This window comes from Halostagnicola alkaliphila (assembly GCF_055379965.1).
Genome location: NZ_AP043826.1, coordinates 1,284,671 through 1,396,937 on the forward strand (window position 1 = coordinate 1,284,671; position 112,267 = coordinate 1,396,937).

The 112,267-nt window shown below is 62.3% G+C and carries 110 protein-coding genes (2 of these 110 cut by a window edge); 53 read left to right on the plus strand and 57 right to left on the minus strand.

Features of this window, described 5'->3' with window-relative positions:
* Positions 1–384, plus strand: the end of a protein-coding gene (gene trkA, locus ACZ5C7_RS11505; RefSeq protein ID WP_464376446.1) for a Trk system potassium transporter TrkA. The gene continues 954 nt to the left of window position 1, outside the view; 384 of the gene's 1,338 nt are visible here — the last part of the coding sequence; the start codon falls outside the window, past its left edge; the stop codon is at positions 382–384.
* 57 nt (positions 385–441) lie between these two features.
* On the opposite strand, the gene ACZ5C7_RS11510 is transcribed toward trkA, so the two are convergent.
* A complete protein-coding gene (locus tag ACZ5C7_RS11510; RefSeq protein WP_464376447.1) occupies positions 442–1,509 on the minus strand; it encodes a M42 family metallopeptidase in 1,068 nt (355 codons plus the stop codon).
* A gap of 129 nt (positions 1,510–1,638) precedes the next feature.
* Here ACZ5C7_RS11510 and ACZ5C7_RS11515 point away from each other — a divergent pair, with 129 nt between their 5' ends.
* The 3 genes from ACZ5C7_RS11515 (at position 1,639) to ACZ5C7_RS11525 (ending at position 4,204) form a co-directional block, all read left to right on the plus strand.
* On the plus strand, positions 1,639–2,805 hold the full coding sequence (locus ACZ5C7_RS11515) for a thiolase C-terminal domain-containing protein (protein WP_464376448.1): 1,167 nt from the start codon (positions 1,639–1,641) through the stop codon (positions 2,803–2,805).
* A 115-nt stretch (positions 2,806–2,920) separates the two neighbouring features.
* Positions 2,921–3,304: a Zn-ribbon domain-containing OB-fold protein gene (locus ACZ5C7_RS11520; RefSeq protein ID WP_464376449.1), complete on the plus strand. Its 384-nt coding sequence runs from the start codon at positions 2,921–2,923 to the stop codon at positions 3,302–3,304.
* Between the two features lie 66 nt (positions 3,305–3,370).
* Positions 3,371–4,204 (plus strand): bile acid:sodium symporter family protein, encoded by an 834-nt coding sequence (locus ACZ5C7_RS11525; RefSeq protein ID WP_464376450.1) that lies wholly within the window; start codon positions 3,371–3,373, stop codon positions 4,202–4,204.
* A gap of 46 nt (positions 4,205–4,250) precedes the next feature.
* On the opposite strand, the gene mtnP is transcribed toward ACZ5C7_RS11525, so the two are convergent.
* The gene (gene mtnP / locus ACZ5C7_RS11530; protein WP_464376451.1) at positions 4,251–5,108 is read right to left on the minus strand and encodes an S-methyl-5'-thioadenosine phosphorylase; all 858 of its coding nucleotides are present in this window, start codon (positions 5,106–5,108) and stop codon (positions 4,251–4,253) included.
* Between the two features lie 185 nt (positions 5,109–5,293).
* Here mtnP and ACZ5C7_RS11535 point away from each other — a divergent pair, with 185 nt between their 5' ends.
* Positions 5,294–6,823 carry an MATE family efflux transporter gene (locus tag ACZ5C7_RS11535; RefSeq protein ID WP_464376452.1) on the plus strand — a complete coding sequence of 510 codons (1,530 nt, stop codon included), beginning with the start codon at positions 5,294–5,296 and terminating at the stop codon, positions 6,821–6,823.
* A gap of 65 nt (positions 6,824–6,888) precedes the next feature.
* Here ACZ5C7_RS11535 and ACZ5C7_RS11540 read toward each other — a convergent pair whose 3' ends face one another.
* Positions 6,889–7,545 (minus strand): HD domain-containing protein, encoded by a 657-nt coding sequence (locus ACZ5C7_RS11540; protein WP_464376453.1) that lies wholly within the window; start codon positions 7,543–7,545, stop codon positions 6,889–6,891.
* An 80-nt stretch (positions 7,546–7,625) separates the two neighbouring features.
* Positions 7,626–8,324, minus strand: coding sequence for a phosphoribosyltransferase (locus tag ACZ5C7_RS11545; RefSeq protein ID WP_464376454.1), 699 nt, complete (start codon positions 8,322–8,324; stop codon positions 7,626–7,628).
* Positions 8,325–8,515: 191 nt separating this feature from the next.
* Here ACZ5C7_RS11545 and ACZ5C7_RS11550 point away from each other — a divergent pair, with 191 nt between their 5' ends.
* A complete protein-coding gene (locus ACZ5C7_RS11550) occupies positions 8,516–9,850 on the plus strand; it encodes a hypothetical protein (RefSeq protein ID WP_464376455.1) in 1,335 nt (444 codons plus the stop codon).
* On the opposite strand, the gene ACZ5C7_RS11555 is transcribed toward ACZ5C7_RS11550, so the two are convergent.
* Together ACZ5C7_RS11555 and ACZ5C7_RS11560 are read right to left on the minus strand one after the other, a co-directional pair.
* Complete coding sequence (locus tag ACZ5C7_RS11555; RefSeq protein WP_464376456.1) at positions 9,851–10,369, minus strand: hypothetical protein; 519 nt, start codon at positions 10,367–10,369, stop codon at positions 9,851–9,853.
* A complete protein-coding gene (locus ACZ5C7_RS11560) occupies positions 10,359–11,048 on the minus strand; it encodes a nucleotidyltransferase domain-containing protein (protein WP_464376457.1) in 690 nt (229 codons plus the stop codon). The genes ACZ5C7_RS11555 and ACZ5C7_RS11560 overlap by 11 nt, the downstream gene beginning before the upstream one ends.
* Positions 11,049–11,397: 349 nt before the next feature.
* Here ACZ5C7_RS11560 and ACZ5C7_RS11565 point away from each other — a divergent pair, with 349 nt between their 5' ends.
* The gene (locus tag ACZ5C7_RS11565) at positions 11,398–11,736 is read left to right on the plus strand and encodes a hypothetical protein (RefSeq protein ID WP_464376458.1); all 339 of its coding nucleotides are present in this window, start codon (positions 11,398–11,400) and stop codon (positions 11,734–11,736) included.
* A gap of 269 nt (positions 11,737–12,005) precedes the next feature.
* On the opposite strand, the gene ACZ5C7_RS11570 is transcribed toward ACZ5C7_RS11565, so the two are convergent.
* Positions 12,006–13,847, minus strand: coding sequence for a PQQ-binding-like beta-propeller repeat protein (locus ACZ5C7_RS11570; RefSeq protein ID WP_464376459.1), 1,842 nt, complete (start codon positions 13,845–13,847; stop codon positions 12,006–12,008).
* A 240-nt stretch (positions 13,848–14,087) separates the two neighbouring features.
* Between ACZ5C7_RS11570 and thiC the strand changes: the two genes are divergently transcribed.
* Together thiC and ACZ5C7_RS11580 are read left to right on the plus strand one after the other, a co-directional pair.
* Positions 14,088–15,590: a phosphomethylpyrimidine synthase ThiC gene (gene thiC / locus ACZ5C7_RS11575; RefSeq protein ID WP_464376460.1), complete on the plus strand. Its 1,503-nt coding sequence runs from the start codon at positions 14,088–14,090 to the stop codon at positions 15,588–15,590.
* A gap of 113 nt (positions 15,591–15,703) precedes the next feature.
* Positions 15,704–16,615: a PhzF family phenazine biosynthesis protein gene (locus ACZ5C7_RS11580; protein ID WP_464376461.1), complete on the plus strand. Its 912-nt coding sequence runs from the start codon at positions 15,704–15,706 to the stop codon at positions 16,613–16,615.
* A gap of 118 nt (positions 16,616–16,733) precedes the next feature.
* On the opposite strand, the gene ACZ5C7_RS11585 is transcribed toward ACZ5C7_RS11580, so the two are convergent.
* Positions 16,734–17,858 carry a hypothetical protein gene (locus ACZ5C7_RS11585; protein WP_464376462.1) on the minus strand — a complete coding sequence of 375 codons (1,125 nt, stop codon included), beginning with the start codon at positions 17,856–17,858 and terminating at the stop codon, positions 16,734–16,736.
* 223 nt (positions 17,859–18,081) lie between these two features.
* Here ACZ5C7_RS11585 and ppsA point away from each other — a divergent pair, with 223 nt between their 5' ends.
* The 4 genes from ppsA to metG all read left to right on the plus strand — a co-directional run bounded on the left by ppsA (position 18,082) and on the right by metG (position 24,418).
* Entirely contained in the window at positions 18,082–20,454 is a 2,373-nt protein-coding gene (gene ppsA / locus ACZ5C7_RS11590; RefSeq protein ID WP_464376463.1) for a phosphoenolpyruvate synthase, read from the plus strand.
* A gap of 175 nt (positions 20,455–20,629) precedes the next feature.
* Positions 20,630–21,751: a tyrosine decarboxylase MfnA gene (gene mfnA / locus ACZ5C7_RS11595; protein ID WP_464376464.1), complete on the plus strand. Its 1,122-nt coding sequence runs from the start codon at positions 20,630–20,632 to the stop codon at positions 21,749–21,751.
* Positions 21,752–21,858: 107 nt separating this feature from the next.
* Positions 21,859–22,185: a hypothetical protein gene (locus ACZ5C7_RS11600; RefSeq protein ID WP_464376465.1), complete on the plus strand. Its 327-nt coding sequence runs from the start codon at positions 21,859–21,861 to the stop codon at positions 22,183–22,185.
* Positions 22,186–22,297: 112 nt separating this feature from the next.
* Entirely contained in the window at positions 22,298–24,418 is a 2,121-nt protein-coding gene (metG, locus tag ACZ5C7_RS11605) for a methionine--tRNA ligase (RefSeq protein WP_464376466.1), read from the plus strand.
* A 62-nt stretch (positions 24,419–24,480) separates the two neighbouring features.
* On the opposite strand, the gene ACZ5C7_RS11610 is transcribed toward metG, so the two are convergent.
* Entirely contained in the window at positions 24,481–26,733 is a 2,253-nt protein-coding gene (locus ACZ5C7_RS11610; RefSeq protein ID WP_464376467.1) for a serine hydrolase domain-containing protein, read from the minus strand.
* 103 nt (positions 26,734–26,836) lie between these two features.
* Between ACZ5C7_RS11610 and ACZ5C7_RS11615 the strand changes: the two genes are divergently transcribed.
* The gene (locus tag ACZ5C7_RS11615; protein ID WP_464376468.1) at positions 26,837–27,775 is read left to right on the plus strand and encodes a winged helix-turn-helix domain-containing protein; all 939 of its coding nucleotides are present in this window, start codon (positions 26,837–26,839) and stop codon (positions 27,773–27,775) included.
* Between the two features lie 45 nt (positions 27,776–27,820).
* Here ACZ5C7_RS11615 and ACZ5C7_RS11620 read toward each other — a convergent pair whose 3' ends face one another.
* Positions 27,821–28,108 (minus strand): GYD domain-containing protein, encoded by a 288-nt coding sequence (locus tag ACZ5C7_RS11620; RefSeq protein ID WP_464376469.1) that lies wholly within the window; start codon positions 28,106–28,108, stop codon positions 27,821–27,823.
* A 120-nt stretch (positions 28,109–28,228) separates the two neighbouring features.
* Here ACZ5C7_RS11620 and pyk point away from each other — a divergent pair, with 120 nt between their 5' ends.
* The 5 genes from pyk to ACZ5C7_RS11645 all read left to right on the plus strand — a co-directional run bounded on the left by pyk (position 28,229) and on the right by ACZ5C7_RS11645 (position 33,183).
* Positions 28,229–29,989: a pyruvate kinase gene (gene pyk, locus ACZ5C7_RS11625; RefSeq protein ID WP_464376470.1), complete on the plus strand. Its 1,761-nt coding sequence runs from the start codon at positions 28,229–28,231 to the stop codon at positions 29,987–29,989.
* Positions 29,990–30,049: 60 nt separating this feature from the next.
* The gene (locus ACZ5C7_RS11630; protein ID WP_464376471.1) at positions 30,050–30,583 is read left to right on the plus strand and encodes a DUF7312 domain-containing protein; all 534 of its coding nucleotides are present in this window, start codon (positions 30,050–30,052) and stop codon (positions 30,581–30,583) included.
* A 45-nt stretch (positions 30,584–30,628) separates the two neighbouring features.
* Entirely contained in the window at positions 30,629–31,282 is a 654-nt protein-coding gene (locus tag ACZ5C7_RS11635; protein ID WP_464376472.1) for an NfeD family protein, read from the plus strand.
* 71 nt (positions 31,283–31,353) lie between these two features.
* Positions 31,354–32,499, plus strand: a complete 1,146-nt coding sequence (locus tag ACZ5C7_RS11640) for an SPFH domain-containing protein (RefSeq protein WP_464376473.1) — start codon at positions 31,354–31,356, stop codon at positions 32,497–32,499.
* A gap of 66 nt (positions 32,500–32,565) precedes the next feature.
* A complete protein-coding gene (locus ACZ5C7_RS11645) occupies positions 32,566–33,183 on the plus strand; it encodes a winged helix-turn-helix transcriptional regulator (RefSeq protein ID WP_464376474.1) in 618 nt (205 codons plus the stop codon).
* A gap of 82 nt (positions 33,184–33,265) precedes the next feature.
* Here the strand turns inward: ACZ5C7_RS11645 and ACZ5C7_RS11650 are convergent, their stop codons facing one another.
* The 3 genes from ACZ5C7_RS11650 to yjjX all read right to left on the minus strand — a co-directional run bounded on the left by ACZ5C7_RS11650 (position 33,266) and on the right by yjjX (position 35,298).
* The gene (locus tag ACZ5C7_RS11650) at positions 33,266–33,952 is read right to left on the minus strand and encodes an HAD family hydrolase (protein ID WP_464376475.1); all 687 of its coding nucleotides are present in this window, start codon (positions 33,950–33,952) and stop codon (positions 33,266–33,268) included.
* A gap of 338 nt (positions 33,953–34,290) precedes the next feature.
* Positions 34,291–34,524, minus strand: coding sequence for a DUF7123 family protein (locus ACZ5C7_RS11655; protein ID WP_459886079.1), 234 nt, complete (start codon positions 34,522–34,524; stop codon positions 34,291–34,293).
* Between the two features lie 252 nt (positions 34,525–34,776).
* Positions 34,777–35,298, minus strand: a complete 522-nt coding sequence (gene yjjX, locus ACZ5C7_RS11660) for an inosine/xanthosine triphosphatase (RefSeq protein WP_464376476.1) — start codon at positions 35,296–35,298, stop codon at positions 34,777–34,779.
* A gap of 238 nt (positions 35,299–35,536) precedes the next feature.
* Here yjjX and ACZ5C7_RS11665 point away from each other — a divergent pair, with 238 nt between their 5' ends.
* Complete coding sequence (locus ACZ5C7_RS11665; RefSeq protein WP_464376477.1) at positions 35,537–36,517, plus strand: transcription initiation factor IIB; 981 nt, start codon at positions 35,537–35,539, stop codon at positions 36,515–36,517.
* 153 nt (positions 36,518–36,670) lie between these two features.
* Positions 36,671–37,084 carry a zinc ribbon domain-containing protein gene (locus ACZ5C7_RS11670; protein ID WP_464376478.1) on the plus strand — a complete coding sequence of 138 codons (414 nt, stop codon included), beginning with the start codon at positions 36,671–36,673 and terminating at the stop codon, positions 37,082–37,084.
* Between the two features lie 32 nt (positions 37,085–37,116).
* Here ACZ5C7_RS11670 and ACZ5C7_RS11675 read toward each other — a convergent pair whose 3' ends face one another.
* Entirely contained in the window at positions 37,117–38,295 is a 1,179-nt protein-coding gene (locus tag ACZ5C7_RS11675; RefSeq protein ID WP_464376479.1) for a 3-dehydroquinate synthase II, read from the minus strand.
* Between the two features lie 146 nt (positions 38,296–38,441).
* On the opposite strand from ACZ5C7_RS11675, the gene ACZ5C7_RS11680 reads away from it, so the two are divergent.
* The gene (locus tag ACZ5C7_RS11680) at positions 38,442–39,116 is read left to right on the plus strand and encodes an HAD family hydrolase (protein ID WP_464376480.1); all 675 of its coding nucleotides are present in this window, start codon (positions 38,442–38,444) and stop codon (positions 39,114–39,116) included.
* Positions 39,117–39,643: 527 nt separating this feature from the next.
* Here ACZ5C7_RS11680 and ACZ5C7_RS11685 read toward each other — a convergent pair.
* From ACZ5C7_RS11685 to trpC, 6 genes are all read right to left on the minus strand, one after another.
* The gene (locus tag ACZ5C7_RS11685; RefSeq protein WP_464376481.1) at positions 39,644–40,318 is read right to left on the minus strand and encodes a hypothetical protein; all 675 of its coding nucleotides are present in this window, start codon (positions 40,316–40,318) and stop codon (positions 39,644–39,646) included.
* A gap of 80 nt (positions 40,319–40,398) precedes the next feature.
* The gene (locus ACZ5C7_RS11690) at positions 40,399–40,959 is read right to left on the minus strand and encodes a SprT-like domain-containing protein (protein WP_464376482.1); all 561 of its coding nucleotides are present in this window, start codon (positions 40,957–40,959) and stop codon (positions 40,399–40,401) included.
* Between the two features lie 118 nt (positions 40,960–41,077).
* Positions 41,078–41,872 (minus strand): 2-amino-3,7-dideoxy-D-threo-hept-6-ulosonate synthase, encoded by a 795-nt coding sequence (locus tag ACZ5C7_RS11695; RefSeq protein ID WP_464376483.1) that lies wholly within the window; start codon positions 41,870–41,872, stop codon positions 41,078–41,080.
* 24 nt (positions 41,873–41,896) lie between these two features.
* Positions 41,897–42,763 carry a tryptophan synthase subunit alpha gene (gene trpA, locus ACZ5C7_RS11700; RefSeq protein WP_464376484.1) on the minus strand — a complete coding sequence of 289 codons (867 nt, stop codon included), beginning with the start codon at positions 42,761–42,763 and terminating at the stop codon, positions 41,897–41,899.
* Positions 42,763–44,061 carry a tryptophan synthase subunit beta gene (gene trpB / locus ACZ5C7_RS11705; protein WP_464376485.1) on the minus strand — a complete coding sequence of 433 codons (1,299 nt, stop codon included), beginning with the start codon at positions 44,059–44,061 and terminating at the stop codon, positions 42,763–42,765. Before trpB ends, trpA begins: the two co-directional genes overlap by 1 nt.
* A complete protein-coding gene (gene trpC / locus ACZ5C7_RS11710) occupies positions 44,058–44,873 on the minus strand; it encodes an indole-3-glycerol phosphate synthase (protein ID WP_464376486.1) in 816 nt (271 codons plus the stop codon). The genes trpB and trpC overlap by 4 nt, the downstream gene beginning before the upstream one ends.
* Positions 44,874–44,966: 93 nt before the next feature.
* Between trpC and ACZ5C7_RS11715 the strand changes: the two genes are divergently transcribed.
* A complete protein-coding gene (locus ACZ5C7_RS11715) occupies positions 44,967–45,437 on the plus strand; it encodes an MGMT family protein (RefSeq protein WP_464376487.1) in 471 nt (156 codons plus the stop codon).
* 39 nt (positions 45,438–45,476) lie between these two features.
* Here ACZ5C7_RS11715 and ACZ5C7_RS11720 read toward each other — a convergent pair whose 3' ends face one another.
* The 3 genes from ACZ5C7_RS11720 to lonB form a co-directional block, all read right to left on the minus strand.
* Positions 45,477–45,824 carry a hypothetical protein gene (locus ACZ5C7_RS11720; RefSeq protein WP_464376488.1) on the minus strand — a complete coding sequence of 116 codons (348 nt, stop codon included), beginning with the start codon at positions 45,822–45,824 and terminating at the stop codon, positions 45,477–45,479.
* A gap of 73 nt (positions 45,825–45,897) precedes the next feature.
* Positions 45,898–46,956: a lysostaphin resistance A-like protein gene (locus ACZ5C7_RS11725; protein ID WP_464376489.1), complete on the minus strand. Its 1,059-nt coding sequence runs from the start codon at positions 46,954–46,956 to the stop codon at positions 45,898–45,900.
* Entirely contained in the window at positions 46,957–49,197 is a 2,241-nt protein-coding gene (lonB, locus tag ACZ5C7_RS11730; protein WP_464376490.1) for an ATP-dependent protease LonB, read from the minus strand. It abuts the gene before it with no gap.
* A 397-nt stretch (positions 49,198–49,594) separates the two neighbouring features.
* Here lonB and ACZ5C7_RS11735 point away from each other — a divergent pair, with 397 nt between their 5' ends.
* The gene (locus ACZ5C7_RS11735; RefSeq protein WP_464376491.1) at positions 49,595–50,113 is read left to right on the plus strand and encodes a nicotinamide-nucleotide adenylyltransferase; all 519 of its coding nucleotides are present in this window, start codon (positions 49,595–49,597) and stop codon (positions 50,111–50,113) included.
* A gap of 9 nt (positions 50,114–50,122) precedes the next feature.
* Positions 50,123–50,962, plus strand: a complete 840-nt coding sequence (locus ACZ5C7_RS11740; protein ID WP_464376492.1) for an SAM hydrolase/SAM-dependent halogenase family protein — start codon at positions 50,123–50,125, stop codon at positions 50,960–50,962.
* Positions 50,963–51,036: 74 nt separating this feature from the next.
* Here the strand turns inward: ACZ5C7_RS11740 and ACZ5C7_RS11745 are convergent, their stop codons facing one another.
* Both ACZ5C7_RS11745 and thsA read right to left on the minus strand, forming a co-directional pair.
* The gene (locus ACZ5C7_RS11745; protein ID WP_464376493.1) at positions 51,037–51,426 is read right to left on the minus strand and encodes a HalOD1 output domain-containing protein; all 390 of its coding nucleotides are present in this window, start codon (positions 51,424–51,426) and stop codon (positions 51,037–51,039) included.
* 110 nt (positions 51,427–51,536) lie between these two features.
* Positions 51,537–53,081 carry a thermosome subunit alpha gene (thsA, locus tag ACZ5C7_RS11750; protein ID WP_464378439.1) on the minus strand — a complete coding sequence of 515 codons (1,545 nt, stop codon included), beginning with the start codon at positions 53,079–53,081 and terminating at the stop codon, positions 51,537–51,539.
* 189 nt (positions 53,082–53,270) lie between these two features.
* Between thsA and ACZ5C7_RS11755 the strand changes: the two genes are divergently transcribed.
* Positions 53,271–54,092, plus strand: coding sequence for an amidohydrolase family protein (locus tag ACZ5C7_RS11755; protein WP_464376494.1), 822 nt, complete (start codon positions 53,271–53,273; stop codon positions 54,090–54,092).
* Between the two features lie 24 nt (positions 54,093–54,116).
* On the opposite strand, the gene ACZ5C7_RS11760 is transcribed toward ACZ5C7_RS11755, so the two are convergent.
* The 3 genes from ACZ5C7_RS11760 to ACZ5C7_RS11770 all read right to left on the minus strand — a co-directional run bounded on the left by ACZ5C7_RS11760 (position 54,117) and on the right by ACZ5C7_RS11770 (position 56,597).
* The gene (locus ACZ5C7_RS11760) at positions 54,117–55,025 is read right to left on the minus strand and encodes a glycosyltransferase family 2 protein (protein ID WP_464376495.1); all 909 of its coding nucleotides are present in this window, start codon (positions 55,023–55,025) and stop codon (positions 54,117–54,119) included.
* 82 nt (positions 55,026–55,107) lie between these two features.
* Positions 55,108–55,815 (minus strand): class I SAM-dependent methyltransferase, encoded by a 708-nt coding sequence (locus ACZ5C7_RS11765; protein ID WP_464376496.1) that lies wholly within the window; start codon positions 55,813–55,815, stop codon positions 55,108–55,110.
* A 380-nt stretch (positions 55,816–56,195) separates the two neighbouring features.
* Positions 56,196–56,597 (minus strand): PPOX class F420-dependent oxidoreductase, encoded by a 402-nt coding sequence (locus ACZ5C7_RS11770; protein ID WP_464376497.1) that lies wholly within the window; start codon positions 56,595–56,597, stop codon positions 56,196–56,198.
* A 136-nt stretch (positions 56,598–56,733) separates the two neighbouring features.
* On the opposite strand from ACZ5C7_RS11770, the gene ACZ5C7_RS11775 reads away from it, so the two are divergent.
* On the plus strand, positions 56,734–57,015 hold the full coding sequence (locus ACZ5C7_RS11775) for a MarR family transcriptional regulator (RefSeq protein WP_283834563.1): 282 nt from the start codon (positions 56,734–56,736) through the stop codon (positions 57,013–57,015).
* A 276-nt stretch (positions 57,016–57,291) separates the two neighbouring features.
* Here ACZ5C7_RS11775 and ACZ5C7_RS11780 read toward each other — a convergent pair whose 3' ends face one another.
* Both ACZ5C7_RS11780 and ACZ5C7_RS11785 read right to left on the minus strand, forming a co-directional pair.
* Complete coding sequence (locus ACZ5C7_RS11780) at positions 57,292–57,531, minus strand: PfkB family carbohydrate kinase (RefSeq protein WP_464376498.1); 240 nt, start codon at positions 57,529–57,531, stop codon at positions 57,292–57,294.
* On the minus strand, positions 57,528–58,340 hold the full coding sequence (locus ACZ5C7_RS11785) for a hypothetical protein (RefSeq protein WP_464376499.1): 813 nt from the start codon (positions 58,338–58,340) through the stop codon (positions 57,528–57,530). Before ACZ5C7_RS11785 ends, ACZ5C7_RS11780 begins: the two co-directional genes overlap by 4 nt.
* Positions 58,341–58,493: 153 nt before the next feature.
* Here ACZ5C7_RS11785 and ACZ5C7_RS11790 point away from each other — a divergent pair, with 153 nt between their 5' ends.
* From ACZ5C7_RS11790 to ACZ5C7_RS11805, 4 genes are all read left to right on the plus strand, one after another.
* On the plus strand, positions 58,494–59,645 hold the full coding sequence (locus ACZ5C7_RS11790) for a PAS domain-containing sensor histidine kinase (protein WP_464376500.1): 1,152 nt from the start codon (positions 58,494–58,496) through the stop codon (positions 59,643–59,645).
* A gap of 130 nt (positions 59,646–59,775) precedes the next feature.
* The gene (locus ACZ5C7_RS11795; protein ID WP_464376501.1) at positions 59,776–60,579 is read left to right on the plus strand and encodes an MBL fold metallo-hydrolase; all 804 of its coding nucleotides are present in this window, start codon (positions 59,776–59,778) and stop codon (positions 60,577–60,579) included.
* An 81-nt stretch (positions 60,580–60,660) separates the two neighbouring features.
* Complete coding sequence (locus ACZ5C7_RS11800; RefSeq protein ID WP_464376502.1) at positions 60,661–61,422, plus strand: YkgJ family cysteine cluster protein; 762 nt, start codon at positions 60,661–60,663, stop codon at positions 61,420–61,422.
* A 211-nt stretch (positions 61,423–61,633) separates the two neighbouring features.
* Entirely contained in the window at positions 61,634–62,401 is a 768-nt protein-coding gene (locus ACZ5C7_RS11805; protein WP_464376503.1) for a geranylgeranylglyceryl/heptaprenylglyceryl phosphate synthase, read from the plus strand.
* Positions 62,402–62,546: 145 nt separating this feature from the next.
* Here the strand turns inward: ACZ5C7_RS11805 and ACZ5C7_RS11810 are convergent, their stop codons facing one another.
* Complete coding sequence (locus ACZ5C7_RS11810) at positions 62,547–62,951, minus strand: TRAM domain-containing protein (RefSeq protein WP_464378440.1); 405 nt, start codon at positions 62,949–62,951, stop codon at positions 62,547–62,549.
* 241 nt (positions 62,952–63,192) lie between these two features.
* Positions 63,193–64,917 (minus strand): radical SAM protein, encoded by a 1,725-nt coding sequence (locus tag ACZ5C7_RS11815; protein ID WP_464376504.1) that lies wholly within the window; start codon positions 64,915–64,917, stop codon positions 63,193–63,195.
* Between the two features lie 205 nt (positions 64,918–65,122).
* On the opposite strand from ACZ5C7_RS11815, the gene ACZ5C7_RS11820 reads away from it, so the two are divergent.
* Both ACZ5C7_RS11820 and ACZ5C7_RS11825 read left to right on the plus strand, forming a co-directional pair.
* Positions 65,123–65,281, plus strand: a complete 159-nt coding sequence (locus ACZ5C7_RS11820; protein ID WP_464376505.1) for a DUF7559 family protein — start codon at positions 65,123–65,125, stop codon at positions 65,279–65,281.
* Positions 65,282–65,504: 223 nt separating this feature from the next.
* Positions 65,505–66,014: an Hsp20 family protein gene (locus tag ACZ5C7_RS11825; RefSeq protein WP_464376506.1), complete on the plus strand. Its 510-nt coding sequence runs from the start codon at positions 65,505–65,507 to the stop codon at positions 66,012–66,014.
* A gap of 185 nt (positions 66,015–66,199) precedes the next feature.
* On the opposite strand, the gene ACZ5C7_RS11830 is transcribed toward ACZ5C7_RS11825, so the two are convergent.
* From ACZ5C7_RS11830 to ACZ5C7_RS11855, 6 genes are all read right to left on the minus strand, one after another.
* Entirely contained in the window at positions 66,200–67,405 is a 1,206-nt protein-coding gene (locus ACZ5C7_RS11830; RefSeq protein ID WP_464376507.1) for an NAD(P)/FAD-dependent oxidoreductase, read from the minus strand.
* A 244-nt stretch (positions 67,406–67,649) separates the two neighbouring features.
* Positions 67,650–68,429 carry a DUF7388 family protein gene (locus tag ACZ5C7_RS11835; protein ID WP_464378441.1) on the minus strand — a complete coding sequence of 260 codons (780 nt, stop codon included), beginning with the start codon at positions 68,427–68,429 and terminating at the stop codon, positions 67,650–67,652.
* Between the two features lie 143 nt (positions 68,430–68,572).
* Positions 68,573–69,160, minus strand: coding sequence for an NUDIX hydrolase (locus tag ACZ5C7_RS11840; RefSeq protein ID WP_464376508.1), 588 nt, complete (start codon positions 69,158–69,160; stop codon positions 68,573–68,575).
* Between the two features lie 4 nt (positions 69,161–69,164).
* The gene (locus ACZ5C7_RS11845; RefSeq protein WP_464376509.1) at positions 69,165–69,668 is read right to left on the minus strand and encodes a DUF7109 family protein; all 504 of its coding nucleotides are present in this window, start codon (positions 69,666–69,668) and stop codon (positions 69,165–69,167) included.
* A 116-nt stretch (positions 69,669–69,784) separates the two neighbouring features.
* Positions 69,785–70,909, minus strand: a complete 1,125-nt coding sequence (locus ACZ5C7_RS11850; protein WP_464376510.1) for a glycosyltransferase family protein — start codon at positions 70,907–70,909, stop codon at positions 69,785–69,787.
* A gap of 140 nt (positions 70,910–71,049) precedes the next feature.
* The gene (locus ACZ5C7_RS11855) at positions 71,050–72,267 is read right to left on the minus strand and encodes an MFS transporter (protein WP_464376511.1); all 1,218 of its coding nucleotides are present in this window, start codon (positions 72,265–72,267) and stop codon (positions 71,050–71,052) included.
* A gap of 116 nt (positions 72,268–72,383) precedes the next feature.
* On the opposite strand from ACZ5C7_RS11855, the gene ACZ5C7_RS11860 reads away from it, so the two are divergent.
* A complete protein-coding gene (locus tag ACZ5C7_RS11860; RefSeq protein ID WP_464376512.1) occupies positions 72,384–72,554 on the plus strand; it encodes an HVO_0758 family zinc finger protein in 171 nt (56 codons plus the stop codon).
* Between the two features lie 173 nt (positions 72,555–72,727).
* On the opposite strand, the gene ACZ5C7_RS11865 is transcribed toward ACZ5C7_RS11860, so the two are convergent.
* The 5 genes from ACZ5C7_RS11865 to ACZ5C7_RS11885 all read right to left on the minus strand — a co-directional run bounded on the left by ACZ5C7_RS11865 (position 72,728) and on the right by ACZ5C7_RS11885 (position 77,224).
* Positions 72,728–73,930 (minus strand): DHH family phosphoesterase, encoded by a 1,203-nt coding sequence (locus ACZ5C7_RS11865; RefSeq protein ID WP_464376513.1) that lies wholly within the window; start codon positions 73,928–73,930, stop codon positions 72,728–72,730.
* An 82-nt stretch (positions 73,931–74,012) separates the two neighbouring features.
* Positions 74,013–74,918 carry an SDR family oxidoreductase gene (locus ACZ5C7_RS11870; RefSeq protein ID WP_464376514.1) on the minus strand — a complete coding sequence of 302 codons (906 nt, stop codon included), beginning with the start codon at positions 74,916–74,918 and terminating at the stop codon, positions 74,013–74,015.
* A gap of 45 nt (positions 74,919–74,963) precedes the next feature.
* Positions 74,964–75,182, minus strand: a complete 219-nt coding sequence (locus tag ACZ5C7_RS11875) for an Lrp/AsnC family transcriptional regulator (RefSeq protein WP_464376515.1) — start codon at positions 75,180–75,182, stop codon at positions 74,964–74,966.
* Positions 75,183–75,204: 22 nt separating this feature from the next.
* Positions 75,205–76,185 carry a transcription initiation factor IIB gene (locus ACZ5C7_RS11880; protein WP_464376516.1) on the minus strand — a complete coding sequence of 327 codons (981 nt, stop codon included), beginning with the start codon at positions 76,183–76,185 and terminating at the stop codon, positions 75,205–75,207.
* Positions 76,186–76,549: 364 nt separating this feature from the next.
* Entirely contained in the window at positions 76,550–77,224 is a 675-nt protein-coding gene (locus tag ACZ5C7_RS11885) for an HD domain-containing protein (RefSeq protein ID WP_464376517.1), read from the minus strand.
* 226 nt (positions 77,225–77,450) lie between these two features.
* Between ACZ5C7_RS11885 and ACZ5C7_RS11890 the strand changes: the two genes are divergently transcribed.
* The 3 genes from ACZ5C7_RS11890 (at position 77,451) to ACZ5C7_RS11900 (ending at position 80,031) form a co-directional block, all read left to right on the plus strand.
* On the plus strand, positions 77,451–77,867 hold the full coding sequence (locus ACZ5C7_RS11890) for a cobalamin B12-binding domain-containing protein (protein ID WP_464376518.1): 417 nt from the start codon (positions 77,451–77,453) through the stop codon (positions 77,865–77,867).
* Complete coding sequence (meaB, locus tag ACZ5C7_RS11895; protein WP_464376519.1) at positions 77,864–78,988, plus strand: methylmalonyl Co-A mutase-associated GTPase MeaB; 1,125 nt, start codon at positions 77,864–77,866, stop codon at positions 78,986–78,988. Before ACZ5C7_RS11890 ends, meaB begins: the two co-directional genes overlap by 4 nt.
* 104 nt (positions 78,989–79,092) lie before the next feature.
* Complete coding sequence (locus ACZ5C7_RS11900) at positions 79,093–80,031, plus strand: alpha/beta fold hydrolase (protein ID WP_464376520.1); 939 nt, start codon at positions 79,093–79,095, stop codon at positions 80,029–80,031.
* 251 nt (positions 80,032–80,282) lie between these two features.
* On the opposite strand, the gene ACZ5C7_RS11905 is transcribed toward ACZ5C7_RS11900, so the two are convergent.
* From ACZ5C7_RS11905 to ACZ5C7_RS11920, 4 genes are all read right to left on the minus strand, one after another.
* Positions 80,283–81,785 carry an amidase family protein gene (locus ACZ5C7_RS11905; protein ID WP_464376521.1) on the minus strand — a complete coding sequence of 501 codons (1,503 nt, stop codon included), beginning with the start codon at positions 81,783–81,785 and terminating at the stop codon, positions 80,283–80,285.
* Between the two features lie 369 nt (positions 81,786–82,154).
* Positions 82,155–82,493, minus strand: a complete 339-nt coding sequence (locus ACZ5C7_RS11910) for a hypothetical protein (RefSeq protein ID WP_464376522.1) — start codon at positions 82,491–82,493, stop codon at positions 82,155–82,157.
* Between the two features lie 426 nt (positions 82,494–82,919).
* The gene (locus ACZ5C7_RS11915) at positions 82,920–83,312 is read right to left on the minus strand and encodes a DoxX family protein (RefSeq protein WP_464376523.1); all 393 of its coding nucleotides are present in this window, start codon (positions 83,310–83,312) and stop codon (positions 82,920–82,922) included.
* Positions 83,313–84,359 carry a WD40/YVTN/BNR-like repeat-containing protein gene (locus ACZ5C7_RS11920; RefSeq protein WP_464376524.1) on the minus strand — a complete coding sequence of 349 codons (1,047 nt, stop codon included), beginning with the start codon at positions 84,357–84,359 and terminating at the stop codon, positions 83,313–83,315. It lies immediately after the preceding gene.
* A 229-nt stretch (positions 84,360–84,588) separates the two neighbouring features.
* On the opposite strand from ACZ5C7_RS11920, the gene ACZ5C7_RS11925 reads away from it, so the two are divergent.
* The 3 genes from ACZ5C7_RS11925 (at position 84,589) to ACZ5C7_RS11935 (ending at position 88,154) form a co-directional block, all read left to right on the plus strand.
* The gene (locus ACZ5C7_RS11925; protein WP_464376525.1) at positions 84,589–85,587 is read left to right on the plus strand and encodes a TatD family hydrolase; all 999 of its coding nucleotides are present in this window, start codon (positions 84,589–84,591) and stop codon (positions 85,585–85,587) included.
* A gap of 111 nt (positions 85,588–85,698) precedes the next feature.
* Entirely contained in the window at positions 85,699–86,487 is a 789-nt protein-coding gene (locus tag ACZ5C7_RS11930; protein WP_464376526.1) for a helix-turn-helix domain-containing protein, read from the plus strand.
* A 170-nt stretch (positions 86,488–86,657) separates the two neighbouring features.
* Positions 86,658–88,154 (plus strand): amidohydrolase family protein, encoded by a 1,497-nt coding sequence (locus tag ACZ5C7_RS11935; RefSeq protein WP_464376527.1) that lies wholly within the window; start codon positions 86,658–86,660, stop codon positions 88,152–88,154.
* A 216-nt stretch (positions 88,155–88,370) separates the two neighbouring features.
* Here the strand turns inward: ACZ5C7_RS11935 and ACZ5C7_RS11940 are convergent, their stop codons facing one another.
* Together ACZ5C7_RS11940 and ACZ5C7_RS11945 are read right to left on the minus strand one after the other, a co-directional pair.
* Positions 88,371–89,258 (minus strand): fumarylacetoacetate hydrolase family protein, encoded by an 888-nt coding sequence (locus ACZ5C7_RS11940; RefSeq protein WP_464376528.1) that lies wholly within the window; start codon positions 89,256–89,258, stop codon positions 88,371–88,373.
* A gap of 87 nt (positions 89,259–89,345) precedes the next feature.
* Positions 89,346–90,704 (minus strand): amidohydrolase family protein, encoded by a 1,359-nt coding sequence (locus ACZ5C7_RS11945; protein WP_464376529.1) that lies wholly within the window; start codon positions 90,702–90,704, stop codon positions 89,346–89,348.
* Positions 90,705–90,816: 112 nt separating this feature from the next.
* Here ACZ5C7_RS11945 and ACZ5C7_RS11950 point away from each other — a divergent pair, with 112 nt between their 5' ends.
* Positions 90,817–91,431, plus strand: a complete 615-nt coding sequence (locus ACZ5C7_RS11950) for a TetR/AcrR family transcriptional regulator (protein WP_464376530.1) — start codon at positions 90,817–90,819, stop codon at positions 91,429–91,431.
* 170 nt (positions 91,432–91,601) lie between these two features.
* Here ACZ5C7_RS11950 and ACZ5C7_RS11955 read toward each other — a convergent pair whose 3' ends face one another.
* The gene (locus ACZ5C7_RS11955) at positions 91,602–92,360 is read right to left on the minus strand and encodes a hypothetical protein (protein WP_464376531.1); all 759 of its coding nucleotides are present in this window, start codon (positions 92,358–92,360) and stop codon (positions 91,602–91,604) included.
* A gap of 172 nt (positions 92,361–92,532) precedes the next feature.
* Between ACZ5C7_RS11955 and ACZ5C7_RS11960 the strand changes: the two genes are divergently transcribed.
* The 3 genes from ACZ5C7_RS11960 (at position 92,533) to ACZ5C7_RS11970 (ending at position 95,986) form a co-directional block, all read left to right on the plus strand.
* Complete coding sequence (locus ACZ5C7_RS11960) at positions 92,533–94,029, plus strand: sulfatase family protein (RefSeq protein ID WP_464376532.1); 1,497 nt, start codon at positions 92,533–92,535, stop codon at positions 94,027–94,029.
* A gap of 111 nt (positions 94,030–94,140) precedes the next feature.
* Entirely contained in the window at positions 94,141–94,881 is a 741-nt protein-coding gene (gene aglF, locus ACZ5C7_RS11965; RefSeq protein ID WP_464376533.1) for a UTP--glucose-1-phosphate uridylyltransferase AglF, read from the plus strand.
* A 121-nt stretch (positions 94,882–95,002) separates the two neighbouring features.
* The gene (locus ACZ5C7_RS11970; RefSeq protein ID WP_464376534.1) at positions 95,003–95,986 is read left to right on the plus strand and encodes an SDR family NAD(P)-dependent oxidoreductase; all 984 of its coding nucleotides are present in this window, start codon (positions 95,003–95,005) and stop codon (positions 95,984–95,986) included.
* Between the two features lie 37 nt (positions 95,987–96,023).
* On the opposite strand, the gene ACZ5C7_RS11975 is transcribed toward ACZ5C7_RS11970, so the two are convergent.
* From ACZ5C7_RS11975 to sppA, 3 genes are all read right to left on the minus strand, one after another.
* Positions 96,024–96,749 (minus strand): diphthine--ammonia ligase, encoded by a 726-nt coding sequence (locus ACZ5C7_RS11975; RefSeq protein WP_464376535.1) that lies wholly within the window; start codon positions 96,747–96,749, stop codon positions 96,024–96,026.
* A 56-nt stretch (positions 96,750–96,805) separates the two neighbouring features.
* The gene (locus ACZ5C7_RS11980; RefSeq protein ID WP_464376536.1) at positions 96,806–98,107 is read right to left on the minus strand and encodes a DUF373 family protein; all 1,302 of its coding nucleotides are present in this window, start codon (positions 98,105–98,107) and stop codon (positions 96,806–96,808) included.
* A gap of 105 nt (positions 98,108–98,212) precedes the next feature.
* Complete coding sequence (sppA, locus tag ACZ5C7_RS11985) at positions 98,213–99,208, minus strand: signal peptide peptidase SppA (RefSeq protein ID WP_464376537.1); 996 nt, start codon at positions 99,206–99,208, stop codon at positions 98,213–98,215.
* Between the two features lie 174 nt (positions 99,209–99,382).
* Here sppA and ACZ5C7_RS11990 point away from each other — a divergent pair, with 174 nt between their 5' ends.
* From ACZ5C7_RS11990 to ACZ5C7_RS12000, 3 genes are all read left to right on the plus strand, one after another.
* Positions 99,383–100,543, plus strand: coding sequence for a DUF7350 domain-containing protein (locus tag ACZ5C7_RS11990; RefSeq protein ID WP_464376538.1), 1,161 nt, complete (start codon positions 99,383–99,385; stop codon positions 100,541–100,543).
* A gap of 43 nt (positions 100,544–100,586) precedes the next feature.
* Complete coding sequence (locus ACZ5C7_RS11995; RefSeq protein ID WP_464376539.1) at positions 100,587–102,662, plus strand: AMP-binding protein; 2,076 nt, start codon at positions 100,587–100,589, stop codon at positions 102,660–102,662.
* A 208-nt stretch (positions 102,663–102,870) separates the two neighbouring features.
* On the plus strand, positions 102,871–103,368 hold the full coding sequence (locus ACZ5C7_RS12000; RefSeq protein WP_464376540.1) for a cupin domain-containing protein: 498 nt from the start codon (positions 102,871–102,873) through the stop codon (positions 103,366–103,368).
* Between the two features lie 89 nt (positions 103,369–103,457).
* On the opposite strand, the gene ACZ5C7_RS12005 is transcribed toward ACZ5C7_RS12000, so the two are convergent.
* From ACZ5C7_RS12005 to ACZ5C7_RS12015, 3 genes are all read right to left on the minus strand, one after another.
* Positions 103,458–103,946 carry an SHOCT domain-containing protein gene (locus ACZ5C7_RS12005; RefSeq protein WP_464376541.1) on the minus strand — a complete coding sequence of 163 codons (489 nt, stop codon included), beginning with the start codon at positions 103,944–103,946 and terminating at the stop codon, positions 103,458–103,460.
* A gap of 92 nt (positions 103,947–104,038) precedes the next feature.
* The gene (locus ACZ5C7_RS12010; RefSeq protein WP_464376542.1) at positions 104,039–104,473 is read right to left on the minus strand and encodes a type II toxin-antitoxin system VapC family toxin; all 435 of its coding nucleotides are present in this window, start codon (positions 104,471–104,473) and stop codon (positions 104,039–104,041) included.
* Positions 104,474–104,719: an AbrB/MazE/SpoVT family DNA-binding domain-containing protein gene (locus ACZ5C7_RS12015; protein WP_464376543.1), complete on the minus strand. Its 246-nt coding sequence runs from the start codon at positions 104,717–104,719 to the stop codon at positions 104,474–104,476. It abuts the gene before it with no gap.
* Between the two features lie 126 nt (positions 104,720–104,845).
* On the opposite strand from ACZ5C7_RS12015, the gene gatB reads away from it, so the two are divergent.
* The 6 genes from gatB (at position 104,846) to ACZ5C7_RS12045 (ending at position 111,778) form a co-directional block, all read left to right on the plus strand.
* Positions 104,846–106,330, plus strand: coding sequence for an Asp-tRNA(Asn)/Glu-tRNA(Gln) amidotransferase subunit GatB (gene gatB, locus ACZ5C7_RS12020; RefSeq protein WP_464376544.1), 1,485 nt, complete (start codon positions 104,846–104,848; stop codon positions 106,328–106,330).
* Positions 106,331–106,443: 113 nt separating this feature from the next.
* Positions 106,444–107,424, plus strand: a complete 981-nt coding sequence (locus ACZ5C7_RS12025; RefSeq protein ID WP_464376545.1) for an MBL fold metallo-hydrolase — start codon at positions 106,444–106,446, stop codon at positions 107,422–107,424.
* A gap of 334 nt (positions 107,425–107,758) precedes the next feature.
* On the plus strand, positions 107,759–108,808 hold the full coding sequence (locus ACZ5C7_RS12030; RefSeq protein ID WP_464376546.1) for an ABC transporter substrate-binding protein: 1,050 nt from the start codon (positions 107,759–107,761) through the stop codon (positions 108,806–108,808).
* Positions 108,809–108,843: 35 nt separating this feature from the next.
* Entirely contained in the window at positions 108,844–110,115 is a 1,272-nt protein-coding gene (locus ACZ5C7_RS12035; protein WP_464376547.1) for an ABC transporter ATP-binding protein, read from the plus strand.
* Complete coding sequence (locus ACZ5C7_RS12040) at positions 110,112–110,957, plus strand: ABC transporter permease (RefSeq protein ID WP_464376548.1); 846 nt, start codon at positions 110,112–110,114, stop codon at positions 110,955–110,957. Before ACZ5C7_RS12035 ends, ACZ5C7_RS12040 begins: the two co-directional genes overlap by 4 nt.
* On the plus strand, positions 110,954–111,778 hold the full coding sequence (locus tag ACZ5C7_RS12045; RefSeq protein ID WP_464376549.1) for an ABC transporter permease: 825 nt from the start codon (positions 110,954–110,956) through the stop codon (positions 111,776–111,778). The genes ACZ5C7_RS12040 and ACZ5C7_RS12045 overlap by 4 nt, the downstream gene beginning before the upstream one ends.
* A 438-nt stretch (positions 111,779–112,216) precedes the next feature.
* Here the strand turns inward: ACZ5C7_RS12045 and ACZ5C7_RS12050 are convergent, their stop codons facing one another.
* Positions 112,217–112,267, minus strand: the end of a protein-coding gene (locus ACZ5C7_RS12050; RefSeq protein WP_464376550.1) for an N-acyl homoserine lactonase family protein. It continues 744 nt past the right edge of the window; only the last 51 of its 795 coding nucleotides appear in the window; the start codon falls outside the window, past its right edge — the gene reads right to left on this strand; it ends in the stop codon at positions 112,217–112,219.

Genomic DNA, 112,267 nt, shown 5'->3' on the forward strand with positions numbered 1-112,267 from the left:
GTCGAACGAACGGTCGGGATCGTCGAGTACGGGGAGTACGTCGACCTCTTCGAGACGGTCGGTATCGACGTCGCGATCAACCCTCGATTGGTCACCGGCGAGGAGATAACCCGGTTCACCCGCGAGCAGCGAACCGAAAACGTCGCGATGCTCGAGTCGGACCGAGCCGAAGTGCTCGAGTTCGAAATCGACCACGACAGTCTGCTGTTCGGCAACCGAATTCGAGACGCCATCTCAAAACTTCCGGACGGCGTCGTCATCGGTGCGATCACTCGAGACGGCGAGTTGATCACCCCGCGCGGCGAAACGACCGTGGAGCTCGGCGATCACGTCGTCGTCTTCGTCGAGACCGAGGTCTTGAGCGAAGTCGCAGCGGCGCTGTAATCGTCGCTCTGTCGCCACCGTTTCTCGCGATCATCCACAATAGCGTGTACTCGTGGGCTATAACGTGTAGTCGTGGCTTCCGTCCTCGCTCTCGAGGAACCCGGTCAGAAGGTCGATCGTCGACGCGATATCGTCGAGGTGTGCCGTCTCGGTGACGGTGTGGAGGTACCGAGTCGGGATCGAGATCGCGCCGACCGGTTTCGCCCCGGCGCTGAACTGGAAGCCCGCGGTGTCGGTGCCGCCCGCGGGCAGGATCTCGTGTTGATAGTCGATTTCTCGATCCTCCGCCACGCTCCGCAACCGGCGGTGGACCTTCGAGTTGGTGATCACGCTCGAGTCTTTGAGTTTGATCGCGGTTCCCTCCCCGAGGTCGGTCACGTGCTCGCCCTCGGAAAACCCGGGAACGTCGTTGGCGACGGTTACGTCGAGTGCGATCGCCAAATCCGGGTCGACGTCGACGCCGAGCGCTCGGGCACCCCGAAGACCGACCTCTTCCTGAACGGTCGCACAGAAGTGGATAGTCACCTCGGGGTTCTCGATCCGGCGTGCCGCTTCGAGCATGGCGAACAAACAGACGCGGTCGTCGAGCGCTTTCCCCGTCACCGTCTCGCCGACGCGTTTGGTCGTCTGCTCCATCGTGACGAGGTCGCCGACGGAAACGCGCTCCTCGAGATCTTCGGTTCGGAGACCGGTGTCGACGAAGACGTCGTCGACCTCGGGGGTCTTCTCTCGGGCTTCCTCGTCGAGGGTATGGGGCGGTGGCGAGCCGATGATCCCCGGAATATCGTCGTCCTCGGCGTGAATCGTGACCCGCTGTGCCTTGAGCACGCGAGCGTCCCATCCCCCGAGGGCGTCGAGCTCGAGGAATCCGAAGTCGCCTTCGCTGCCGCGAACGTGGCTGACCATAAACCCGATCTCGTCCATGTGAGCGGCGACGGCGACCGAGTGCTCACTTTCTCCCTCGAGCGTGCCGACGACGTTCCCCATCGGGTCGGTCTGTACCTGATCGACGCTCTCTTCGAACGCGTCGATAACGTGATCGCGAACTCTGTCTTCGTATCCCGGCACCCCACTCGTTTCCGTGAGGTCCACTAACTCCTGAATGTCCATCGATTCGTCGTTCATACGGGCAATTGGGTGATAATGACTGATAAACTCGAGGAACGGTATCGCCACGATCATCCACGATGCCGTTCGTTCGCTACCGGTCGGGTAACCGCGAGATATTAACCCGTCGCTACGGTATGGTGTGCCATGAGCGAGGTACGCGTTTCGGGTGTCGGACTCACGCCGTTCGGGAACGTGCCAGAACGGACGAGTCGGGACCTCTTCGGGCAAGCGAGCATCGATGCGTTCGAGCAAAGCGGTGTTCCACGATCCGATGTCGACGGCGTTCTTTACGGAAACTTCATGGGCGAACTCTCCGAGCATCAGGGTCATCAGGGTCCGTTGATGGCCGAAGCGGCCGGCGTTCGGGCTCCGGCGACGCGGTACGAGTCCGCCTGCGCCTCGAGCGGCGTCGCGGTAGCCGACGCCGTCAAGCGAATTCGAAACGGGGAGGACGACGTCCTCCTCGTGGGGGGTGCAGAACGGATGACGAACCTCGGAACCGCGGGGGCGACCGAAGCGCTCGCCATCGCCGCCGACGACCTTTGGGAGGTCCGGGCGGGGACAACTTTCCCCGGAGCTTACGCGCTGATGGCCCAGGCGTACTTCGAAACCTACGGCGGGGAACACGAAGATCTCGCTCACATCGCCGTTAAGAACCACGAGAACGCCCTCGAGAACGAGAAGGCGCAGTACCAGCGAGCGATCGACCTCGAGGACGTTCTCGAGGCTCCCCAAGTTTCCTCGCCGCTGGGGCTGTACGACTCGTGTCCGATCTCCGACGGCGCAGCGGCGCTCGTCCTGACGAGCGAATCCTACGCCGACGAGCACGACCTCGACGCGCCGGTCGCGATCACCGGCACCGGCCAGGGCGGCGACCGAATGGCCCTTCATGACCGCGAGTACCTCGCGCGCTCGCCCGCCGCACGAGAGGCTGGCGAGGAGGCGTACGCCGACGCCGGCATCGACGCGGCCGACGCCGATTTCGCGGAGGTCCACGACTGCTTTACGATCGCGGAAGTCCTGGCTATCGAGGCGCTCGACATAGAGCCCGTCGGCGAGGGACTCACGGCGGCTCGAGATGGCCGAACCACGGCCGACGGCGAGACGCCGATCAACCTCTCGGGCGGGCTGAAAGCGAAGGGTCATCCCGTCGGTGCGACGGGAGCATCCCAGATTGCCGAAGTCGCGTCGTTACTCGAGGGCGAACACGTCAACAGCGACGCCGTCGCGGACGCGACGACCGCGCTCGCACACAACGCGGGCGGTACGGTGGCGTCTGCGACGGTTCACGTGTTGGAGGTGGTCGAATGAGCGAGCGTATGCAAGCGAAATCGATGACGGCAGAGCTCCGATCTGCAGGTGGTCGAATGAGCGAGCGTTGCGATCGAATTCGAATACGCCGGAGCATCGCTCCGGAGGTGGTCGAATGAGCGAAGCCAGAGACGCCGGGTTCGACGACTGGCTCGACGCCGCCGAAGAGGGCCAGGCCTACTACCTCGAGTGTCCCGACAACCACGGCTCGCTCCCGCCGCGACGGGTGTGTCCGGAGTGTGGCTCGACCGACCTCGAGCGAACTCCCCTGCCGGGAACGGGGACCATCGAGACGTTTACCGTCACCCACGTTCCGACGCCGTCGTTCGAAGAGGACGCGCCGTACGCGACCGCCATCGCGGACTTCGGCCCGGTTCGGCTTACCGGACAGGTCGCCGGAATCGATCTCGAGGACGTTGAAAACGGACTCGAGGTCGACATCGCGGTTGCGGTCTCGGAGACGACGGGCGATCGGGTGCTGACGTTCGAGCCGGTGTAGTGCTCGACGGCGACAACGACGAATCGAACCCCTTTCGTATCGCGTCGGTAATCGTGCGATAGACGAATGGACGCCGCCACAGTCGCGACGATCATCGATGTCGTTACGATCGTTTTCGTGCTCGCGACGATGCTTTCGATGGGTCTGGAGCTTACCCTCGAAGAGATTTTGACGTCACTGCGGCGTCGCCGACTGCTGGGACGAGCGCTCCTCGCCAACCTCGTGATCGTTCCACTTCTCGCGTTCGCGCTCGTCCTCGCGGTTCCGATGGAGACGGAGTACGCGATCGGATTGCTGTTGATCGCGATCGCACCGGGTGCCCCGTTCGGCCCGAAATTCGCCGAACTCTCGAGAAGCAACATCGCCTTCGCGAGCGGTCTCATGGCTATCCTCGGCGTCGTGTCGGTCGCCACTATCCCGCTGTCCGTCGCGGTTCTCATGCCCGCGGACGTCTCTGTCGATCCGCTCGGAATCGTCTGGATGGTCGTCGTGGCCCAGCTCGTTCCCCTGCTCGTCGGACTCGGCGTGAACGCTCGATACCGGTTCGTCGCGAGCCAGCTTTCTTCGCCGGTCCAACGGCTGTCGACCTGCTCGCTTTTCGTCCTCATCGCGCTTTTGGTAGCCGACAACGCACCCGAATTGCTGGGGCTCTTCGGAACCGGAACGCTGTTCGTCTCGCTCGTCGTGATCGTCGCGTCGTTGCTTCTCGGGTACGTCTCCGGTGGTCCCGCCAGAGGGACGAGGGAAGCGCTCTCGACGACAACCGCCTCGAGAAATGCGGCGATCGCGTTGCTCATCGCGACGACGAGTTTCGACGACTCGAGCGTGCTGACGATAATCGTTGCGTTTAGCCTCATCGGCGTCGTCGTTTCGGCGTTACTGGCCAACGAGTGGCGGTAATCTCTCGCTCGAGGACTGCGTCCCGCTTGCCGATCGAGCCCCGTACTCACCCCTCGAGGTACTCACCAGCTAGCAGCTCGACACGCTCTCGGGTCTCCTCGGGAATCGATTCGGCGGGCGTATTGATCGTTCCCTCGAGGACCGACCACGCGTGGCTCTCGAAGTCCTCGGGCATGGTTCGGATCGAGTGCTCGACGACCTCGTTGATCGACTCCTGGTTGGCCTCAGCGTTCTCGAGGACTTCCTCGAGCGTAACCTCGCTGTCCTCTTTCCAGACGTCGTAGTCGGTGACGCCGGCGACCGTGGCGTAACTCAGTTCCGCCTCTCGAGCGAGTTTCGCTTCGGGAATCGCCGTCATGCCGATGATGTCCCAGCCTTGCTCGCGGTAGAATTCGCTCTCGGCTTTCGTCGAGTACTGCGGGCCCTCGATACAGACGTAGGTGCCGTTCTCGGAGGTTTCAGCGTCCGTCGCCTCCCGTGCGGATTCGGCGAGGTGGGCGACCATCTCGGGACAGTACGGCTGTGCGAATCCCATGTGGACGACCATCCCGTCGCCGAAGAACGTCGGCGTCCGGTGTTTCGTTCGATCGAAAATCTGGTCCGGGATGACGAGCGTCTGGGGTGGAAGATCCTCGCGCAGGCTTCCAACGGCATTCGTCGCGATGATGCGGTCGACGCCGACGGATTTGAGCGCGTAGATGTTCGCCCGGTACTCCGCGTCCGTCGGCGTGTGCTGGTGGTCCGTTCCGTGCCGCGGGAGGAACGCGACCTCCTTCCCGCCGAGTTCACCCATCGTGATGTCGTCGCTCGGTTCGCCGTACGGCGTCGAAACCGCTTCCGTGCGAGTGTTCTCGAGTGGCAGTGCCTCGTAGATTCCGCTGCCGCCGATAACGCCGATTGTCATGGCACTGAATGGGCAGACCAGTGACTAAACGGTACGGGTTCGATTTCAATAGGCGCGGGGTGAGCTCGCCGGAGCAATCGCTGCGCTGGAGCGGGCGCTGACCAACTGTGTGTGGTTAGACCACATGATGGGTGTTACCAATGGCTACGAGCACTCATATAGATGGCATGCTATTTCGAATCGTAATGTCCTCCGAACACACCTCGAGCGAGAGCGATCTTACGGACGGGTCGCTTCTCAGGCCCATGTTCATTTTGGCGTGCCCGCTCGTGGTGATTCAGCTCCTGCAGGTCACCTACAACGTCGGCGATACGTTTTGGCTGGGTGCGCTCTCGCCCGACGCCGTCGGCGCGTTGAGCCTCGCCTTTCCGCTGATCTTCTTTCTGATCTCCATCGGCGGCGGCTTCACCGCCGCGGGCGCGATCTTGATCGCCCAGCACACCGGCGCGGACAGCGGCAAGGGCGGGTTGATCGCCGGCCAGACGATCTCGTTCATCACGCTCGTCGCGATCGCGATCGGGGTGATCGGCTTTTTCGCGACGGACTCGATGCTCGCGATGTTGCCGGCCGACGCGGAGACCGAAGCCGCGATCATTCCGCTGGCCGGCGAGTACATGCGGGTGTTCTTCCTCGGAATGCCGTTTCTGTTCGGCTTCTTTATCTTCGTCTCGCTGATGCGAGGGTACGGCAACACCCGCGCGCCGATGGTCGTGATGTTCGTCAGCGTCATCTTCAACCTCGTCATCGATCCCGTGTTGATCTTCGGCGTCGGTCCGTTCCCGCGCCTCGAGATACAGGGTGCGGCGGTCGCGACGGTGCTCTCAAGAGGTCTCGCCACGGTAATCGGTTTTTACGTCCTGTTCCGGACGGATGTCGGCCCGAAGATCGAGGCGGAGCACCTGGTCCCGAGACCAAAGTACGTCTCCGAGATCACGAGGTTAGGCGTGCCGACGGCGCTCGAGCAGTCGATGAGTTCGTTGGCGATGATCGCGATGACCGCCATCGTCGCCTCGTTCCCGCCGGCGGTCGTGGCCGCCTACGGGCTGGGGAACCGTCTCATCTCGCTGGCGTTTCTCCCGGCGCTGGGGATGAGCCAGGCGACGGACACCATCGTCGGCCAGAACCTCGGGGCGGACAAGCCCGACCGCGCGGAGAAGGCCACCTGGGTCGCCGCGGGCGTGATCGCGGCAGTCATGTTCGTCGTCGGCGCGGTCGCGTTTCTGGTACCGGAGCCGATCGTCTCCGTCTTCCTCACCGCGGAGGTCGACGGGCGAGCGGAAACCATCGCCTACGGGACGACCTACCTCCAGATCGCCGCGTTGATGTTCGTCTTCATGGGCGTCATGCAGGTGTTCTTGGGCGCGTTCCGAGGTGCAGGCAACACGAAAACCGCGCTGGTCTTCTCGGTGCTGGCGCTCTGGTTCGGCCGCGTGCTCGTCACGGTCTACCTGCTGTTCGTCGCCGATTGGGGAACGACCGGCATCTGGGTGGGCGTCCTCGTCGGCGACGTCGTCGGCGCGATCGCCGCCGGCGCGTGGTTCACTCGAGGCACGTGGAAGAACACGATCGTCGACGACGAAGAACGCGAGGATGACGAGGAACGCGAAGATAGCGGGGGCGGCGAAGACGACGACCGGGACGATCCGCCGCGGGAAGGGCCCGATTCGCCACTCGAGGGGAACGGAACCGTTCCGTCACCAGCGGTTGAAGACTAAGACTCGCTCGAGATCGAAGACTGAGCACCGCTCTGTTTGGCTATCAACAAGTGCTCCGCTGTCGGCTACCGCCGTCTCGCCGCCTCGTAGTTGTCTCGAGCCCGCTCGAGAAGCTGACGACCGATCTCGGTTCGAATCCGCGGCGTCGCGGTCGCGAAGAACTCGTCGAGCGCCTCGTACTCCGCGAACTGCTCGTCGTGAGTAGAGTCCCCGGTATCGTATCGCTCCTCGCGTTCGTAACGGACCGCCTGAAAACACATGTCCACGAGATCCATGTCCTTGACGAACCGGGCCGTCGGCGACGCTCGAGCCTCGTATTCGTCCCAGATCGCCCGGAGGTCGCCGTCCTCGTCGACCGGCTCAAGCAACTCGGTTATCGCACTCTCCTCGAGCCGTCTCTTCTCCGCGGGATCGATCGTGTCGGCGCTCGAGTCGGCACGCGTCGCGAAATCACCCGTCTCGGCTTCGGCGAGGTCGTGGACGACGGCCATTCGGAGCGCGAGATCCGGGTCGACGCCCGCCGGCGCGTCGTCGTGGTCCGCGTAGAGTAGACAAAGAAGCGCGACGCCCCACGTGTGCCCGGCGACGGATTCAGGGTTCTCGATCCCGCGAAGCTGCCACCCCGTCCGTCCCTCGTCTTTGAGCAAAAACGCGCGAAGGATCGTCTCGAGCTGGGCGTCGATTTCGGTCTCGGTATTCGACTCGTCCTCGGGGTCTGTCATGGTAGTGTTTGGTGAAACGAAGCGTATCGGAAGGGAAACGAAGCGTATCGGAACGGAACGAACGCGTATCGGAAAGACGACTACTGCTCGAGCAGTTTCCAGTGGCCCGGCGCGGTCATCTCGAGGAGGTCGCGCCGTTCCATCTCCGTCAGGACCTCGCTCAGCCGGTTCGGCTGGGCGATTTCCATCTCGATCCGTTCGACCTGGTGGTAGTGGTTGAGGTAGTGTCGAATGTCGTCTTTGGTGTAAGACTCCTGATCGGCTTTCTCCATCGCGCTCGTGATCAGGTCGACCATGTCCTCGATGAAGTTCCACGGGTAGACGACCCAGGTCCACTCCTCGAGTTGTTCGCCGACGTAGTCGGGTTCGAACTCGCTGGTGCCGAGCAGTTGGAGCGTCGCGGTCCGGACGGTGCCGGCATCGCGGTCCGTGACGTACTCCTCCGCCCGTTTGATCGAGCCGCCGGTGTCGGCGATGTCGTCGATGATGAGAACGTCCTTGCCCTCGACGCTTCCCTCGGGCATCGGATACCGAACCGTCGGCTCGCCGGTCTTCTGGGCGGTGCCGACGTAGTGTTCCATCTTCAGACTCGTCAGGTCGTCCATTCCCAGGAAATCGCAGACGCATCGCCCCGCGAACCAACCCCCTCGAGCGAGCGCGACGATCACGTCCGGTTCGAACTCGTCGTGGCGAACCTCGTCGCTGACGTCCCGGCACAGGCTGTAGATGTAGTCCCAGTTCGTGACTGTACACTTGAAATCGTCCGGCAAGTCGGACATTCTCTTGACTCCTCCTGAGCGATGAGAGGGAGTGCGACCCCTTAAGTGAGGTGAAACTACCAGCCCGCAGTCGTTCGTGTTCCCCCTTCAAATTGGGCGGATCGTCGTTGGTTGAAACGGAAACCCCCTCCAAACAATTATAGTGTGGCGGATCTTACCATTGGCTATTACGGAGTGTGTGAATAAGGTCCATGCCAACGACACAAGACTACGAGTACCTCCTCGAATGCGAGAACGTGATCGGCGTCGACTACGACGAACAAACGGAGCGAGTAACGGTCTACGTCTCCCAAAAAGTTCCGCCCGACGACCTCGACCCGGAAGACGATGTCAAGAATCGCGTCCAAGACGTTGATGGCATCGATATCGAGGTCGTCGACTGCGGATACGGCGAGGAAAAAAGCGGCTTCGACGCCTTGTCGGTCCTCGAGCCGAAGCCCGAGGCCGCCGAGGATAGGCAGGACCGGCACCGTCCGGTCCCGGCGGGCGTCAGCGAGATCAACGCCGAATCTTCCGCGGCGACGGCGGGTCCGTACCCCGCACGAGTCGAGAATACGTCGGCAGCAACGTGGAGCGACGACGCCGAAGACGGCGATCTCGTCCGACTTTCGAACAACCACGTCTACGCCCGTTCGAACGCCGCGGAGCTCGGCGAACCGATCATCCAGCCCTCTCCGCAGGACGGCGGCGAGCTGGACGAGGACGAAACCGGCGAACTGCTTGGCTACGTGCCGATCGACGACGGCGTCCTCGTCGACGTCGCCGCGCGGTCGGTAAATCGCGACGACGAGTCGACGACCGCATTCGAACTCGAGGAGTCGTGGCCGACCGACATCCGACGCGAGGACTACGACGAACTCGAGGGAGAGACGCTGACCAAGAGCGGCCGGACGACGGGCGTCACGAGCGCCGAACTCGAGTCGACGAACGCGAGCGTCCGGGTGAATTTTGGCGGCGACCACGGAGACGTCCTGTTCAGAGATCAACTCATCGCGGGCTACATGTCCGAGGGCGGCGACAGCGGTTCGGCCGTCTTTTCCGACGACGGCGAACTCGTCGGCTTGCTCTTCGGCGGTTCCTCACAGCAGACGATTCTGAACAAGATCGACAACGTCGAAGCCGAACTCGGCGTCGAGTTGCTCACCGACGAGCCCGAGTCAGATGGCGAGGGTGAAGGCAATAGTGGCGACCTCGTGGACGAGGAGATCCCGATTTACACGACGAGCTTCGACCGAACCCTCGAGTTCGAGTTCGTCGACAGCGACCTCGAGCCCGCCGCGATCACGTTCGACGAACTCCCTCGTTCGGGCGAGTCCGTCCCCGTCACGGTCACCGTCTGTGCGACCGACGCCGGGGAGTACTGGCTCGAGGTCAACGATGACCGCCAGACGTTCTCGATAGAGGACCTCGAGGGAGCGACGAACGAAGCGGTTCAGGGGGAGGTGACGGCGACGGTGTCGGTTCCCGCCGACGAGGACGAGGGGCTGGACATTCAGTTGCAGGGCGGTCGCGTTCGCCGTTCGTAGTTAGGCCTCGTCCTCGTGGCGCTCCTCGCAGTTACATCGGGAATGCGCATCGGCGAACGTAACAGCGTACGAGTGAACCTCCTCGGCTAGCTCGTACATTCCAACCGCTAAATCTCGACCGGGGCGATCGATATCGTAATATATCCGGGCACGATGCTCCGACCGGAACGCATCAATCCGGGCAGGTACACCCGTATCAGAGAACACCCCGCGATTCTCGATGTCCTCGAATACCTGCTCGTGTTTTCGGAAATCGGACGACTCAGCTGCAGTTTGATCCACCAAGTAAAACTGGAGCGACCGTTCGATTGCGTTGAAGGACAACTCGACGATACTGACGTGATTGTTCGTTCCGTTGCGTAACTGACGGCACGTCCCCAACATTGCACACGCCTTCCCCAACTGCACATCGGCATCCGTTTCCTGCCACGACAACGAATCTTGAACCGGGCCAGTCTCCTCGTCGGCCAACAACGACTCAACGCGCTCGACAGCGTCGACGACATCTTCAAGCCCCATCCGCAAACACCTCCTGTTTCACCGCGTCGAGAACCGAGGCATCGTAAAGCGTGATCCCGTCCACGAGCACGTCACGGATTCGGTCGTGGGTCACTGCCGAGTCGCGCGTCTCGACGACGATGTGCGGTTCGAACCGGTCACCGTCGAACTGCTCCGAAGCGATCTCTTCTTCGATGTCGTGAGCCGTTCGCTGTGCCGACATTCGATCGTCTTCGACGACGACGAATACGTCGATATCGCTCGCTCGGTCGGCGTCACCGCGAGCGACACTCCCGAACAACACGATCGCTGCGTCCTCACCGATACGATCTACGAGCCGGTCCCGAACAGCTCGCACTGGGTCGTGATACTCAGATTGGGGGACTGTGGTAACCGGATCATCGCTGCGAACGAGTTTCTCCGGGTTGATCTGTACGGCATTCGACCTGCCGTCACGGTCGACGTGAATTATGCCGAGGCTCTCGAGGGAGAGAACAGCGGCGTTCACACTCGACATCCCTTTTCCAGTCAGTCGGTGGAGTTCGCGGTTCGAGAACGTCGTGTCGGGGTTGTCCGTGAGTATGTGGAGGATGTCGGTCGCTGCGCCGTGGCGAAACGCGTCGCGGTCACCGAGCGGGAGTGGGAGACAAATATGCGTTCCCTCGCATCTACCCGATGACTGAACGGTCTCGTGGTTCATGAACGGTATCACGGTTCAGTCCTCAAAAAGCCTTCCGCTTACGAGCACCAGATCAGGGCTTCAATTGATACTGCCTTCTCGAGACGACATTATTCCTGCCCGAAAACAGTAGTTATATGACAATAAAGGATGTAACAGCAAATGGAAGCCACACACTCCGCGACAAGGGGGCGTTCGTATTGAAATGCCCCGAGTGGTCAAGACACCCGAGACGTGGCTTCCAATCGCGGAATGGATCGGTTGCCATGATTGGATTACTTCTCCGCGGGCTTAAACATCCCGTCCGACAGACGAATCGAAGTCGATCACAGATACCCACCGTTCGCGGACTCGGGGGTGACTGGGCACGATGACCCCGCCGACGGACGACTTGGTCGTGGACATCGTTCGAACCCTCGAGAAGGAGGGAGTCCCTCGAGATTCCTACCAGCTCGCCAGCGAGTTCGATCCCGAGGCGCTCGCCCGACTGCTCGATTCCGGCGGCAGTGCGGTCGAAGTCCGCCTCGAGGTTCGCGGCGTGTCGCTGGTCGTGACGAATCTGGGCGCTCGAGTGATCGACGAGGACCCATCGCATCATCCCGACTGTCCCCAGTGTGGGCTCCCGGTCACCGCGGTCGTTCAACTCGTCTCGACCCACCACAACGCGTATCCATGCGGGTGTCGGGTTAGGGAGGATCTGCTCAAGTAACAAAGAGCGCTCGAGTAGTGAGAATCGCTCGAGGAGAACTCGAGACGGGGACCACCGTCGGTACCAGTAGATAGTAACACGGTTTCCGTATGCTGTTTTGAGAATAAAAATCGCGATCAGTACAGATGGATGATGGAACGCAATGGCCGAATATCTGCCTCCACTTTGTCAATAACAGGATGGGAGAGACCCGAATACAGTGAACGAGGCGAGAACGTGGTCGACGAGTTCGGCGGTTGTCGGCAGTTCAGTTCGCCGGCCGAGGGCCCTTACTCGCTCGATTCCTCGACGCCGATCGACTCGTCTGCGCCAGCCTTACGGCGGAGCCACTCGAGGCCGAGGGCACCGCTGACGACGCCGGCACCGGTCGTGAAGCCGGGCATATTGTCGTCGCCCTCACCGGGTTCGGTCGCATCATCATCATCACCCGATTCGTTGTCGTCGCCTTCACCGGGTTCAGTCGCATCATCACCCGACTCGTTGCCGTCGCCTTCATCGGGTTCGGTACCGCCATCCCCGCTGGCTCCGCCGTCGTCTTCGTCCCCGTTGTCCGGACCGCTCTCACTGTCGCTACCGTTTCCGCCGTCACCGCCATCGGTGTCCGAACTAGTCTCTTCGTCATCGGTTCCGTCTCCGTCGCCGGTCCCGCTGTCGTCACCGTCTTCGCAACAGTTAGACTCCTCGCCGTCATCGCCATCTGAATCGTCATCGTCGTCTGGGTCGTCTTCGCCATCTGAATCGTCATCGTCGTCTGGGTCGTCTTCGCCATCTGAATCGTCACCGTCGTCCAGGTCGTCTTCGTCGTCCTGATCGGCGTCTGACGCGCGCAGCGCGATCAGGTCGCTATCCTCGTGGAGGTCGCTATCTTCGAGGATGTAGATCGTCCGTTCGTCGACGGCGACGAGCGAACCGAGGGGAGACTCGAGGCTCCAGTGTTCGGTTCCGTCCTCGAGGTCCAACCCGACGATCGTTTCGGGATCGAAACTACTCTGAGTAGCGATTACGGTATCGCCGGCAATGAGACACCCTCCGAAATTGAGCCAACCGGAATGTCTCTTGCTGTGCGACCAGCGCTCGCCGGCACCGTACTCGTATCCGGTGAGTTTCTGTATCCCGATCGTGACACAGTGTTCGGGTGCTGCAGCTATCTCGATCGCGCTTCGGTACGCCTCTCTCGAAAACCCCAACTCGCCCGTCTCGGGATCGTGGTGGAACACCGAGTCGCCGTCACCGAGGACCGTGCTGTGGTGGGTGAAGACGCGGTCCGATGTCACGACGATGGTCGAGATGGGTCGCATGGGGTCGATAGCCTCGAGAACCCACGCGTCGTCGCCGGTCTCCCCGTCGAGCGCAGCGATTCCGCCGAGGTCGTCCGTTTCCGTCATTGCGTAGACGAAGCCGTGGCCGGCGGCGACCGGTTCGGCCTGGAACGGTCGCGGCTGGGGATCGCCGTCCGCCTCGTCGGCCGACTCCGCGTCGACGTCGTCTCGATGCCACCGAGTCGAACCGTCGTCGGCCTCGAGCGCGTAGAGGCTTCCGCTGGCGACGATGTGGACCGCTCCGTACGCGGCCGTCGGGTTGGTTACCTCTGAGTCCCCCGCGTCGAACTCACGTTCCCACTCTACCGTGCCGTCCGCGGCATCGAGCGCAGTCACGTGGTTCTCCCCGCTGAGATAAATCGTTCCGCCGAGGACGGTCGGTCGACTACTCATCTCGATGTCCGTCCGCCACGCGACCGTTCCTTCGTCAGCCTCGAGCGCGTGGAGTTCGCCGTCGCCCGTCCCGACGTAGACCATCCCGTCGACGACGGCGATATTCAACTTCTCTGTATCATCGTGTGGTTGGCTGTCTGGAAGCGCGGGCTCGTCGTACCGCCAGGCTTCGGTGTCCGGTTTCGGGAACTCGCCCTCGAGGGGCAGGTACTGAGAGTTCGCCGCGTTTCCGAGAGCCGAGGACCAGCCCGACGGATCGCCGACTGCGACCGAACTCGAGGACGTCCCCACCGACTCCGTCGCCCCTTCCGCGGCCGTCGAACCGGCCGATGCGAGCGCGCCGCCGGTCGACAGTGCTGCACAGGTTGCCAGTATAGATCGTCGTTTCCACGTTGTCACACCAGTCAAGAGCGGAACTAGTCATATCATTATCGAGTTAGTAGTCTGTTGTTTCTTTCCCCACAACTGTTTCACACCAACTGGGGCCTGAACTGATACGAGCGCTCTTAGCCCGTTTCGATGCATTAGCCGAATCTGAGAGATTTCCCCGTTCGGTTCGCAGTTGTACTTCACTCACTCAAACAGTACGTAAACACCACCACACCAGATTTATAATCTAGTAATATAACCTAGTTATCGATGGCGACGACCCAGATTCAGGCCGCCCGCAACGGCACGATAACACCCGCGATGAGACGCATTGCCGAGCGAGAGAACCGCGATCCCGAGTTCGTTCGAGAGCAGGTCGCCGAGGGACAGGCCGTGATCCCGGCGAACGTCACCCACGAGACGCTCGATCCGATGATCATCGGCCGCGAGTTCTCGACGAAGGTCAACGCGAACATCGGCAACAGCGAGACCACGAGCGATCTCGAGGAGGAACTCGAGAAGCTCCACGCGGCCGTCCACCACGGTGCGGACACGGTGATGGATCTCGGGACCGGCTCCGACCTCGACCGGATCCGCGAGGCGAACGTCGAACACTCGCCGGTGCCGATCGGGACGGTGCCGCTGTACGAGGCCGTCAAACGCGCCGGCAGTCCCGAGGAACTGACGCCGGAGCTTCTCCTCGAGGTGATCGAAAAGCAGGCCGAACAGGGCGTCGACTACATGACCATCCACGCCGGCATCCTCGCCGAGCACCTGCCGCTGACGGAGGGGCGGAAAACGGGGATCGTCTCCCGTGGCGGCTCGATCATGGCCAAGTGGATGGAAGACCGCGGCGAGCAGAATCCGCTGTTTCAGGTCTACGACGAGATTTGTGAGATCTTCCTCGAGCACGACGTCACCTTCAGCCTCGGCGATAGCCTCCGTCCGGGATGCATCGCGGACGCTTGTGACGAGGCCCAGTACGCCGAACTCGACACGCTAGGCGAACTGACGCGGCGCGCCTGGGACCACGGCGTGCAGGTGATGGTCGAAGGACCGGGACACGTTCCGATGAACAAAATCGCGGAGAACGTCGAGCGCCAGCAGGAGGTCTGCGACGGCGCGCCGTTTTACGTCCTCGGGCCGCTGGTAACCGACATCGCGCCGGGCTACGACCACATCACGAGCGCGATCGGTGCCGCGATGGCCGCTCAGGAGGGCGCGGCGATGCTCTGTTATGTCACCCCCAAAGAACACCTCGGGCTCCCCGACGAGGAGGACGTTCGCGACGGCCTCGCGGCCTACCGGATCGCCGCCCACGCGGGCGATGTCGGGAACGACCGACCGGGCGCTCGAGACTGGGACGACGCCCTCTCGGAAGCCCGCTACGCCTTCGACTGGCGCGAGCAGTTCTCGCTCGCGCTCGATCCCGAGCGCGCCCAATCTGCCCACGACCAGACCTTACCCGAAGACAACTACAAGGAGGCTCGCTTCTGTTCGATGTGCGGCGTCGACTTCTGTTCGATGCGGATCGACCAAGATGCGCGCGAGGACGGCGACATGAAGGATCTCGAGCGAAATACCGACCTCGAGCACTCCCCGGCCGCCGAGGTGAACTTGCCGCCGGTCGGGACCCACGACGCCGAAGCGGTAGAGCGATTCGAGGGTGATACAGAGCTCGCGACGGCGACCGACGGCGGCGAGTACGATTCTCAACAGGAGGGCGTCGACTCCCGGACGGAGGACCGCGGACGAACGTCGTCGGAAGAGTAGCCCCTCCCGACTCGATCGCTCACCTTCCCCCGCACGCTGTCGTCGACTCGCACGCTGTCGTCAACTCACACGCCGTCGTCACGACTATTGTCCCCTGCCACGTTGGCCCCGGCATGAACGACGAGGCGCGGACGGTCGACGTGTATCAGGTCGACGCCTTCACCGACGAACCGCTCACCGGCAACCCCGCTGGCGTGGTCCCCGACGCGAGCGGGCTCTCCGACGACCAGATGCAGTCGATCGCCGCCGAGATGGCCGTCAGCGAAACGGCTTTTCTCACCGAAAGCGACGACGCCGACTACCGAATTCGTTACTTTACGCCGTCCCAGGAGGTCGACCTCTGCGGGCACGCGACGATCGGCTCGCTGAGCCACCTTCATGAGAACGGCGTCCTCGAGACCGGAACGACGACCCTTGAGACGAACGTGGGCGTCTTAGAGATGGAGATCGAACCCGACGGCACGGTCTGGATGACCCAGGACGAGCCGACGATCCGAGAGGCCGATGTCGGCTACGACCGGGTCGCCGACGCGCTGGGCGTCGAGCGAACGGGACTCGAGGGGGCCAGCGCCGACCTCCCGCTGGCGGTCGCCTCGACGGGCCTCCCGTTTCTCGCGGTGCCGACCACCTACCTTTCGGATCTCAGCGGTATGCGGCCGGATATGGCGAAAATCGAAGCGGTCACCGACGACCTCGAGGCGACCGGCATCTACCTGTTCACATTCGACACGCTCGAGAGCGAGTCGACCCTCCACGGGCGAATGTTCGCACCGGGCGCAGGCGTTCCGGAAGATCCGGTCACCGGAACCGCGAGCGGGGCCGTGGGCGCGTACCTCGAAGAGTACGAGGCGCTCGATCCGTTCCCAGACGAGTGTGCGTTCGAACAGGGCCACTTCGTCGACCGAGCGGGGACCGTTCGCGTCCGCGTGGGCGACTCCGTTCAGGTTGGGGGCGATGCGGTGACGGTCCTCGAGGGGGAACTCATCGTACCGCCTACGGAAGACGACGACATTCTCGAGGCCTAAGCGGGGGATACAGAGAAAGGAGCGATTGTCACTCGTTCGTCGGAGCGAGTCGATCGACTTCCACCCGGTTCGGTTTTGACGACCCGATTTCGAGCGCACCAGAGAAGTCGCCCCGCTCTCACGCGAGCGGGTCCTCCGAGTCCGACGATGAAGCGTCTTCGTCGGTGTCGGTCGGCTCGGATCGATCAGTCCCTTCGGGCGCTGATTCCGAAGACGAGCGCTCGTTGTCGGCCGTCGGTTGATCCGATTGTGTCGGCGTCGTCGAGCGTTCATCGGTGTTCTCGAGGTCTGAACGCTCCGCATTCGAAAACTCGAATCCCGACTCTGCCGATTCGTTTGTGGTGGATTGACCGGCCCCGTCTTCAACTGACTGGTCCTGTGACCGACCAGTTGGCCCCGTCGCTTCCTCGGGGGCCGAGGTATCGGCGACCTGGGTCTCCGTTCGGGTCGGTTCGGTTGTGCTCGAGCGCGATTCCGTCTCGGATTTCTGTGGTTGCGTGTTGCTCGTCTGTTCTTGCGTCCCAGTTGTCTGTTCTTGTGTTCCGGCCGCCTGCGGTTGCGTTGCTGTCGACCGTGACTGTCGGTTCGGCGTCCGCCCGGCCGATCGATCCGCACGTTCGTCTCGAGAGTGCCGATCGTCGGTCGGTGTCGTCTGTTGGCTGTTCGTCGGCAACTGTTCGTCGGGTTGCGTGTTCGTTTGGGATGTCTCAACGTCGACGGGGGAGGCGGCCTGCTCGGCGGACCGGTTCTCTGATGAGTTCGCTTGCGGGGTGCCAATCGACTCCGTTCGCTGGTCGATTTCCGACTCGAGAACTTCGCGTTCGTCGAACGCGGCGGCGTGTTCGGAACGCTTGAGTTCCTGGACGCTTCGGCGGGTTTCCGCGACGTCTTCTTCCATCTCCGCTAACCGCTCGTCGAGCGCTTCGACGACCTCGCTCTTGAGGCGACCGTGGTCGAAGCGCCTGGCCGCGGCCCTACCGGACGCTCGAGGAAGCGACCAGAACAGCGCGTACGTCTTACCGATCTGCCAAACGAGGAAGCCGAGAGCCGCGAGTGTGAGCGTAATCACCGGATTCGCACTTTCGACCGCGGTTTGGACGTTCCCGTCGATAAGCAACGTCTCGATCGATCCCCAAAAGCCCAGCACGAATCCGAAGACGGCTATGGCGGTTCCAAAGAGCATCGCTCCGGCCGTGATCAGCCGGTTGAACAGCGTCCACTTGGCGGCGTTAGAGAGGTCCATACGGTGACCAGTAACTCGAGTTGTATAATCGCTGTGGGATACCAATCAGTTGACAAACTGGTCCGGTGTACACCCCTCTTCTCGGCGGGGATGAAATCGTCAAATATTGCCACTCCGGAGGCCGAAGGACCGATTCACGGAGAAACTCATTCGGGACTGAGTAGTGACTGTGACAGCGCGTTCGCAACCTTCTTTATTGGTAGCGCTGTCCACGCAACTAGAGATGGCTGTACTCTGGCTGGACGAGATCAGCGCCGACGACCTCGAGACGGTCGGCGGCAAAGGTGCTTCTCTCGGTGAACTCACGGGGGCGGGCTTGCCGGTTCCGCCGGGATTCGTCGTCACGGCAGGTACCTACAGATCGTTTATCGAAAACGCAGAAATCGACGAGGAGATGTTCGAGGCCGTCGACGTCGATGTCGACGACTCGAGTGCACTCGCGGCCGCGGCCGACCGTGCACAGGAACTCATTCTCGAAACGCCGTTCCCGGAGGAACTTCGCGAGGAAATCCTCGAAGCCTACCGCGAGGTTGGGAACGGAAAGGCGTTCGTCGCCGTTCGGTCTTCGGCGACGGCAGAGGACTTACCCGACGCCTCCTTTGCGGGCCAGCAGGATACGTACTTGAACGTCACCGAAGAGGATCTCCTGAATCGCGTTCGTGAGTGTTGGGCCTCGCTGTTCACCCAGCGAGCGATCTACTACCGACAGGAGCAGGGATTCGACCACTCGGCGGTCAATATTGCGGTCGTCGTCCAGCAGATGGTCGATGCAGAGAAATCCGGCGTGATGTTCACCAGTCACCCCTCGACGGGCGATCCAACGATGATCATCGAAGCCGCGTGGGGCCTCGGCGAGGCGGTCGTCTCGGGCGCGGTCTCCCCGGACAACTACGTCATTTCCCGAACCGAGGACGATGTCGACGTCACCGTCGCCGAGAAGAAGGTCATGCACGTCAAAGACGAAGAGACCGGCGAGACGGTCGAACGCGACGTTCCGGAGGAAAAACGCACTGAACGAGTGCTCTCCGACGACGAACTCGCTCGACTCGTCGAGCTCGGCGAACACGTCGAAGACCACTACGATACGCCACAGGATGTCGAGTGGGCGATGACCGGCGACGAGGACTTCATGCTCCAGTCCCGACCGATCACGACGATCGACGAGACCGACTCCGAAAGCGAGGTCGACGTATCCGGCGCTGGAGCCGCCGTCAACGCGGCGAAAGGCGTCACCGACGGAAGCGGCAGCGTCCAGCCAGCCGAGGGCGGATCCGGAACCGGCGACGGCTCGAGCGGTGGCGACGGCACATCGGACGCCACTGGCGACATTATCGTCGACGGGCTCGGCTCGAGTCCCGGCACCGTAAGCGGCGCGGCGCAGGTCGTCACCAAGCTCGACGACCTTGCGAAAGTCGGCGAGGGCGACATCATCGTCACCGAGATGACGATGCCCGATATGGTGCCCGCGATGAAACGCGCCGCAGGGATCGTCACCGACGAGGGCGGGATGACCAGCCACGCCGCGATCGTCTCCCGAGAGCTCGGCGTCCCCGCCATCGTCGGGACGACCAACGCGACGACGGTGCTCGAGGACGGCCAACTCGTCACCCTCGATGGCGATAAAGGAGCCGTCCTCGAGGGCGAGGCGGTCGATCCCGAAGAGGAGACCGAACCCGTCGAGGAAGTTCGCCCGCAGTCGCCGGTCAAACCGATGACGGCGACGGAGGTCAAGGTCAACGTCTCGATCCCCGAAGCGGCCGAACGGGCGGCCGCGACGGGTGCCGACGGCGTCGGTCTGCTCCGGACCGAGCACATGATCCTCTCGCTGAACCAGACGCCCGAGAAGTTCATCGAAGAGAACGGGACGGACGCCTACATCAAGGAGCTGATTCAGGGAATCCGAACCGTCGCCGACGAGTTCTACCCGCGCCCGGTTCGCGTCCGCACGCTCGACGCACCGTCCGACGAGTTCCGCCAGCTCGAGGGCGGGGAAGACGAGCCGGTCGAACACAACCCGATGCTCGGCTACCGGGGCATCCGACGGAGCCTCGATCGAACCGAGGTCTTCGGCTACGAACTCGAGGCGTTCGCCCGGCTCTACGAGATGGGCTACGACAACGTCGAGATCATGCTGCCGCTGGTCAACGACGCCGAGGACGTCTACCGCGCGAAAGAGCAACTGAAGGCGACGGGGATCGACCCCGAGAAACGCAAGTGGGGCGTCATGATCGAGACCCCGGCCTCGGCGCTGAGCGTCGAGGAGATGGCCGAAGCGGGCATCGACTTCGCCTCGTTCGGGACGAACGACCTCACCCAGTACACGCTCGCGGTGGATCGAAACAACGAGCACGTCGCCGACCGGTTCGACGAGCTCCACCCCGCGATCTTGCAGCTCCTCGAGGACGTTATCGAGACCTGCCGCGAACACGACGTAGAGACGAGCATCTGCGGCCAGGCCGGCTCGAAGCCGGATATGGTCCAATTCCTCGTCAACGAGGGCGTCAGCTCGATCTCGGCGAATATCGACGCCGTGCGCGATGTCCAACACGAGGTCAAACGCGTCGAACAGAAGCTCTTGCTGGACTCCGTCCGCTAACTCGAGTCCGTCGACGCTGTCGGCGTGGTCTCGGGTGCGGTTTTCTCCCGAGCGCGTTTGCCCTCGAGCGGATTTTTGAGCGACGGTTCGGGTACCGGAGATTCGATTCCGAGCCGAGTCAGCGGTTCTGTGCGGAAACGCAACGAATAAACCGGCGACCGTCATTAACGAGAGTATGCAGGTCGAGCCGCAGACGTTTGACCGGGTGCTTTCGTCGATGTGCACCGAGCCTCACCCGGATGCGCGTGCGGCAGCCGAACGCTTTCTCGCGACGAACCCCGGCGATCCCGGAACCTATCCCGCCGTCACCGATCTCGAGGAAAAGGCAGTCTCGATGCTCGGCGAGATCGCCGGACTCTCCGATCCCGCAGGGTACGTCGCAAGCGGCGGGACCGAAGCGAACATTCAGGCGGTTCGAATCGCCCGCGATCGGTTCGAACGTCGAACCGAGCGTCGAACGCTGAACCGAACCGAAAATCGACCACCGAACGTGGTGATGCCCGAGTCGGGCCACTTCAGTTTTCAAAAAGCCGCGAACGTGCTCGGCGTCGAGTTGCGGATCGTTCCGACCGATGAGAACCACCGGGCCGACCTCGAGGCCGTCCGCCACAGCGTCGACGAGGACACGGCGCTGGTCGTCGGCGTCGCGGGAACGACCGAGTACGGTCGCGTCGATCCGATTCCGGAACTGGGCGAGATCGCACGATCCGTGGATGCGCTCTTTCACGTCGACGCAGCCTGGGGCGGGTTCGTCCTTCCGTTTACCGACGACGAGTGGAACTTTTCTCACGCGCCGGTCGACACGATGGCTATCGATCCCCACAAAATGGGACAGGCCGCGGTCCCCGCCGGCGGACTCCTCGCACGCGACGAGACGCTGCTTGACGAACTCGCGATCGATACGCCTTATCTCGAGTCGACTTCGCAGGCGACGCTCACGGGGACCAGATCGGGTGCCGGCGTCGCGAGCGCGGTCGCCGCGATGGAGGCGCTGTGGCCCGAGGGCTACAGGCGACAGTACGCCCGATCCCAGCGCAACGCCGACTGGCTCGCGGACGCGCTCGTCGCTCGCGGGTTCGAGGTCGTGGAGCCGACGCTGCCGCTGGTCGCCGCCGACGTCCCCGTCTCGACGTTCGACTCGCTCCGGCGAGAGGGATGGCGCATCTCGCGGACGGCGACGGGCGAAATGCGTATCGTCTGTATGCCCCACGTCACGCGGTCGATGCTCGAGTCGTTCGTCGCTGACCTCGACCGACTCCAGTGTCGCGCCAGTGTGCCCGTCGTGAGCGACGATTGAGGGGCTATCGCCGTGATCCGTCGTCGCCCCCATCGCTCTCTCCGCCGCGCGCTGTGGATCGACACACGTTTTTCGATCGCCTCGAGAGGAGGAGTCAACGGAGAGCGATGGATCACTTCGACTGGATCGCGTTCGGTGGGTTCGCGCTGTTGACAGTGGGTTCGCTCGCGATCGAGGGGATCGTCGTCGCGGCCGCGTTCGCGGGGTTTTTGCTCTCGCTCGCCTCGTGGCGGCTGTACGACGGGCGGCCCTGGGAGGCGCTGGCCTGGCTCGTTTTGGTCGGTTCCGCGCTGACTATCGTCTTCGATCTCGGCGGCGTCGTCTTCGTCGTCGGCTTTTTCGGCCCGATGTTCGTCGGCGTCGGACTGCTCTTCGCCAGTCGCCTCGAGTGGCTCCCGAACGTGTGGACGGTCGAGGAGCGGACGCCGGAATAGCGCCCCTCGATCCGAACGGAAACACGCGTCGGTCGGTTGGAACCGGAAACGATTGCCACGCCCGCGAACGAAAACCGGCGGGTTTTACGCCTTCGGTCGACTCAGCACACGTATGAGCCACGACGAGTTTCCGACAGATCAGCCAGCGGTGGTGACGTGTGGGTTGCCCTACGCCAACGGCGACCTGCACGTCGGCCACCTGCGAACGTACGTTGGCGGCGATTCCTTCGCGCGCACCCTCGAGACCCTCGGCCAGGAGACGGCCTACGTCTCCGGGTCGGACATGCACGGAACGCCGGTCGCCGTCAACGCCGAGCAACAGGGCGTCGACCCCGAAGACTTCGCCCTCGAGTGGCACGAGCAGTACGCGGAGACGTTTCCGAAGTTCAACGTCGAGTTCGACAACTACGGACACACCCACGACGAGACGAATACGGAACTGACCCAGGAGATCGTTCGGACGCTCGAGGACGAGGGCTACATCTACGAAAAGGAGATTCAGGTGGCCTACGATCCCGTCGCCGACGATCATCTCCCCGACCGTTACGTCGAGGGAATCTGTCCCTACTGCGGCGAGAAAGCCCGCGGGGACGAGTGCGACGAGGGCTGTCAGCGCCACCTCGAGCCGGGCGAGGTCGAAGACCCGAAGAGTACGATCACTGGCAACCCGGCCGAGTACCGCGAACGGACTCACAAGTTCTTCCGCGTCTCGGAGTTCGAGGAGTACCTCACCGAGTTCCTCGACGACCTCGAGGGAACGTCGAACGCGCAGAATCAGCCCCGTCAGTGGATCGAAGAGGGTCTGCAGGACTGGTGTCTCACTCGGGACATGGATTGGGGGATCGATTATCCTGGTGAAGAGGAAGAAGACATCGTCCTCTACGTCTGGGTCGACGCGCCCGTCGAGTACGTCTCGAGCACCAAGCAGTACTCCGAGCGAGTCGGGAGCGACGAGTACGACTGGGAGCAGGTCTGGAAAGACGAGGGCGAAATCGTCCACGTCATCGGCCGGGACATCATCCAGCACCACACGATCTTCTGGCCGGCGATGCTCGAGGGGGCGAACTACAACGCGCCGCGAGCCGTCGCCGCGACCGGCTTCATCACGATCAACGGCAAGGGGCTCTCGACGAGTCGAAACCGCGCCATCTGGGCGAAGGAGTACCTCGAGGAAGGGTTCCACCCCGATCTGCTACGGTACTACCTGATGACGACCGGCGGGCTCCAGCAGGACGTCGACTTCTCCTGGGACGCCTTCCAGGAGAAGGTAAACGGCGAACTCGTCGGCACGGTCGGCAACTTCTGGTACCGCAGCTTGCTCTTTGCCTACAGAAACTACGACGGAACGCCGGACGTGGGCGTCTCTCCGGACGTCGAGGATCGCATCGAGGGAGCCATCGGCGAGGTCCGCGAGGCCGTCAACGACTACTCGATCCGCGGGATCGGGCAGGCCGCCACGCGACTCGCGCAGTTCGGCAACGAGTACATCCAGCGCCATGAGCCCTGGAAGCTCACCGACGAAGAGCCCGAAAAGGCGGCGCAGGTCATCCGCGACTGCGTCCAGATCGCGAAAGCCGTCGGCGTCCTCATCGCCCCGATTACGCCCGACAAGGCCCAGGAACTCTGGGAACAACTCGGCGAGGATGGCGCCGTCGAAGACGCGCGAATCGAGGCCGCACTCGAGGCACCGCCGCGTCGCTTCGCGGAACCCGGCGAACTCTTCGAGAAGATCGAAGACGAGCGCGTCGACGAGTTGAACGAGAAACTCGCAGATCGCGTCGCCGCCGCTGGAGACGACGAAGATGACGAAGACGGCGAGGAAGCCACATCCGAAGACGAAACGGCAGGCGACGCCGACGACGACAGCGACACCGACGACAACGACCCCGCGGGCAACCTCGAGCCCCTGCTCGAGGATCGAATCGGGTTCGGCGAGTTCCAGGATCTGGACATCCGCGTCGGGCGAATCGAAGTCGCCGAAGGGATCGACGGTGCGGACGACCTCGCGCGACTCGAGGTCGATATCGGCTTCGAAACCAGACAGGTCGTTGCGGGCATCAAGCAGTTGCACGACCTCGAGGAACTGCCCGGCGAGAAGATCATCCTGTTGGCGAACATGGAGCCGGCGGAGCTGTTCGGCGTCGAATCCAACGGCATGATCCTCGCGGCGGGCGAGGAGGCGGACCTGCTGACGACCCACGGTGACGCTGAACTCGGCGAGAAGATTCAGTAGCGGGTCGAGAGCGGTCGTCGATCGGTTGTGAGTTTTTCGAAGCGACCTCCCAAACGAAACTGCTAGACGGGAAGACGAACGAAATTCCAGTAGTACAACAGCCAGCAGAAGCCGGCCGCGGCACAGACGACGAGCGTGTAGTGGATTCGCGAGCGTCGGCTCCAGTACCCGTCTCGCCAAGCGATAATCGCGTAACACGCGGAAATCGCCGTTCCGACGACGCCGAGAAGCGGGAACACGAACAACGCGGTGAACGCCAGCGGCGGATCGCTCAGTAGCGTGTACGGGTACAAAAGCAACAGGCCGACGGTTCCGAGAACGAACCCGAACAGACACGCGATCGTCGCGCCGGCCGTCCAGCGACCCCACCGACGCGGATCCGTCAGAGTCTCCTTCTCGAGGGTCCGTTCGCTACTGCTCGAGGACCCCGTAGTTCCCGTCGGAGTCGTTTTCGCGCCGGGCGGTCCGGTCGCGTCCGGTTGTCCGGCGGATTCGGGTTCGGGATCTGGACTCGGTGTGGAACGCGGTTCGTCGTCGCTCGAAACGTGGTGCTCGCTCGAGGCTGACGCTTCTGTCGAAACGCGTTGTTCCGGTGGGCTTTTATCGTCCTCGCCGTCGCCGCGAAGCCAGCGCCAGCCTCGAGCGAGCGGCCAGCCGACGGCTCCGGTGAGCATCCCGAGCGTCGTCGCGCCCGCGACGCCGGCGTGTACCGCGGTCGATTCGTACCACGATCGCCGCTCAAACGCGTGGAAACCGAGGAAGAGGTGTCGAATGTCGTCACCGTCCTCCCCGAAGGCCAGGAGTTCGTCGCCGTCTTCTTCCTGAAAAAGAAGCGGTTCGCGTTCGATCCACCGCGTCTCGCCGCCGATGTCGGTCACGAGCGCCCCGTCGTCGGCGACGGACACGTCGATCGATCCGGCCTGTACGACCGACCAGAACTTCGCGGACTCCGACTCCGCGACGTTGACGCCGCGATAGCTCCCCTCGAGTTCGTCGGCGCGTTCTGGGCGACCGTCGGGCTCGAGAGCCGCGGCACCCGATGACTCCTCGAGCGGGAGGTACTCCTCGAGAAACGCGTCGACGAAGTCGGCGCTCGCGCCGGCGGCGCTGTCGGTGTTGTACGCGAGAAAGAGCCCCAGATCGTGTTCGGGAGCGAGCAGGAGTCGGCTGTGGAACGAGCCCGGTATCTGGCCGTCGTGTTCTAAGAGGCGGCTCTGGCCGGTAGAGGAATCGTCCTCGTCACCGGAATCGCCGGCGGTGCCTCGAGAACGCTCGAAAAGCCCGAACGCGATACCGTCGAGTTCCTCGTGGTGAGTGAACCACCGCTCGTGCATCGTTTCGACCGTCTCTTCCCCGAGAATCCGTTCGTCGTCGACGACCCCGTCGCCGAGGTGTGCACGCACAAACGCTCCCATCTCCGTCGCGGTCGCGGCCATCGATCCGGCGGGCGCGAGCTCTAGGGACAGCTCCCGCGTTTCCTGGGGCGTTCCGCCGAGCGTGGTGTACCCCGTCGCGACGCTGGTATCGGATTCCTCGGGCACGGGCTGTTCGAACGTCGACGTATCCATCCCCGCCGGTTCGAAGATATTCTCCTCGACGTACTCTTCGAAGGGAGTTTCGGTTACGTCCGCGACGACCTGGGCCGCCAGTGCGGTCCCGTAGTTGGAGTAGGACGCGACCGTTCCGGGTGGCCGAACCAGTTCGGGTTGTTCCTCGCTGAGAACCGTCGGAAGCGACCGCGCGTCGTCGGCGTTTCGGACCCACGTCCCCCCGAATCGCTGTTCGAATCCGGCCGTATGGGTGGCGAGGTGCGCCATCGTGATCGGCTCCCACTCCGTCTCGGGGATGGACATCGACTCGAGGTAGGTCGTGATAGCCTCGTCCGGATCGATTCGGTCGGCTTCGATCAGTTGCATCACTGCAGTCCAGACGATGGGTTTCGACACGGACCCGACCAGAAACCGCGTTTCTGCCGCGTCGACGGCCGGACCGTCGACCGACGCGTCTCCGTACCCCTCTGCGAGCACGATTTCGTCGTCGTGAACGACGGCGACGGACGCTCCGACGACGTCGTGTTCCTCGAGGCTCGTTCGCATGGTTTCGTCGACGAAGGACTCGAGACCGTCGAGATCCTGCATCTCGAGCGAACGACCGCGATCGGGTTGCGGTTCGGTCGGGTCCGGTTCTTCCGGTCGAGCCGATGAGCTCGTCTCGGATTCGGCGCGGCCGTTTCGCGGAACACAACCTGCGATCGATGCTGCTCCGAGAAGGGCGGATCCTGCGAGAACCCGCCGACGGGAACGTGGATTCGACATTGAACGAGTCGATTCGTTGTGATCCCGATGACATATGTGTTTGGAGCAATCATTTTCTCCCGAACGACTTCGGTCCGCGTTCGCTTCACCCGATCTAGAAACAATGTCCAGACAGCACCGAAAGCGGGACGAACGCCCCGTCGACCCGTTCAAGCCGCTCGGAAACGAAACCCGCCTCGAGATCATTCGGACGCTCTACGATCATCGCCAAACGGTCTCCGTTACCGGCGACCAGCTTCCGTATTCGACGCTTCGAGAGCGAGTCGGCGTCGAAGACAAGGGAAACTTCAACTACCATCTCAGACAGCTTCGCGAGCAGTTCATCGAGGAAGGCCCGAACGGATATCGGCTGACCTTCGCCGGCTTCGAAATCGCGAAGGTGATCGATATGGATGCCTGGCGGTCTCACGAGGAACGCGGGCCGGTTTCGCTCGCCAACGGTGACGAAGGCGACGGTTCTGAGGAGGCGGGTACGGTCGGTGTCGTCAGTGGCGAGACCGACAGCAATCACGACACGTCGCTGACGGCGGTGTACGAGGACAGCGTCGTCAAAATTCGGCGGGGAGAGACGACATTGTTCGCACACGCCGTTCGACCCGCCGGCGCAGCAGGTCGTGAGATGTCCCCCCTTCTCGAAGTCGCCTCGACGTTGTGGCGTCACACGATCGAACAAATACTCGAGGGGATCTGCCCGTACTGTCACACCACGGTCGAACGGTCGCTTACGATCGGATCGGACGGGCCGTGGGAGTACTCGTTCGCGGCGAACTGCCCCGAATGCGGTTCGCTGGGTGGGTCACACGTCGGTACTGCACTTCTCAATCACCCCGCGGTCGTCTCGTTCTACTGGGACCACGGCATCGACGTTCGCGACCGCCGGTTCTGGGAGTTCTCGTTCGTCGGCGACGAGGCCGTTACCGTCCTCGACGAGGACCCACTCGAGTTGCGAATCGATCTCGAACTCGAGGGCGATCACCTCGCCGTCATCGTCGACGACGAGGTGTGCGTCGTCGACACCGATCGATCGGATTCGCTGGCATAAGGGAGGTACTCGCGAGTTATTGTACTGATCAGCGGACGATTTCGCTCAGACCTCGTCGACGAGCTCCGCGAAATCGTCCGTGTCGATGATTTCCATCGTCTTTGCCTCGAGGCCGTGTCTCCGAAGCGTCAGCGCGGACTTGAACGCGCTCTCGCGGTCGGGTGCCTCGAAGATGACCAGGAAGTCGTGACTCCCGAGCATCGCGTAGGAGTCGACGAGCTCGGCCTCGTGCTCGGTGAACTCGCCCTTGATTTCGCCCCAGATCGAGGCCAGTTCCTGGACGTTCTGTACGTCTCGGTCGGCGACGTCGACGAACGCGGTGTAACTGGGCATCATCGGGGCTACTTGACTACCGGAGAAAACGCTTTGGCCGAAACGCGTGTTCGAAAAAGATACACTCGAGTTCGAGTAAGTCACCACAACTTTTTTGCGGTGCTCGCGCTACCTCCGGGCATGAGAAACGCAAAGATCGTCTGTACGCTCGGTCCGGCGACGAACGACCGGGCGACGATCGCCACGCTCGCGGATGCGGGAATGTCTGTGGCTCGGCTCAACGCCAGTCACGGCACGCCCGAAGATCGATCCGATCTGATCGATCGCGTCCGAGCAGTCGACCAGGAGAACGACCGGCCAGTAAGCGTCATGCTCGACATGAAGGGGCCGGAGATACGGACCGCGCCGCTACCGGAGGACGAAACCGTGACGCTCGAGGCCGGATCGGAAATCCGGTTCGTCGAAGGCGACACCACAACCAACGACGAAATCGGGCTCTCGCTTACGATCGATGCCGCCGAAGCCGGCGACCGGATCCTCCTCGACGACGGGCTGATCGAGACGACCGTCCTCGAGCGCGACGCCGATGGCATACGAGCACGGGTCGAGACCGGCGGCGAACTCGGCGGCCGCAAGGGCGTGAACGTGCCCGGGGTCGATCTCGGACTCGATATGGTCACCGGCAGCGATCGGGGCGATCTCGAACTCGCCGCGGAGAAGGAAGTCGACTTCGTCGCTGCGAGTTTCGTCCGCGACGCCGAGGATGTTTACGAAGTCAACGAGGTACTCGAGAACCAGGGCGTCGACATCCCCATCATCTCGAAGATCGAGCGTGTGGGGGCCGTCGAGAACCTAGAAGAGATCATCGAGGCCTCCTACGGCGTGATGGTCGCGCGCGGCGACCTGGGCGTCGAGTGTCCGATGGAGGACGTTCCGATGATTCAAAAACGGATCATCAGGAAGTGTCGCGCCGCCGGCTGTCCGGTCATCACGGCGACGGAGATGCTCGACTCGATGGTCCATGCGCGCCGTCCGACTCGGGCCGAGGCCTCCGATGTGGCGAACGCCGTCCTCGACGGCACCGATGCAGTCATGCTGTCGGCCGAAACCGCCGTCGGCGACTATCCTGTCGAGGTGGTCGACACGATGAGTAGCATCATCAGGGAAGTCGAATCCTCCGAGGAGTACGCGGAGGTCCTCGAGCAACGCGTTCCGACGGCCGGGGACGCTCGAACCGACGCATTGGCTCGATCGGCACGATTCCTCGCGCGCGACATCGGTGCCGATGCCATCGTTGCCGCGACCGAGTCCGGATACACGGCGCTCAAGACGGCGAAGTACCGTCCCGGCGTCCCAGTCGTCGCGTCGACGCCGAGCCACAAAGTTCGCCGAAAACTCGCGCTCTCGTGGGGCGTCACCCCATTGTACGCCAGCGTTTCGGATCAGGGAGCCGACGCTGTGGTCGAACGCGCGGTGCAGGCGGCCCTCGACGCGGGCGTTGCCGACAGCGGCGATACCGTGGTCGTCCTCTGTGGCATGATGACCGAACTCGAGGGAGCCAACACGACGAACATGCTGAAGGTCCACGTCGCCGCCGACGCGCTCGCGACGGGGCGGGTCGTCGTTGACGGGCGCGTCTCCGGCCCACTCACGCCGCTTTCGGATGGCGACCTCTCGAGGGTCCCCGACGGAGCGATTCTCGCGATCGATACCGAGTTCGACGACGAGTTCTCCGGCGATCTCGAGAAGATCGGCGGGATCGTCGACGCGAGTCCGGGGATGACCGGTTACCCCTCGCTCGTCGCTCGAGAGATGGATATTCCGATGGTCAGCAATGCGGACCTGACCGAGATCGAGGACGGAACGACGGTCACGATCGACGCCGAGCGCGGGGTCGTGTTCCAGGGGGCGGTCAGAGGTCGGACCGATCGGCCGAACTGAGACGCTTCGACCCGACATCGAGGACCGCGGATTTTTGTCGGCGGAGGTTCTAACACGGGTATGACTGAGGACCCGTCCGGATCCGAGTCGGACGACGAACCCGCCGGCGGGAACGGTGACGAGGAAGGCGGCGTCTCGTCTCGAGACGAGACGAACCCAGAACGAGAGCCGTTCGACGAGACGTTCATCGTCAAAGAGGCCGAAGAAACCGATTCGCAAGCGGAAACCGAAGACGAGTCGGCGACGGTCGGAAACTCGTGGCTCGATGAGTCACCAATCGACGAGGCGGATTCAACTGGCGAGAGGATATCCGACGAAAGACGGAACGATCGAACCCCCGGCTCGGGCGACGAGCACTCCGACGAGGACTGGGGACGGATTCCGATCGACCTTGCACGCGAAGACGACGGAGCGGCGGAGTCTCCGGGCGCCGACGCTGAATCTGTGGATGAAGACGATTCACATCGGCCGGAACCGAGTTCGACGCCGGTCGTCCCCGGTGATCCAAGCCTCGAGGGCGCAGTGTTCGTCCTGCTCGGTGCGATCGCGATGATTCTGGTGATGTTTCGACTCGCTTCGGTGATGCTCGTCTAAGTAGGGCAGTAAACATTTAATCGGGGCGAGACCTTAGCAACACGCATGGTGGAATCCCTCCTCACTAATATCCCGCTGTTGTTGTTCGCGGCGGGCCTCGTTATGATGGTTCTCGAGGCCCTCTCGCCAGGTGCACATCTCATTGTCATCGGTGTCGCACTGGCTGGTGCCGGACTTATCGGGCTGTTGGTCCCGGGTGGACTCGATACGATCATCCTCGCGGGACTCACGTTGGCTATCGGCGCGGTTGCCGCCTACGCCTACCGGGAGTTCGACTTCTACGGCGGCAAAGGGACGGCTCAGACGAGCGATTCCTCCTCACTTGCAGGGGCGACGGGGTACGCTACCGAGGACATTACGGCCCGCGGCGGCGAGGTCAAACTCGACAGCGGCGGATTCGCACCGTTTTACAGCGCTCGAACGACGACCGGCACCATCGAAGAAGGCGAAGAGATCATGGTGCTCGATCCCGGCGGCGGAAACGTGTTGACGGTCGAAGCCGTCGGCGCGATCGAGGCGGACGAAATCGACCGCGCGCTCGCTCGCAACGAGGCAGCCGAAGAAGCGGATGACGAGACGGCGGACGGCACAGCTGCTGATAGCGAATCGAACGATCTCGAGGAGGACGATTTCGACGGGATCGACCGTAACGACGGAACGGACACCGACGATTCGATGACGGAAACGGAGTCGAACTGAGGTCGACAGGTCACCGGATATGTTGTTCTGACAAGGGAACGCTTTTTATCTCACCGACGTAAGGTCATTCTATGCTTCCGGAACTTATTCCGCTGCAAGGAGCAGCCAGTGTCGGGTTGCTAATCGGCGCCCTCGTACTCGTTGTGGTACTCGCCGCACTCCTCAGTGCCGTCGAAATCGTCGACGCGTACGAAAAACGCGCGCTGACGGTCTTCGGCGAATACCGCAAACTTCTCGAGCCCGGTATCAACATCATTCCGCCGTTCGTCTCCCGGACGTACCGCTTCGATATGCGGACCCAGACCCTCGACGTGCCGCGCCAGGAAGCGATCACGCGCGACAACTCGCCCGTGACCGCAGACGCCGTCGTCTACATCAAAGTGATGGACGCGAAGAAGGCGTTCCTCGAGGTCGACGACTACAAGAAAGCGACCTCCAACCTCGCCCAGACGACCCTTCGGGCCGTGCTGGGTGACATGGAACTCGACGACACGCTCAACAAACGCCAGGAGATCAACGCGAAGATCCGAACCGAACTCGACGAACCCACCGACGAGTGGGGGATCCGCGTCGAGAGCGTCGAAGTCCGTGAAGTCAACCCGTCCAAAGACGTCCAGCGCGCGATGGAACAACAGACCTCCGCGGAGCGCAAACGCCGTGCCATGATTCTCGAGGCACAAGGTGAACGCCGCAGTGAGGTCGAGAAGGCAGAAGGTGACAAACAGAGCCAGATCATCCGTGCACAAGGTGAAAAGCAGAGCCAGATCCTCGAGGCCCAGGGTGACTCGATTTCGACCGTCCTCCGCGCTCGCTCGGCAGAATCGATGGGCGAACGCGCCGTCATCGACAAGGGAATGGACGCCCTGGCCGAGATGGGCCAGAGCGAGTCCACGACGTTCGTTCTACCACAGGAACTTACGTCGATGGTCGGCCGCTACGGTAAACATCTCTCCGGCAGCGACGTTGAAGGCGACGGCGCCGAACTCGAGAGCCTCGAGTTCGACGAGGAGACCCGCGAACTGATCGGCCTCGACGACATCGCCGAAATCATCGGCGAAATCGACGAGGAAGCCGAGATGGACCTAGAGGAGATGGAAAAACAGGCTCAGGCGATCAAGGAAGGCAAAGACGCCGGGACGATCACTGATCCGGACGACGTTATCGAAGATATGGATCAGTCGTTCGAGGGCGACGCACAGACTGAAACGGACACCTAGGATTCACTGAACGACGCGGAGCGAAACTCGTTTTACGATTCGTCGCGTTTCGGTTGATAGATAGCTATGACATCACCCGATGGGGTCGACGAAGAAAAGCGATCGACCCTGCGCCGGTTTGCCGCAGTCGGTGCCGCGTCCCCACTCGCCGGGTTTTCGGCATCGGCCGCCGCGGACACCGGCGAAAGTGATGCTCGTGATGCGATCGCCGGCTACCTCTCTACGACGCCCGGAGCGCACTTCTCGAAGATTCGTGATGACCTCCAGCTCGGCACGGGAGAGACTCAGCACCACCTCAGACGCCTCGAGGAACTCGAGGCTGTCGAGCAGTACAGCGACGGCGATTACAAGCGGTTCGTGCTCACGGGTCGGTTCGACGAGTTCGAAAAGAACGCCCTCGGCTATCTGCGCCGCGGGACTCCACGCGGAATGTTGATCGAGTTGCTTCGAGATCCGGACGCGACCGCCGGCGATCTCGCCGACGCCTTGGATGTTTCTCCGCCGACCGTGAGCAAGTACGCGGGGAAACTCGAGGAGGCCGGGCTCTTGTCTCGAGAGGACGGTTACACCGTTGAACGCCCGACGACCGTCCTCCTGTTGCTCGTGCGCCACGCCGACTCCTTCGGCGAACGGGCGACGGCGCTCGCCCGCGAGTCCGACGGATTGGTTACCTACGACGGGTGAGCGTCGTCGGTGAACGGTCGTAGATCGATCAACGGTTGCCGCCGACAGCCGTTGTCACCGGCACTCGACCTCGAAATCCCTCTTATTCTCTCCGTGAGTCGATCTGCTGTGTATTGCTGGTCTCGAGTACGTCAAGGAGTTCGGTAAGCGATTCGAGTTCGTACGCAGGTTCGGCCGGAAGCTTGCTCGAGCGATTGTGCGGTCGCCGAACGAACGCGGTCTCGAGACCCGCATTGTGTCCGGCGGTAATGTCGACGCCGGAGTCCCCAACGTAGAGTCCGCCGTCGACGTCGAGTTCCCCGAGGGTTTCCTCGAGATAGGCGGGATTCGGTTTTCGTCGCCGGTAGCCGTCCATCGATGGATCACGACCGCGGACGGCCTCGAACCCGAACTCGAAGTGGTCCTCGACGAACTCGGCCGTTTTGTGGCGGTTGTTCGTTACGAGGGCGACCGTCGTCCGGTCGGCGAGGTCGTACAGCGCCTCGATATCGTCGTAGACGTCGCGTTTGCCGGACCGAACTCGCTCGTGGGTCAGTGCAGACGCGCGGTAGTCTCTCAGCTCCCAGAACTCGTCTGGATCGATTCCGTGCGCGTCTGCACGGTCCGCTATGACATCGGTATCGAACTTGCGAAATACCTCGCATCGTTCGGCGGTCGGGTCGACACCGAGTTCGGTTAGCGCGTGTTCCGTCGCATCGGCGTAGACCTGCGGATCGGTTCGCGGTCCCTCGAGGATGACGCCGTCCATGTCGAAGAGGATCGCTTCCATCGCTCGGCTAGTCGTTGTACCGGATCAAGTGTCATTCGAAGCCGGAAACTGTTTTTCGGAACCGGAAACACACTATTTCGGTCGGTAATACTCACATACATTGAAAGAAACGGACGATCTTGGGGGCCGGATCGATTGGAATCGAAAGGAGCTGGGTTGATCGGCGTAGATAAGACGAAAACGAAAGCCGAGGCCGAACGATGACGATATCGAGCGGTCGAACGACGGCAGAAACGACGAATCGCCCTAGATCGGTGAGAAAACCGCCGGTCGTCTCCGATTGATTTCAGCTCCGTCGCTACGAATCCCGTCAAAACGACCCGCCGTCGAAATATCGCTTAGACGTTGACTTTCCAGGTCGTACTCGAGGAGTAGCCCCACTTCTCGATATCGACGTCGTACTCGCTGTTCTGGAGGGCTGTAATGTTCGAGCCGACCTCTTTGGCAGTCATTCCGAGTTCCTTACCGATCAGCCGCGATTTGAAGTAGGTCTTCGTTGCGGCGTTTTCCCGAAGATACTGCAGGATCTGTCGTTGTTTGCTCGTGAGGTCGGAACCCATTGCAGTGCTCATACGCGTGGAAATGCCAGCTTCGGCCTTAGGGGGTTTGGTACGTCCGGTTAATGAGACGCTGTCCGGCGATTTCCGGGGCCGGTAATGGATGAATAATCTGATGGAAAGGGCTCGTTGGTACGGCCGGTTAATACATTCCACCGACCGACTCTCAGAAAATCGTGAAGGGGGAGCGGATCACGTGACGGCCGTTGGCCGTCTGCCACCGATTTGAACTGCACGGTCCGGCGTAGCTCGTCCCGCACCGTCCGCTCAACTACTCTCGTAGTGGGACGTAACGAACGGACCGAACGCGCACGCGACGGCTTCGGCGAGCGCCTGAGTTCGGGATGTCAGCCCGCCCGTCAGCGCGCCGGCCGCCCCTTCGGCTTGGGCGATATTCTCCGTTCCGAGCCGCTCGTCCATTACGGGCCCGAGTTCGGCCCCCTCCTCGAGGCGGTCGCCGACAGAGTCGGGTAATCGAAGTGACGGCCCGCTGGCGACTTCGGTCCGTTCGCCGTCGGTAACGCTCGCCCACATAATGAGTCGAACGCCAGGGGCTTGCTCGAGGCGTGCAAAACCCCCCTCAAGCCCGACGCCGTAGTCCGCGTCGGCCGCCTCGAGCGCCCGCCGAGCCCGATTCTTCGCGCCGGTTACCGTCTCGTCGATAGACGACGGCTGTTCGCTGACGCCGGAATCGACGGATACGGTGGTGACCGAGCCGTCGAACTCCGCGACGATCTGTTCGACGGCGCAGCGCTTGACCGGATTCGTACTTCCAACGGCGACGTTCATACTGAACACGGGACACCTGAGGGTAGTGTAGTTTGCTTTTTCGGCGCGTTCGTTTCCTGCCGAATTCGAAGCTGATTTGAATGTTTTGATAATTCATGCCACTTCCGACGAATTACCTGTTTTCGAGCGTTGTGAGGGGAGGATTCCGAAACCCTTATCCCTCGAGTCTAAGAACGAGAAAGGTAACGAATCCGTCCGGCTTTTCCGTGTCGTTTCGCCGGGCAGTATCCGCCATCGTATGACCAACGCAACATCAAACACCAGAGTACGTCGTAGCGATCAAGAAACAACCGAGGAGACCGAAGAGAGCGAACAGAGCGACCTCGACTGTCCCGAGTGTACGGGCAATCTCGTCGTCGACGACGAACACGGGGAGACGGTCTGTGAAGACTGTGGCCTCGTCGTCGAGGAGGATTCGGTCGATCGCGGTCCGGAGTGGCGCGCCTTCGACGCCGCCGAGAAGAACAAGAAGTCCCGCGTCGGTGCACCGACGACCAACACGATGCACGACAAGGGGCTCTCGACGAACATCGACTGGCGTAACAAAGACGCCTACGGGAACTCCCTTGGCTCCCGACAGCGCGAGAAGATGCAGCGCCTGCGCAAGTGGAACGAACGGTTCCGAACGCGCGACTCGAAGGAGCGAAACCTGAAGCAGGCACTCGGCGAAATCGACCGGATGGCCTCCGCCCTCGGTCTGCCGACGAACGTCCGCGAAACGGCGTCGGTTATCTACCGTCGCGCGCTGAACGAGGACCTCCTCCCCGGCCGTTCCATCGAGGGCGTTTCGACGGCGTGTGTCTACGCCGCCGCGCGTCAGGCGGGAGTCCCCCGAAGCCTCGACGAAATCGCCGACGTCAGCCGCGTCGAGAAAAACGAGATCGCACGCACCTACCGCTACGTCGTCCGCGAACTCGGTCTCGAGGTCCAACCTGCCGATCCGGAGAGCTACGTTCCCCGGTTTGCGTCGGGACTCGACCTCTCGGACGAAGCCGAACACCGCGCGCGAAGCCTGCTCCAGAACGCCAAGGAAAAGGGCGTTCACTCGGGCAAGTCCCCGGTCGGCCTCGCGGCCGCCGCCGTCTACGCTGCCGCACTGCTCACGAACGAGAAGACGACCCAGGCGGCCGTCAGCGACGTTGCGGACATCTCCGAAGTAACGATCCGAAACCGGTACCACGAACTGCTCGAGGCCGAAGAAACTCTCGGCGCCGCGTAAACTCCGAGTAGGTCCCGTTTGTATCCGTTATTTCACTGTCAGTGGCAACAGCGACGATAGTGTTCGATTTTGAGCACTCATTCGGCTAGAACTGTCCCGCTGGGACGAAACCGGAACGTTAAGTGGGCGTCACCCCGAGAACAAGCCACAGTCATGACCTGGATCCGTGCGATATCCGCTGCGATCCTGTCGGTTATTCTGCCTGGTGCAGGACACGCTATGCTTCGCGATTGGGCGCGGGCGCTCCTGTTCGGCGGCTTGTTCGCGCTTGGAATTTACTTCTTCGTCCCGACGGGGGATATGATGGCCGCCGAGTCGATGACGGAGATGGTAGAAACGATGAACGCGGAAACGAGCACGGTAAACCAGTTCTTCCTGATGTTTATCGTCCTCTTCGCCGCGATCGACTCGACGTTTCGCGCGCTCGGGTTTCCGCCGAACGGCTCGCAGGATACCGACGGACCGACCTGCCCGAGCTGTGGGAAAGAACTCGACGACGACCTTTCGTTCTGTCACTGGTGTACGACACGGCTCGAGGCGCCCGAAGAAGACACTGAAACGATCTAAACCAGCACTAACGGTCAAAAACGTGTCGCTCGCTACTTCTCGATAATACTCTCTTCGACGGCTTCGCCGAAGTGCCGCGCCGTATCTTCGGTGTACAACAGCAGTTCGTCGCCGGTCTCGAGGTCCGTCACGGCGGTTCGCCCGTCCGCGGTCGGGACCTTGATCGTTTCGGCGTTCTGAAGGAGCGTTTCGACGTGGTCGCCGTCGTCGGTCTCGAGGGCGACCCGGAACATCGGCCGTTTCTCGATTTTGACGCGACCGACGATGGCTTCGCGCGTGTTTCCATCCAGATCGACGAGTTGGACCTCGTCGCCGCTCTGGAGTTCCGAGAGGTACTTGGTTCCGCCGTCGGGCGTCCGAACGTAGGCGTGGACCGCGCCGGCGTTGACCCTGAACGGCCGGGAGGCGACGTACGGCGATTTGGCGGTCTCGGCGTGGACGAACACCAGGCCGCGACTCATCGAGCCGACGAGCATCCCCTCGTCGTGCTCGAGCAGGCTTCCGGTATCGACGCAGACTCGGTCCGCGCTCCCGATCTGCTCGATGTCCACCACTTCGGCGTACTGCAGGTCGAGGTTCTCGCGTTCGGCTTCGTCGCGAACCTCGACGGTGCGGCGGATCTCGTCGGGGTCGTCCGAATCGAGCAGGACGGCGTCCGCTCCGATTTCGAGGGTCTCGAACGCAGTTTTGGCCTCGTCGGCGTTCGTGACGCCCGCGACGAGGGTCGTCTCCTCGCCGATCCTGGCGATCAGGTTCTCGAGGGGGATGATCGTCCAGTCTTCGCCGGCGACGATGGTGTACTCGGCTTCCGCCGCGGCGGCTTCCGCGAACGCCTCGTACTCTTTTCCGAGGATCCGGACGTACGAGGCCCAATCGACGTTGCCGTCCCGCCGAAGCGTCGAGAGATCCGCCGAGCCCGAAAAGTCGTTGGGGAGGTCGACGGTGCCGTCGCCTTCGCCTTCTTTTCCGACGACGACGGTATCCGGCTGTGCGGTCGTCTCCTCGTTTTCGGCGTTGTCGATGAGCGTCACGTCGCCGTCGGTGCGATACGCCGCGACGTTGATGTCGCCGAGTTCTCGCACGCGTTCGATGTCTTCTTCGTCGACCAGTACCCAGTCTGCGCCGGCCTCGAGTGCGGTCGTGATCCGCGCTCTGCGCTCGTCCCAGTCACCGACAGAATCGTCGGCTTTTATCCAGACAGCTCTCGTCATAACTCGACCCTCGAAGGGGAGTGGCTTGAACGTGGCGGATTCGTCAGTCGTCGCCGGAGTTCGTTCGGGTCTTCGTGTTTTCCCTCCCCGACTGTCGCTCGCTCTCGGCGAAAGGTTCAGGGTGCTAACGCCACTATATCGGACAGATGTCGTACGACGCGATCTGTTTCGATCTCGACAGCACCCTCTGCGAGCCGATCGAAGATCGAGAAGCCCTCCTCGAGACGACCTTCGACCGAGCCGGCATCGAGCAGTTTTGTAACACCGCCCAGCTTCGATACGCCTCGCGTGACCTCCCGACGGCCGACACCGATCGGCAGTTTTTCGAGCACCTCTTTTCCGAAGCCGCCGATCGGGCCGGTGTCGACCCGTCCGTTGCACCGGACCTCGCGACCGCCTACCTCGAGACGATCGATCCGGCGCAGGTCCGATTTCGATCCGGCGCGGAGGCCGCACTCGATCTCGCAGCCGAGCACGGCCCGGTCGGGCTGATCACCAACGGGGGCGAGAAAACGCAGTCGAAAAAGCTCGAGGCGCTCGGACTCACCGACGCCTTCGACGCGATGGTGTTCGTCGATCCAAAAAACGGTGTGCCGCCGAAGCCGGACTCGACGCCGTTCGAACTGGCACTTTCTGCCCTCGAGGTCGATCCGAGCGAGACGATCCACATCGGGGACAACCTCCACGCGGATGTCGCCGGGGCGAACGCGATGGGGATGGACTCGGCGTGGATCAACCTCGGCCACGGCACCGAACTCGAGCACGAACCGACCTACGAGTTACACAGCCTCGAGGAGTTCGAGTCGGTCGTTCGGGCCTGATTCTGGTTCCGTTTCTTCCGAAGTATTTCATCGGAACGCGTGTCCCTCCTGTCCTTTTAGGTGCTAGTTGAACGATGTGAATGCTCTTGCAGTATATATGACTGTAGTCACTTCTCGTTCCTGTGAGATAAGAGTTCGATGAAAGCCCTCAGCCTGCTCGCGTGGACGCCAGGCTCAGCTATCGCCTGCCTTTCCCCGGGTCGCACAGCCCGCGCCGTGGCGCGGGCACGAGCTCCCGGCCACCGCGGCGGCGGGTGGGACTGAAAGGGGCTGGTCCGGTCGGGGAGTCTGGGGGCCGCTAGCACCGCAGGTGAGCGAAGCGAACCGAGGAGCGCACGCCGCCAGGCGACTCGAGCGGGCCAGGGGCTTTCGAGGTGTTCACCGCAGCCACGTTGATCACCCATTCATCAATTCCGAAGCATATACTCCAAATTAACATTTCTTGAAACCAGACGACACCTGCACAGTCTGTACTTACCGATCAAGTTAGTAAATTCGCAATACAACCGCCGTATTCATACCAGCTGCTACAGCAGATCTGGTAGGTATCTGTCGTTCACGACGACGCGGTTTTCGCTGCGATCGGTCGATCGTTTGATCTGCGTAAGCACTCCTGCGGCGGTTGAGATGGTTTCCGGAAGCTCGAACGGATCGTGTTCCTGCTCGTCGCGCTTCCGACAGACCTGCAAGAACGCCGCGAACGCCGACTCGGTCTCGAGGGGCAGGTAGACGATTTCAACAGTCGAATCGGGTTCTTGGTCCGTCTCGGCTTCTTCGTCGTCTTGACTGTCAGCACCAGCTCCGTCGTCACCCAGTGGCTCGTCAGGCTCCCCGTCGTCCAGTGACTCGTCACCCTCCTCGCCGTACACGATCTCCCGCCAGCTCTCGAGGACGGGTTCGACAGTTCGTCGCGGCGCTTCCATCCGGTCGGCCCACGTCTCCGCGTCGAGCGAGTCGTCATCGAGGACGGCGTCAAGCGACTCCTCGAGCGATCCCTCGCCGTCCTCGACGTATGGCGTCTCCCGCTCGAGACGGACCAGTTCCGCGAAGGCCTCGAGTTCGACTCGCCGAATCGGGACGGCGTAGGCGATGTCGTGGCTCTCCGCCGAAACGGTGTAGGTCACGTCGTATCGATGGCTCGAAAATTTCGCCCGACCGTCGCCGTCGCCAACCTGCCCGAACATCGTCTCGAGTACTCCCATACTCGAAAGAGGTGAACGAGGAAATAAAGTCTTGTGAGAATCGTTTCGGCGGAATACTCCCGACGTATCGCTCGAGTCGACTACCACTCTTCCTCGAGTGCGGCCTTCGTCCCGCCGTAGCCACTCGCACACAGCCAGGTCCGGCCGCTCTCAGTGTGTTCGACCTCGTAGTCGCTCCCGCACTCGCCACAGCGATAGCTCCCCGGCGTTTTCACGGGTCTCGATGCGCGATGTCGGTGGGCTCGCCAGTCACAGCTCTCGGAAAGACAGCGGATCACGTATCGAGGCTCGGAGAACGTCTCGCAGTGTCGAGGCGCGTCGAGTTCGGCGGCCCGCTTTCGAAACCGCTGGCCGTGACCGGACTCGCCGAACTGCTGGAACTCCCAGGCGTGGACGAGTTCGTGTCGAACGACGGCCGCGAACGTCTCCCAGTCGTAGGTTTCGTACGCCTGACGCGTGAGAACGATAGTCGCGACCTCGCGGTCGCGATCCCACCGACAGGCACCCGCTCGGCGACGCGCTCGCGTCGAGACCTCCCACTCGACGGCCTCGAGGTCGACGGCGATATCGACGTCTCTGGCGTGGATTCGCGCTCGCGCGAGCAGCTCGTCGTCGATCGTCAACGCCTCCCCGTCGGTCACGAGCGGGGCAAACGAACGGAATTACCGTAGTGATTTCGGTCCCGGCACCGCTCACGCGGGTCGCGCGTCGCTGACGATACGCCGCGAGTCAGTGACCGAAAACGCACAACGCGGTCGTTCAGATTTCGAGCGCGAGTCCTGCCGTTTCGAGGGCTTCATCCACCGAAAGGTCGTCGTGAACGACGCCCGCGACGGCCGCCGCGATCCCTTCTGGATCCTCGTGTTGGAAAATAGATCGCCCCATCGAGATGCCCGAGCCGCCGGCGTCCATCGCACCGCGAACCATTCCGATCGTCTCGCGGTTCGTTCCTTTCGACCCGCCGGCGATGACGACCGGGAGCCGGGTGGACTCACAGACGTGTTCGAAGCTGTCGGCGTCGCCGCTGTAGCCGGTTTTGACGATATCCGCACCGACCTCCTCGGCGAGGCGCACCGCGTGGCCGAGCGCTTCGGGATCCGCGCTGTCGACGTCCGGTCCGCGAGCGTAGGCCATCGCGAGGACGGGAATTCCGTAGCGGGCGGCCTCGGAGGTCACGTCCGAGAGCTGGGTGATCTGATCGGGTTCGTGGTTCGAGCCGACGTTAATATGGAAAGAGACGGCGTCGGCGCCGACGCGGATCGCGTCCTCGACGGTGCCGGTGAGTCGTTTGTCGTTCGAATCCGGCCCGATCGAGGTCGAGGCGTTGAGGTGGACGATGTAGCCCCGTTCGTTTTTGTTCTCGTGAACGCGGGGGGCGATTCCCTTCTGGGTCAAGACGGCGTCCGCGCCGCCGCGAGTCACCGCGTCGATGGTCGATTCGATGTCTTTCAGGCCCGTTACCGGGCCCAGTGTGATGCCGTGGTCCATCGGAACGATGACGTAGTTGCCATCCGTTCCGATTCTGTCGAGTCGCGCGTCAGTTCCGGTAGTCATTGTGATCGTGTAGCAATCTTCGAGTTATGGGTGTTCTGGTTCTGGCAGTCTTTCCGTGCCCTCGAGGGCTCCGCCCTTGAGTTCTCGAGCCTTGGCCTCGAGTCTATCCGCGGTTTCCTCGACGGGAACGTCTTCCTCGTGGCCCTCGGCGACGATATCGACGAGCGCGCTGCCGACGATGATGCCGTCAGCTCCCGCTGCGCTGATCCGCTCGGCGTGACCGCCGTTCTTGATCCCGAATCCGACCGCCTTGGGAATCTCCCAGTCGGCGAGGCGTTCGAGGCTCTCTTCGGTCTGGTCGGAGACGTCGTCGCGCGCGCCGGTCGCGCCGAGCCGGGCCTGCACGTAGACGTAGCCCGACACGCGGTCCATCATCTCCTCGAGTCGGTCGCCGCGGGTCGTCGGCGCGACGATGAAGATCAGGTCGAGCCCGAACTCGTCGCAGGCCTCCCGGAGCGGCCCGGCTTCCTCGGCGGGCAGGTCGGGAACCACGAATCCCTCGAGGCCAACCTCTGTGGCGCGCTCGACGAACGACTGCGGGCCGTCGGAGGGACCGTATTGGTAAATTAGATTGTAGTAGGTCATACAGACCAGCGGGACATCGACCTCGAGAGCTTCGACGAACTCGAAGAACCGCTCGGGAGTCATGCCGGACTCGAGCGCTCGCGCCACCGCTTTCTGGATGGTCGGCCCTTCCGCCATCGGTTCGGAAAACGGCAGGCCGAGTTCGATTAGGTCGGCACCGCCCCGAGCCAGCGCCTCGACGTACTCGAGGGACTCCTCGTAGCTCGGATCGCCGACGGCGAGGTAGGGGACGAACGCCGATTCGTCCTCGAACGCCGCGGCGACGGCGTCGGATTCCTCGTCGCTCGTCTTAGCGTCCTCGACCATTAGAGTCCACCTCCGGTCTCGAAGACGGACATATCGGGGGCGCTCTCGAGGCCCCGCTTTTCGGTCTCCTCGATCACCGTCTCGAGGTCCTTATCGCCCCGTCCGGAGACGTTGACGATAACGGTCTCGCCTATGTCTTCGCCCGCTTCGGACGCTTCGTGAAGGTAGCCAAAGGCGTGGGAGGTCTCGAGGGCGGGGATGATCCCCTCGTCGGTCGACACGCGGTGGAACGCCTCGAGCGCGGCCGTATCGTCGACGTTGACGGGCGTTACTCGTCCTTCGTCGACGAGGTGTGCGAGTTCGGGGCCGACGCCGGAGTAGTCGAGCCCGGCGCTCACGCTGTGGGACTCCATGATCTGTCCGTGCGAGTCCTGCAGAAGCGTCGTTCGTGCGCCGTGGAGCACCCCTTCGTCGCCGGTCGACAGCGTCGCGGAGTTCGGTGCGACGCCAGCTTCCTCGTCGACCTCGAGCGAGGAGCCGCCGGCTTCGACGGCGTAGAGGGAAACGTCCTCGTCGGGAACGAAGTGATGGAACGCGCCCATCGTGTTCGATCCGCCGCCGGCACAGGAGATGACCGCGTCTGGAAGGCCGTCGAGTTGCGATTTCGCTTGTTCGCGGGCTTCCTCCGAAATAACGGCCTGGAAGTCGCGAACCATCGCCGGGAACGGGTGGGGGCCGACGACGCTTCCGATCACATAGTGGGTCCGTTCGACGGTCCGGGACCACTCGCGCATCGTCTCCGAAATCGCTTCTTTGAGCGTGCCGCGACCGATATCGACGGGGTTGACTTCCGCGCCGTTGATCCGCATCCGGAAGACGTTCGGCCGCTGTCGGTTCACGTCGGTTCGACCCATGTAGATCTCGCAGGGCATGTCCAGATGGGCCGCGGCCATCGCCGTCGCGGTGCCGTGTTGGCCCGCGCCCGTTTCCGCGATGATCCGCTCTTTGCCCATGTACTTCGCGAGCAGGACCTGCCCGAGGGCGTTGTTGAGCTTGTGTGCCCCGCCGTGGACGAGATCCTCGCGTTTGAGGTAGACCTCGCGGTCGTAGCGCTCGCTCAGCCGATCGGCCCGCCCCAGCGGCGTCGGCCGTCCGCCGAAGTTCCGAATCCGGCGCTCGAACTCGTCCATGAAACCGTCCTCGTTCTCGAGGACGTACCGTTCGTAGGCGTCCTCGAGTTCCTCGAGAGCGGGCATCAACGCCTCGGGGACGTACTGCCCGCCGTAGCGACCGAACTCGCCGTCGGACGCCGCTCGGCCGGTCTGTTCGTCGTCTCGTTTGCGTTCGCTTTCACTCATGCTCGTGTCAACCTCCGGGTGTTCTCCGCAACATCGACCTCGTCCACGTTCTCGTGATCCATGATCGCGCTGCCGATCAGCAACGCGTCGGCCCCGGCATCGCGCATTCGTCGCACGTCCTCGGGGCTCGAGACGCCGCTTTCGGCGATCAGCGTCACGTTCTCGGGTACTTCGGGTGCAACCGCCTCAAAGGTATCGAGATCGACCTCGAGTTTCGTCAGGTCGCGATTGTTGACGCCGATAATCGACGCGTCGGCCTCGAGCGCGGCCTCGAGTTCCGCGGCATCGTGGACCTCGACTAACGGCTGAAAACCTCGCTCGCGGGCCGCCGCGACCAGTTTCGGCAGGTCGTCGACGAAGCGCGCGATCAGGAGGATGAGGTCGGCTTCGACGACGTCCATCTGTGCTTCTCGAAGCACGAAATCCTTCCGAAGGACGGGAACGTCGACGGCCTCGCGGACGCGGGTCAGTGACTCGGGCGAGCCCTCGAAGTGTTCGGGCTCGGTCAACACCGAAATCGCGCTTGCGCCGCCTTCGACCATCGCTTCGGCCAGTTCGACGGGATCCTCGTCTCGGGTTCCGTCGCTCGTCGGACTCGTCGGTTTGACCTCTGCGATCACCGGTACGCGGTCCTCGCGCTCCGCTCGCTCGAGCGCGTCGGGGAGCGACCGCGCGTCGACGGAGAGCCGATCGTCTTCGGACGGCGACCCGTCCAACGACCGCTTCCCGTCGTCGGTTTCGTCCCGTCCCCGCTCCCGGGCGGCCTCGAGAATCGATTGGACCGCGGGGGCGACGTCGGTTTCGGAGTTCATTATTGTACATCGACGTACTCATATGTACATAAGACTTGCGCCATCCGGCGGCCACTGGCGAATCTTCAAGTCCACGCCACTCCGAGGGACGGTATGGAGGACGTTACCGACGCTGGTATCTACGCGCGTGAGTCACAGTTTCTCGAGCGGTTCGTTCAAATCGGCGTCGCGAGCGGGCGCGTGTTGCGCGTCTCGTTCCCGGATACTCCCGACGACGACGCCGAGACGGAGCATCCGATTCTCGACGAGATCGAGGATTATCTCAGCGGGCTCGAGGAACCCGACTTTTCGGACGTGACCGTCGCGCTCACCGTTCCGACGGACCAACGCGAGGTGTTAGAACAGGTCGAGACGATTCCCTACGGCGACGGAACCGACGTGGCGGGGCTGGCGCGAATGACGCCCGGACTCGATCCCGACGAACAGGAGGACATCACCCTCGTTCGGACCGCACTCGCGGAAAACCCGGCCCCGATTCTTATCCCGGATCACCGCGTGCGAGACGGACCCAGCGCGGCACCGCCGTCGGTCGAGCAGAAGCTGCGATCGCTTGAAGGACTGTAAACTCGAGAATCGACCAGTATGAACTTCCCGGCCGCTCGTTCAGGGCGAGCTCCACGCGAGGTAGATGTAGATCCCGATTCCGAGAAAGACCAGGATCGACGCGAGCAGATTGAAGACCTGCTCGCCGGTCGCCAGCCAGAGAAACTGTGCGAGCCCCCCGCCGATGAGCGCCCCGGAAGCGCCCGCAATCGTCGCTGTCGGATTCGCAGATTGAGTATACAGTAACGATCCGATAGTGATGGCAATGAGGCCGAACACCACCTGTGCGGCGAGAATCGCCAACGGAACGCCGAGTGCCTGTCCGAGAATCAACAGCGCAAAGTAGAGTCCGACGCCGATCACGATCGCTCGATACACCGACTGCGACGACTCCTCGAGTCTCACCATAGCTCACTCGAGGAGTCGGTTTCCCTTAGCTTTCGAGGGTTGACCGCTCGAACGGGATCGCGAGCGGGGGCTCTCAACCACCGCCGCCTTCAGTCTCGAGGACCGCCGCCCAGTCGAATCCCAGCCCTTCGTGGACGACGAACTCGAAGGCGTTGATCAGGTAGTGTGCAATGACGACGACTAGGAAGCTCCCGGTGATGACGAACGCCGCCGCTAACACGAATCCGAGCGCACCGGTCACGATCACGCCGACCGATCCCTGCATGCCGTGGCCGACGCCGAACGCGATCGAGGAGACGACTGCGAGGAACCACGGCGATATCTCGAAGCCAGCCTCGAAGACGCCGATCAGCGCCGCTCGAAAGAGTAGCTCCTCGAAGACGGCGATGATCGGTAGGACGAACACGAGGAGGACGACCCACTCTCGAATAGAATCCGGTCCGAGTAACTCGCGAAGCTCCTCGTCGTGATCCAAGCCGATCCAGGTCGAAATCGCGGCGCCGATCTCGTTTGCGACGTACAGCGCGATTCCGAGTCCCGTTCCGATCACGAGTCCCGCGACGAGATACGACTGTGAAAACTCGAGGCCGAGCGCTTCGGCGGGAATCCCGGTATAGATCGCAGCCACGATCAAGATAACTGCAAACACGCCCTGTGAAAGCGCGACGTTTGCCAGTAACATTCCCGTGGACATCTCCGACGGATCGGGGGCGTCCGGCTCCGCTCGAGGTGGATTGGATTCAACTGAGTCGGACCAATCCCTGTCGGCATCAGCCGAATTGGACATAGCTGCGTCGGTATCAGTCGAGTCCGTGACAGGCGTGTTGACCTGACTGTGTCCGCTCGGCGAAGAACCGGACTCGGATTCGGGCGCGTTCGCGGTCGAACCCGGCTTCGCCGTCGAAGAATCCGGCTCCGTGGACGGTGAGTCGCCCCCGTTCTCGTCCTCGACAGCGGACGAGTCCGGTGTCGAGACGTGTTCCTCGCCGTTTACGGATCGCTCGGACTCCGACCGGTCGATCGAGTCCGAATCTCCTGACTCCGAAAACGCAGACTGCGTGAGGTGAGAAAGAATCAGCAACAAGACAAGGACGACGATCGTAATGGCCGCGAACGCCGTCCAGTTGGGCATCTATTGTGGGCTCGGGTTCGAGCCGCCGGTCTGGGAGACCTGCTGATCGAACGCCGATTCGGTGATCTGCTTGAGTCGGTTCAACAGCGTGTCCTTTTCGGGCTGGCCGATCAGCGCGACTTCGAGGACCTCGCTGATGTTCGAACACGGGATGATCTCGATCATCTCTTCGTATTCGTCCTCGATCATTACGTCCTGTTCGTTCGTTTTGGGAATAATGACCTTGTCACAGCCGGCTTTCGCCGCGGCTTCGATCTTGTGAGTCACGCCACCGACCGGGAGGACGTCGCCCCGGACCGAGAGCGAACCGGTCATCGCGACCGTCTGGTCGACCGGGATGTCCTCCAGGGCGGAGATGACGGCGGTCGCCACCGTAATCGAGGCGGAGTCGCCGTCGACGCCCTGTTGGCCTGCCTGAACGAACTGGATGTGAACGTCCTTCTCCGAGAGGTTCACGTCGGAGAACTTCTTGATGATTGCCGAGACGTTTTGAACCGACTCCTCGGCCATCTCTTTTAACTGCCCGGTCGCAATGACCTGTCCTGGGCCCTGTGCGGGGGCGATTTCGGCCATCACCGGAAGCATGATACCCGAGTCTTCGCCCATCACGGCGAGCCCGTTGACCCGACCTTCGACGCCGTCGTCGGTGACCTGCAACTCGTAGTCCTTGCGCCGTTCGATGTAGTCGTCGGCGAGCTGTTGTTCGATCGAGCGCGAGCGGTCCTTGGCCTGCAAGACATCGTCACGGTTGGTAAACTCACGATCGTCCGCGCGGGCGATGTCTCCCGCGACGCGAACCAATCCACCGAGTTCCCGCATGAGCAAGGAGAGATGTTCCTTGCGTCCTGCGCGGCGTTTTGCCTCGAGGATAACCTCCTCTGCGGCTTCGCGGTTGAAGTGTGGAAGCCGACCGTCGCGGTCGATTTCCTGGGCGATGAACCGGACGTACTTTCGGCGCATCTCCGGGGTTTCCTCGATGGTGTCGTCCATGTACACCTCGTATCCGTACCCCTTGATACGGGAACGGAGTGCCGGGTGCATGTTCTCCATCGCGTCCATGTTACCCGCAGCGACCATGACGAAGTCACAGGGGACGGGCTCGGTCTGGACCATTGCACCCGAGGATCGCTCGGACTGGCCCGTGATCGCGAACTCGCCCTCCTGAATCGCCGTCATCAGCTTCTGCTGGGTGCGAACGTCGAGCGTGTTGATCTCGTCGACGAACAGCACGCCCTTGTTGGACTTGTGGATCCCGCCGGGTTCCACGCGGTCGTGGCTCGGGGTTTCCATTCCGCCGGACTGGAACGGGTCGTGACGAACGTCGCCCAGCAGCGCACCGGCGTGAGCACCCGTCGCGTCCTCGAACGGCGCCGTTCGCTGGTCGCTGTGGTCGACGATCATGTTCGGCACCATCGCGTCTGTGCCGCGAGAGGTGTAGCGGAAGAAGAACCAGATGACGACGGCGGCGATCACGCCCAGCAAGAGGCTGGTCTGGCTGATGATCGTGTAACCGATGATGATCGCGATGATGATCCACATCAGGATCGAGCGCATCTGGTTACGCTTTCGGGCTTCCTCTTTGTGGGCGTCGATGATCTGTTCTCCCTTCCCAGCGGGAACCGTCCGGACTTTCGGCTCGTTGCCGTCGTCGGGGTTATGATAGACGAGAACGTCTTGAAGGTCCTCTTGGGGCAGTAGCTGGCTCATCGCTTTCGCCAGCATCGACTTCCCGGTCCCGGGAGAGCCGATCATCATCACGTGGCGGCGCTGTTTGGCCGCTTTGATGATGATGTCTCGCGCTTCGTCCTGCCCGATCACCTGGTCGACGAGTCTGTCGGGGACCTCGATATCGGCGGTCGAGTCGATCTGGAGGCCGCCGAGGAGGTCGTCATCCTCCATCTCCTCGTCGATTTCGACGCCGGGATCGACGTCGACCGTACTGCCGAGATCCTCGACGGTTTCGATGTCGTCGTCCTCGTCCGCCGTCTGTTCGTCGGAACCGTCTTCGTCATCGTCGAGGCTCGGTTCGTTCGTTTCACTCGCTCGATCACGGTGGTCGTCTTGATTGTCGTTATCAGCGTTGATTCCCTCGCCCGCGGAATCGATGTCGTCGCGAGATTCGTCCCCGTCGACATCGTCGCCGCCCTCCTCGAGCGACTCCTCCGCTCCCTGTTGCTCCTCGGTTGGCGGGTGCAAGGAGGGGTCTTCGGGAGGGTCGTCAACATTCGTGTCGTTACTCATAGAATGCTATTCAGTACCTGTTTCGAAGGGATTGCGACTGATATACTTTCTCCATACGGTAGCTGTCGCAGTCCCCCCAAAGACGACTTCTACCCGTCGTTTTCGCGACATTGAGCTGGCAACGAACGGTCCCATCGGCTGTCGCAATTTCGTTGGCTGCCCCAGCTCCGACGGCTGTCGCAGTCCCGCTGGCGATCGGATCTCATCGGTTAGTCGCAACTATCGGGCACTCTTCTCCGAACTGTACCGAGAGATAACGGTCAGGAAATAGCCGTTTCGGTCGTTGCCGGCTGGTTCGTATCGACCCGTCGGCCAGAACAAAAATCTCTCGACATCTTTGCGACGAGAACCGCTCAAACTCGCCACGCTTAAGCAAGGTGGCCTGTCACTATTGGTCATGACCCGGGGGTTCTATATCGGGCGGTTTCAGCCGTTTCACAATGGTCACTACAACATGGTCGAACGGATCGCCGAAGACGTCGACGAACTCGTTCTCGGAATCGGGAGCGCCGGCGACTCGCATTCGGTTCGAAACCCGTTCACTGCAGGCGAACGCATCATGATGATCACGAAATCCCTCGTGGAATTCGATCTCGTAACCTACGCGGTCCCGATCGAGGACCTCGATCGAAACTCCGTCTGGGTGAGCCACGTCCAGAGTATGAGCCCGGATTTCGATATCGCATATTCGAACAATCCGCTCGTCATCCAACTCTTTCGCGAGGCTGGTGTCGATGTCCGCCAGTCACCGATGTTCAATCGAGAGGTTCTCGAAGGAACCGAAGTCCGCGAGCGGATGATCGATGACGAAGACTGGGAACGGCTGGTTCCCGACCCCGTCGTCGACGTCGTCGACGAAGCGAACGGGATCGAACGGCTCCAGATGGTAAACGACTCGGATTCGAACGGCCACTGACTCTCGAGCATGATAACGCTCGCTTCCGATTTCGGATCGCCGTATCCAGCGGCGATGAAAGGCGTCATCTGCCAACGAACCGATGCCCGACTGGTCGATATCGCACACGACTTCCCCCGCGGAGATATCCGCACGACCGCGTTCTGGCTTCGAGAAATCCTTCCGTACTATCCGCCAGCGACGCACCTCGTGGTGGTCGATCCGGGCGTCGGAACCGACCGCGGTGCGGTCGTCCTCCGCGCCGGCGAGCACGCACTCGTCGGCCCGGACAACGGCGTCTTGCTTCCGGCCGCTCGAGTGCTCGCCAACGCCACCGAGGAGCCGCTCGAGGCGTTCGAAATCGACGAGTCGGCAACCGAAAGCGACCTGCTCGAGATTTCGCACGCGCCGGAATCGACGGGCGAGCACCCTCAAAGCGGCCGGAGTGCGACGTTTCACGGACGAGATGTCTTCGCCCCTGCCGCCGCCGCCGTCCACGAGACGTCGCCGGATCGGCTCGAGTCCATCGAAGGGCTTGATCCGGTCGAATCGGTCGATTCGCTCGTCGACTACGAACTACCGGTAGCGACGCTCGAGTCCGAACCCGAGCGAGCGCGCGGCGAAGTGCTCGTCGTCGACGACTTCGGGAACGTCATCACCAACGTTCCCGGGGAGTTCGTGGCGGACCGAGAGTCGATCGAGGCCAACGGTCAGCGCGTTCCAGTCGGAACCACCTTTGCCTCCGTGCCTTCCGGCGAGCAACTCGCGACCGTCGGCAGCCATGGCTACGTCGAACTCGACGTCAACGACGGCCGTGGCGACGAGGCGTACGGACTGGAGAGCGGAGACGAAGTGCTGCTCGAGCCCTGACTCACGGCACACGACGCTTGCTCTCCGTACCGACGGCCGTGTCTCGATTTCGAACCGCTTCGGAAGAAACTCGTTCAAGCGGCTTCTTCGACGGCCATTTCGACGCCGTCTTCGGCCGTATTGTGCGGGTCGATGATGATTTCGCCGTCCGACTGTACCGTGACGTCGCAGTGAGAAAACGAGAACGAGATCGATCCGTCTCCGATACGAGGTTCGTCGCCGCGCCAGTGGACGAAAATCGCGTTCAACGCGTCGGGATCGATGCACTCGCCCAGCGCGTCTAAGTCTTCGGGCTCGACGCCGAACACGGACGAGACCGTAACGAGCAACGCCGTGCTCACCGGCTCCGACTCCGCGTCGTCACACCAGGTGTGATAGGTTCCGCGAGTGTCGTCGTAGTAAACCACTTGGCCAGTCGCCTCACCGACCTTTCGTAACCGATCCGGCGGCGAATTCCCCGACATGATCGGGATCATTTCGAGTGTGAATACTTAACAATGCTGGCCGCCTCGAAAATGAAACCGCGCTACCTGCCGGATACGGTGCGTTCGAGGGTTGTGCGTTGAACCCCTTCTTATTCTGCCGAGATGACGTCGTCGATACGAGCGATCATGGTCGCCGCTTCGGTCGCGCTCTCGACGGCTTCGCGCTTGACGTCGGCCGGGTCGACGACACCGTGCTCGAGCGGGTCGCCGATCGTGACGTCCTCGTTGTCGGTGATCAAGCCCGCGCGTCCATCGGATTCATGGACGGCACGGAGATCGACGAGCGAGTCGATCGGATCCTGACCGGTGTTTGCGGCAAGCGTTCGTGGAATGATGTCGATCGCGTCCGCGAACGACGTGACTGCGAGCTGTTTGCGGCCTTCGATACCGGCCGCTTCCGAGCGGACCTTGTCGGCGATCGCGATCTCGGTGGCTCCCGCGCCGGGGACGACTTCGCCGGACTCGAGTGCCGTCGAGACGACGTCGAGGGCATCGCCGATGGTGCGCTCGAGTTCGTTGACGACGTGCTTGGTGCCGCCGCGGACGAAGACGGTAACGGATTCGGCGGCCGCGCCGCCCTCGATGAACGCGAGGTCGTCGTCGCCGTAGGTTTTCGTTTGGATCTGCTCGGCGTGGCCGAAGTCGGCTTCCTCGAGGTCCTCGAGAGAGCCGACGCGGCTGGCACCCGTCGCGGATGCGACGTCTCGGGCGTCGGAGCTTCCGAGGTTCTCGAAGACGAGAACGCCTTCGTTCGCGAGGTTGGCGGCGACGCGGTCGTCGACGCCGTCGGTCGTGAACACGACGTCGACGCCGCTGTCGGCGATCGTCTCGGCGTAGCCGTCGAGTTCGCTCTCTTCGGCGTCGATCGCCGCGTTGAGTTGATCGATCGAATCGATCGCGTACTCGGCGTCGACCTCGCCGGTCTGGAGTTCGAGTTCGACGTCGAGGAGCGCAATTGACGCGTCTTCGACATTGTTCGGCATCTCGTCGTGGACGGGTTCTTCGTCGATAACGATGCCGGAGACGAGCTCCGTCGCGTTCGAGGAGGCACCGACCTGCGTGTGGACGGAGACGTTATCGCGGGCAACGCCGTCGTCTGTTTCGACGTGTCGGATGGTCTCGACGACGGTTTCGGCTAGTTCTTCGGTCGTCAGGCCGCCGGTTCCTTTGCCGGTCATGCTGGACTCGGCGACCTGTCTGAGGATGTCGTCGTCGACATCGAGTTCGCTGACCTGCTCGTCGATCGCCTCGAGTGCGATCCGAGCGGCTTCGTGGTACCCTTCGACGATAGTCGTCGCGTGAACGTCCTGTTCGATGAGGTCCTCTGCTTCACCGAGTAGGTTTCCGGCGAGCACCGACGCGGTCGTCGTCCCGTCGCCGACTTCGTCCTCTTGGGACTCGGCGACTTCGACGATCATCTGTGCGGCCGGGTGCTCGATATCCATCTCGTTTAAGATGGTCGCGCCGTCGTTGGTGATGACGACGTCGCCGCTCGAGCCGACGAGCATCTTGTCCATGCCGCGGGGGCCGAGCGTCGTCCGTACTGACTCGGCGACGGCTTTGCCGGCCATAATGTTCGACGACTGGGCATCGCGGCCCTGCGTTCGCTGACTATCCTCGCTCAAAACAAACATCGGCTGTCCGCCCATGCGTCGCTGTTGTGCCATAGTTGAATCCTCACTACCTATGTCATCAGCACTTCTATATAAACATTTCCCTCCAACCTCGATTCCCTCTGGCGATTGGTCGTGTGAGGAATAGACACACGGTGAACGACGTCTTCCGATAGGGAAATATGGGATGACCGACAACAAGCGGCTGGGATGCTGGAGCTGGAACACGGGTTTCGGGTCGTCGACGTTTACACGCGACTGACCCCCGGGACCGAAACGAGTGGGGGAATTCCGGACCTTTCGCCCGATCGACTCGAGCGAGAGATGCACCAGGCCGGAATCACGAGAGCGGTCGTCTTCCCACGCGCGACGCCTGAGACGAGTTATGTCGCGGCGAACAACGGCGTCGCACGCCGGAGCGTCGACAGACCGTTCGTCGCGTTCGCACGCATCAACGGATCGGAACGGGGCGGATCGACGCCCACGAACCGGCTTCGAAACGCCGTTTCGGGGCGGAAGGAGTTTCATACGACCCCCGAAGACATCGAACAGTACGGCTACGACGATCGGTTCCACGGCTTCGTCCTCGATCCACGAGTGGACGGGTACCCCGACGAGACCGTTCTCGACGTTCTCGAGGACGTCGGACACCCGGTCATTATCTGCGGCGGAAAAGACGCCCCTCCGGCCCGACTCGCCGAGACGTTCCTCGAACGATCGATTCCCGTAATCGTCTCTCATTTCGGCGGCCACCCGCTCAACCGCGACCTAATGAACGAGATGATCGATCTCTTGGATACGTACGACGACTGTTATCTCGAGACGAGTTTCGTCAGGTATCGAGACGTCCTCGAGCGCGCACTACTCGAACACCCGGATCGAGTGTTGTTCGGGAGCGGTGCACCGGACTGTCACCCCGACGTGGCAGTAATGGAAATACTCACGCTCGACGTTTCGGAGGATAAACTCTGGCGAGCCTTCTCGAAAAACGCGTGTCGCGTGATCGAATCGCTCGCACCGGATCACGACTGACCGGTCGATTTTCGAGCGTGTCGTTCACTCCGACCGCTCGCGTCGATCGTACACCTGTACTGCGCGGTCGTGTCTTACGGAGAGTCCGTTCGGGTTTCGACGCATCGACCGGTCGTCGTATCGCGCCCGAACACCGTCGGCGAACCCGCACGTGAGATTTTTCGTCACCGAGAGCCCGTCGTCGAACCAGCCCGTCGGTGTCGACTCGCCGGATATAATGGTCCGAATAGCCGAGACACCGTCCCGAATCGCACTGCCGCCGATGCGTCCCACGACCGTCGGACGCGGCCCGTAGTTCTTCGTCAGTCGGTAGGCCAGCGAGCGGTACATCGCTCCCCAGTCGGGTTTGGGCTGACCACCGTCCGTTTCGACATCGTAGCGGGCGGCCATCTCCCCGTTCCAGGTCACGTCGAATCCGAGCGCGCTCACTCGGTGAGCGCAGTCTCGAGAGCCGTCAACGGACAGGTACTCGTCGAAGCCATCCAGCGCATCGAGCACCGTCGAATCGAACGCAACGTTGTCACAGTCGAACGGCGTCACGGTCTGGCCGACTATCGTCCGCGGATGTCTCGGTTCGGACTCGTCGATCCCCGATACCGGCCCGGTGACGATATCCGCACTCGCTCCGATCGCGTTCCCGATCGCGTCGTACCATCCCCGCTCGATAACGTACCCGCCGTCGAGAAACGCGATCACATCGTTCGAGGCGGTCTCGAGGCCCGCGTTTCGAGAGACGTTGGTATTCCGTTCCGAGATTTCGACGAGGACGTCGACGTCGTCCCGTTCGCGGACGACGCCGGTCGTTCCGTCCGAGGAAGGGCCGTTGACGACGATGATTTCGGTCATCGACGGCGTTCGCTCGTCGAGCGCGTCGAGACTGGAGAGCAGTTGCTCTCGGTCGTTGAGCGTCGAGACGACTACCGAGAGCTCCATACGAATATGTAGACTCTCTCGACAGTAAAAATAGAATGGGGTTCTTCTCTCGGCAACCAGTCAGGGAGAAATCAGGTAGCGCTCATCTGACGCGGGTGTTCCAGTAGGAAACCGAAGAGAGATGATCGGTGACCGGAAGCCCGCCGATCGTTTTGTCGAGGCTCCGAATTGGGGACGCGAGCGCGTTCGGAATCGACCGATAGAACCCGTACGGGACGATGAAGTCGTCTTCGACGTCCTCGAGCTTCAGTTCGGTTTTGGCCAGCAAGATGCTCACCTCACTTTTCGAGTACAGCCGCGACCCCATCGGGAGCGCCCAGTTGTAGATACTCCGCGAGGAAAACCGGTTGAACGTATCGAAGACGATCTGGTCGCGCGACACCCGACGCATCTCGCGCAGGAATCCCTCTGGATCGTCCGCGAGGTGGAAAAATCGCATCGCGATGACCGTATCGAAGTGGTCGTCCGGGAACGGCAGTCGCCCTGCGTCGCCTCGGAGAAACTCGAGGTTCTCCGAGACGTCCGCTTGCTTTGCTTTCTGTCGTCCACGTTGCAACATCGCAGCCGAAATATCGAGTCCCACGACGTTCGCACCTTGTGCTGCGAGCATCACGGTGAATCGCCCGGTACCACAGGCGATCTCGAGTACGTCTTTGTCCTCGAGGGGGGTAATCGCCTCGAGTACGGCTCCTTTCTCACGCTGGTCGATCAGTTCGCCACCCTGAGAGAACCGTTTATCGTCGTACTCCTCGGCGACATCGTCGGCTTGGTACCACTCCTGTCCTTTCACACTGGGAGAAACTACAGGCGTCGGAGGATAAAACGATACTGGATACCGCTGAGGGCCGATCTGAAGACTAATTCTACCCGCTCGATGACGCACGGCCGCGAAAACGCCGCTGTTAGCTCGTATCAGTCACACCGGAAGAAAGCCAGGCTGTCGTCGTAGTGGTCACCGAACCGCCAGGAACGGTCCAGCGTTGAACCGAAATCACCGATCGGCCACTCGAGGAGTCGACGCTCGATCCGACTCGGGCGCCGGATAGCTGTTTTCTACTCGAGAAACAGCTTCTCCGATCGACTGGAATGCCGGCTTCTCCGACCGACTTGAAAACCGTTTCTCCGCCTTTTCGAAAATTGGGTACGATTCGTTCGGCCACCGTGTCACAGCTATTGGCCCGTAATCACGCGATCGGGTCGGATTCGAACGATCACGCGCTCGCTTTCTTCATCGTCGTGGTACGGGTACTCGTCGCGATCCATGTACCGCTGTGCGAGGCTATCGATGTGATCGACGGCTCCCTCGGTCGTCAGTTCCTCGACTTCTCCGCGGATCGAGACGTATCGATACGGATCCTCCGGATCCGTAATCGAGAGCCCGACCTTCGGATTCTCCGAGACGTTCTCAGCCTTCTGTCGGCTCCGAACGGTGTTGACGAGAATGTAGCCGTCGTCGTCGGCGTCGATCCAGACGGGGGTGACCTGGGGCGTTCCGTCGGGCATGATCGTCGAGAAGTGCGCGATACTCTCTCGCTCGAGCAAATCGTCGTACTCGGCTGGAACGGATTCCATACTATACCCGACGATTGCCAACGGGAAGAGCGGTTCGCAAAACGAATATATATGCTACTTATACACCTATTACAAACTGGATTATTCGTATTCCCATATAGGGAAGCTTTACCATCGTCCATTCGCTGGGGATGGTATGAGCATGAGTACGGCTGACGAACAGGCTGCCGCCGCCGAAGACTCACTGACCGAAACCGAATACCGCGATCGTCTCCGTGACCTACCGCCGAGCGCGAAGCTCGTCGCGAAAGTCCTCGAGACCGACTCGCCACTTTCCCAAGGCCAACTCGCCGAGGAATCGCTCCTTCCCGACCGAACCGTTCGCTACGCCTTGAACCGCCTCGAGGACGTCGAACTCGTCGAATCCCGATACAGTTTCCGCGACGCGCGCAAACAAGTTTACTACCTCAACCACTGATACTTACTACCTCAACCACTGATACTTACTACCTCAACCACTGATACTTACTACCTCAACCACTGATACTTACTACCTCAACCACTGATACGGATTACTGTACCGATTTACCGACACAACCGCAGGACTGGACGCGGTTGCGCCGGAAATGACTGACAGTAAACCGTATGGAGACGATCAGGTCGCGACCCGAGTTCAATCCGATGTCGGACCCGGTAGGGGGAGACGCGCCGGGGAACGTGTCGTTCCCAGCGCCGGTTGAATACCGTCGTTCGACTAGTTTTCGTTCGGAGCAGTGTGCTCGAGATAGCCAATCAGGTCGCGTCGATCACCAGTCGCCCCGTTCTCGACGTAGTACGATGCACAGCAGTTCCCCAGCGCGAGTGCCACAGCCGGCTCCCACCCGCGAGCGTAGCCGGTCGCGAGCGCGCCGCTGAATCGATCTCCGGCTCCGGTTCGGCGTCGGGGCGCCTCCACGTCGAGAGTGGGAACCACGATTTCGTCGGTCGCCGTCACGATCGCCGCGATATCCGGGCGTGAACGACCGCTCCCGTAATCCCCGCGACTTCCCGAACTGCCGCGAGGCGGTCGATATCTGAGGCCTCATCGAGATCGTTCACACCGATGGCGTCCGCCGTGTACTCGAGTTCGGCCCGGTTGACGCTGTAGAGGACGTCGGTCGTCGTTTCGAGGTCGCCCAACGTCTCGAGCAGTTCTCGGACCGCCGCCCGCGACCGAACGGTGACCGGCCCAGGGTCGAGCACGAACGCGCCGCTGTCGATACCGATACCGTCCGCCGCGTCGGCCAGCCCCGCCAGCACGTCCGTCGTCCCATCGAGCAAGGCCCAGTTCCCCCAGCAGATCGCGTCGACCGAGAGCAGGGCCGCAAGCGACGGGACCGCCGCTCGAAGCGTCTCGAGCGACCAGTCGTCGAAATCCGGCGAGCTGTGAGAGAAGATTATATCGTCGTCCTCGAGCGGGAAGACGGTAATTTCGGAGGGCGATCCGATCGTATTCGTCTCGAACGGCAACTCGTCGAACACCGGGTCCTCGAGGTGGCCCACCGCGGTAACGTCGTCGCCGAGTGCGTCGGCTTGCAACGCCATGTGTACCGCCTGTCCGGCGGGTTCGCGCGATTTGCGCTCGACCTGGAACGATCCGGTCTCGCCGTCGGCGATTTTCCGACCGAGCGTCTGTCGATCTTCGATGGGGTCGCCGCCGTGGCTGATCGCGTAGTAGCTGTCGACGCTTCCGTCGGGAACCGTCGTTACGGTCCGTTTCGTCTCGTCGCTCTCGAGGCGATCGACCAGCGCGCCGTATGCCATACTGTACGGATCGAACAGAGAGCCAAAAACCACCTGTTTGCAGCGTTCGTTTCGACGGAGTCTGGCGGATTACTGGCGCCCGAGATCCCGCTGAGCGCATCGCTTCGGTCTGACGGGAACAGCGTTATCTTCATCGAACGACTGAGCCCGTCCATGAACTCCCGAGTGCCGAATGCCCTCGTTACGTCCGCTGTCGACACTCTTCCGATGAATTTTGCAATTCTGGACGGGGAGGGAACGATCTTGCACACGAATCGTGCGTGGCGGGAGTTCGGCAAAGCGAACGATATGGACCTTCGGACGAGCACCGTCGGCCTCAATTATCTCGAAGTAACCGCCCAGTCCGAGTCGGAGACCGCACGGGCGGTCGTCGCTGGCTTATCCGAACTTCTCGAGGGCGACCGAGAGATATTCGAACTCGAGTATCCCTGCCATTCACCCGACACGAAGCGCTGGTTCCTCATGCGGGCGGCATCGTTTACCCACGGTGAGCGGGAATACGTCGCCGTCGCACACTTCGATATCACGGAACGCCACGAATATCAGCGACGACTCGAGGCCTCGAACGAACGACTCGAGCAGTTCGCTCACTCCGTTTCTCACGATCTTCAGGAGCCGTTGCGAATGGTCTCGAGCTACTTGCAGCTACTGGAGCAACGATACGGGGACGAACTCGACGAAGACGCTGAGGAGTTCATCGAGTTCGCCGTCGACGGAGCCGACCGGATGAGTTCGATGATCGAGGGGCTCCTCACGTTCTCGCGAATCGACTCGCAGGGAGACGCCTTCGAACCGGTCAATCTGGTGGAAATCGTAGACGAGGTGCTGGCAAATCTCGAGGTGCGAATCGAAGAAACGGCCGCCGAGATCACCGTCGAATCGCTCCCGACAGTCCGGGGCGATCCCGATCAACTCCGCCTGGTCTTTCAAAACCTGCTGGACAACGCGCTCCAGTATAGCGGCGATGAGTCGCCTCGAATCACGATCTCGAGCGAGCGGGAGGGCGAAGCGTGGATTCTTTCGGTCAGCGACGAAGGGATCGGCATCGATCGCGAGGACGAAGAGCGCGTTTTCGAAATGTTCCAACGGCTTCACAGCCGCGCGGAACACGCCGGAAGCGGGATCGGACTCACGCTCTGTCGGCGTATCGTCGAGCGCCACGGCATTCGAGCGAGCGAAGCGAACTCGAGCTCGGCAGGCTCGCGAAGCGAGTCTGTCGGCGGCGAGATCTGGATCGATTCGGCTCCGGACGACGGAACGACGGTTTCGTTTACGTTACCGGCTGCGGACGGTTCCGAGGGCTGATTTCCGTGTCGGTCGACTGATCCGCGCCAGCCGACTCCTTCCTCGTTTTTCGACTAATCGGCTCGTGGCCGAACGAACTTCCGGTTCGCAGTTCCGATACGCATTTTTCGTCTCGAGCGAATCACCTCCCATGGACGTCACTCGCTGTACCGTTCCCGTCGAGACCGCCGCACCGGGAGGCGAGACGAACGCGTATCTCATCGGGACCGACCCGGCGATTCTCATCGATCCCGCCGGTCGAACTGACGAACTCGACGAACTGGTCGAAGCCCGCGACGTCGAACACATCGTCCTCACCCACGCGCACCCGGACCACGTCGGCGGCGTCGGTGCGTACGCCGACCGAACCGACGCCACGCTCTGGGCCCACCGCGGTCACGTCGATCGATTCCGTTCGGCGACGGGACGGGATCCCGACCGACCGCTGTGGCCGGGATCGGAGATTTCGATCGGCGACGATTCGGGGCGCACCGAGTCGGTTACCGTACTCGACGCGCCCGGTCACGCGAGGGATCACGTCGCGCTCGTCGTCGGCGATGGCGGGCCCGTCGTCTGCGGGGACTGTGCGATACGAGACGGAAGCGTCGTCGTCGGCGCTCCCGAAGGCGAGATGCGCGCGTACATGAGCACGCTCAGACGCCTCTGGGCGATCGACCCGCCCGAACTGTTGCCCGGCCACGGGCCGGTCATCGACCAGCCTCGGGAAACGCTCGAGCGGCTCCTCGAGCATCGAAAACGGCGAGAACAACGGGTTCGGTCGGCCGTCGACGCGGGATCCGAGACGCTTGAGGAACTCCTCGACACCGCCTACGAAAAGGACCTCAGCGGGGTTCGAGCACTGGCTCGAGCGACCGTCCGGGCGCACCTCGAGAAACTCGCGGTCGAAGGGCGGGTCGTCTGGGACGGCGAGCGAGCGCGCCCACCGGAGCCGTAACCGTCCCCCGATCGACGACGGCCTTCCCTCGGCGACCGCCGACAGCGACTCACTTTTCCGCCTCGGCGACCAGGATGAGGTGTGCAGTCTCTCGAAGCGGAACTCGAGCAGGCCCGCGAGCTCTCGGTGAGCGAACTCGCGGACGCGATCGAATCGATCGGGTTCGAGTGTACGCGCTGTGGAGCGTGTTGTACCGCCGAAGACGGCGATGCCGGCGTCTCGGAGAGCACAGCGGGCGCTGACGACGGCGACCAACACACGGCGACGGTGTTTCCCGACGAGGTCAGGACCCTTCGCGACGGCGCGACCGGTGACGAATCACAGGGAGACGAGGCTCGAGCGCTGGCGGCCGACGGAGAGCACGCTGACGAGTGGCGAGACGTTGCCCGGCCGATGCCGTACGGACTCCACGAAGGCGACGACGGTGAACTCGAGGGCGAGACGTTCGAGTGGGCGCTTCAGACGAACGCCTGTGGCGACTGCGTGTTCTACGAGGAAGACGAGACGGGAGTCGGCGGCTGCGTCGCCCACGAGGATCGTCCCCTGATCTGTCGAACCTACCCGTTCAGCGTCGCGCTCGCGGGGACCAGTCAACCGATGGGCGAGGCCGTCGACGAGGAAGGGCTCGTGCGCGCCCACGAGTGCGAAGGCCTTGGAAGAGATATTTCCCGCACCGATGCGGAGGACCTCGCCGATGCCCTGAAGGAGCGAGCCGTGCGGGAACTCGAGGAGGCGATCGCCGTGCGGGATAACTATAGTTCGGTCTCGAACGGCGCGGGGGGCGTCGTCGTTCACGACTCCGAAGGTGCGAAACGGGTGGACGGGACGCCGATCGACGAGTAGTGGAACCGCCCCGTTCCCCGCCTGCCCATCGCTCCGCTCCTCACCTGCCCATCGCTCCGTTCCCTGCCTTCCTATCGCTCCGTTCTTCCCGATTTTCGATCGCGTTTCAACGCTCAGTTCCCGGGAACCGAACTCCGTGGAACGGGAGAAACCGAGCTCGTTGGAACGGGAGATCACCAACGATATTATACCGCTGCTCGAACCTCGAGGCATGGATCTCGACTGGGACGGAATCAGCCATATTACGAAAGTCGATCCGGCGAAAGCCTTGCCGTCCGATCTCGGCGTTCTCGAGGGGACGGATCTCGTGATGGTCGGCGGCTCCGACAACGTCACCGAGACGAACTCGCTCGAGGCTATTCGGGCGATCGCCGAAGCCGTTCCGGCGGTCCCGATCTTTCAGGAGCCCTACGACTCGAGTCAGGTTTCCAAAGAGACGATGGAGCGGGCCGATTACCTCTCGGTTCCGGCCGTCTACAACGGCGACTGGGACCATTTCGTGGGAAAACACGTCGAGCTTTTTACCGAAGTCGGAGAGAAGCCGAACGAAGTCCTCGGTAGTAGCGTGCCACTGGTCGGTGGGTTAGTCGAATCGAAAGGCGTCGATGCGGTTTCCGAACTCGTGACGAACGTCGTTGGTGAAGGATACGTCGTCCAGCACCTCGATTCGGCCGCGGCTGCGGTTTCCGGCGTCGAATCGACGTACACGTCGGAGGAAGTCGCCGGCGCGGCGCTCGCAACCGAGGCGTTTTACGGCTTCCCGATTTTCTACATCGAATATTCAGGGACCTACGGTGGCCCGGAAGACGTCGAAGCCGCTTCGACGTATCTCGAGGAGACGACGTTGCTCTACGGCGGCGGGATCGACAGTACCGAAAGAGCGACTGAAATCCTCGAGGCCGGTGCGGACGCCATCGTTGTCGGAGACTGTTTTCACGAGGATTCGACGACGTACCTCGAGACGATTCCGGACCGGTAACGCAATTCGGTCTGTCGAGGCCGCTTGGCACGTCCGGCCCCGAATCCGTCGAACCCAACTTGTCGAACCGAGAAAGAGAGACGAGACTCCGATTTCTCCCCATCACCGGATAGCGGTCGTCCGCGAGGGATCGACTTTCTCGCGGTCAGAACGTCTCTTCGATGACTTCTCCGACCGCGAAGTTTGACTTGACTTCGCTTACTTCGACCTTGACGCGTTCCCCGACGTCGGCACCGGGAACGATGATAACGTAGCCGCGCTCGACGCGGGCGATCCCGTCGCCCTGCTTTCCGATGTCCTCGATTTCGACGTACCGAGTTTCACCGACATCGACCGGTGGCTGCGGTTCGGACGGCGGACTCGAGCGCTCGGCCGTAACGGACGTCTCTTCGGTCGCCTCGTCCCGCGAAATTAGCGCGACCTTGTAGATATCCCCCGGGTCGACGTCGCCGGTCTCTACTTCCTGGCGTGGTACTTCGATAACGTATCGATCCTCCTCTTTCGAAACATCTGTACTGAACAGACACAGGAGTTTTTCAGATATTTCCACAGTTAGACCCTCACGTTTCTGTCTGAATCGCATGCATAATAGAACTACCGACCGAAGGTTCGCGTCTTCGGGCGTGTGGCTGTCGATTTCGGGTTCTTCCTGAATCGATCGGGTTGCCAAATCGCCAGCCCACGGAGGGATTGGGAGTGAATAGCACCCAACGCGGGACAGCGAACGATTCGATGCGGTGGTGTCGTGGGAGCGAATAACGAGCCACTCGATTGGCTCTCTCGGCAGAAATTCAGTCCGCCCGGTTTGGCAAATTCGCCGTCGCAAACCGCGTCAGGTCCGCGTCTGCACCGGCGTCGGCCTCGGTGACGGTTTCGTAGGGACGATTGACGACGATGTCGCCCGCGCGGCTCGAACCGATCCCCGGAATCGCCTCGAGTTCGTCCATCGACGCGCTGTTGATATCGAGCGGGTAGGGAACGCCGGATACCGACCGGTAGCCGTGGTCGACGACGGCGATGTCGAGCGTTCGACCTAATTCCAGTTCGCCGGGAATCCCGACGAGCAACGGGTAGGTTCCGAGCTGGCGACCGAACGTCGTCCCGTCCTGGTGGTACTCGAGGTGGACATCCGGGAGGACGGTCCCCTTCGGGGCGACGCGCCCGAGCATCGGATTGTCGATCTCCTCGCGAACCTGTTTCTTGTAGCGTTTGAACAGGTCTTTGTGCTCGTTCGCGATCGTCGCGCCGGTATCGGACATCTCGGTTCCGTCGAAGGACATGACCTGCCGGATGTTGATCCGGCGAAGCATGTGCCCCTCGTCGTAGACGCGCCTGAGGAACTCGAGGTTTCGCTCGTAGGTCTCCTCGCGTTCGGCCTTGAGTCCGTGGAGCAGGTTGATCCCGGGCAGTAGCTTCGGCAGGCGGGTCGGCGGACCGCCGCCGACTCGCTCGGTCTCCGAGCGGTCCTCGGGTCGCCAGCCCGCCTCTTCGTTGACAATTTTGACTGCCTCAAAACACTCATCGGCGCTGACGTTTAAGTTGTTCTCCTCCTGAACGAGCGGGTCGGCGGACTCGAGTCCGAACGCAGCCGTATCGCCCGGCGTGTTGTGTTCGGCGATGATCCGAATCCCCTCCCGGCTCTGTTCGGGCCACTCGACGATCGTGATCGGGTTCATGTTGTCGAGGTGGAGCGTCTCGAGGTCGGGCGCGACCTCGCGGATCCCGCTGTAGAGTTGGCGGAGCGCGTCGGGGTTCGGGGCTTCGCCGTCGCCGCCGTAGGCGAGGATGTCGGCCTGGCGACCGATTCGAAAGTGCGTGACGCCGTGGTTCGAGAGCGCGTCGACCTCGCCGACGACGGTCGGGGCCGGCCGGAACGTCGGGTTTCCGTAGAGCGGCTCGGTACAGAACGAACAGCGGTAGGCACAGCCTCTCGAGGTCTCGAGTTCGCAGATCAGGTGTTCTGGGTGATTCGGATGCTGTTCGACGACGAACGCGCCCTCTTGGGCCCACCGGGTGACTTCGTCCACGTCGCGCATTCGGTTGTTGAACCCCTCGAGACCGCTCTCGACGAGGTCGTAGACGGCCGCCTCGACGTCGCCCTTGGCGACGAAATCGAAGTCGAGATCCTGACGTTCGGTCTCGGTCGCGCCGGCGTTTTCGTCGCCGACCCCGAACTTGACGGGACCGCCCATTAGCGTCGTCCCGCTCGCCGTCCAGGCGAGTTTTCGGACTTCGTCCGGTTCCGCGGGGGTCCCGCCGACGTACTTGCCGGGAACGGTCATCCCACCGAGGTAGATCAGCAGATCCGCTTCGTCGACGTCCTGCCACTGATCGGGTTCGTCGCGGAGCCCGTCGATCGTGTGGTACGTGATTCGCTCGCGCGGGACGCCGGCGTCGACCAGCGCGCCCGCGGCATAGCGCGGATACGTCGAAATGTACGGCGGTACCCCGAAGTGTGCGGGCTCGTCGACGTAGCCGTCGACGATCGTGACCGAGAGCGTTTCGGGGTCTGTCATGGCACAGTGGTAGCGTCTCGAGGCCTAAAACGGTGACTACACGACTCGAGTGTGTGACTCTTCGAATAGTTCTCTCTGCTCGCGTTCGAGCTCTCGGTCACCGCTCAGTCTTTCACCCTGCATCCGGCCTCTCTGCCTCCACCCTGGCCACTCGAGTGACTCCGGGACCCAACCGTTCATTATCGTTCTTGCACTACTGTGGCGTATGCCACCGACTGAAGAAATCAAGTGTACCGACGACGATTGTTTCCTCGACCTGTTCGAGAACCACTACACCTACGATGTTCCGGAGGATCACGACGTTTCGGCGCTTTCGTGTCCGGTCTGTACGGGCACCGACTGTCTCGAGGTCGTCGAACTGTAACTGTCGCCAGCGACCGATTTCGCTTTCAATCGTTTCTCCTCGCGAAACCTTGAACACGTAGCCGCTGGCGATTGCAATCTCTAACACCCCGACGGCGGCGCGGTTTCGTCAGACGTTATTTTCCATTCAGCAAAACCAATATCAACGTGCGTCTCCTAAGGTCTCTCGTGGGTATGTACGCCAGCCAGTCCCTGCGTGTGGTCTCCGTTTCAGGTGGTCAGCTGTGGCACTAAAAGATATCGGCGGCTCGGTCAGCAACGTGTTGTATCGACAGATCGGCCGCGTCAATAGTTACACGCAACGAAAGCGTTCGTTACCGGCCGATATTCTCGAGAACGAAACGTCGTATCTCGTCGTCTTCGACGCGCCGGGTGCCGAAGCTGAAGAGCTACAGGTACGGTACCTCGACGGAACCGTCAACGTTCAGGTCGGTCGGTTTCGGCAGTTTCACGACGGATTTCGAATGCGGTTTCCCGGCCGCTCGATGTCGCTCGAGGGCGAGGCTGAACTTCCCGACGATGCGATCGTCGAACCGGACGCGGGGACGGCGAGACTGACGGAAGTCGGCACGCTCAACATCGAAATCCCGAAAGACGGGACCGTTGGAGAAGCGGACGAGTACTCAGAAGACGTCACGGTCAGTGATTCCAACAGCGCGGCCGAAGACGTTCCAGTTGACGACGGTATCGAAGACGGCGAGCCCGAGGCCGACGAGATCGCTATCGACGACTGATACGGATTACTGTACCAATTTACCGGTGGTGAGTCGAACCGTGTGAGACGAGTCTCGGTGGGGGAGCGAAGCGAATCAACCGTTGCAACCACGTCCAGTCCGGCGGTTGCACCGGAAATGACTTACAGTAAACCGTATGAGTGCCCGAAACACCTTCTCAATCGGTTGTCGCTACGAACCAACGTTCATCCATTCTGCGAATCGACGGTCATTCCTTCCACGATTTCGAACGACTCGTCTCCGTCGAACCGGGTCGGATCGAATCGCTCGAGTCCGTCTTCGCCGAGTACCATCGATGCGAGTCGTTCACCGATCGCCGGTGCCCGCATAAAGCCGTGGCCCTGGAACCCGGTCGCGACGAACAGCCCCTCCCGCAGTTCGCCCACGAGCGGGTCGCGATCCGGCGTCGCGGTACAGAGGCCGGCCCAGGATCGGTCGATCTCGAAGTCGATCCCCTCGAGTCTGCCGTCGACCCGTTCGCGGAGGCCCTCGACGAACTCCGGTGAGGCCGTTCGGTCGTACTCGTCGGGATCCGCCTCCGTCGGTTCGGTACCGTTACCCACGAGGATTCCATCCGCGTGAGGCCGTAGATAGAAGCCGTCGGTCGCGTCGTAACACATCGGTTCCTCGAGCTCCGCATCCGCGACGAGCGCTTGCACGCGGTACGGTTTCATCGCGATCGGGACGCCCGCCTCGGCGAGCAGTTGTTTGCTGCGTGCGCCCGCGGTGACGACGACGGCGTCGACTTCGCGCTCGCTCCGAGGCGGTCCCGATCCGTCGCGAGTCACGATTCGAGGCGGGTTCGTCTTTACGCCGACCGGCGTGTTCGCCTCGAGGGTCGCGCCCGCGCCGGTCGCGGCGGCGGCGAGACAGGTCGTGTACTGGGCTGGATCGGTGTACCCCGCCGCGCCCGCGACGGCGGCGACCGCCACGTCGTCGCTCCGAAGGGCGGGAAAGCGCTCGCCGAGTTCGTCGCCGTCCATTTCGAGGGCGACGACGCCGTTGCGTTGCATTCGATCGACCTGTCCGCGGATCGCCTCCGCGCGCTCGTCATCGTCGTCTCGAGCGAGCCAGACGTACGGACACTCGACGAACGGGAAGGTATCGTCGCCGGCGAACGCGCGAAACCGCTCGATCGAGTCGCTCGCGATTCCCGCGTCGAGCGAGTCGGCGAACGCGTCGTAACAGAGGCCCGCCGCTCGACCGCTCGCGCCGCTCGCGGCGTCGCCGCTGTCGTACAGCGTCACGTCCGCACCCTGGCGGGCCAGATCGTACGCCGCCGTCGCGCCGACGGCGCCGGCACCGACCACCGCGATTTCGAGGCCGGCGCCGCCCTCGCGGAACGCGTCGGCACCGACCGCGAGCTCCGCGTCGGGGGGCGACTCGCTCATAGCAGATCACCATCGATCACGGTCGATCACCGGCCGTCACTGTCGATCACCGTTGTTCCTCGAGAACGAGCTCCTCGAGAACGCGGTGCTCGAGGAGTCCGTCGAAAACCGGAGGGGGAGTCGAGTCATACCGACCACTCGGCGTCGGAGGTCCTTATTATCACGGGACGGCCGTCAAAATCGGATCGAGGTCGTCCCTTCGAGGATCGGTTCTTCCGAGAACTGCCGTCCGCTAGAAAATTCCCTATTCGAGGAACGCCTCGAGCCCGGTTGCGGGATAGCCGACGACGGTCGTCGCCCCCGCCTCCCGCAGGGCTTCGGTTTGCTCCCGGACGGTGGCGTCCGGACCGACGAGCGCGTAGTCTTCGGCCGCCTCGAGGAGAATCTCTCGTGACCGGTCCCGTGCGCTCGCGTCCGTCGGTGCCTCTTCCGGAAGCGCCTTCGAAACCGGTCGACGGCGGGCGACGTACGGGCCGACCGCGTCGAGAACCTCGTCCTCGTCGTCGGTAAACACCGTCGGCGCGTAGACCGAAATCTCGCCGTCGAATCCCGCATTTCGCAGGGATCGAAGCTCTCGTTCGGTCCCCCTCGAGAGGAGTTCGAACTGCGTCGCGCCGGTCGCCATCGCGATCCGCTCGACGCCTTCGGTGCCGACCCAGGCGTTCGGATCGGTCTCGAGGGCGGCTCCGAGCCGGGGTGAGACGGCCCGAGTTCGCTCTTCGTCCGTGAGATACGCCGAGTGGCCCGCGACGAGGACACGCCCGACGTCTTCGGGAAGCTTCTCGAGGAGCGTCTCGTCGCCGAGCGGATCGAATCCGTCGGCTCGGACCGGCGTCGTCATAAATACGTTCGACGTCTCGCAGAGAGAATCGAGAGTTTCGGTATCCGGGAGGTGCGACCGCCCTTCGTAGTCGATGACGATCGTCTCGACGGGGATCGATCCGGCACTCGAAACGTCGCACTCGGCTGGTTTGAGCGCGACCGCATCCAATCCGGCGCGGGTTAGGGTGTTCGTGGCAGTCAACATTAGCGATCACTTCGCGCGATGAGGACGGTTCGGCGTTCGACGACTCGATAGCGACGATTCGCCTGCGCGATTATCCCAGGGTGTGGGATGCGCCCGCAAAAGGGTGGCGTTTTCACGCCGGTGGCGGGGGTTGACGGTGTTCAGAACGCTGAATTTTCGACCCGATCGGACGGCTCGAAATCGGTCGCCAACTCGAGGAGTTGGACCAGAATGTTCCCCGTTGCCCCCCAGACGGTGTAGCCGTCGACGTGGAAGTAGTGAACCACGGCCTCGCCGTACGTCGGATGACTTCGGCGCTCGCACTCGTAGTTCTCCGGGTCGAGGAGTCCGGATAGCGGCAGGATGGCGATTTCGGCGACCTCGTGTTCGTCCGCGTCGTATTCGCGGTCCGGAACGCGGACGACGAACGGCGTGACGGCGTACTCCGTGATCGTTCGAATGTCGTCGAGTTGGCCGACGAGTTCGGATTCGTGTTCCTCGAGCCTGATCTCTTCGCGCGCTTCCCTGAGACCGGTCTCGAGAATCGTTTCGTCCTGGGGCTCAGCCCCACCGCCGGGGAAACTCATCTGGCCGGGGTGCTCGCCGAGGTGGTCCGCCCGCTTCGTAAACAGGAGGTGGTCCTCGCCGTCGCGGTCGATGACCGGAGCAAGGACCGCGGCGTCGTACGCTTGATCGTCGATGGGGGCCGGCTCGTAGTCGGCGACGGCTTCGAGGTGGAATCGAGCCATGCGCTCAGTCGAGTCCCTCCTCGAGGCGTCGGCGTTCGTCCGCGAGTTCGATCGGTGCCCACGCTTCGATGTCGTAGCTCACTTCGAGCAAGTACCGGAGTCGCTCGTCGCTCGGTTCTCCGTTCAGGCTCTCGTCGATCGCATCGGAAAACCGGTCTCGAGCGGTCTCTCCCAGCGCGTCCCGGTCGAACCGTCGTCGGTCGATGTCGAGAATGTGGGGAACGTCTTCCGCGTACTCCGGAACCGTGGGAAACGCCGCGGGCCCGGAAACGTAGAGTTGGGCATCGGCGTCGAGTTCTCGGCGCTCGGTCATCGTACTCTCTGCGGTACACTCGAGCAACGTAAACGACTCGAGACCGTCGCCGATCGCCTCCTCGAGTGCCCCTTCGTCGATCGAACGCCCGTCCGCGCGAAACGCGGCCTCCGAGAGCGCCCGCTCGAGTTCGTCGCGGGAGAGGCCGCCGAAGAGATCGACGACGCCAGCGAGTTCGTCAGCCGTCGCGTCCATACCCACGCTAACGGCGGGTCGTCTGATAGGGTTTTCGAGCGAATCCGTTCGGTCGGCCTCGTGCGGTGAACCGTTCTGCGGTCGCGCGCGACGGTCGTCCTCGGCTCCGTCTCCCCTCAGCCCTGGGTTCCCGACTCGAGCCGCCGCGTGATCCACGGCTGGGACGCTTCGAGCACCGCTCCCGGGTCGATCGAGGCGTCGACCCACCGCGGGAGTCGACGATCCGGTCCCGGCGGCTCGATCGCCGTCGCGTAACGCTCCAATTGGTCGCGTTCAGCCGCGGTATCGTAGGAGAGGTCGTTGAACTGCGCGTCGGCCTTGTACTGGGCAATCAACTGCTCTCCATTCTCGAGGTATCGATCGCGAAGCGTCTGGTAGTGGGGATGGACCCCGCGTTCCTCGAAGACGCGCAACAGTTCCGCGGCGACCTCTTGGCTCATCCCCTCGAGTCCGGTTTCGCCGGCGACGGATCGGTGGTCGTGCTCGTGTCGACCGAGATCGACCTGCACGGTCCCCTCGAAGCCGGCGTACTCGAAGGCGTCACCCAGCGTTCCGACCTCGAGCCCCCAGGCGCGCGGTGCGCGAAGTCGACGGATCAGTTCCGACGACGCCGCGAACTCCCCCGCGAGTGCGTATCGAAACGAGCTGAGATACGCAACGATCGGCTCGTCGTGGCGCGCCTCGAGTGTGCGCACGAGCGGTTCGTAAAAGAGCCGGAACAGCCGGCCGTAGAGCCGTCCGTCTTCGACGCGAGCGTAATATCCCTTCGAGAACTCGAACCCGTTCGAAAGCGGCGCTACCAGGCGGGCGACGTGGTCACCCTCGTAGCTCCGGGCGTCCGCGTCGTGGACGACGACGTACTCGTGTCTCTCCGCCGCGAGACCGAGTGCGAGCCAGACGTCGCGTCCTTTCCCGAAGCCGTTGTCGAGCCCGACAGTTGCCAGCAACTCCTCGACCTCGGGCGCGTTACACCAGAGGACCGTCAGCGAGAGGTCGAACGACTCGAGCCAGGTGCGAAACGGCTCGATCCGGTCGGGCGAGGCGCGGACGGGAACGAAGACGCGGGCCGGATCGACGACCTCGAGTTCGGCCAGAACGCGCTCGGCCGCGGGACTCTCGTGTTCCCGATCGGTCATCGGGACGACCACGGCCGTTTCCTCGAGTGCGGCCTCGACGTCCTCGACTCGAGGCGTCGACCCGAACTCGTGGAGCGTGGCAATTCGCTCCTGGACGTATTCCATCGGTGGACACTTCGAGCGGAGAACCAAAACGGCCACGACTCCGGCGAGCCGCGCTGGGTGAGGTCACACGGACATGTGGCGGACGAGGAGTCCGGTTATGGAACTCCTGTTGGGTGTTTCGTTGTGAATCGGGCGTTCGTTCAACGCGAGCCGCCGTCGGGAAGCAGGTTTGCGAACCAGAGGCCGACCAGCACGGCGATCAACACGACGAGCCCGCCCGCGAGTCCGGCGAAGACCTCGTCGAAGCTGAACCCGATGTCGACGAGGCCGCCGACGAGAACGCTTCCGACGGCCTGAATCGGCATCATCGTGCCGCTGAAGACGGCGTATCCGCTCCCGCGGTGGGAGTCCGGTAAGGACGCCAGGATGTAGGTATCGGTCGCCGGGAAGAGGCTGTGCATCACGTAGCCGATCACCGCCGAGATCAGGAAGACGGCGAGGAGACCTTCCGCGAGGATCAGGCCGACGAGACAGATGACGAAGCCGATCAGGACGGCGAGCATGAGCGGTACGAACGAGATTCGATCGGCGATAATGCCGGTGAGCCAGAACGCCGGGACGCCGGTCGCGAAGACGACGGTGAGCAGAATCTGTGAGATTCCTTCGGAGAATCCTTTCGATTCAACGAGGTAGACGACGTACATGTTGAAGACGCCGTTCCAGACGAGTCCGGCGAGACCGACGATCGCGATTCCCGTGAGAATGATACGCCACTGTGCGAACAGCGCCTCGGTAAGGTTCAGGTCTTTGCGTCCGGCGCCGGGAAGGTCGACTCGGCGCGCGGTTAGATAGAACGCAAACGCCGAGATCACCGCGCCGACAGCCATCAACAGGAAGATCACCCGCCAGGCGGCGATCGGAAGGTACGCGATCGCGTAGACGGCGGCCACGAGCGGCGGTGCGGCGACGGCTGCGAGCTGGCTCGCCATGCCGTTTATTCCGATTGCGCGGCCCGGTCGGTCGGGAAAGAGTTCGCTTACGAGCGGCATCGCCGAAACGTAGTACACGCCGCTCGCGATGCCCATCAGTAACGCACCGACGTACAGAACTGAAAGCGAGGGCGCGAACGCGGCGAACACTGAACCGCCGGCGAGAATCAGCCCCGTCGCGAGCACCACCCACCGCCGAGGAACTTTCGTCAGGACGTATCCGGTCGGAAACCGCGGCGCTGCGCTTCCGATCCAGACCAGCGTCGCGAGGAGGCCGACCGCGCCCGCGCTCGCGCCAAACGTCGTCCGAAACGGCTCGAGGAGCGGCGCGTAGATCATTCGGCCAAGGTTTACCAGAAAGACGAGTCCGCACAGCGACCCGAAGACTGCCGTCCGACCGCGAAAGCGCTGGGTCACTGGATTGTTCATGTGATAGCTGTCGGTCACTCGCAAGTGATCCTTTCGAATCGAAACTCATCAGGTGACAATTATCCTGATTAAAACAGCCCGTGTCTTTTTCTCCCCGACCTTCGTAGGAGTTGAACATGCAATCAATCCGGAAGGCACTTCGCAAGGGAGAGCTCGATAAGGACACCTACGAGCGAGTGGTCTGTGCTGACTGTGACAAACCCCTGAAGACAGAAAACGATCCGGATACGATCACGACGATTCGAATCTGTCCAGAGTGTGATACGAAGTGGAAGGAAATCCGCTAATCTCACGGGACGTCCGTCAACCAGTACTCTCTCTTCTCGTTTCACTTCGACCGATCGCGTTTCGATCCGATCCGTTCGAGTCTCGATTTCTCGTCAAGGTCGTCGGCTGAACGCCAGCGCGTCCCCCTCGCGGTCCAGCATCCGCCGCCTGCGTTGGTCCGCTTCGGTTTGCGTTACGACCGGTCCCCGGACATCGCCGAAAATAACCGGTCTTCGAACTCGACGCGGCTAATTCCGTCCGAGGGGCCGATGCCGCGCATGTGCTCGAGGGAAAGCTGTCCGCCGCCCATTCTGGCGTGACCGCCCGCGTTGGCCATGGGGATGTCGCTGACGACGTGCCGAAGCGTCTCTCCCATGTGGACTCGGTCGTCGCGCGAGCGCCCTGAGAGGTGCAATGTTCCGTCGTTCTCTCCGTAGACGACCACGGCCGTCACTCCCTCGAGGTGCATGAGTTCGTCCGCGGCCTGTGGAATCGCGTCGACGTTGTCGATCTCTCCGACGTTGCAGGTGGCGAACGATCCCTCGACGCGTTTTTCCGTGATCGCTTTCGCTTTGATCTGTAAGACGTCGTCGCTGACCTGCGGATTGGCGATCCGGTCGAGACTATCCTCGTCGATCCCCGAAAAGAGAAACGCACACGCGTCGAACTCCGCTCTCGAGCAGCCCTTTGTCAAGTTATTCGTATCAGACTGGATCCCGTACAAAAGCCCCGTCGCGAGTTCAGGAGAAATCTCGAAGCCGCCACCGTCGTCGGACTCGTCTTCCACCATCGTCCCGTCCATATCCTCGAGATACTCGACCACGATCGTCGACGCCGCCCCGTAGTCGGTCCGGACGTCGGTGAAAGCGGTTCCCGCTCCGTTTCCCGGATGGTGATCGACGACGACGACCGGTTCGACCGTTTGGGCCCCCGTAAACCCGCGCGGTGTGTTGTGATCGACCAGCACTACGGTCTCGGCCGCGAGGTCGGAGCTCGATTCGACCGTCTCGAGGTCGAGATCCAGAACGGTTCTGAACGCGCGATTTTCCTGATGACGTATTTCGCCGGGATACTGAAGCGTCGTTTCCGTGTCGACCGAATCCGCGATTTCGGCGACGCCCATTGCACACGCCATCGCGTCGGGATCGGGGTTCGGGTGCATCAACACCGCCACTTCGTCGTGTGAGGACAGCACTCGCTTGAGACGCGAGCCGGGGGGTCGTCGAAACCATCGGACGAGCCACCAGCCACCGAGCAAGATGCCGACGGCTCCGAGAACGACTAGCGAAAGGACGAGCGGGTCCGTCGACTCCGCGAAATCCACCGCGCCGTCGACCACCAACGCGCCGTCACCGCCGGACGCGTCCCCCAGCAAATGGCCTCCCCGATAGCTCATATCCCACTGTTAAATCGAGCAACCAAGAATTTTCCCCTGCTTGATGGGTTCTACCCTGTCAATATTTGCCAGGAGAGAGGAGTTACTCGCTCGAGGCGGACTCCGCTGTATAGTCGTCGATAGCGGCTCGATATCCCTCGCGGAAGGTCGGGTATGCGAATTCGTACCCGAGCGACCGCAGTTTCTCGTTCGAGCACCGCTTGCTGGTCAGAATCCGCCGTTCCGCGGCCGCCGACAGCTCCTCGTTCTCGAGTCGCTCGGCTTTCGTCTGCTTCTGCGGCTCCTCGACGCCCGCAGCGTTCGCGAGCCAATCCGCGAACGCCCACTTTTCGGCCGGTTCGTCGTCGACAATTTGAACGACTTCGCCGCGCGCGAGGTCCTCCTCGAGGACGAACCGAACGGCTCCCGCCGCGTCGTCGCGGTGAACCATGTTCAGGTAGCCCGCCGTGACCGGCCCCTCGAGATAGCGCTCGAGTCGGTATCGATCCGGTCCGTAGAGACCCGCGTATCTGGCGACGGTTCCATCGAACCCGTACTCCGGCGGTAACTCGAGTGCGATGCGTTCGGCCTCGGCGAGCACCTCCGTTTTCTCGGTAGTCGGTTCGATGGGCGTCTCCTCGTCGACCCACTCGCCGTCGTGGTCGCCGTGAACGCCCGTCGAGGAGGTGTAGACCAGCTGATCCGGCGGGTCGTCCCGCGACCCGAAAACCTCGATCGCCGTGCGGAGTCCCTCGACGTACACTCGCCGCGCCGCCGTCGCACCGCGTCCGCCGCTGCTCGCGGCGAAGACGACGGCGTCGACGGGCGGAACGGCCTCGAGATCACGTTCGTCGGTAATATCCGCCTGGACGCCCTCGAATCCGTGGGATTCGATCGTCTCGATGCCCTCGCTCGAGCGTCGGACGCCGACCGCCTCGTGGCCGCGCTCGGTAAGCTGGCGGCCAAGTTCACAGCCGACGTGGCCACAGCCGAGAATTGCAACTCGCATACGTAAATTCGGAGGTAATCCCCCATAATGTCACCGCTATGGTTCCTATTCGTCAGACGAAGGGTCGTTTTCGGGAGCGCTCGCGTCGCGGTCGACGAGACGATACCGACCGGAACCGACCAGTCGAACGTGTCCCTGCTTGTGGAGCCGTTCGCACGCGACTTCGACCGTCATCGGGTGGTCCTCGAGGTCGGACGCGAGTTCGACGACGTCGAGCGGTTCTTGGTCGGAAAGCTGGCGGAGTATTCGCTGTTTGGTATTCATTCGCTGGTTCCTACTCTGCTTCTCATTGGCCGTCTTGGTATTCTGCGTAGACATCGAGAATCTCCGTGTATCGTTTTCGGATCGTCACACAACTCACGTGAGCGACGTCGCTCACGGCTTCCTGGGTTACGCCCTCGTTTGACAACCGTCCGGCGGCGTACAACGCCGCGGCGGCCATGCTCGCCGGACTTCGACCGCTGTGAAGCGCGTCGGCTTTCGCCGTCTCCAGCAACTCCCGCGAGAGCCCTTCGGCCTCGTCGCTGATCTCGAGCGCGGAGGAAAACTGGGGCACGTACTGGAGCGGATCTGCCGGCTCGAGCTGGAGGTCCAGCTCCTGGGACAGGTACCGATAGGCCCGCTGAATCCGGAGCTTTTCGACGCGGCTCACCGTCTCGAACTCGACGAGCGTTCGCGGCGTTCCGTGCTGTCGCGCCCCGGCGTAGAGACTCGCCGTCGCCATCCCCTCAATGGATCGACCTGGCAACAGTTCGCGTTCGGCGGCTCGCCGATAGATGACGCCCGCCGTTTCTCGGCACGATTTCGGTAAGCCGAGCGCCGAGGCCATCCGATCGATCTCGCCGAACGCCTGTTTGAGGTTTCGCTCTCGAGCGTTTTTCGTGACAAATCGCTCGTCCCAGGTTCGGAGTCGCTTGAACAGCTTTCGCTTTCTCGCCGAGAGTTGTTTTCCGTAGCCGTCTTTGTTCCGCCAATCGATCCGCGTGCTGAGTCCGTTGTCGTGTCTGAGTTCGCTCGAGGGCGCGCCGACTCGGCTACGGGATTCGCGCTCTTCGGCGCTGAAAGCCCGCCACTCCGGACCGCGATCGATCGTTTCCTCGCGAACGACGAGGCCGCAGTCGCGACACGTCGTCTCCCCCTGCCCGGCGTCTCGACGGAGAGTCCCCTCACATTCCGGACACTGGGATCTCGAGTCGGGCGCTTTCGTCCGATCGGTGGATTCCTGTGTCTTGACACAAGGAGGGGTTTTGATACGTGTGTTGTCCATGGGTGAACGATGGGAGTCCGCTGCAACGATGGCAGTTTTCGAAGCGACGGGATTGTGTTCGTCTAGCACATTCGATGCAGGGGATAAGAGCGCGAGGCGGATTCCTATTCGTTGGGAATCCGCTCGCCCAACGCACGCCGTCAGAAATAGAACCGTGTCGAAAGTCCTCCGTCAGTCGAGTTTCTCGCACGGTAGAAACGGGTAGTCGGAGAACACGACGCGATTCGGCAATCGGTATCGCAGATGCTAGCTACCGTGCGAGCGGGAGCCCAAACGCCTCAGGCGTCGAGAGCGACTCCGGAGAGACCGCGCTCTCGATACTGAGTTCGGAACCGGATCGAGAGAAGATTCCTTCTCGAGTCCCCTATCCACCGATCGCCGCGATTTCGTCCTCGAGCCAGTCGCTGAACCAGCGGACGCGTTTGAGCCGCTGGTGGGCGATACTCTCGGCCGCGTCGCTTTCGACTCGGTCGGCGGCCTCGAGACCGCGTTCGAGGACCCGGTCGACCATTTCTTCGGAGTCCATGTGCGTTCGGGCTTCGTAGCCCATGCGAAGGAGCATCAGCGCGATTCCGTTCGCGCCGACTTTATCGAGCAAGTCGGCTTCGATGAGACACTGCGTCTCGAGTGCGAGATCGTCCAGATCCCCCTGATAGGAGTGGTATTCGACGGCTCGACAGACCTGCGAGATGAACGATTCGGGGTACTCCCCGCGGGACTCGAGATATTCGCGAGCGACGCGTGCGCCGGCTTCGGCGTGGAGCTCCTGATCGGTCTCGAGCTTGGAGACATCGTGGAACAATCCGGCGACGCGCGTGACGTCGACGTCCGCGCCTTCTTCCTCGGCGATCTCTTCGGCGAGTGCGACCACGTTGAGGATGTGGTTGTGTCGATACTCGGCCGAGTGCCACGGGTACCAGCGCATTCGACCGCCTTCGTCTTCTTTCTCGACGCTGGCCGCCAGATACTCGAAGACAAAACTTTTCATCGCCTCGAACTCGGCGTCGGATACCCTGTTTTCTTTTATTTCGACGCCCACGAGAGATCCCTCCGCAGTAAACGAATGATAGTCATTAGCGGAATATACGGTCGTTTCGCTCTTTAGCCTTTGGTTCGGGCGGGTTTTGCTTTCGCACGGTCGTTTCAGACGGGTAACAACGACCCTGGCGTGGTTTGCTGGCACGAACATCATCAACACGATTGATACTAACACACCCTAAGGAACGACCGTTAAAGTCAAACAGACGGCCCGGAAACGTACGGTCATGAGCAGCGAACAGGAAGCGGAGTCGATTCGGTGTCTCGTCTCGAAAGTCGGTCTCGACGGACACGATCGCGGGGCACACGTCATCGCCCGAGCGTTCCGCGACGCCGGGTTCGAAGTCATTTACTCCGGACTGCACAAAGCGCCTGACGAGGTCGTCCAGGCCGCAGTGCAGGAAGACGTCGACGTCCTCGGCATCTCTATCCTCTCGGGTGCCCACAACACGCTCGTCCCGAAAATCATGGACGGACTCGAGGAGTACGACGCGAAAGACGACACGCTGGTCCTCGTCGGCGGCGTGATTCCCGACGAAGATCGACCGGCACTCGAGGACGAGGGCGTCGCTGCCATCTTCGGTCCCGGAACCTCCATCGAAGAGACGGTCGACTTCGTCCGCGAAAACGCCCCGCAACGATGAGCGCGGCGGACGACCAGCTTCTCGAGGACCTACTCGCGGGAAAACATCGCGCGCTCGCCCGGACGATCTCAAAGATCGAGGATCGGTCGCCGGGCTACCGCGATCTCGTCTCGAAACTCTACGCGCACACGGGTGAGGCGGATGTCATCGGCATTACTGGAAGCCCCGGTGCCGGCAAATCGACACTGGTCGACAAACTCGCCGAAACGTACCGCGAGCGCGGGGAGACGGTCGGCGTCATCGCGATCGACCCCTCCTCGCCGTTCACCGGCGGTGCGGTGCTTGGCGATCGCATTCGGATGGCGTCGACGGTCGGCGATATGGACGTCTTCGTGCGTTCGATGAGCGCACGAGGCACACTGGGCGGGCTCTCGACGGCGACCGCGGACGCCGTCAGGGCCATGGACGCATTCGGCAAGGACAAGATCATCATCGAGACGGTCGGCGCGGGGCAGAACGAGATCGATATCGTCCGCACGGCCGATACCGTCGGCGTGCTCGTCCCGCCTGGCTCGGGCGACTCGATCCAGACGCTCAAGGCTGGCATCCTCGAGATCGCGGACGTGTTCGTCGTCAACAAAGCCGACCGCCCGGGAGCCGATCGGACCGTCAAGGAGCTGATGGAGATGATCGACCTCGGCGAAGGCGGTGGGTTCGGCGGCGGAAGCGGCGGACATCACGGCGTCGACGGCACCGAAACGGACGACACCGTGATCGGCGCTGTCGCGGATACCGACGAGTCCGCAAACGCGGACGGATCGGACGGCAACGCGGATTGGCGACCGCCGATCGTCGAAACCGTCGCCACGAAAGGCGAGGGGATCGACGACCTCCTCTCGGAGTTCGCGACCCACCAAACGTTCCTCGAGGAATCCGGCGAGCAGGCCGAAAACGCACGTCAGCGCTACGCCGAGGAGATACGGACGCTGCTCCGGGAAGATGTCAATGCGCTCCTCGCCGAGCGACTTCAACACGCCGGCGGCGTCGAGGAGTTAGCCGATGCGGTCCGAACCGGCGACACCGATCCGTACACGATCGCCGACGAACACCTCGAGCCGGTCGAGGAGTGTCTCGAGGGACTCGAGACCGCGGAGGTTTCGGAGACGAGTTCGCAGTCCTGAACGACTGGAGCGGCTTTTTGTCGCCGATCGCGCCTACGGCCGATCGGACACAGGTTCTGTAGACCGGCCGCAAGTTGAAGGTCGTCGACGACGAATCACGGGGCATGAAGCTTCGAACGGTAGTCGCCGGAGCCCTGGGAACCGCTGGTGCAGCCGTCCTCGGAAATCGCGTGCTCGCAAAGCGGGCGGGTGACCTCGAGAACCCCTTGCCCGGCGTCGAGCGAACCTATCGGTGGCGCGGGATGGATATCTCTTACACTGTCGCCGGCGATCCAAATGCGCCGGATATGCTCCTCTGTCACGGCGTTCACGCGGCCGCCAGTAGCAACGAGTTCGAGCCGATCTTCGAACGCCTCGCCGAGGACTATCACGTCATCGCCGTCGACCTCCCCGGATTCGGTCGCTCGGATCGGCCGCCGCTGGTGTACTCCCCGCGGCTCTACGGCGAGTTCGTTCGCGATTTCGCGAACGACGTTACGGATTCGCCGATCGTCGTTGCCTCGTCGCTCACCGGCGCGTTTGCCGCTGATGCCGCCGAAGACGCGGATATCAAGCGGCTCGTACTCATCTGCCCGACCGCCGAAACCGGGGACGAACGGCCGTGGCTCCGAACGCTCCTTCGAACGCCGGTCGTCGGCACGACGCTGTTCAACTTCCTCTCGAGCAAGCCGTCGATCCGCTACTTCTACGACCGCGACGGCTACTACGATTCGGCCAATATCGACGAGGAACAGGTCGCCTACGCCTGGGAGAGCGCCCATCAACCGGGCGCGCGCTACGCTCCGGCGTCGTTCGCGTCGGGCACGCTCGATCCCGATTCCGAGTTCGACCTCCAGACCGAACTCGCCGCCCTCGAGACGCCGACGACGCTCATCTGGGGCCGCGACGCCGAGTTAGTCCCCCTGCGCGACGGCAGAGACCTCGCGGAAGCGGCCGACCTGGATCTGGTCGTCATCGACTACTCGACGCTGCTCCCCCACGCCGAACACCCCGAGAAATTCGTCGAGTACCTGGCCGCGGAGCTTCCGCATCTCGAGGAGTAGCCACGAAAAGACGCCGGTCGTTCGAGAAAGAGCGAAAGTGTCGCCCTCTCGAGGGTCGTCAGATGGCGACTGCCAGACGCACGGCGTTCGGGTACCAGTGCTTGGTATTAGGACTCTTTGTTCGGAAACGGCCTGAAACTGAGTCGGCCGATTCGGCAGGTACGTCTGCGAAAGGAGCAGGATTCGCTTCGATCACTCGTCGAAGTTGAGTCAGTTATATTTGAGGTAATCGCCGCCTTTCTGAGTGATGACTATCCGTTATACTGTTCGTAGGCAGAGGCCAGTTGGAACAGCGTGGCCTCACCAAATCGCTCTCCAACAAACATCATACCGACCGGCGCACCGTCAATTTCCCCACAGGGAACTGTGATAGCGGGATGGTGCGTAGAATTGAACGGTGAGGTATTGTGACCGATGCTCGAACCAGATTCTTGTTCAATCATCGTTTCGAGTCCTCTTACCCCGCCGTACTCGGGCGGTTTGATCGGAACAGTTGGCATAACAAGCGCGTCGGCGTCGGCCAGTGCCTCGTCGTACTCGTCGCGCATACTCATGGCAAGGTTCTGCGCTTTCCCGTAGATCGAGCCGCCGTAGTTGCGCCGAACGAACTCTGAAACGAGCAATCCGACTTTCGCTGGAACCGGCAAATCACCGCTACGAGCATCAAGAGCGCGGCTGAGGTATTCGGCTGCACCCGTGTCGTACCATCCACTGAAGCCACTCGCGACTCCGCTTTGTTGCAAGATCTGACCGTATCCGTAGCGGATAATTGCCAGCGTTAAGTCGGATGCTTCGAAATGGTTGGGGATTGATACTTCGGTGACCTCAGCGCCCACTGCCTCGAGATCATCGATCGCCTCCTGAACAGTCTCGATGACAGCTGGGTCGGTCTCTTCATGCTCGAACCCCTCCTGAAGTACTGCCACAGTCTTATCGGAGATATTGTCGCCAAGGGCAGCAGTGTACTGCTGAGTCTGGAGGTCGTGAGGTTGGCGGGGATCGAGGCCGTCTCGACCTGCCAAAATCTCCAGCGCGAGAGCCGACTCTTCAACTGTCCGAGTTATTGGCCCCGTGTGATCGATCGAGGGGTCCGCCCCGAAAATACCGGTATAGGGGATCAATCCGTGTGTGGGTTTCAATCCGACAAGTCCACCGAACGAAGCGGGAATCCGAATCGAGCCACCCTGGTCACCGCCCATTCCAATGTCAACTTCGCCAGCAGCGACCGCCGCTGCTGTCCCCGAAGACGACCCGCCGATGCTGTACTCTGGAGCAGTCGGATTTCTCACCGACCCGTAGTCGGGAGCACCGATAGAGAAGCTCCACATATTGTTTTTACCCGCAATGGTGGCACCAGCGTCAAGCAACCGTGTGGCAACTGTCGCATCGATCGTCGGGGCATAACCCTCCATCACCCTGGAACCGTTCGTGAGCGATATTCCAGCGACGCTTATACTGTCTTTCAGCCCGACCGATAATCCTTCGAGAGGGCCGTCTGTAGTACCCTCAATACTGCATTTGGTGATCCACGCGTTGTGTGGGTCCTCCCGTTCGGAAGGCTGATAGCCCGGGCTACGATTTGTATCTTCGTAGTTACGTGGTGAAAACTGTGGAGTCGCCGTTTCTTCGACCCTTTCCAGCGGATCCAGTCTGTTAGCTACGATCTGCGTATAATCCTCGAGGTCGTCATCAGCAACGATGATACCGAGGTCAGCGGCCAATTTGTCGAGTTCCCTTTCTGAGGGGTGTCTCATGATCTGCACCCGTCAATATCCTGAACCGAGTGTGTGTTGCAAATTCGTATGTCAACTAATACAACTTCAGATTGAGATTGAAAGCTGATACGTCGTAGCTTACTGAATGAAAGTTTCTTTAACATTCCTATCATAGGTATGTTCACACGTACCAAAAATTTTCGCCCTTTGATCAAACCCATCACCACCTGTTTGTACGGATCAGCTATCGGAGACGGTTAGCAGGTTCCAGAGAGTATGATAGTCGTTCAGGTAACTGCACTACCTGTAGATACCGTTGGTTTCACTGGCAAATCAAAATATCAAAACTTTGCTACTATCTACTGGTACCGACGGCCTGCATAACGACGATGGTCTGCGACTCGAGTCTTACTCGAGCAGATCCGCCTCAACCCGGCAGCCACAGGGATACGCGTTATGCTGGGTCGGGACGAGTTGAACGACCGCGGTGACCGGGAGTCCACACTGGGGACACTCGGGATGTGCCGACGGCTCCTCGTCGGTTACTCGAACGCCCAGATTCGTCACAACGAGCGACACGCCCCGAACTTCGAGGCGGACCTCGACCGCACTGCCGCCGGAATCGACCAGCCGGGCGAGCGCTTCGGGGTCGAACTCGCTTGCGAGCTGGTAGGCGTCTCGAGGAACTCCCTGCTTCTCGAGGGTTCGAACGATGTCCACGACCAGATCGGTCGTCGGCGGAGTCATCGTTTGTGTCCACCTCCGAGTGCGTAAGCCGTAACTGGCAGCACGTATGCGCCAGCGAGCAGTAGTCGACTTCGATTCGTCTGTCGGACGGGATGTTTAAGCCCGCGGAGAAGTAATCCAATCATGGCAACCGATCCATACTCGGGTTGGAAGCCACGTCTCGGGTGGTCTCAGCACCCGGGGCATTTCAATACGAACGCCCCCATGTCGCGGAGTGTGTGGCTTCCATTTGCCGTTACGTCCCGTAGTGTCATATAACTACTGTTTCGGGGCAGGAATAATGTCGTCTCGAGGAGGGTGTATACGTGCGAATGCAGTGAACTCGTGGAGAAAGATCGCTGCTAGGTTCGAGAACATGACTGACGCTGACAACAGGGATTTCCACGTCGTTCACGGGTCACCTGTCCCGAAAAAGGACAAACGGGTCTAGGCGTCTCGGTCCGCCGCCTCGAGCAAGAGTATCGCGCCGCCGAGCAGGGCGACGTTCTTCAAGAAGTTGATCTTGTTCGCCTGGCGCTCCTCGCCCTCCATGGTCCAGAAGTCGTGAATCGCCGGCGTCGTTGACAGAAAGAAGACGACAAGCGCCCCGGCGGACGCTCGAGGGAACTTCCAGAGCAAGATACCCAGATTCGCGACGAAGAGCATCCCGGTGACGAACGGGACGAGGAGGTCCGGAACGGGGACTCCGTTCTCTCGAGCGATCTCGACGCGCTTCTCGTTGTTCTTGAAGCCGTCGACGGCCATGTACGCGAGGACGCCGCCGTAGAGCGCCCGACCGAGGGCCGACGGCGGATCGCTCGATTGGGAGGTGTCGGCCACTCAGACCACCTCGAGCCGGCTGACGTTCGCGTCGACTCGGCCGACCGTGTGATACTCGCCGTCGTCGTCCCGTCGCATGATCCGGCCCTCGACGTCGTCGCGCTGGTCGGGCACGTCGAAGAGACTCGAGCCACAGATAACGTTTCCCTCGTACACGTCCCACGTCTCGACGATTTCGTGGGGTTCGCCAGGGTAGGGGACCCGGTCGAAATCGCGTCCGAAGTTCGTCGACTCGAATAAGGCGGCCTCGTGATCGTCCTCGACCCAGGCCGGCGGGGCCTCCTCCCCGCCGCAGAAGAAGACGGTGCCGTCGTGGACGAACACGCACCTAATGTAGGAGAAATCGTTCCCGTCGTCGAGGCGCGTCCATGAATCGCCCGCATCGGTCGTCCGGTAGAGGCCGCCCTCGCCGACCGCGTGGCCGAGTCCGAGATTCTCGAGTTCGTGATCCAGGTACCCCGTCGTCGCGAGCCAAACGTCCGCCGAAATCGGCAGGACCTGGTGTACGTCGTCGACGATCGCATCCCGTCGATCGCGCCACGTTTGGCCGCCGTCGTCGCTCAGGTGGATGCCGCCGGCTTCGACGCCAGCGATCAACCGTTCCGGTCGGCCGGGGACGGTCTCGAGCGCCCGCAATCGCGCGTAGTGGGGATCGATCGGGGATTCCCAGTGGCCTCGAGAGGGGAGATCGCGAAACCCCTTCAGTTCGGTCCACGTCCCCCCGTCGTCGACCGAGCGGTAGAGGTACGGGTCGTTCGTACCCGCGTAGAGCGCCCCGTCGGCCGTCGCCAGAATCGACCACACCTCGCTCTCGCCGGCGTGCCAGAAGCGGTCTCCGAGCGGAACCTCGAGGTCCTCCCAGGTCTCCCCGCCGTCGCGCGACCGGTACGCGCCGCTCGAGGACGCGACGAAGACGCCGTTGGCGTGATCCCACGATTTCACGGCCGTCACCACGTCACACTCGAGAACGCATTCCGCCTCGGATCGGTCGAACGGAATTTCGTCGACCCGGTACAGGCCGTCGTCTGTGCCGATCAACAGTGACATACGACGTGTGTGGGATCGACACACAAATAAAGTTTTACCAGGCCGTAAAACGCTAAGTGCTGGCGGACAGAAGATGGTACTCGAGACGGGTTCATCCACCAGCCGAACGAAGGCGGCCAAACGACTGCTCGTCAGGAGTTCGATCCGCCTACGATTCGATCCGCCCACGACGGGACGACATCGCTTCAGCAAATTTCAGCGCCCGACGCACTACGACAGCCACAGATCCATGACACCGACACACCCGACGAAACGACCGACCGATGCGACACACCTCGAGGATGGGCCCGACCTCCCGACGGAACTGCTCAACCTTCCCTGGATCGACATCCACAACCACGCGCACACGCTCTCGTGGGAGGACCGGGAACGCTACGCCCTCGCCGGGTGCGAGTCGATGGTGATGGTTGCCTCCGGCTACCACTGGACGCCCTACAAGCCGGTCAGGGCCGAGGACGTCCGATATCTCTGGGACGACGCGATCAACCGCCGCGCGGCCATCGAGCGCGATCACTTCTTCGAGGCGAACCTCGGGTTGGGCATCCACACCGGGGTCCGCATCGAGAACCCGGACGAACTGCTCGAGGCGATGGCCGACTACTGCGAACTCGAGGAGGTCGTCGCCGTCGGCGAGACGGGTGTGACGCCCGCCCAGCACGTCGAGGCCTGGGACGTGGCCGAACAGCGAGCCATGGTTCAAGGGCAGATGGAGCTCGCGGACGCACACGACCTGCCTGTGCTCTTGCACACGCCGAATCAATCCGGCGATTCGGGTCGATCCTACCGCTCGGAAATCGGCGTTCCGGGTTACGAGAAGAACACGGGGCTTGGAGCTGAGCCGGTCCTCGAAGGCGACAATCCGGCGCTCGAGGCTGTCAAACTCGACGTCGAGGCGATGGATGACGCCGGGATCGACGACGAGCGCGTCGTCGCCTCGCACGCGGACGGAAACAACACCGAGTATCTCATGGAGAACACGGACTGCTACCTGAGTTACACCATCGGCCACTCGTGGCTGATCGGCGTCGACGCCGCGGACGTCGCGAACGCGATCGACGAGTACGGTCCCGAGCGGATCATGATCGACACGGACTGTGCGAACGTGCTCCGGACGGATCCGTTCGCGCTGAAGCGGGCCATCTTCGAGCTCTACCGGTACGGCATCGACGAGGACGCGATCCGGCAAGTCGTACTCGAGAACCCGCGCGAGGTGTTCGATGTCGCGTGACGATTCGGTCGTGGCCGCTGGAACCGCAGAAACACCACGGGCGACGAATGCACGGACTCGGTTGGAATGTTCCAAGCCTGTCTTTAGGGGCTATTCGACGAAACGATAACCATGCAGGCGTTCGAATTCACGATTACGTACGAGAGGGGTGCCGACGAGCTGATGGACGTCTTCATCGAGAATCCGGGACTGTACTCGAAAACGATCTCGTGTAACGTCTCCGGCGGAACGATGTGGCGACTGGACGAAGTGACGGGACCGAGAGAATCACTTCTGGCCTACGATGACGTTCTCGAGGGGTTAAACCGGTGTACGAATCTCGAGGGCGCCGGCGGGTGTCAGATCGACTGGTCACACGAAGTGCTCGTCGAGACGGCAAATCGCCGTGTTATCTACTCAAAGCAATCAGAGGGTCCCGGCTGTCGATCGGTCCCGTACCTGGTGAGAGAGTCTCTCGGCGACGGGGCGCTGTTCCGCGCAGAACAGTATCACGATACGTACAAGTGGCGCGTCCTCGTCGAAAACGACGCGTCGTTGAGCCCGATCTACGAGACGATCGACGCCCACCTCAGGACGGGACTCGAGTTGCGGTTCGAGCGCGTGGATCACTCGCCCGAGTGGGACGACCGGCGATCGACCGCTGACGATCTGTCCCACGAACAGCGCGAGGCGCTGCAAACGGCGGTGGAGTACGGCTACTACGAGTCGCCGCGAGAGGTGTCCTTACAGGAAATCGCAAACGACGAAGGGATACCAGTCTCGACGCTCCAGTATCGGATTACGCGTGCAGAAGCTTGGCTCGCAAAGCGCTACCTTTCGGGATTCGTCGAGAATCCATCGGAGTCCACCAACTCCGGTGAAGACGCCGGTCCCGAAGGCGAAGTGTCGGTTTCCTCCTGAGTCAACCCGGTTTTCGGGATCGGTCGCCCGGTTCGAGTCTCCAGCACAATGTGACTGATTGGTGAATAAATGAAGAGATAACCAGGTGACGGCGACGACGATGTCGCGTTTGGAACGTTCCAAACGAGGCCACTTCTCCCGCCGGGGTAATCACCAACTGTGACACGACGATGAAGGAACCGACGACTGCTGATGGACGGACGGTATCGCGACGGAACTATCTCAAACTCGGAGCCGGGACGGCGCTATCGCTGCCGCTTGCCGGCTGTTTCGAATTCGGAGGCGACTCGGCGTCGGACGCGTCCGAGTCTCCATCCGACGGTACGCACCTGACGATCATCAAGGACGGCACGCTGGTCCCCGTGGACCCCGACGTGGGCGTTCAAGAGCACGCGGACGTGTTGATCGAGGACGGAGAAATCGTCGACATCGCCGATACCATCGACGAGGCCGACGCCGAAATCGTCGATGCGAGCGACGCCATCGTCCTCCCCGGGTTCGTCAACTCCCACCTTCACACCTGGCAGGCGAGCGTCCGCGGTACCACCGGTGACTGGACGTTCTCCGAGTACCTCGAGTCGATGCTCGGTGACGTCAGCAGCCGGTACGAACCCGAGGACGCGTATCTGGGGAACCTCTTCGGTGCGGTCGAGCAACTTCACGCCGGGACGACGACGGTCCTGGACTGGTTCCACATCGCGAACTCCCCGGACCACACCGATCGGGCGATCGACGGGCTCGAGGACGCCGGCATCCGGTCGGTGTTCGCCCACGGGCCACCCGGGGACGACGGCGATACGTGGTGGGAGGCGAGCACGGAACCGCACCCGTCCGATATCGAGCGACTGCACGACGAACGGTTCCCGGCCAACGACGGATTGCTGACGTTGGCGATGGGTATTCGCGGTCCCGATTACGCGACCGACGAGGTCGTCGAGGACGACATCGCCCTCGGCCGAGAACTCGACGTCCCGATCTCGATGCACATCGGCTCGCTCGGTCCGGGCGGCGTCTACGATCTCGAGGAACTCGATCTCCTGGGATCGGATCTCAACTACGTCCACGGGAACCGGTTCGAGCAAGAAGAGTTCGAGTTAATCGGCGACTCCGGCGGCTCGATTTCGATCACGCCGGAAGTCGAGATGCAGATGGGAATGGGGATGCCGGTTCTCGGCGAGGCCATAGCGGCGGACGCGACGCCGGCCCTCGGCGTCGACATCACGTCGAACGTCAGCGGCGACATGTTCACGCAGACGCGGATGGCCCTGCAGGCGCAGCGAGCGCTGGACAACCAGCCGGCCGTCGAGCGAAACGAACAGATCGAATCGGTCTCCATAGACGCCCGACGCGCGCTCGAACTTGCGACGATCGATGGCGCACGCGCACTCGGGATGGAAGATCGGATCGGCTCGATCACGCCGGGTAAGCGGGCCGATATCGTCATGTTGAGCACCGACGACATCACCACCGCACCCGTTCACGACCCCGTCGAAACGGCGGTGTTCCAGGCGGGAACATCCACCGTGGACACCGTATTGGTCGACGGACGAATCGTCAAACGCGACGGCGTGGTACGCAACGAGGCGATCGAATCGCACTGGTCGGCGTTCGAACAGTCGGGCGCCGATATCATCGACGAGAGCGTCGTCGAGCCCGGGCGTCCCTGACGATCGAACGGAGCCAACGGTACAACGGGGCCGACGCCGCGAACCGATTCCACCGAAGTCGACGCCACGGACCGACGCAGCTCGGCTTCGACTGCAAGACGTCGAGCAAGCGTTTACGGGCGGCGAGCGCGGACTCTCGCGATCCGCGTCAACTGCCTCCGAGTATCGCCTTACGTTTTGATGACGTCTTTAAAACACGTCAAGTGTCGAGGTCGATCAGTCGAACGCACAGAAGTTCGTCAGCTCGCCGACGCCCTCGATACCGATCGTGACCTCGTCGCCGTCCTCGAGCAGGACCGGCGGCTCTCGATAGACGCCGACCCCGGGCGGCGTCCCGGTGAAAATGAGGTCGCCCGGCTCGAGCGTGAACGCCTGGCTACAGAACGACACCAGCTCGTCGATGCCGAAGATCAGGTTGTCGGTCGTCGACTCCTGGAGCCGCTCGCCGTTGACCTCGGCCCAGATCTCGAGGTCGTGAGGGTCCTCGAGTTCGTCCGTCGTCACGAGTTCCGGGCCGATCGGTGCGAACGAATCGAGACTCTTGCCGCGAACCCACTGGCCGTCGCCGTGCTGGAGGTCTCGAGCCGACACGTCGTTACCGACGAGGTAACCCGCGACGTGCTCGAGCGCCTCGTCCTCGTCGACTCGACGCGCTTCGCTGCCGATGACGACGACGAGTTCCGCCTCGTAGTCGACCTTTTCGGTGAGGTCGGGGTCCCAGGAGATGGTGCTCTCGGGCCCGGTCACCGAAGTGGGGAACTTCGAGAAGAGGACCGGCTCGTCCGGGATCGGATTGTCGCCCTCCTCGGCGTGATCCCGGTAGTTGAGGCCGACGCAGACGACCTTGTTCGGATCGCTAACCGGCTCGAGCCGCGTTACTTCGTCGGCGTCGTAGGTTCCTGTTCCCGTCTCCTCGGCGTATTCTAAGGCGAGTTCTACCTTTCGTCGCCACTGCCAGTCGGCGAGGAGGTCGGTCGTCGCTCGGGGGATCTCGAGGCCGGCTCCCGAACCCGCTTCGGGGAGGCTGATGACCGTTCCGTCGGTGGTCGATACGCCGCACCAGGGTTGGTCCGCGTTCGTCGTCCGATATTGTCCGATTCGCATGAGTGTGTGTTATGAGTTATCGCGTCGCGAAATACGTCTTCGGTTCGGAGCGTGGGCGCTGTCGATTCCGGTTGCGGAAACCGAACGTTACAGATCTAGTCCCGCTTCGTCGATCAGTCGCCGGCCTGACTCCACGAACCGGTCGAACTCCTCGCTCACCGCGGGGTTGAGCAGTTCGCCGTCGCGTTTGGCCGGCTCGCCGTTAACGAGCACCGTGTCGATGTGGGACGGATCGGACTGGAAGACGACGGTCTGGATGGGCGAGTGCGCGGGAGCCGTCATGAAGTCGTCCGTCCGGATCGTCACGATATCAGCCCGTTTGCCGGGCGTCAGCGTTCCGATCTCGTCTTCCATGCCCAGCGCCTTCGCGCCCTCGATGGTCGCCATCTCGAGGGTATCCCGACAGCTCAGGCTCACGCTGGTGACCTCCTCGTCGTTCTCGAGCGTTTGCTGGTTGTCGAGCATCCGTTGAACCTGTAGGCCGACGCGCATTTGACTGGTCATGTCGCCACTGATGTCCGAACAGACGTCGACGCCCCAGGTCGGCCGCCCGCCGGCCTCGAGCACCTTCCCCGTGACGGGGATGCCGTGGGCCATCTGCATCTCGACCTCCGGCGTGGCCGAGAAGGAAACACCCTGGTCGACGGCGTAGTCGATATCCTCCTGAGAGAAGTGATTCGCGTGGGCGACGTTCACGTCCGGGCCGAGCATGTCCGAAATCGCGCCGAATCCCTGGTAGTCCTCGCCGTAGATCGACGACGGCCAGAGCGCGGCACCCATGTGAATGGTCGCGACGACGCCGAGGTCGCGGGCGAGTTCGAGATCGCTCCGAGCGACCTCCTCGGTCGTGAAGTCGGGACCGCGCAGCGCCAGCCCGAGCGAGAGCAGGTCGTCGTCCTCGATTTTCTCCTCGCGGAGCTGTCGAACGTGTTCCTCGGGGTGACTCTCGGTGCTGTCGAACCACCACGTCGCCGCGTCGTCGCCCGGCGGGCCGTAGGCGTAGACGGTTCGAAGTCCGGCCTCTTTCAGCCCGTCGACGGCCCGCTCGGCGTGTTCGGGCGTGTTGATGGCGTGGGACCAATCCAGCGCCGTCGTCGTCCCCGTGTGGAGCTTCTCGAGCGCGCCGAAGAGGTTCCCGAGGTACATGTCCTCGGGTCCGTAGAGGCCGGCGATGTTCCCGAGCATGTCGTCGAAGTAATCGCCCATGAGCGACCAGTCGCCGGCGATTCCCCGAACTTGCGTCTGCCAGAGGTGGATGTGCGAGTCGACGAAACCGGGGAGGACGATCTGATCCGTCGCGTCGATGACCTCGGCGTTCGACGCGTTCAGACCGCGCCCGACCTCGACGATTTCGCCGTCGTCGATCAATACGTCCGCCTCCTCGAGTTGTCCGATATCCGGGTCGAGCGAGACGATCGTCCCGTTACGTATGATTGTTCGTGACATGCGCAGTTGGCTAGTCTTACCACGAGGATAAAAATTTACTGCTCGGTAAACTTTCTGCGGTCACTGGTTCCCGGAGCAATCAAATTATATAGCGTTCTCCCAGAGTAGGCCTATGAGCGAGTCCGACGGGAAAGTGACCTCCAAAGACACCGAAGTGGTGATCATGGAGGCGACCTTTCGTGCGTTGAGCAAGCACGGGTACTCGGACCTCAGAATGCGCGATATCGGCGAGGAAATGGAATTAACCCGGCAGGTCATTCACTACCACTACGACGGCAAGTACGACCTGCTCTCTTCGTTTCTGGAGTACGTCATCGAGCAGTACGAAGGGAGCGTCGAGGTCGACAAAAACGCGGACCTCCGGACGGAGCTTGACGCTCGGATCGACCAGTGTCTGTTCGGCCCGGAGTTCGGCGAGTTCACCCACTGGGACCGAATGAAGGTGTACCACGAACTGTACACGCAGGCCCAGAACGACGGCAAGCACCGAGAAATTTTCAACGAACACTACGAACAGCTTCGGGGAAGCGTCGTCGAAGTCATCGAGGAAGGCATCGAACAGGGAACGTTCCGCGATGTCGACGCCCAGCGTATGGGGCAACTCATCACGGACGTTATCCACGCTGCGCGGGGCCGGCGAATCTCGCTCGGCCACGAGGACGCCCCCGAACAAGCACGTCGGGCCATCGACGAATTCATCCTCGACTCGCTCGCCCTCGAGGAATAATAGTCTCGTGAACGGGAATCACACCTTCTCGTGACTACCGAGCGAGGTTCACAACTACTGAGGGTCGCTCTCCGCCGCTCGCTCTCGCCACACCCGCGGGGTGATATCCCGGAGATCCGGATGCGCCAGACGCTCTCGAGCGTCGTCGCTGAGTTCATCGTAGGTCTCGGTCACCCCACTTCGTCGCGGATCGCCTGCCACTTCGCGTGGCGCGTCGAGACCAGCACGGGGATTTCCTCGAGATCGAGCAGGCGGGCGATCGTCAACCGGTGGTTTCCCGCCCCTTTCTTGTGGAACTCCCCGTCCCGTCCGATAGAAACGCGAACTTCGTTGAGAAGGGGGTGCATCGCGTCGTTGTTTCGGTCGAACGCCGCCGACGGTCGTTCGCGGAGCAGTTTTTCCTGGGTTTTGTACCCCTCCGCGGCGATCCGGTCGTACAGGTCGTCGATCCCCTCGTAGTACGCCTCGAGTTCGTCGACCGAGTCGAACCCCTTGACGGACTGGTGGTTCTCGAGTTTCTCGCGGTACTGCTGGTACTTCGCGGTCTCCTCCCACGGAACGCCGTCGCGATACCGAGCGACGACGGACCGGTAGGTCGTTTTCTCGACGAAATCGCCGTCGTGTCGATCCCACCGGCCGCCGATCACGCGGCCCCACCGTTTGGGAACGTCGTCGTCGAAACGGTCGACTTCGGACGGATCGACCCGGAGGATTTTAAACGGATTCGCGTCGGTGTACTCGTCGCCGGAAAGCCGATTTCGAAGGCGAATACCCGACCAGAGAAGGGGACGAGGATCCGCCGTCCGTCGGAGAACCGTCCTCGTCGCCGACCAGCAGGCGTAGCCGACGAAATCCCGTAGCTCTCGGAAAAATCCGCGAAGACCGTTCTTCCGAACGAGAGAGACGGATCGACGAAGCCGACGAAGCATCGTTCGTCGTGTTCGAACGTATCAGCATAGGCGTTTTCATCCGCTGCGCACTCGGCACGTCGCCGATGGGGACGCGTGTGGTCCGAATCCGTGAGGACGACAACGCTTCCCGACGAGCGCGCTCGTCCTCGAGACCGTGAGGTCTATATCGCTGATGGGTCACTACCCGGTAATGGCAACGAACGTACTCGTGGTCGTCGTCGACGCCCTTCGGGCGGATCGAGTGGGCGCCTACGGAGGGCGTCCGGTGACGCCCACGATCGACGAGCTTGCCGCTTCCGGGACGCTCTTCGAACGGGCCTACAGCACGATCAACGCGACCGATCCCGCGTTGACCTCGCTACAAACCGGCCGGCTCCCGCGGACCCACGGCGTCCTCAATCACGGATCGCACGTCACCGACGAGGAAAAGCGGGCGGTCGAAGGGACGCCGACGCTCCCGGTCGCCCTCGAGGAGCGAGGGTACGACACGGCCGCGTTCGGTCGCCCGCTCGGGCGCTGGCATCGGCGGGGGTTCGACCGCTACCCGGAGCTGTCTTCGGCCCACTGGCGTCTCAAGTCCCTCGAGAAGTCCGCGAGCAGTTTGCTGTACGGAATCCACCCCGCGATCGGCGATACGATCTCGCGGACGTACAACGCGCTCACCGATCGAACGGGAAGCGGCGACGAGGACGGCGTCGTCCGGGAGTTCACCAACTTTCTCGACGGCGCCGACGAGTTCTACTCGCTCGTGCACCTGATGGACACGCACACGCCCTACGACGTGGACGACGGCCTCGTCGAGCGCTATCTCGAGGAGTACGACTACGAGAACAGGCCCCTCTCGGACGTCGCCGAGGAGTTCCCGACGGGCTCGATCACCGCGAACAGCCTTCAGCCCGGCGGCGTCGTTAATCAGGACAACGACAGGTGGAAAGACCACGAGGCCGGCGTCGGAACCGCACTCGCTCGAGCGCAGTACGACGCGGCGGCGACCGAAGCGGACCGAACCATCGACGGGCTGCTCGAGGCCCTCGAGGCTCGCGAACTGCTCGAGGAGACCCTCGTCGTCGTTCTCGCGGACCACGGAGAGTCCCTCGGCGAACACGACATCTACTTCGAACATCACGGGCTCTACGAACCGACCGCTCGGATTCCGCTCGTCGTTCGGCCACCCGGCAAGAGCGCGGCGGATCGGTCCGAAGAACTCGTGAGCATCACCGATATCGCGCCGACGGTTCTCGACGTTCTCGACGGTCGCGACGACAGCGAGGTGCCCGCATTCGACGCCGACGGCCAGTCCCTCCGACCGCTTCTCGAGGCCGAAGACGGCTGGGAGAGTCGAGATTCGCTGTTGCTCGAGGAAGCGAACACCCAGCGGCTCAGAGGCGTCCGAACCGACCGCTGGAAATACCTCGAGGCGGTCGACGGTGATCCGACCTGTCGGTACTGCGAACGTTCCCACGGCGCGAGCGAACAGCTGTACGACCTCGAGTCGGATCCCGAGGAGACGGACAATCTCGTCGACGAGCGCTCCGAGAAGGCGGCCGAGCTTCGAGACGAGTTAGCCGCCTTGCTCTCGAGTCACGAAGCGATATCCTCGTCCTCGGACGATTCCAACGGCGACGCAGTCGAGTACGACGACGAAGCGGAAGTGCTGGATCGGCTCGAGTCGCTCGGCTATCGCTGACCCGGCGTTCGAAGACGCACCGCTACCGTTGTTCGGAACGAACTCCCGAACTGATAGGATTCTGTCGAAGTAACCGAAAGTATTTGTCGCCGCGTAGTGACCGCTTTTGATATGCAGGCTGTCGTCCTCGCCGCAGGGAAGGGTACGCGCCTCCGGCCGCTCACAGAAGACAAGCCGAAGGTCCTCGTAGAGGTCAACGACAAACCGCTCATCGAAGACGTCTTCGACAATCTCCTCGAGATCGGCGTCGACGAGTTCGTCGTCGTCGTCGGCTACATGAAAGAGAAGATCATCGAACGCTACGGCGACGAGTATCAGGGCGTGCCGATCACCTACGCCCACCAGCGCGAACAGCTCGGTCTCGCCCACGCGATTTTGCAGGCCGAACCGCACATCGACGACGATTTCGTCTTGATGCTCGGCGACAACATCTTCCGCGGGAACCTCGGCGACGTGATCAACCGCCAGCGCGAGGACCGCGCCGACGCCGCCTTCCTCGTCGAAGAGGTGCCGTGGGAGGAAGCCTCTCGGTACGGCGTCCTCGATACGAACGAGTACGGCGAAGTCGTCGAAGTTATGGAAAAGCCCGACGACCCGCCGTCGAATCTCGTGATGACCGGCTTTTACACGTTTACGCCGGCGATCTTCCACGCCTGTCACCTCGTTCAGCCCTCTGATCGCGGCGAGTACGAACTCCCGGACGCGATCGACTTGCTGATCCAGTCCGGCCGGACTATCGACGCGCTTCGAATGGACGGCTGGCGTATCGACGTCGGCTATCCCGAGGACCGCGACCGAGCCGAAGAACGAATCGCGGATGATTCGGGCGTCATTGCCGAAACCACCGACTGAGACCACGAGACCAGGCGGGGAGACTCCGTTTGAAACGTCTACTCCGTGTTCCAGCTCGATTCGCCTCAGAATCTGGCACGGTCCGTAAGCGACTAACCACCCCTTCTCATCTAGGGCGAATATGAACGTTCTCGTCACCGGTGGGGCGGGCTTTATCGGCTCTCACATCGCTCACCGGCTGGTAGCGGACGGCCACCGCGTCGTCGTCCTCGACGTCCTCGATCCGTACTACAACCCGACGATCAAGGAGCGAAACCTCGAGTTGTGCCGCGAGGAAGGCGGCGACCGGTTTACGTTCGTCAACGGCTCGATCACCGACGAAGCGCTCGTCGACGAAGTCGTCTCCGAACACGATATCGAATTCATCTACCACCAGGCCGCACAGGCGGGCGTCAGGACGAGCGTCGAAAACCCCAAGAAGCCCCACGAGATCAACACGACTGGTCTCCTTAACCTCCTCCTCGCGGCCGACGAGCACGGGGTAAAACGGCTCGTTAACGCCTCGTCCTCGTCGGTCTACGGCGAGGTCGAGTACCTTCCCTACGACGAGGACCACCAGAACGTTCCACAGAGCCCCTACGGCGTCACCAAACTCACGGCGGAACACTACTGTCGCATCTGGAACGACCTCTACGACGTAAACACCGTCTCCCTTCGATATTTCACGGTCTACGGGCCGCGAATGCGGCCCAACATGGCGATCACGAACTTCACCTCGAGGTGTCTCAACGGCCACCCGCCGGTCATCTACGGCGACGGCCAGCAAACGCGCGATTTCACCTACATCGACGACGTCGTCGATGCGAACCGATCCTTGCTCGAGACAGATGCGGCCGACGGCGAGGTGATGAACGTCGGCTCGACGGGAACGATCACGATCGAGGCCCTCGCGGAGCACGTTATCGATCAGACGGGTGCGGACGTCGGGATCGAGTACACCGACCCGAAAGAGGCCGACGCGCGACACACGCACGCCGAGGTTTCGAAAGCCAACGAACTGATCGACTACGAACCCTCGACGGAGATCCGCGACGGCGTCGGACAGTTCGTCGAATGGTACCGAGCGAACCGCGAGTGGTACGAACCGTTAGTGCTCGATTCCTGAAGCCGCGCGCCCTGCGTTTAGAGCGCTCGCCATCGCGCTACTCGAGGGTCGCTTCGGTCACCCGAATCCGCCCGCGGGTGCCGTCCCACTCGGTCTCGTACTCGAGGTCGATCCGTCGGTCCATGTGCGGGCCGTCGACGACCAGCGTCTCGAACTCGCCGCCCTCGCCGAGCAGGTGGACGCCGTACTCGTCGTTGAGTTCCTCGAGGTCCTCGAACGCGTCTTCGTCCAGCGTCCGTCCCAGCCACGATTCGTCGAGACCGTGGGCCGCGACCTGAACGATCACGATTTCGAAGCCCGCCTCGAGCATCGCCTCGCCGAGTTCTCTTGGGTCCTCCTGCCAGAGCGGCGCGAAGAGGTCACAGTCGAGTCGCTCGCACATTCCTTCTATACGGCTCGTCTGGTATTCGCTTTCGACAGCCCCCGCGGTGAGTCCCGCGATTCCACCGTCGAGTTCGGGTTCGAGCTCCTCGAGTGCGGCTTCGAGCGGCTCGAGTTCGTCGTCTCCCTGCGTCCCCGAATCCTCGGCGGCGCTCGCGTCGAAATCCTCCGGTTCGACGTCGACCAGCGGAATGTCGACGCTTTCGGCGGCGAGCGTCGCGAGGTCCGTTTCGGGGACGTGGTACATGTACGAGTCGGCCGCCGGATGGACGGTAACCAACCGTTCGACCGCCAATCCGTGCTCTAAGGCTTGATACAGCGCCCACGAGGAGTCCTTTCCGCCGGAAAAGAGGCTGATCCACGCGCCAGCTTGATCGCTCATGCGCTACGGTACGTCGCCGGGAATAAATGGATGCCGAGTGCGCGGCGGCGTGGGCCCTACTGATCCGCGTTCGTGCTCTCGTCCGCTCCGCGGTCGCCGGAGCTCTCGTCGGTTCCCGTCTCCGATCTCGCACCGCCGTCCGTGAGTTCGGACTCGGAACCGGGATCAGTCAGTTCGGCCGCGGTTGCCCCGCCGTCTCGAGCCTGCTCCGAGTCGGTGTCCGGTTCGTCCTCCGGAACCGTTCCGCTGAACGAGGATGCGATTCGGACGCCGATCAGGCTCACGAGGAACCCGGCCACGACGAAGATCGCGAGCCGCTCGCCCGCGGTCATCTGGAAGCTCTCGACCGAGCGCCAGCCGAGATACAGATCGGGGACCGTCAGCGGACCGATCTCGCCCTGCGTCTCGAGGAAGTACGCCGAAAAGCCGCGAACGACGAGCCCGATCGCGATGACGATAAAGGGGAGGTTGAGATAGGACGCTCGCAAGGGCCGATCGCCGATGATTTCGTCGAGCAGTCGGCCCGCGCTCGCGGTGAGCGCCGCAGCCGCTAGCCACGGGACTCCCTCGAACGCGAACACAGCGGCGGGAATGAGAACCTCCCCGCTCTGTGCCTCCTCGAGCCCGGAAATGCCGAGTGCGCCGACGAAGAGGCCGACGAACGTGAGGCCGGCGGCGACGACGTAAGTGACGATCGATACCTGCCCCGTGTACAGCGATTCCCTGATCTGGTGTGCGAATCCGGTCATGAGCTCGTCGATGCTGAACCCCTTGTACAACAGGAAGAGCCCGATGACGGTCGTAATCGCGGCCGCGCCCACCGCGGGTCCGAAGGCGGTCGCCAGCATCGGAAATACGAGTAAGGTGAGCCCGATCGGGACCAGTACCGTCTGGCGAAGTTCCTCGTCCGCGAGGAACTGTTTGAGCAGGTAGTACGTCGACTCGATGTCCCTGGCCTGCCGAACGACGACGCGATCGACCGAGTCGACCCGCACGCGGCTCTCGACGACCGGCACCAGACGCTCGTCTTCGGCGCTGTCGATAACGACGACCGCCGAATCCGCATCGTGCTCTGCGATGAGTTCGTCCAACTGGCGCGCGACGGCTCGATCCGCCGAGACCATCGAATCGCGTTCGCCCGAAACGACCGCAACGACGGTTTCTTCGTTCTCGTCTCGGAGATTCTGGGCGACTCGAAGGGACTCGAGCAAACAGTTCACTCCCGAGTCTTCGGGATCCGCGAGTCCGACGTCAGTCACGAGCGCGCGCACTGCCTCCCAGCCGACGATCGGGGATTGGAGGCCGGTCCGGCGGCCGACCTCGTCGGTCCGGTCGAGACAGATGACCAGCGTAGTCACGGTAGACGTTCGACGCCCTGCCACGATAAAACCACGTACTCTTTCGCTCGTCTGCGAGCGGATTCGGGCTCGAATTTCGTTCCCGTTTGCCGGGAATCGCGCCGATCAGGTTCGCAGTCGGAAGCCCCGGTCCTCGGCGATTCCGGAAATTCCGGCGCCGAAGGCGTAGGCGATCTGCTGGGCGCCGCCGCCGACCTTTCGCATCAGCGGTTGTGGCGGCTCGAACTCCTCTACCGTCACCTCGTCGGTCGCCAATCGGTCGGCCAGTTCGTCCTCGAGATCCCGCCTCGTGCCGAGTTCGTCGACGAGGCCCATCTGGTGGGCGTCCTCGCCGAGGTAGATCCGGGCTTCGGTCTCGCGGACGAGTTCGGCATCTATGTCGCGACCGTCGCTGACCCGTTCGACGAACGTCTCGTAGTAGTCGTCGATCAGCCCTTGTAGGTACTCGCGTTCCTCGTCGTCGATCTCTTTCAGCGGTGTGCCGGCATCCTTGAAATCACCAGCGGCGAATCGTTCGTAGGAGAGTCCGGCCTTTTCGGCGAGACCGGTGGCGTTGACTCGAGAGCCGATGACGCCGATCGAGCCGACGATACTGGCGTCTCGAGCCCACAGTTCGTCGCAGCCGCTCGCGATCCAGTAGCCGCCGCTGGCGCAGAGATCGGTCGTGTACGCGATCGTCGGCCCGTCGAATCGCTCGGCCGCGAGCCTGATGTCGTCGCTGGGGACGACTTCGCCGCCCGGCGTGTTCAGCTTCATCAGCAACGCGTCGACGCTGCCGTCCTCGTCCGCTCGGTCGATCTGATCGACGACGTCGTCCGCCGGGGTCGCGCTCGGACTCGAGGGGAGCGGACCGCCGCCGCCGTCGCGGCTGATCGGCCCGTTCACGGCGACTTCCGCGACGTTGTAACCGGGGAAGATCGAACTCGCGATGTTGCCCGCGATTCGGATCCCGACGACGACGACCGCGAGCGCCAGGAGGATACCGAACAGTTGCGTGAGCGACTCGGGAACGACGACGAACAGCCCGACTGCGGCGATAGCGAACAGCGCCGTGCAAGTGGCGACGATCACCAACCGGCCTAATCCAGTACGACTAACCACCGAAGACACCTCGTTGCATGGGCGTATCTCCGAGAGCCCATCTGTTAAGCGTTCACGTCTCGGGTCGGCTTCTCGAAGCGGAATACGGAGAAATGGGTCCGCCTCGAGACTGCCGCCCGGCGCAGCTGCAGGCCGCCGTGCTATGACTCCCGCTATCGTCTGTCTCAACGAACGATGCGACGGCGACGGTTTCTTGCGGCGTGTGGCTGTGGCGTTCTCGGGACGAGTACGTCCGGATGCCTCGAGTCGCTTCGACGCGAGGACGCCTGGCGGGAGCTGATCGTCGATCCGCCGGAGGGTATCTACGTGCCGCCGAAAATCGACGAAATGACGACGTACGGACTCGAGACCGTGGACGAGTACGCGGTCGCCGTATTCGCGACTCGTCCGCACTCGTTCTGGACCGTAACCGGCGATGAGCAAAGCCGAGCGGACCTCCGGTCGGACCACGCGATTCACCTGATGGCGAGCGTGTGGGACGTGGAATCAGAGCTGGTGCTTCCAACCGATATCGCGGTGTCGATCCGGCGAAACGGCGACCGCCTCGCCGACCGACGGCTCTGGCCGATGCTCTCCCAGCGAATGGGGTTTCACTACGGCGAGAACATTGCACTATCCGAGGACGGGACCTACGTCGCCGAACTGACGATCGAGCCGGTCCGCCTCGAGCGACTGGGCGAGTTCCGCGATCGATTCGAAACCCCGACGACGCTCGAGGTCGAGTTCGAGTACTCGAGTGCTGAAATCGATTCCCTTGAGCGGATGCTGCTCGAGGTCGAGGACGGTCGAGGCGAACCCGGAGCTCTCGAGTTGATGCACGAGTCGCACGACAACGGACACGATAGCGGTGACGATCACGGCGAGAGCGGTCACGGTGACGGGAGCGAGGAATCTGACGAACGACACGCCCACCCGCCGCCGTCGATCGCACCCCATCCGTCGTCGCTCCCCGGCGCGTACGGCGGCCTCGTAGCGGGCGGAGACGCCGATTTCGTCGTTACCGCCGGAACGGACCTGACCGACGGCTCCGAGCCGTACCTCGCCGTCTCGCCCCGAACCGCGTACAACCGCTGTAGCCTCCCCTTCGCCTCGCTCTCGGCGATAGTCACTCGAGACGGGACCGAAATTGCGAGCGAGGAACTGGCCGAAGCGATCGATCCCGACCTCGAGCACCACTACGGAGCCGATCTCGAGATCGAGACGTTCCGAGTCGGCGACGAGGTTTCGATTTCGCTCGAGACGCCGCCCCAACTCGCCCGACACGAGGGCTACGAAACGGCGTTCTTCGATCTCGAAGAACAACGGGTTCGGCTCACGGATCGAAACGCTCGGTGAGGACTTATTGTCCGAGGGTACGATATCGTGCACACGAGTAACAATGTCCGAACACTCCGGCCTCGAGGACGTCGACGAAGTGGTCCATCGGTCCAGCGAGTCGTTCGTCGAGTCGACGAACGTCGCGGCGTTCATGCGCGAGTACGGTATCGCCGACTACGACGAGCTGATCGAACGCACGACGACCGACCTCGAGGGCGTCGAGGAAAGCGGCGTCGACTGGTTCTGGGATGAGCTCGTCGACTACCTCGATATCGACTTCTTCGAACCACCCGAGGCGGTCAGGGACGACGGCGAGGGACCCCAGTTCACCGACTGGTATCCGGGCGGGGAGCTCAACGTGGCCCACAACGTCGTCGACCGACACGCTGCGGTGGACGAAGCGACGCGAAATCGAGTTGCAACCATCTGGGAGGGCGAAGACGGCGAGGTCCGAGAGGTCACCTACCACGAGCTTCACCGGCGAGCGAACCAAGTAGCCAACGCCCTCGAAGCGGAAGGGATCGAAACGGGCGACACCGTCGGGCTCTACATGCCGATGGTCCCGGCGGTCGTCTCGATCCTCTACGGCTGTTTCAAGGTCGGCGCGATCGCCGTGCCGATCTTCTCCGGTTTCGGCGTCGACGCCGTCGCGACCCGACTCGAGGACGCCGACTGTTCGGTGCTGTTCACTGGCGACGGATTTCTCCGGCGCGGCGATCCAGTATACCTCAAATCAACTGCGGACGAGGCGATCGAGCAGGCCGGACGCGTCGAGCGGACGATCGTCTACGACCGCCTCGGCTCGAGCGAGGAACAGAGTACCAACCAGATCCCCTGGTCCGACGATCGCGACGAGTGGTGGGCCGACGCCGTCGAGGACCAGAACGATAGCTACGAGACGAAATCGCTCGAGTCCGGTCAGGAGTCGATGTTGCTGTACTCCTCGGGAACGACGGGAACGCCGAAGGGGATCGTCCACACCCACGCGGGTGTCCAACTGCAGTGTGCGAAGGAACTCCACTTCGGATTCGATCTGCAACCCGCGGATCGGTTTTTCTGGGTGAGCGACATCGGCTGGATGATGGGCCCGTGGACCCTGATCGGCGTTCACACGTTCGGCGGCACCGTCTTCATGTACGAGGGCGCGCCCGACTTTCCGAATCCCGACCGATTCTGGGAGATGATCGACCGACACGAACTCACGCAGTTCGGCATCTCGCCGACGGCGATTCGGGCCCTCCGAAAGCACGGCGAACGTCAGACTACGTCTGACGAGCCATCCGGCTCCGACGGAGCCGGAGAAGACGACTGGCTCGAGGGTCACGACCTCTCCTCGCTTCGAATTCTGGGTTCGACGGGCGAGCCCTGGGATCCCGAATCCTGGCGCTGGTTCTACGAACACGTCGGCGGGAGCGAGTGCCCGATCATCAACATCTCCGGCGGCACCGAGATCTGCGGCTGTTTCCTCATGCCGATGCCGACGGAGCCGCTCAAACCCTGTACGCTCGGCGGGCCCGGCCTCGGAATGGATATCGATATTGTCGATTCGACCGGCGAGTCGGTCAAAGACGACTACGACCGGGGCTTTCTGGTCGCTCGAGACTCCTGTCCGTCGATGACGAAATCGCTCTGGTCGGGCGACGACCGCTATCTCGAGGAGTACTGGTCGACGTTCGCAGAGCCGCCGCTGTGGAATCACGGCGATTGGGCTCAGATGGACGAGGACGGATTCTGGTTCCTCCACGGACGGGCCGACGACGCGCTGAACGTCGCCGGGCGGAAAGTCGGCCCCGCCGAAGTCGAAGGCGCGCTCATCGACCACGAGGCGGTTAACCAGGCCGCCGCGGTCGGCGTTCCCGACGAGACGACCGGCACTGCCGTCGTCGCCTACGCCATCCTCGAAGACGGCCTCGAGGAGGGCGACGAGCTGCGGGAGGACCTCCGCGCGCAGGTCGGCGAGGAACTCGGGAAGCCGTTCAGGCCGCGCGAGATCCTCTTCGTCGACGAGTTCCCCAAAACCCAGTCGGGGAAGATTATTCGCCGGGCTATCGAGGCGACCTATACGGGCGAGGAACTTGGCGACATGGACAGCATCGAAAATCCGGCGGCGCTCGAGGAACTCGAGCAGGCGAGATAAGGGCTCGGCCGGATGCTCCTCGAAGCGCGCAGGTTGCTCGCCGGAGTCGGCCCAGTTTCTCGTCCTGTCGGTTGATCGGTTCCTCCAGTTACCGTGAAAAACCGTTATGGTCTGAGCGAGCGTAGTCGTACGTGATTCAGGCCGCCCGTTTCCGTCGGCATTTTCACGACTGCGCGCGACGGTCCGCAATCGATACGGTGAGCAAAATATGGCAACAACATCGAAAGGACACCCCGAACCGGATCGAGCGGTCGACCTCTCTCAGTTCGAGGGAATGGACGTCTATCAGGAGGGCGACGAACGCGCTCGAGTGCGCGGCTACTTCCCGTTGACGCCCGGCATGCCGAACGCGAGCGGACGCGCCGAGGAGATGATGATCGTCAGCATCGAGATCGAACCCGGCAACCACCTCCCGTCCCATCGTGATAGCAACGAGGAGCTTCTCGTGGTAACGGCCGGGAAAATCGAGGCGACGATCGGCGACGAAACGATCGATATCGAGGCCGGCCAGTGTGCAGTCATCCCCGAAATGGAACCGCACGGCTTCGCCAACGGCGGCGACGAAACCGCGTCCGTCATCGGATTCTTCCCGAACACCGAACTCACTGCGACGTTCGAGGAACCCCTCGAGCCGTTCGGAACGGCGGAAGTGACCATCGGTCCCATGCCAGCGGAAGGCGAGGGCGAGACTGAGGACGAACGCTAGAACGGGGATGAACGAGAGAGGATCGGTATTTCTCTCGAGCCGTTCGAAGGTTCCTGATACCGAGCACAGCAGCCGTCGTCTCGCGACAGTTAGCCCCGATCGTCGAGGAGAACGTCGTCCGGTGCCGGATCGCCGTTCGGTTCCGGATTACCGGCCGAGTATCGATCCCGTCCGGGTTCCACGGGGGCGTCCCGACCGGTTCGGCGCGGGCCGTCCCCGCCCTGTTCTTCGAGGAGTGCGTCGAGACGCGCCTCGAACGTTTCCTCGTCGATCTCCCCGTTCGCGTATCGCTGCTGGAGCGTCTCGATCGGGTCCGGCTCCTCGGTCGACTCGTCGTCTTCGTCGTCACTCGAGAGCACCAGGAAGGCGACGACGGCGGGAACGAGCAGGACCGCCAGTCCGAGTACTGCGGCGAAGACGCCGAGGACCAGACTACCGAGCTCGACGCCGATGGCGATACCCGCAAAGACGACGCCGAGGACCATCGAGAGCGCCGTCATCGCCACGAGCGCCCCGAGGAGCACGCTCAGGACGGTCGCCCACGTCGGCAGGTCGCGAAACCAGGCGGGGAGTTCCATAGGAACCGTACGGTATCGCCCCTCATGTTTGTTGTGTGTCACCATTTGCTCCCTCTCGAGCGATTGGCCGTCACTATAATGGTAGCAGTACACTATCGAGGCTCGTACGGATTCGTCGTCGTCTCGAAACGAGCGATTTCGTCGATTCGATCGAAGTCGTCGTCGAACGCGTACAGGTAATTTAGCCCGTTCGATCGCATATACGATGCGATACAGGCGTCGACGAACGAAAACGATTCGTACCGGCGAAAAAGCGATTTTGCGGTCGCCCGTTCGTCTGCGGTCACCGAGACGAGGTGGAATCGAGCGTTCTCCTCGAGTCGGTCGAGAAAATCGACGGCGGCGTCGTGTCCCGCGTGGGTCGTAAGCCCGTTGAGCGTCTCTGCGAGGACGTAATCCAGAACGATGGCTTCGGGAAGCGTTTGGTCATCGACACCGCGAAGAATCGGGAACGCCTCCTCGTGGGCGGCGTCTCGGCGGTACACGGCGGCGAAAAGGACGGACGTATCCACGACCGCTCGAGGCATTTACTCGAGTCCCCAGGCGTCGTGATCGTCCGTTGCATCGGTTTCGGCGTCACCGGCGTATCCGTCGAAATCGGCGAACGATCCGCCGCGACGGTGGACGACTTCGATTTCTACCGATCCGTCGTCGGCGACGCTCCACCGGAGCCGATCACCGTCCTCGATATCGAGCTCTCGACGAACTCGAGCGGGAATGTTAGCCTGATTTCCGGACACCTTACTTTCGGCATCAACTCTATCAGTGCTCATATCCGCATATAGTATCTTCGTATACAAGAGTAGTGTGGTGGCACACTATCTGCCCGTCAACTCTCTCGAGCGAGCGTCGTCCAGATCCCGTTACGCTTTACCCCCGTCGGGTCGAATCGGCATTCAATGACTGCCCAGACCGTCCAGCAGGGCGACCTCGTCACCGTCATCGGCCTCGAGGTCCACGTCCAGCTGGAAACCGACACGAAGATCTTCTGTCGCTGTTCGACCGAGCCGGCCGACGATCCCAACGAGAACGTCTGCCCGGTCTGTCTCGGCCTTCCCGGCGCGTTGCCGGTGCTCAACGAGGGAGCCGTCGAAGCGGCCGTCAAAATCGGCAAGGCCATCGACGCCGAGATCCCCGAGGAGACGCGCTTTCACCGGAAGAACTACTACTACCCCGACCTGCCGAAGAACTTCCAGATCACCCAGTACGACGAGCCGATCTGTCAGGAGGGCGAACTCGAGATTTCCGTCGAGGGCGAACGGCGCGACGTCCGCATCGAGCGAGCACATCTCGAGGAAGATCCCGGGAGCCTCCAGCACGTCGGCGGGAGCATCGACACCGCGGAGTACACGCTGGTCGACTACAACCGAGCCGGAACGCCGCTGATGGAGATCGTCACGGCACCCGACTTCCGGAGCGCCTCGGAGGTGCGGGCCTTCCTCGCGGAACTCGAAGAGGTACTCGAGTACCTCGGCGTCCTCGACGCCGGCCGGGACGGCAGCCTACGCATCGACGCCAACCTCTCCATCATCGAGAGCGAGGAAGCCGACGAAAACGGCGAAATCGGTGTCGACGCGCTCGAGGCCGCCAACCGAACGGAGGTCAAGAACATCTCGAGCCACAAGGGTGCCGAAAAGGCGCTGGCCTACGAGGAGACCCGACAGAAGAACGCCATCCAGCGCGGTCGCGTCGTCGAACAGGAGACGCGCCACTGGGACGAGAGCCGCGGAATTACGGTCTCGATGCGTTCGAAGGAGGAGGAAAAGGACTACCGATACTTCGAGGAAGCCGATCTGCCGCCGCTTCGGGTCTCTCACTGGAAGGACGAAATCTCGATCCCCGAACTGCCGACCGCTCGACGGGAACGGTTCCAGTCCGAATACGGGCTGAGCGAAGAGGCGGCCTCGAAGCTTACCTCGACCAAACAGGTCGCGGACTTCTACGAAACCGTCGCCGGCGAGTTCGATCCCGACCTCGCGGCGACGTGGGTCGCGGACAACCTGCTCGGCGAACTCAACTACCGCGACATGGAGATCACGGACATCGAGGACCGACTCGAGGAGGTCACCCGACTCGTCGAACTCGTCGCCGAAAACGAGATCACGGCGAAAAACGCCCGCGAGACGGTGCTTCGGGACATGCTCGACGACGGACAGGATCCAGATTCGGTCGTCGAAGAGGCCGGGCTCGGTAAGACCGACGACGACGAGGTCCAATCGGCCGTCGTCGAGGCCATCGAGGAGAACCCCGACGCCGTCGAGGACTACGAGAGCGGCGACGACGGCGCGATCAACTTCCTGGTCGGACAGGTCATGCAAAAGACCGGCGGCAGCGCCGACCCCGGCGACGTCAACCAGTTGTTGCAAGCCGAACTCGGGGAATAGACGAGACAGGACCGTCGACGATCTCCGTTTTTGACGACTTCTCGCTTCTAACTCGCGGAACCGCAGTTCCGCAATCGGGTCGGTTATTAGCCGGGACTGTGTGTCTATGGACCATGGACCGAATCACGCTGGGGAACGACGAGTTCGAAGGCCAGAACAACGCCTACGTGTTACACGACGGTGACGAACTCGCGCTCGTGGATACCGGTATCGCGACGGTGGGTGTCAGAGAGGATCTTCGCGAGGGACTCGCCGAATACGGCTACGAATTCGCCGATATCGACGACATCGTACTCACGCACTTTCACACCGATCACGCCGGACTCGCAGGCGAAATTCAGGCCGAGAGCGACGCAACCGTCTACGTTCACGAAGCCGACGCGCCGATCGTCGAGGGCGACGAGGAGGCGACCGCGGCGCTGGACGAGCGCCGACGGGAGTACCTCGAGACGTGGGGTGTTCCCGAGTCGAAACGGGAGGATCTGCTGAGCGTTGTCAACGCGGTAACGGGATTGAACGAAACCTATCCGAACGTCACGCCAATCGAGGACGGCGACGTCCTCGAGGTCGGCGGCGTGACCCTCGAGACGGTTCACGCGCCCGGGCACGCGATGGGACTGTGTTGCTACGAGCTCCCAGAGCGGAACGAAGCGTTCGTCGGCGACGTTATTCTGCCGGTTTACACTCCCAACGTCGGCGGGGCGGACGTTCGCGTCGAGCGCCCGCTCGCGACGTACCTCGAGACGCTGGAGGCGATCGTCGACCGGGACTACGATCGCGTCTGGCCGGGCCACCGGGATCCGATCGAGGAGCCGACGGACCGGGCGCTGACGATCGTCGACCACCACCGCGAGCGAACTGAGCGGGTCGTCGACGTTCTCTCCGAGCACGGCCCCGCCGACGCCTGGACCGTCAGCGCGGAACTCTTCGGCGAACTCGAGGGCATCCACATCGTCCACGGCCCCGGTGAAGCCTTTGCACACCTCGACCACCTCGTTCACGAGGGTGTCGCCGAGGTCGACGACGGCGAGTATCGACTCGCCGAAAGCGATATCGATCTCGAATCGGTCGTCCCGGCGGCGGAATCGACGTAACGACGGCAGAACCGACGTAATCGATTTCCGTCATCTTCTTGCAGGGGATTTCGAATTTCAGTTTCGGATCCACGTCACCGACCGGTAGTCGCCTGATGTCGGTGTTTCGACGACAGACAGTCGCGCGTCTCGCCGATAGTTATTCGTTTTCATCCCACAATCGTTGCGTGTTATCTAACCTCATGTTTAATAGGGTTGGTTTGAATGGGTTAGATGATCGCTGGTAAGCGATTGGGCTAAAATGAAAAACGAAGTTAACTCAATAGGGGAGAAAAAGAACGTCGATAATATATCCGGCCGCAATGAAAATTTTGGAAGGAGGGGGAATGTGGGTGTGGACCGGCGAACGTTCGTCGGAGCCGTCGGCTCGAGCGTCGCGCTCACCGCGATTGCGGGCTGTCTCGGTAGCGGCGACACGATCACGTACCTCAACCGGGGCGGAATTATTCAGGAAGCCGAACGAGAGGTGCTCACGGAGTGGGAAGACGAAAACGACATCGAGATCGAACATACGGAGGCGGCCGAGGATACCGAAATGTTCGAACTCCTCGATCAGGACCCCGGCCAGTACGACATGGTGACCCTCTCGCCGTACGGGTTCGGACTGAACGAGATCAACCACGACGGCGAGATGCTGGCCGAGATCGATCTGGATCAGGTGCCCAACTACACGGAAAACGTCATGGAAGAGTGGCGAACCGCGCCGTTTCTCGAGGGGCACGAGCAGGGATTGTTCTACCACGTGTCGGCACAGGGATTGGGGTACAATACGGAGGAAGTCGATGAGATCACGTCGTGGGAGGACGTCAAAAACCCCGATCTGGAAGATCGCGTGACGCTTTTCGATAGTGCGCCGACACGCTTTGGGAACGCCTGTGCGGCGCTCGGCTATCTCCCGGAGGAGGCCGTCGAAGACGACGACATGTACGCCGAGGTCGAACAGGAAATGCGCGAGCAGGACGAGAACGTCTACAACCACTGGCAGGCCGCCGACCAGTTCATGCAGGACATGCGCGAAGAGCAGGCGTTCGTCTCCTCCGCGTGGGGCGGCCGGGTCGAATCGCTGTATCACGACGACCACCCCGTGGACTACGTGATTCCCGAGGAGGGGTGTATCACCTGGTCGGTCGCGTTCTCGATCATCGACGAGAGCGACATGAAAGACGAAGTTCACGACCTCCTGAACTGGCTCTATCAGGAGGACGTCGCGACCGAGATGACCGAACACCACTACTATCCGATCCCGCTCGAGGGCGACCACGACGTGATGAACGACCGCTTCGAGTCCCTGGAGACCGATGACATCGTCTGGTTCGACTGGGAAGCGGTGATTCCACACCTCGCGGATATCGAACAGACGTTCAACGAAATCAAGGCGGAGTGAAACACGATCGACCAAACCGTGCCATATAAACACACATGCTAGAAGTCACCGGACTCACGAAGTCGTACGGTTCGCTGGTCGCCGTCGACGAACTCTCCGTTCGAATCGAACGGGGCGAGTTCGTCACACTCCTCGGGCCGAGCGGCTGTGGAAAGAGTACGACCCTCCACGCGATCGCCGGGCTCGTCGAGCCGACCGCGGGGACGGTTTCGCTCCGCGGTGAGGACGTCACCGACGCGTCGCCGAACGATCGAAATATCGGCTTCGTCTTCCAGCACTCGGCGCTGTTTCCGCACATGACCGCGGCCGAAAACATCGAGTACGGCCTCACGATGCAGGGGTTCGACGCCGTCGACCACGACGAACAGGTCGATCGGTTCCTCGAACTCGTCCAGCTTTCGGACCACCACGACCACAGCCCGAGCGAACTCAGCGGCGGCCAACAGCGGCGACTCTCCCTGGCTCGAGCGCTCGCCTACGAGCCCGACATCCTCCTGCTGGACGAGCCGTTGACCGGGCTCGATCGGGTGTTGCGCGAAGAGATGCGAAACGAGATCAGGACGATCCAGCAGGAAGTCGGCGTCACGACGCTGAACGTCACCCACGACCAGGCCGAAGCGCTCTCGATGTCCGATCGCGTCGTCGTCATGAACGAGGGGAAACGAGAGCAGGTCGGCTCCCCGAAGGAGCTGTATCGAAACCCGGCGAGCGAGTTCGTCGCCGAGTTCGTCGGGCAGTCGACGCGGTTCTGCGGACGGCTTCCGACCGACCGCTCGAGGCGGGTGGCGACCGACGGCTCCGCCAGTGCGGACGAAGCGACTGGGGATGCGACGTCCTTGGCGGTCGACGACTCCGAGGAGAGCGAACCGGGAGCGGAATCCCGGACGCTGTCGGTCGTCACCGACTGCGCCGACGAACGCGGTGCTATCGAGGTCGAGATCGATCGGAGTCGATTGGACGGCCTCGAGCTCGGCGACCGCGAGGAGCTTTCGCTGTACGTCCGTCCCGAATCGATCGACGTCGAACCGCTTGAGGTCGAACCGCTCGAGGATTCGAATACCGCTCGAGTCCTCGAGGATTCCGATTCCGCTCGAGACCCCGAGAGCTCCGATCCCGCTCCAGTCGACGGCTCGAACGCGTTCACCGCGACGGTTCGAACCGTCGAGTACCTCGGGCATCGAAACGAGGTCGAGGCGTCGCTCGCGGACGGAAAACCGGTCACGGCGTACGCCGATTCGACTCACGACGTTCGACCGGACGACGCCGTCAGGCTCCGGTTCGATCCGACGGACGTGATCGTCGTATGAGGGTCGTCCGCCTGCCGTCGTGGGGCGTGACCGCGCGCATCCGCACCGCTATTTCGGCTCGAGCCCTCGTGGGGCTCGGCCTCCTGTGGCTGACCGTCTTTTTCGTCCTCCCGGTCGGGTTCTTGTTGATCGAGAGCCTCAACTTCGGCGACGGAAACCTGTTCGAACACTACGAACGCGCGCTCAGTACGGTGTATCTGTACGGTCTGGGCCGGACGCTCGCGTACGCGTTCGTTACCACGATTATCTGTCTCGTGCTGGGGTATGCGATCGCTTACTACATCGCGTTCAGATCGAACCGGCCGATTCTGTTGCTCTCGTTGGTGCTCTTACCGCTGTGGATCGCGATTATCATCCGCTACTTCGGCGTCAACCTCTTTTTCCTTCCGACGGGGCCGGTTCAGGAAATCTTCGGGACCGATTTCGGCGTCCTCTATTCGACTCCAGGGGTCATCATCGGACTGGTCAGCGCGTTGCTCCCGTTCGCGATCTTACCGATGTACAACTCGCTTCGGTCGATCGACGACGAACTGCTCGACGCCTCGCACATCCTCGGTGCGTCACCGTTCGAGACGTTCCTGACGATCGTGCTTCCGTTGAGCCTGTCCGGAATCGTGGCCGCGACGCTGTTCGTCTTTATTCTCGCCGCAGGATCGTTCCTCGCACCGGACATTCTCGGCGGGCCGGGCGACGCGATGATGGCCAACTACATCGAGGACGCGACGACCTACAGCATCGAGCTCTCGGCGGCCTTCTCGGTCATCTTCACCGCCGCCCTCCTCCTCCTCGTCGGGCTGTTCAATCACGTCGCGAACATCTCGGAGGTGCTCGGCGAACTATGAGCACCGTCGACACCGACGCCGAGCGGTCGACCCGACGATTCGACGAGACCGTCTGGAGACTCCTCTCGAGAGTCAGTACCTGGTTTTGTCTCCTGTTCATTTACGCGCTCCTGCTCGTTCCGGTCGGCATCGTCGTGCTCACCTCCGTTGCGGACAGTCCCGCGCCGACGCTCCCGACGGACGGGGTCACCCTCGAGTGGTACGTCTCGCTCGCCCAGAACCAGCGCATCTTCGACGCGGTGGTCAACAGCACGATTATCGCGACGGTCGCGTCGGCTCTGGCGGGGGCGATCGGAACGGCCACGGCCTTTGGCTTCGTCAGGAGCGACATCTCGAGAAAGGAGACGCTAGCGACGATCATGCTGTTACCGATCATGATCTCGCCGGTGATCGCCGGGCTCGCACTGCTCCGGTTCGGAGCGAGTATCGGGATTCCCGCGGGCTACCCGCGGATCATCCTCGCGCACACGATCCTCACGTTCCCGTTCGTCTTCCTGATCGTTCGAGCGCGATTGTTGACCTTCGACGACCGACTCGAGGACGCCTCGATGACCCTCGGCGCGACGCGTCTCGAGACAGTAGTGAACGTCACGCTTCCCATCCTCGCGCCTGCGATCACGGCAGGGACGCTGCTCGCGTTCGCCATCTCCTTCGGCGAGTTCACCGCGACGCAGTTTCTGGTCGCACCGGGGACGACGACCGTTCCGGTGATCATCTACAACGAGATTCAAACGGGGCTCACGCCGGAAATCAGCGCGCTCGCGTCGGTGCTGGTCTTCTTGATGATTCTCGTCGGCGTTCTCGGCGACCGGATCAACTGAGAGTGGTGAGCCGTTCGATCGTGTTTCAGAATTTTGCTATCGTCGGTTCTCGGTCGGTAGCTGACGAATGCGGATTCTCGAGTTCCCCTGCTCGAATCTACCTGCCGAGTAGCCGCCATCGGTCGCCGCCGAGAGATACCCTCGCCTTCCCACGCCGCCGTTCATCCAGCACCCGCGGTACGGCTCGCACCCGTCCTCCAGTACATACCCATTCGTTTCCTGTCGCCTGTTTCAATATTCCGGCCAAACGTGGTGGAAGTAACCTTCTACTACGGTATTAGGTCACGAAGAACGAGCGTTCGAGTTCGAACTCGGGCGGGTTCGGTCGCCGACAGCCCCGTTGATGAAACGGTCGAGTTGACCCGTCTAAAATCGGTTATCGAACACCACGAAACGGGTCTGGATGATGAACAACCCGTCTCATAGCAGCGCTTCTCATCACAACTCCGTCCGAATCGTCTCGAGATCCCGCTCGTCGTGTCCACAAAG

Bases quoted from the DNA above. Each gene is read 5' to 3' on its own strand.
- ACZ5C7_RS11510 (WP_464376447.1), bottom strand. From the start codon at position 1,509: ATGAACGACGAATCGATGGACATTCAGGAGTTAGTGGACCTCACGGAA.
- ACZ5C7_RS11515 (WP_464376448.1), top strand. From the start codon at position 1,639: ATGAGCGAGGTACGCGTTTCGGGTGTCGGACTCACGCCGTTCGGGAAC.
- ACZ5C7_RS11520 (WP_464376449.1), top strand. From the start codon at position 2,921: ATGAGCGAAGCCAGAGACGCCGGGTTCGACGACTGGCTCGACGCCGCC.
- ACZ5C7_RS11525 (WP_464376450.1), top strand. From the start codon at position 3,371: ATGGACGCCGCCACAGTCGCGACGATCATCGATGTCGTTACGATCGTT.
- mtnP (WP_464376451.1), bottom strand. From the start codon at position 5,108: ATGACAATCGGCGTTATCGGCGGCAGCGGAATCTACGAGGCACTGCCA.
- ACZ5C7_RS11535 (WP_464376452.1), top strand. From the start codon at position 5,294: ATGTCCTCCGAACACACCTCGAGCGAGAGCGATCTTACGGACGGGTCG.
- ACZ5C7_RS11540 (WP_464376453.1), bottom strand. From the start codon at position 7,545: ATGACAGACCCCGAGGACGAGTCGAATACCGAGACCGAAATCGACGCC.
- ACZ5C7_RS11545 (WP_464376454.1), bottom strand. From the start codon at position 8,324: ATGTCCGACTTGCCGGACGATTTCAAGTGTACAGTCACGAACTGGGAC.
- ACZ5C7_RS11550 (WP_464376455.1), top strand. From the start codon at position 8,516: ATGCCAACGACACAAGACTACGAGTACCTCCTCGAATGCGAGAACGTG.
- ACZ5C7_RS11555 (WP_464376456.1), bottom strand. From the start codon at position 10,369: ATGGGGCTTGAAGATGTCGTCGACGCTGTCGAGCGCGTTGAGTCGTTG.
- ACZ5C7_RS11560 (WP_464376457.1), bottom strand. From the start codon at position 11,048: ATGAACCACGAGACCGTTCAGTCATCGGGTAGATGCGAGGGAACGCAT.
- ACZ5C7_RS11565 (WP_464376458.1), top strand. From the start codon at position 11,398: ATGACCCCGCCGACGGACGACTTGGTCGTGGACATCGTTCGAACCCTC.
- thiC (WP_464376460.1), top strand. From the start codon at position 14,088: ATGGCGACGACCCAGATTCAGGCCGCCCGCAACGGCACGATAACACCC.
- ACZ5C7_RS11580 (WP_464376461.1), top strand. From the start codon at position 15,704: ATGAACGACGAGGCGCGGACGGTCGACGTGTATCAGGTCGACGCCTTC.
- ACZ5C7_RS11585 (WP_464376462.1), bottom strand. From the start codon at position 17,858: ATGGACCTCTCTAACGCCGCCAAGTGGACGCTGTTCAACCGGCTGATC.
- ppsA (WP_464376463.1), top strand. From the start codon at position 18,082: ATGGCTGTACTCTGGCTGGACGAGATCAGCGCCGACGACCTCGAGACG.
- mfnA (WP_464376464.1), top strand. From the start codon at position 20,630: ATGCAGGTCGAGCCGCAGACGTTTGACCGGGTGCTTTCGTCGATGTGC.
- ACZ5C7_RS11600 (WP_464376465.1), top strand. From the start codon at position 21,859: ATGGATCACTTCGACTGGATCGCGTTCGGTGGGTTCGCGCTGTTGACA.
- metG (WP_464376466.1), top strand. From the start codon at position 22,298: ATGAGCCACGACGAGTTTCCGACAGATCAGCCAGCGGTGGTGACGTGT.
- ACZ5C7_RS11610 (WP_464376467.1), bottom strand. From the start codon at position 26,733: ATGTCGAATCCACGTTCCCGTCGGCGGGTTCTCGCAGGATCCGCCCTT.
- ACZ5C7_RS11615 (WP_464376468.1), top strand. From the start codon at position 26,837: ATGTCCAGACAGCACCGAAAGCGGGACGAACGCCCCGTCGACCCGTTC.
- ACZ5C7_RS11620 (WP_464376469.1), bottom strand. From the start codon at position 28,108: ATGCCCAGTTACACCGCGTTCGTCGACGTCGCCGACCGAGACGTACAG.
- pyk (WP_464376470.1), top strand. From the start codon at position 28,229: ATGAGAAACGCAAAGATCGTCTGTACGCTCGGTCCGGCGACGAACGAC.
- ACZ5C7_RS11630 (WP_464376471.1), top strand. From the start codon at position 30,050: ATGACTGAGGACCCGTCCGGATCCGAGTCGGACGACGAACCCGCCGGC.
- ACZ5C7_RS11635 (WP_464376472.1), top strand. From the start codon at position 30,629: ATGGTGGAATCCCTCCTCACTAATATCCCGCTGTTGTTGTTCGCGGCG.
- ACZ5C7_RS11640 (WP_464376473.1), top strand. From the start codon at position 31,354: ATGCTTCCGGAACTTATTCCGCTGCAAGGAGCAGCCAGTGTCGGGTTG.
- ACZ5C7_RS11645 (WP_464376474.1), top strand. From the start codon at position 32,566: ATGACATCACCCGATGGGGTCGACGAAGAAAAGCGATCGACCCTGCGC.
- ACZ5C7_RS11650 (WP_464376475.1), bottom strand. From the start codon at position 33,952: ATGGAAGCGATCCTCTTCGACATGGACGGCGTCATCCTCGAGGGACCG.
- ACZ5C7_RS11655 (WP_459886079.1), bottom strand. From the start codon at position 34,524: ATGAGCACTGCAATGGGTTCCGACCTCACGAGCAAACAACGACAGATC.
- yjjX (WP_464376476.1), bottom strand. From the start codon at position 35,298: ATGAACGTCGCCGTTGGAAGTACGAATCCGGTCAAGCGCTGCGCCGTC.
- ACZ5C7_RS11665 (WP_464376477.1), top strand. From the start codon at position 35,537: ATGACCAACGCAACATCAAACACCAGAGTACGTCGTAGCGATCAAGAA.
- ACZ5C7_RS11670 (WP_464376478.1), top strand. From the start codon at position 36,671: ATGACCTGGATCCGTGCGATATCCGCTGCGATCCTGTCGGTTATTCTG.
- ACZ5C7_RS11675 (WP_464376479.1), bottom strand. From the start codon at position 38,295: ATGACGAGAGCTGTCTGGATAAAAGCCGACGATTCTGTCGGTGACTGG.
- ACZ5C7_RS11680 (WP_464376480.1), top strand. From the start codon at position 38,442: ATGTCGTACGACGCGATCTGTTTCGATCTCGACAGCACCCTCTGCGAG.
- ACZ5C7_RS11685 (WP_464376481.1), bottom strand. From the start codon at position 40,318: ATGGGAGTACTCGAGACGATGTTCGGGCAGGTTGGCGACGGCGACGGT.
- ACZ5C7_RS11695 (WP_464376483.1), bottom strand. From the start codon at position 41,872: ATGACTACCGGAACTGACGCGCGACTCGACAGAATCGGAACGGATGGC.
- trpA (WP_464376484.1), bottom strand. From the start codon at position 42,763: ATGGTCGAGGACGCTAAGACGAGCGACGAGGAATCCGACGCCGTCGCC.
- trpB (WP_464376485.1), bottom strand. From the start codon at position 44,061: ATGAGTGAAAGCGAACGCAAACGAGACGACGAACAGACCGGCCGAGCG.
- trpC (WP_464376486.1), bottom strand. From the start codon at position 44,873: ATGAACTCCGAAACCGACGTCGCCCCCGCGGTCCAATCGATTCTCGAG.
- ACZ5C7_RS11715 (WP_464376487.1), top strand. From the start codon at position 44,967: ATGGAGGACGTTACCGACGCTGGTATCTACGCGCGTGAGTCACAGTTT.
- ACZ5C7_RS11720 (WP_464376488.1), bottom strand. From the start codon at position 45,824: ATGGTGAGACTCGAGGAGTCGTCGCAGTCGGTGTATCGAGCGATCGTG.
- ACZ5C7_RS11725 (WP_464376489.1), bottom strand. From the start codon at position 46,956: ATGCCCAACTGGACGGCGTTCGCGGCCATTACGATCGTCGTCCTTGTC.
- lonB (WP_464376490.1), bottom strand. From the start codon at position 49,197: ATGAGTAACGACACGAATGTTGACGACCCTCCCGAAGACCCCTCCTTG.
- ACZ5C7_RS11735 (WP_464376491.1), top strand. From the start codon at position 49,595: ATGACCCGGGGGTTCTATATCGGGCGGTTTCAGCCGTTTCACAATGGT.
- ACZ5C7_RS11740 (WP_464376492.1), top strand. From the start codon at position 50,123: ATGATAACGCTCGCTTCCGATTTCGGATCGCCGTATCCAGCGGCGATG.
- ACZ5C7_RS11745 (WP_464376493.1), bottom strand. From the start codon at position 51,426: ATGTCGGGGAATTCGCCGCCGGATCGGTTACGAAAGGTCGGTGAGGCG.
- thsA (WP_464378439.1), bottom strand. From the start codon at position 53,081: ATGTTTGTTTTGAGCGAGGATAGTCAGCGAACGCAGGGCCGCGATGCC.
- ACZ5C7_RS11755 (WP_464376494.1), top strand. From the start codon at position 53,271: ATGCTGGAGCTGGAACACGGGTTTCGGGTCGTCGACGTTTACACGCGA.
- ACZ5C7_RS11760 (WP_464376495.1), bottom strand. From the start codon at position 55,025: ATGGAGCTCTCGGTAGTCGTCTCGACGCTCAACGACCGAGAGCAACTG.
- ACZ5C7_RS11770 (WP_464376497.1), bottom strand. From the start codon at position 56,597: ATGGAATCCGTTCCAGCCGAGTACGACGATTTGCTCGAGCGAGAGAGT.
- ACZ5C7_RS11775 (WP_283834563.1), top strand. From the start codon at position 56,734: ATGAGCATGAGTACGGCTGACGAACAGGCTGCCGCCGCCGAAGACTCA.
- ACZ5C7_RS11785 (WP_464376499.1), bottom strand. From the start codon at position 58,340: ATGGCATACGGCGCGCTGGTCGATCGCCTCGAGAGCGACGAGACGAAA.
- ACZ5C7_RS11790 (WP_464376500.1), top strand. From the start codon at position 58,494: ATGAACTCCCGAGTGCCGAATGCCCTCGTTACGTCCGCTGTCGACACT.
- ACZ5C7_RS11795 (WP_464376501.1), top strand. From the start codon at position 59,776: ATGGACGTCACTCGCTGTACCGTTCCCGTCGAGACCGCCGCACCGGGA.
- ACZ5C7_RS11805 (WP_464376503.1), top strand. From the start codon at position 61,634: ATGGATCTCGACTGGGACGGAATCAGCCATATTACGAAAGTCGATCCG.
- ACZ5C7_RS11815 (WP_464376504.1), bottom strand. From the start codon at position 64,917: ATGACAGACCCCGAAACGCTCTCGGTCACGATCGTCGACGGCTACGTC.
- ACZ5C7_RS11820 (WP_464376505.1), top strand. From the start codon at position 65,123: ATGCCACCGACTGAAGAAATCAAGTGTACCGACGACGATTGTTTCCTC.
- ACZ5C7_RS11830 (WP_464376507.1), bottom strand. From the start codon at position 67,405: ATGAGCGAGTCGCCCCCCGACGCGGAGCTCGCGGTCGGTGCCGACGCG.
- ACZ5C7_RS11840 (WP_464376508.1), bottom strand. From the start codon at position 69,160: ATGGCTCGATTCCACCTCGAAGCCGTCGCCGACTACGAGCCGGCCCCC.
- ACZ5C7_RS11845 (WP_464376509.1), bottom strand. From the start codon at position 69,668: ATGGACGCGACGGCTGACGAACTCGCTGGCGTCGTCGATCTCTTCGGC.
- ACZ5C7_RS11850 (WP_464376510.1), bottom strand. From the start codon at position 70,909: ATGGAATACGTCCAGGAGCGAATTGCCACGCTCCACGAGTTCGGGTCG.
- ACZ5C7_RS11855 (WP_464376511.1), bottom strand. From the start codon at position 72,267: ATGAACAATCCAGTGACCCAGCGCTTTCGCGGTCGGACGGCAGTCTTC.
- ACZ5C7_RS11860 (WP_464376512.1), top strand. From the start codon at position 72,384: ATGCAATCAATCCGGAAGGCACTTCGCAAGGGAGAGCTCGATAAGGAC.
- ACZ5C7_RS11865 (WP_464376513.1), bottom strand. From the start codon at position 73,930: ATGAGCTATCGGGGAGGCCATTTGCTGGGGGACGCGTCCGGCGGTGAC.
- ACZ5C7_RS11870 (WP_464376514.1), bottom strand. From the start codon at position 74,918: ATGCGAGTTGCAATTCTCGGCTGTGGCCACGTCGGCTGTGAACTTGGC.
- ACZ5C7_RS11875 (WP_464376515.1), bottom strand. From the start codon at position 75,182: ATGAATACCAAACAGCGAATACTCCGCCAGCTTTCCGACCAAGAACCG.
- ACZ5C7_RS11880 (WP_464376516.1), bottom strand. From the start codon at position 76,185: ATGGACAACACACGTATCAAAACCCCTCCTTGTGTCAAGACACAGGAA.
- ACZ5C7_RS11890 (WP_464376518.1), top strand. From the start codon at position 77,451: ATGAGCAGCGAACAGGAAGCGGAGTCGATTCGGTGTCTCGTCTCGAAA.
- meaB (WP_464376519.1), top strand. From the start codon at position 77,864: ATGAGCGCGGCGGACGACCAGCTTCTCGAGGACCTACTCGCGGGAAAA.
- ACZ5C7_RS11900 (WP_464376520.1), top strand. From the start codon at position 79,093: ATGAAGCTTCGAACGGTAGTCGCCGGAGCCCTGGGAACCGCTGGTGCA.
- ACZ5C7_RS11905 (WP_464376521.1), bottom strand. From the start codon at position 81,785: ATGAGACACCCCTCAGAAAGGGAACTCGACAAATTGGCCGCTGACCTC.
- ACZ5C7_RS11910 (WP_464376522.1), bottom strand. From the start codon at position 82,493: ATGACTCCGCCGACGACCGATCTGGTCGTGGACATCGTTCGAACCCTC.
- ACZ5C7_RS11920 (WP_464376524.1), bottom strand. From the start codon at position 84,359: ATGTCACTGTTGATCGGCACAGACGACGGCCTGTACCGGGTCGACGAA.
- ACZ5C7_RS11925 (WP_464376525.1), top strand. From the start codon at position 84,589: ATGACACCGACACACCCGACGAAACGACCGACCGATGCGACACACCTC.
- ACZ5C7_RS11930 (WP_464376526.1), top strand. From the start codon at position 85,699: ATGCAGGCGTTCGAATTCACGATTACGTACGAGAGGGGTGCCGACGAG.
- ACZ5C7_RS11935 (WP_464376527.1), top strand. From the start codon at position 86,658: ATGAAGGAACCGACGACTGCTGATGGACGGACGGTATCGCGACGGAAC.
- ACZ5C7_RS11940 (WP_464376528.1), bottom strand. From the start codon at position 89,258: ATGCGAATCGGACAATATCGGACGACGAACGCGGACCAACCCTGGTGC.
- ACZ5C7_RS11945 (WP_464376529.1), bottom strand. From the start codon at position 90,704: ATGTCACGAACAATCATACGTAACGGGACGATCGTCTCGCTCGACCCG.
- ACZ5C7_RS11950 (WP_464376530.1), top strand. From the start codon at position 90,817: ATGAGCGAGTCCGACGGGAAAGTGACCTCCAAAGACACCGAAGTGGTG.
- ACZ5C7_RS11955 (WP_464376531.1), bottom strand. From the start codon at position 92,360: ATGCTTCGTCGGCTTCGTCGATCCGTCTCTCTCGTTCGGAAGAACGGT.
- ACZ5C7_RS11960 (WP_464376532.1), top strand. From the start codon at position 92,533: ATGGCAACGAACGTACTCGTGGTCGTCGTCGACGCCCTTCGGGCGGAT.
- aglF (WP_464376533.1), top strand. From the start codon at position 94,141: ATGCAGGCTGTCGTCCTCGCCGCAGGGAAGGGTACGCGCCTCCGGCCG.
- ACZ5C7_RS11970 (WP_464376534.1), top strand. From the start codon at position 95,003: ATGAACGTTCTCGTCACCGGTGGGGCGGGCTTTATCGGCTCTCACATC.
- ACZ5C7_RS11975 (WP_464376535.1), bottom strand. From the start codon at position 96,749: ATGAGCGATCAAGCTGGCGCGTGGATCAGCCTCTTTTCCGGCGGAAAG.
- ACZ5C7_RS11990 (WP_464376538.1), top strand. From the start codon at position 99,383: ATGCGACGGCGACGGTTTCTTGCGGCGTGTGGCTGTGGCGTTCTCGGG.
- ACZ5C7_RS11995 (WP_464376539.1), top strand. From the start codon at position 100,587: ATGTCCGAACACTCCGGCCTCGAGGACGTCGACGAAGTGGTCCATCGG.
- ACZ5C7_RS12000 (WP_464376540.1), top strand. From the start codon at position 102,871: ATGGCAACAACATCGAAAGGACACCCCGAACCGGATCGAGCGGTCGAC.
- ACZ5C7_RS12005 (WP_464376541.1), bottom strand. From the start codon at position 103,946: ATGGAACTCCCCGCCTGGTTTCGCGACCTGCCGACGTGGGCGACCGTC.
- ACZ5C7_RS12010 (WP_464376542.1), bottom strand. From the start codon at position 104,473: ATGCCTCGAGCGGTCGTGGATACGTCCGTCCTTTTCGCCGCCGTGTAC.
- ACZ5C7_RS12015 (WP_464376543.1), bottom strand. From the start codon at position 104,719: ATGAGCACTGATAGAGTTGATGCCGAAAGTAAGGTGTCCGGAAATCAG.
- gatB (WP_464376544.1), top strand. From the start codon at position 104,846: ATGACTGCCCAGACCGTCCAGCAGGGCGACCTCGTCACCGTCATCGGC.
- ACZ5C7_RS12025 (WP_464376545.1), top strand. From the start codon at position 106,444: ATGGACCGAATCACGCTGGGGAACGACGAGTTCGAAGGCCAGAACAAC.
- ACZ5C7_RS12035 (WP_464376547.1), top strand. From the start codon at position 108,844: ATGCTAGAAGTCACCGGACTCACGAAGTCGTACGGTTCGCTGGTCGCC.
- ACZ5C7_RS12040 (WP_464376548.1), top strand. From the start codon at position 110,112: ATGAGGGTCGTCCGCCTGCCGTCGTGGGGCGTGACCGCGCGCATCCGC.
- ACZ5C7_RS12045 (WP_464376549.1), top strand. From the start codon at position 110,954: ATGAGCACCGTCGACACCGACGCCGAGCGGTCGACCCGACGATTCGAC.